The organism is Brooklawnia cerclae (assembly GCF_011758645.1).
GTDB classification, from domain to species: Bacteria; Actinomycetota; Actinomycetes; order Propionibacteriales; family Propionibacteriaceae; genus Brooklawnia; species Brooklawnia cerclae.
The window spans coordinates 401,146-515,308 of the sequence record NZ_JAAMOZ010000001.1 but is presented as its reverse complement, the minus strand read 5'-3'; the positions used below and the strand labels follow the sequence as shown (position 1 = coordinate 515,308).

Annotated in this window: 115 protein-coding genes and 4 tRNA genes (2 of these 119 running past the window's edge); 31 read left to right on the top strand and 88 right to left on the bottom strand. The window is 68.0% G+C overall.

Annotation, left to right across the window (positions count from 1 at the left end):
- Both FB473_RS02520 and FB473_RS02515 read left to right on the top strand, forming a co-directional pair.
- Positions 1-59, top strand: partial view of a YciI family protein gene (locus FB473_RS02520; protein WP_167164535.1) — the final stretch only. Its footprint begins 226 nt before the window's first position; only the last 59 of its 285 coding nucleotides appear in the window; its start codon lies beyond the left edge, outside the window; its stop codon occupies positions 57-59.
- Between the two features lie 37 nt (positions 60-96).
- Positions 97-1,221 carry a GNAT family N-acetyltransferase gene (locus tag FB473_RS02515; RefSeq protein WP_167164533.1) on the top strand — a complete coding sequence of 375 codons (1,125 nt, stop codon included), beginning with the start codon at positions 97-99 and terminating at the stop codon, positions 1,219-1,221.
- 6 nt (positions 1,222-1,227) lie between these two features.
- Here FB473_RS02515 and map read toward each other — a convergent pair whose 3' ends face one another.
- The 40 genes from map to FB473_RS02315 form a co-directional block, all read right to left on the bottom strand.
- The gene (gene map / locus FB473_RS02510; RefSeq protein WP_167164531.1) at positions 1,228-2,067 is read right to left on the bottom strand and encodes a type I methionyl aminopeptidase; all 840 of its coding nucleotides are present in this window, start codon (positions 2,065-2,067) and stop codon (positions 1,228-1,230) included.
- Entirely contained in the window at positions 2,064-2,651 is a 588-nt protein-coding gene (locus tag FB473_RS02505; protein WP_167164529.1) for an adenylate kinase, read from the bottom strand. The genes map and FB473_RS02505 overlap by 4 nt, the downstream gene beginning before the upstream one ends.
- Positions 2,648-3,961, bottom strand: coding sequence for a preprotein translocase subunit SecY (secY, locus tag FB473_RS02500; protein ID WP_167164527.1), 1,314 nt, complete (start codon positions 3,959-3,961; stop codon positions 2,648-2,650). Before secY ends, FB473_RS02505 begins: the two co-directional genes overlap by 4 nt.
- Before the next feature lie 187 nt (positions 3,962-4,148).
- Entirely contained in the window at positions 4,149-4,592 is a 444-nt protein-coding gene (gene rplO / locus FB473_RS02495; RefSeq protein WP_167164525.1) for a 50S ribosomal protein L15, read from the bottom strand.
- Between the two features lie 2 nt (positions 4,593-4,594).
- Positions 4,595-4,777 (bottom strand): 50S ribosomal protein L30, encoded by a 183-nt coding sequence (gene rpmD / locus FB473_RS02490; RefSeq protein WP_167164523.1) that lies wholly within the window; start codon positions 4,775-4,777, stop codon positions 4,595-4,597.
- Positions 4,770-5,387 carry a 30S ribosomal protein S5 gene (rpsE, locus tag FB473_RS02485; protein ID WP_167164521.1) on the bottom strand — a complete coding sequence of 206 codons (618 nt, stop codon included), beginning with the start codon at positions 5,385-5,387 and terminating at the stop codon, positions 4,770-4,772. The genes rpmD and rpsE overlap by 8 nt, the downstream gene beginning before the upstream one ends.
- Before the next feature lie 23 nt (positions 5,388-5,410).
- Positions 5,411-5,794 carry a 50S ribosomal protein L18 gene (gene rplR, locus FB473_RS02480; RefSeq protein WP_167164519.1) on the bottom strand — a complete coding sequence of 128 codons (384 nt, stop codon included), beginning with the start codon at positions 5,792-5,794 and terminating at the stop codon, positions 5,411-5,413.
- A gap of 2 nt (positions 5,795-5,796) precedes the next feature.
- The gene (gene rplF, locus FB473_RS02475; RefSeq protein WP_167164517.1) at positions 5,797-6,339 is read right to left on the bottom strand and encodes a 50S ribosomal protein L6; all 543 of its coding nucleotides are present in this window, start codon (positions 6,337-6,339) and stop codon (positions 5,797-5,799) included.
- Positions 6,340-6,367: 28 nt separating this feature from the next.
- A complete protein-coding gene (gene rpsH, locus FB473_RS02470; RefSeq protein WP_167164515.1) occupies positions 6,368-6,775 on the bottom strand; it encodes a 30S ribosomal protein S8 in 408 nt (135 codons plus the stop codon).
- A 76-nt stretch (positions 6,776-6,851) separates the two neighbouring features.
- The gene (locus FB473_RS02465; RefSeq protein ID WP_167164513.1) at positions 6,852-7,037 is read right to left on the bottom strand and encodes a type Z 30S ribosomal protein S14; all 186 of its coding nucleotides are present in this window, start codon (positions 7,035-7,037) and stop codon (positions 6,852-6,854) included.
- A gap of 7 nt (positions 7,038-7,044) precedes the next feature.
- Positions 7,045-7,731, bottom strand: coding sequence for a 50S ribosomal protein L5 (gene rplE / locus FB473_RS02460; protein ID WP_167164511.1), 687 nt, complete (start codon positions 7,729-7,731; stop codon positions 7,045-7,047).
- Positions 7,731-8,099 (bottom strand): 50S ribosomal protein L24, encoded by a 369-nt coding sequence (rplX, locus tag FB473_RS02455; protein ID WP_167164509.1) that lies wholly within the window; start codon positions 8,097-8,099, stop codon positions 7,731-7,733. Before rplX ends, rplE begins: the two co-directional genes overlap by 1 nt.
- Positions 8,100-8,468, bottom strand: coding sequence for a 50S ribosomal protein L14 (gene rplN / locus FB473_RS02450; RefSeq protein ID WP_167164507.1), 369 nt, complete (start codon positions 8,466-8,468; stop codon positions 8,100-8,102).
- Positions 8,469-8,504: 36 nt separating this feature from the next.
- Complete coding sequence (gene rpsQ, locus FB473_RS02445) at positions 8,505-8,783, bottom strand: 30S ribosomal protein S17 (RefSeq protein WP_167164505.1); 279 nt, start codon at positions 8,781-8,783, stop codon at positions 8,505-8,507.
- The gene (gene rpmC, locus FB473_RS02440) at positions 8,780-9,022 is read right to left on the bottom strand and encodes a 50S ribosomal protein L29 (RefSeq protein ID WP_167164503.1); all 243 of its coding nucleotides are present in this window, start codon (positions 9,020-9,022) and stop codon (positions 8,780-8,782) included. Before rpmC ends, rpsQ begins: the two co-directional genes overlap by 4 nt.
- A gap of 2 nt (positions 9,023-9,024) precedes the next feature.
- On the bottom strand, positions 9,025-9,444 hold the full coding sequence (gene rplP / locus FB473_RS02435) for a 50S ribosomal protein L16 (RefSeq protein WP_167164500.1): 420 nt from the start codon (positions 9,442-9,444) through the stop codon (positions 9,025-9,027).
- 3 nt (positions 9,445-9,447) lie between these two features.
- The gene (gene rpsC / locus FB473_RS02430; protein WP_167164498.1) at positions 9,448-10,275 is read right to left on the bottom strand and encodes a 30S ribosomal protein S3; all 828 of its coding nucleotides are present in this window, start codon (positions 10,273-10,275) and stop codon (positions 9,448-9,450) included.
- 2 nt (positions 10,276-10,277) lie between these two features.
- A complete protein-coding gene (gene rplV, locus FB473_RS02425; protein WP_167164496.1) occupies positions 10,278-10,685 on the bottom strand; it encodes a 50S ribosomal protein L22 in 408 nt (135 codons plus the stop codon).
- 29 nt (positions 10,686-10,714) lie between these two features.
- Entirely contained in the window at positions 10,715-10,996 is a 282-nt protein-coding gene (rpsS, locus tag FB473_RS02420) for a 30S ribosomal protein S19 (protein WP_167164494.1), read from the bottom strand.
- An 18-nt stretch (positions 10,997-11,014) separates the two neighbouring features.
- Positions 11,015-11,851 (bottom strand): 50S ribosomal protein L2, encoded by an 837-nt coding sequence (gene rplB, locus FB473_RS02415; protein WP_167164492.1) that lies wholly within the window; start codon positions 11,849-11,851, stop codon positions 11,015-11,017.
- Positions 11,852-11,875: 24 nt separating this feature from the next.
- Positions 11,876-12,184 (bottom strand): 50S ribosomal protein L23, encoded by a 309-nt coding sequence (rplW, locus tag FB473_RS17810; protein WP_167164490.1) that lies wholly within the window; start codon positions 12,182-12,184, stop codon positions 11,876-11,878.
- Positions 12,181-12,840, bottom strand: coding sequence for a 50S ribosomal protein L4 (gene rplD / locus FB473_RS02405; RefSeq protein ID WP_167164488.1), 660 nt, complete (start codon positions 12,838-12,840; stop codon positions 12,181-12,183). Before rplD ends, rplW begins: the two co-directional genes overlap by 4 nt.
- Positions 12,837-13,496: a 50S ribosomal protein L3 gene (gene rplC, locus FB473_RS02400; RefSeq protein WP_167164486.1), complete on the bottom strand. Its 660-nt coding sequence runs from the start codon at positions 13,494-13,496 to the stop codon at positions 12,837-12,839. The genes rplD and rplC overlap by 4 nt, the downstream gene beginning before the upstream one ends.
- An 11-nt stretch (positions 13,497-13,507) precedes the next feature.
- Positions 13,508-13,819: a 30S ribosomal protein S10 gene (gene rpsJ, locus FB473_RS02395; RefSeq protein ID WP_016668002.1), complete on the bottom strand. Its 312-nt coding sequence runs from the start codon at positions 13,817-13,819 to the stop codon at positions 13,508-13,510.
- 369 nt (positions 13,820-14,188) lie between these two features.
- Positions 14,189-15,658 (bottom strand): glutamate--tRNA ligase, encoded by a 1,470-nt coding sequence (gene gltX, locus FB473_RS02390; RefSeq protein WP_167164484.1) that lies wholly within the window; start codon positions 15,656-15,658, stop codon positions 14,189-14,191.
- Complete coding sequence (locus FB473_RS02385) at positions 15,655-16,140, bottom strand: DUF4112 domain-containing protein (protein WP_208390408.1); 486 nt, start codon at positions 16,138-16,140, stop codon at positions 15,655-15,657. Before FB473_RS02385 ends, gltX begins: the two co-directional genes overlap by 4 nt.
- 102 nt (positions 16,141-16,242) lie before the next feature.
- Complete coding sequence (gene tuf / locus FB473_RS02380; RefSeq protein WP_167164482.1) at positions 16,243-17,433, bottom strand: elongation factor Tu; 1,191 nt, start codon at positions 17,431-17,433, stop codon at positions 16,243-16,245.
- Between the two features lie 165 nt (positions 17,434-17,598).
- Positions 17,599-19,647 carry an elongation factor G gene (gene fusA, locus FB473_RS02375; RefSeq protein WP_208390615.1) on the bottom strand — a complete coding sequence of 683 codons (2,049 nt, stop codon included), beginning with the start codon at positions 19,645-19,647 and terminating at the stop codon, positions 17,599-17,601.
- A gap of 145 nt (positions 19,648-19,792) precedes the next feature.
- Positions 19,793-20,263, bottom strand: coding sequence for a 30S ribosomal protein S7 (gene rpsG, locus FB473_RS02370; protein WP_167164478.1), 471 nt, complete (start codon positions 20,261-20,263; stop codon positions 19,793-19,795).
- A complete protein-coding gene (rpsL, locus tag FB473_RS02365) occupies positions 20,263-20,634 on the bottom strand; it encodes a 30S ribosomal protein S12 (protein ID WP_068749499.1) in 372 nt (123 codons plus the stop codon). The genes rpsG and rpsL overlap by 1 nt, the downstream gene beginning before the upstream one ends.
- Positions 20,635-20,976: 342 nt before the next feature.
- A complete protein-coding gene (locus FB473_RS02360; RefSeq protein WP_167164476.1) occupies positions 20,977-24,867 on the bottom strand; it encodes a DNA-directed RNA polymerase subunit beta' in 3,891 nt (1,296 codons plus the stop codon).
- A 54-nt stretch (positions 24,868-24,921) separates the two neighbouring features.
- Complete coding sequence (gene rpoB / locus FB473_RS02355; RefSeq protein ID WP_167164474.1) at positions 24,922-28,413, bottom strand: DNA-directed RNA polymerase subunit beta; 3,492 nt, start codon at positions 28,411-28,413, stop codon at positions 24,922-24,924.
- A 363-nt stretch (positions 28,414-28,776) separates the two neighbouring features.
- Entirely contained in the window at positions 28,777-30,012 is a 1,236-nt protein-coding gene (locus FB473_RS02350) for a helix-turn-helix domain-containing protein (protein WP_167164472.1), read from the bottom strand.
- Between the two features lie 462 nt (positions 30,013-30,474).
- On the bottom strand, positions 30,475-30,861 hold the full coding sequence (gene rplL, locus FB473_RS02345; RefSeq protein WP_167164470.1) for a 50S ribosomal protein L7/L12: 387 nt from the start codon (positions 30,859-30,861) through the stop codon (positions 30,475-30,477).
- 13 nt (positions 30,862-30,874) lie between these two features.
- Positions 30,875-31,519 carry a 50S ribosomal protein L10 gene (gene rplJ, locus FB473_RS02340; protein WP_167168899.1) on the bottom strand — a complete coding sequence of 215 codons (645 nt, stop codon included), beginning with the start codon at positions 31,517-31,519 and terminating at the stop codon, positions 30,875-30,877.
- 260 nt (positions 31,520-31,779) lie between these two features.
- Entirely contained in the window at positions 31,780-32,487 is a 708-nt protein-coding gene (gene rplA / locus FB473_RS02335) for a 50S ribosomal protein L1 (protein ID WP_167164468.1), read from the bottom strand.
- A gap of 108 nt (positions 32,488-32,595) precedes the next feature.
- Positions 32,596-33,024, bottom strand: coding sequence for a 50S ribosomal protein L11 (gene rplK, locus FB473_RS02330; protein ID WP_167164466.1), 429 nt, complete (start codon positions 33,022-33,024; stop codon positions 32,596-32,598).
- 62 nt (positions 33,025-33,086) lie between these two features.
- A complete protein-coding gene (gene nusG, locus FB473_RS02325; protein ID WP_167164464.1) occupies positions 33,087-33,923 on the bottom strand; it encodes a transcription termination/antitermination protein NusG in 837 nt (278 codons plus the stop codon).
- A gap of 18 nt (positions 33,924-33,941) precedes the next feature.
- The gene (gene secE, locus FB473_RS02320) at positions 33,942-34,493 is read right to left on the bottom strand and encodes a preprotein translocase subunit SecE (protein WP_376837265.1); all 552 of its coding nucleotides are present in this window, start codon (positions 34,491-34,493) and stop codon (positions 33,942-33,944) included.
- A 100-nt stretch (positions 34,494-34,593) separates the two neighbouring features.
- A tRNA-Trp gene (locus FB473_RS02315) sits at positions 34,594-34,666 on the bottom strand.
- A gap of 169 nt (positions 34,667-34,835) precedes the next feature.
- Here FB473_RS02315 and FB473_RS02310 point away from each other — a divergent pair.
- Positions 34,836-36,032: an amino acid aminotransferase gene (locus tag FB473_RS02310; RefSeq protein ID WP_167164462.1), complete on the top strand. Its 1,197-nt coding sequence runs from the start codon at positions 34,836-34,838 to the stop codon at positions 36,030-36,032.
- 6 nt (positions 36,033-36,038) lie between these two features.
- Here FB473_RS02310 and FB473_RS02305 read toward each other — a convergent pair whose 3' ends face one another.
- The 6 genes from FB473_RS02305 to FB473_RS02280 form a co-directional block, all read right to left on the bottom strand.
- Positions 36,039-37,118, bottom strand: a complete 1,080-nt coding sequence (locus FB473_RS02305; RefSeq protein ID WP_341770129.1) for a UDP-N-acetylmuramate dehydrogenase — start codon at positions 37,116-37,118, stop codon at positions 36,039-36,041.
- Positions 37,119-37,144: 26 nt separating this feature from the next.
- Complete coding sequence (locus FB473_RS02300) at positions 37,145-37,558, bottom strand: MaoC/PaaZ C-terminal domain-containing protein (protein ID WP_167164458.1); 414 nt, start codon at positions 37,556-37,558, stop codon at positions 37,145-37,147.
- Positions 37,555-37,986: an FAS1-like dehydratase domain-containing protein gene (locus tag FB473_RS02295; RefSeq protein WP_167164456.1), complete on the bottom strand. Its 432-nt coding sequence runs from the start codon at positions 37,984-37,986 to the stop codon at positions 37,555-37,557. Before FB473_RS02295 ends, FB473_RS02300 begins: the two co-directional genes overlap by 4 nt.
- A gap of 43 nt (positions 37,987-38,029) precedes the next feature.
- Positions 38,030-38,200 (bottom strand): 50S ribosomal protein L33, encoded by a 171-nt coding sequence (gene rpmG, locus FB473_RS02290; protein WP_167164455.1) that lies wholly within the window; start codon positions 38,198-38,200, stop codon positions 38,030-38,032.
- A gap of 88 nt (positions 38,201-38,288) precedes the next feature.
- Positions 38,289-38,361: transfer RNA gene (locus FB473_RS02285), tRNA-Met, on the bottom strand.
- A gap of 32 nt (positions 38,362-38,393) precedes the next feature.
- A tRNA-Thr gene (locus FB473_RS02280) sits at positions 38,394-38,466 on the bottom strand.
- A 133-nt stretch (positions 38,467-38,599) separates the two neighbouring features.
- On the opposite strand from FB473_RS02280, the gene FB473_RS02275 reads away from it, so the two are divergent.
- A complete protein-coding gene (locus FB473_RS02275) occupies positions 38,600-39,520 on the top strand; it encodes a pseudouridine-5'-phosphate glycosidase (RefSeq protein ID WP_167164453.1) in 921 nt (306 codons plus the stop codon).
- A 14-nt stretch (positions 39,521-39,534) separates the two neighbouring features.
- On the top strand, positions 39,535-40,017 hold the full coding sequence (locus tag FB473_RS02270) for a hypothetical protein (RefSeq protein ID WP_167164451.1): 483 nt from the start codon (positions 39,535-39,537) through the stop codon (positions 40,015-40,017).
- A 12-nt stretch (positions 40,018-40,029) separates the two neighbouring features.
- Here FB473_RS02270 and FB473_RS02265 read toward each other — a convergent pair.
- Positions 40,030-40,111 (bottom strand) — tRNA-Tyr (locus tag FB473_RS02265).
- Positions 40,112-40,184: 73 nt separating this feature from the next.
- On the opposite strand from FB473_RS02265, the gene FB473_RS02260 reads away from it, so the two are divergent.
- Complete coding sequence (locus FB473_RS02260; RefSeq protein ID WP_167164449.1) at positions 40,185-40,676, top strand: YajQ family cyclic di-GMP-binding protein; 492 nt, start codon at positions 40,185-40,187, stop codon at positions 40,674-40,676.
- A 110-nt stretch (positions 40,677-40,786) separates the two neighbouring features.
- On the opposite strand, the gene FB473_RS02255 is transcribed toward FB473_RS02260, so the two are convergent.
- Both FB473_RS02255 and FB473_RS02250 read right to left on the bottom strand, forming a co-directional pair.
- On the bottom strand, positions 40,787-42,760 hold the full coding sequence (locus FB473_RS02255) for an AarF/UbiB family protein (protein WP_167164447.1): 1,974 nt from the start codon (positions 42,758-42,760) through the stop codon (positions 40,787-40,789).
- Between the two features lies 1 nt (position 42,761).
- On the bottom strand, positions 42,762-42,983 hold the full coding sequence (locus FB473_RS02250; RefSeq protein WP_167164446.1) for an RNA-binding S4 domain-containing protein: 222 nt from the start codon (positions 42,981-42,983) through the stop codon (positions 42,762-42,764).
- A gap of 61 nt (positions 42,984-43,044) precedes the next feature.
- On the opposite strand from FB473_RS02250, the gene FB473_RS02245 reads away from it, so the two are divergent.
- Positions 43,045-43,722, top strand: coding sequence for a helix-turn-helix domain-containing protein (locus FB473_RS02245; protein ID WP_167164444.1), 678 nt, complete (start codon positions 43,045-43,047; stop codon positions 43,720-43,722).
- On the opposite strand, the gene FB473_RS02240 is transcribed toward FB473_RS02245, so the two are convergent.
- Entirely contained in the window at positions 43,719-44,195 is a 477-nt protein-coding gene (locus FB473_RS02240; protein WP_167164442.1) for a hypothetical protein, read from the bottom strand. The two genes, FB473_RS02245 and FB473_RS02240, sit on opposite strands and share 4 nt — an antisense overlap.
- 18 nt (positions 44,196-44,213) lie before the next feature.
- Between FB473_RS02240 and FB473_RS02235 the strand changes: the two genes are divergently transcribed.
- Both FB473_RS02235 and FB473_RS02230 read left to right on the top strand, forming a co-directional pair.
- Entirely contained in the window at positions 44,214-45,077 is an 864-nt protein-coding gene (locus FB473_RS02235) for an exodeoxyribonuclease III (protein WP_167164440.1), read from the top strand.
- Between the two features lie 159 nt (positions 45,078-45,236).
- On the top strand, positions 45,237-46,169 hold the full coding sequence (locus FB473_RS02230) for a hypothetical protein (protein ID WP_167164438.1): 933 nt from the start codon (positions 45,237-45,239) through the stop codon (positions 46,167-46,169).
- Between the two features lie 90 nt (positions 46,170-46,259).
- Here the strand turns inward: FB473_RS02230 and FB473_RS02225 are convergent, their stop codons facing one another.
- Positions 46,260-47,204: an enoyl-CoA hydratase/isomerase family protein gene (locus tag FB473_RS02225; RefSeq protein ID WP_167164436.1), complete on the bottom strand. Its 945-nt coding sequence runs from the start codon at positions 47,202-47,204 to the stop codon at positions 46,260-46,262.
- Complete coding sequence (gene mptB / locus FB473_RS02220; protein WP_167164434.1) at positions 47,201-48,799, bottom strand: polyprenol phosphomannose-dependent alpha 1,6 mannosyltransferase MptB; 1,599 nt, start codon at positions 48,797-48,799, stop codon at positions 47,201-47,203. Before mptB ends, FB473_RS02225 begins: the two co-directional genes overlap by 4 nt.
- Positions 48,800-48,939: 140 nt before the next feature.
- Here mptB and FB473_RS02215 point away from each other — a divergent pair, with 140 nt between their 5' ends.
- The 5 genes from FB473_RS02215 to FB473_RS02195 all read left to right on the top strand — a co-directional run bounded on the left by FB473_RS02215 (position 48,940) and on the right by FB473_RS02195 (position 55,601).
- Complete coding sequence (locus FB473_RS02215) at positions 48,940-50,784, top strand: 2-oxoacid:acceptor oxidoreductase subunit alpha (protein WP_167164432.1); 1,845 nt, start codon at positions 48,940-48,942, stop codon at positions 50,782-50,784.
- Complete coding sequence (locus FB473_RS02210) at positions 50,777-51,868, top strand: 2-oxoacid:ferredoxin oxidoreductase subunit beta (RefSeq protein WP_341770005.1); 1,092 nt, start codon at positions 50,777-50,779, stop codon at positions 51,866-51,868. Before FB473_RS02215 ends, FB473_RS02210 begins: the two co-directional genes overlap by 8 nt.
- A gap of 22 nt (positions 51,869-51,890) precedes the next feature.
- Complete coding sequence (locus tag FB473_RS02205) at positions 51,891-53,129, top strand: hypothetical protein (RefSeq protein ID WP_167164430.1); 1,239 nt, start codon at positions 51,891-51,893, stop codon at positions 53,127-53,129.
- Between the two features lie 38 nt (positions 53,130-53,167).
- Positions 53,168-55,120, top strand: coding sequence for a M13-type metalloendopeptidase (locus tag FB473_RS02200; protein WP_167164428.1), 1,953 nt, complete (start codon positions 53,168-53,170; stop codon positions 55,118-55,120).
- Between the two features lie 70 nt (positions 55,121-55,190).
- Positions 55,191-55,601, top strand: a complete 411-nt coding sequence (locus FB473_RS02195) for a DUF805 domain-containing protein (RefSeq protein WP_167164426.1) — start codon at positions 55,191-55,193, stop codon at positions 55,599-55,601.
- Between the two features lie 70 nt (positions 55,602-55,671).
- Here the strand turns inward: FB473_RS02195 and FB473_RS02190 are convergent, their stop codons facing one another.
- The 26 genes from FB473_RS02190 to pstC form a co-directional block, all read right to left on the bottom strand.
- Positions 55,672-56,646 carry a polyprenyl synthetase family protein gene (locus tag FB473_RS02190; protein ID WP_376837261.1) on the bottom strand — a complete coding sequence of 325 codons (975 nt, stop codon included), beginning with the start codon at positions 56,644-56,646 and terminating at the stop codon, positions 55,672-55,674.
- Between the two features lie 88 nt (positions 56,647-56,734).
- Positions 56,735-58,285, bottom strand: a complete 1,551-nt coding sequence (nuoN, locus tag FB473_RS02185) for an NADH-quinone oxidoreductase subunit NuoN (protein WP_167164424.1) — start codon at positions 58,283-58,285, stop codon at positions 56,735-56,737.
- Positions 58,285-59,814: an NADH-quinone oxidoreductase subunit M gene (locus tag FB473_RS02180; RefSeq protein ID WP_167164422.1), complete on the bottom strand. Its 1,530-nt coding sequence runs from the start codon at positions 59,812-59,814 to the stop codon at positions 58,285-58,287. Before FB473_RS02180 ends, nuoN begins: the two co-directional genes overlap by 1 nt.
- Positions 59,815-59,828: 14 nt before the next feature.
- Entirely contained in the window at positions 59,829-61,715 is a 1,887-nt protein-coding gene (gene nuoL / locus FB473_RS02175; protein WP_167168885.1) for an NADH-quinone oxidoreductase subunit L, read from the bottom strand.
- Positions 61,716-61,746: 31 nt separating this feature from the next.
- Complete coding sequence (gene nuoK, locus FB473_RS02170) at positions 61,747-62,046, bottom strand: NADH-quinone oxidoreductase subunit NuoK (protein WP_167164420.1); 300 nt, start codon at positions 62,044-62,046, stop codon at positions 61,747-61,749.
- Entirely contained in the window at positions 62,043-62,942 is a 900-nt protein-coding gene (locus FB473_RS02165; protein ID WP_167164418.1) for an NADH-quinone oxidoreductase subunit J, read from the bottom strand. The genes nuoK and FB473_RS02165 overlap by 4 nt, the downstream gene beginning before the upstream one ends.
- On the bottom strand, positions 62,939-63,490 hold the full coding sequence (gene nuoI, locus FB473_RS02160) for an NADH-quinone oxidoreductase subunit NuoI (protein ID WP_167164416.1): 552 nt from the start codon (positions 63,488-63,490) through the stop codon (positions 62,939-62,941). The genes FB473_RS02165 and nuoI overlap by 4 nt, the downstream gene beginning before the upstream one ends.
- A complete protein-coding gene (nuoH, locus tag FB473_RS02155; RefSeq protein ID WP_167164414.1) occupies positions 63,490-64,806 on the bottom strand; it encodes an NADH-quinone oxidoreductase subunit NuoH in 1,317 nt (438 codons plus the stop codon). The genes nuoI and nuoH overlap by 1 nt, the downstream gene beginning before the upstream one ends.
- Positions 64,803-67,229, bottom strand: coding sequence for an NADH-quinone oxidoreductase subunit G (locus FB473_RS02150; RefSeq protein ID WP_167164412.1), 2,427 nt, complete (start codon positions 67,227-67,229; stop codon positions 64,803-64,805). The genes nuoH and FB473_RS02150 overlap by 4 nt, the downstream gene beginning before the upstream one ends.
- Positions 67,226-68,563 carry an NADH-quinone oxidoreductase subunit NuoF gene (nuoF, locus tag FB473_RS02145; RefSeq protein ID WP_167164410.1) on the bottom strand — a complete coding sequence of 446 codons (1,338 nt, stop codon included), beginning with the start codon at positions 68,561-68,563 and terminating at the stop codon, positions 67,226-67,228. Before nuoF ends, FB473_RS02150 begins: the two co-directional genes overlap by 4 nt.
- Positions 68,560-69,312 (bottom strand): NADH-quinone oxidoreductase subunit NuoE, encoded by a 753-nt coding sequence (nuoE, locus tag FB473_RS02140; RefSeq protein ID WP_167164408.1) that lies wholly within the window; start codon positions 69,310-69,312, stop codon positions 68,560-68,562. Before nuoE ends, nuoF begins: the two co-directional genes overlap by 4 nt.
- 31 nt (positions 69,313-69,343) lie before the next feature.
- On the bottom strand, positions 69,344-70,714 hold the full coding sequence (locus FB473_RS02135) for an NADH-quinone oxidoreductase subunit D (protein WP_167164406.1): 1,371 nt from the start codon (positions 70,712-70,714) through the stop codon (positions 69,344-69,346).
- Positions 70,711-71,394 (bottom strand): NADH-quinone oxidoreductase subunit C, encoded by a 684-nt coding sequence (locus tag FB473_RS02130; protein ID WP_376837298.1) that lies wholly within the window; start codon positions 71,392-71,394, stop codon positions 70,711-70,713. Before FB473_RS02130 ends, FB473_RS02135 begins: the two co-directional genes overlap by 4 nt.
- 56 nt (positions 71,395-71,450) lie before the next feature.
- Positions 71,451-72,008 carry a NuoB/complex I 20 kDa subunit family protein gene (locus FB473_RS02125; RefSeq protein ID WP_167164402.1) on the bottom strand — a complete coding sequence of 186 codons (558 nt, stop codon included), beginning with the start codon at positions 72,006-72,008 and terminating at the stop codon, positions 71,451-71,453.
- Positions 72,009-72,026: 18 nt separating this feature from the next.
- Positions 72,027-72,386: an NADH-quinone oxidoreductase subunit A gene (locus FB473_RS02120; RefSeq protein WP_167164399.1), complete on the bottom strand. Its 360-nt coding sequence runs from the start codon at positions 72,384-72,386 to the stop codon at positions 72,027-72,029.
- A 130-nt stretch (positions 72,387-72,516) separates the two neighbouring features.
- The gene (locus FB473_RS02115) at positions 72,517-73,782 is read right to left on the bottom strand and encodes a geranylgeranyl reductase family protein (protein ID WP_167168882.1); all 1,266 of its coding nucleotides are present in this window, start codon (positions 73,780-73,782) and stop codon (positions 72,517-72,519) included.
- 149 nt (positions 73,783-73,931) lie between these two features.
- Complete coding sequence (locus FB473_RS02110) at positions 73,932-74,861, bottom strand: phosphate ABC transporter ATP-binding protein (RefSeq protein ID WP_243863449.1); 930 nt, start codon at positions 74,859-74,861, stop codon at positions 73,932-73,934.
- 23 nt (positions 74,862-74,884) lie between these two features.
- Positions 74,885-75,733, bottom strand: coding sequence for a sortase (locus FB473_RS02105; protein WP_167164395.1), 849 nt, complete (start codon positions 75,731-75,733; stop codon positions 74,885-74,887).
- A gap of 158 nt (positions 75,734-75,891) precedes the next feature.
- Positions 75,892-76,665, bottom strand: coding sequence for a hypothetical protein (locus FB473_RS02100; protein ID WP_167164393.1), 774 nt, complete (start codon positions 76,663-76,665; stop codon positions 75,892-75,894).
- Positions 76,662-77,771 carry a WxL protein peptidoglycan domain-containing protein gene (locus FB473_RS02095; protein ID WP_167164391.1) on the bottom strand — a complete coding sequence of 370 codons (1,110 nt, stop codon included), beginning with the start codon at positions 77,769-77,771 and terminating at the stop codon, positions 76,662-76,664. Before FB473_RS02095 ends, FB473_RS02100 begins: the two co-directional genes overlap by 4 nt.
- Positions 77,772-77,894: 123 nt before the next feature.
- Positions 77,895-79,520 carry a hypothetical protein gene (locus FB473_RS02090; protein ID WP_167164389.1) on the bottom strand — a complete coding sequence of 542 codons (1,626 nt, stop codon included), beginning with the start codon at positions 79,518-79,520 and terminating at the stop codon, positions 77,895-77,897.
- Positions 79,521-79,542: 22 nt separating this feature from the next.
- Entirely contained in the window at positions 79,543-80,655 is a 1,113-nt protein-coding gene (locus tag FB473_RS02085) for a hypothetical protein (protein ID WP_167164387.1), read from the bottom strand.
- 147 nt (positions 80,656-80,802) lie between these two features.
- Complete coding sequence (locus FB473_RS02080) at positions 80,803-83,379, bottom strand: hypothetical protein (protein ID WP_167164385.1); 2,577 nt, start codon at positions 83,377-83,379, stop codon at positions 80,803-80,805.
- Positions 83,360-85,051, bottom strand: coding sequence for a phosphate ABC transporter substrate-binding protein PstS (pstS, locus tag FB473_RS02075; RefSeq protein ID WP_167164383.1), 1,692 nt, complete (start codon positions 85,049-85,051; stop codon positions 83,360-83,362). The genes FB473_RS02080 and pstS overlap by 20 nt, the downstream gene beginning before the upstream one ends.
- Positions 85,048-86,271 carry a phosphate ABC transporter permease PstA gene (pstA, locus tag FB473_RS02070; protein WP_167164381.1) on the bottom strand — a complete coding sequence of 408 codons (1,224 nt, stop codon included), beginning with the start codon at positions 86,269-86,271 and terminating at the stop codon, positions 85,048-85,050. The genes pstS and pstA overlap by 4 nt, the downstream gene beginning before the upstream one ends.
- Positions 86,264-87,265, bottom strand: coding sequence for a phosphate ABC transporter permease subunit PstC (pstC, locus tag FB473_RS02065; RefSeq protein WP_167164379.1), 1,002 nt, complete (start codon positions 87,263-87,265; stop codon positions 86,264-86,266). The genes pstA and pstC overlap by 8 nt, the downstream gene beginning before the upstream one ends.
- Before the next feature lie 308 nt (positions 87,266-87,573).
- Here pstC and FB473_RS02060 point away from each other — a divergent pair, with 308 nt between their 5' ends.
- A complete protein-coding gene (locus FB473_RS02060) occupies positions 87,574-88,821 on the top strand; it encodes a chorismate-binding protein (protein WP_167164376.1) in 1,248 nt (415 codons plus the stop codon).
- Here FB473_RS02060 and FB473_RS02055 read toward each other — a convergent pair.
- The gene (locus FB473_RS02055; protein WP_167164374.1) at positions 88,818-90,512 is read right to left on the bottom strand and encodes a DUF6297 family protein; all 1,695 of its coding nucleotides are present in this window, start codon (positions 90,510-90,512) and stop codon (positions 88,818-88,820) included. The two genes, FB473_RS02060 and FB473_RS02055, sit on opposite strands and share 4 nt — an antisense overlap.
- 68 nt (positions 90,513-90,580) lie before the next feature.
- On the bottom strand, positions 90,581-91,270 hold the full coding sequence (locus tag FB473_RS02050) for an ABC transporter ATP-binding protein (RefSeq protein WP_208390405.1): 690 nt from the start codon (positions 91,268-91,270) through the stop codon (positions 90,581-90,583).
- Between the two features lie 556 nt (positions 91,271-91,826).
- On the opposite strand from FB473_RS02050, the gene FB473_RS02045 reads away from it, so the two are divergent.
- The 3 genes from FB473_RS02045 to FB473_RS02035 all read left to right on the top strand — a co-directional run bounded on the left by FB473_RS02045 (position 91,827) and on the right by FB473_RS02035 (position 95,406).
- Entirely contained in the window at positions 91,827-92,519 is a 693-nt protein-coding gene (locus FB473_RS02045) for a demethylmenaquinone methyltransferase (protein WP_167164370.1), read from the top strand.
- Positions 92,516-94,309 carry a TM0106 family RecB-like putative nuclease gene (locus FB473_RS18370; RefSeq protein ID WP_341770004.1) on the top strand — a complete coding sequence of 598 codons (1,794 nt, stop codon included), beginning with the start codon at positions 92,516-92,518 and terminating at the stop codon, positions 94,307-94,309. Before FB473_RS02045 ends, FB473_RS18370 begins: the two co-directional genes overlap by 4 nt.
- Positions 94,310-94,542: 233 nt before the next feature.
- On the top strand, positions 94,543-95,406 hold the full coding sequence (locus FB473_RS02035; RefSeq protein WP_167164366.1) for an endonuclease domain-containing protein: 864 nt from the start codon (positions 94,543-94,545) through the stop codon (positions 95,404-95,406).
- Between the two features lie 139 nt (positions 95,407-95,545).
- Here FB473_RS02035 and menD read toward each other — a convergent pair whose 3' ends face one another.
- The 5 genes from menD to FB473_RS02010 all read right to left on the bottom strand — a co-directional run bounded on the left by menD (position 95,546) and on the right by FB473_RS02010 (position 100,651).
- Positions 95,546-97,105: a 2-succinyl-5-enolpyruvyl-6-hydroxy-3-cyclohexene-1-carboxylic-acid synthase gene (gene menD, locus FB473_RS02030; protein WP_167164364.1), complete on the bottom strand. Its 1,560-nt coding sequence runs from the start codon at positions 97,103-97,105 to the stop codon at positions 95,546-95,548.
- The gene (locus FB473_RS02025) at positions 97,102-98,118 is read right to left on the bottom strand and encodes an o-succinylbenzoate synthase (RefSeq protein WP_167164362.1); all 1,017 of its coding nucleotides are present in this window, start codon (positions 98,116-98,118) and stop codon (positions 97,102-97,104) included. The genes menD and FB473_RS02025 overlap by 4 nt, the downstream gene beginning before the upstream one ends.
- Before the next feature lies 1 nt (position 98,119).
- Complete coding sequence (locus FB473_RS02020; RefSeq protein WP_167164360.1) at positions 98,120-98,998, bottom strand: 1,4-dihydroxy-2-naphthoate polyprenyltransferase; 879 nt, start codon at positions 98,996-98,998, stop codon at positions 98,120-98,122.
- Positions 98,991-100,163: an AMP-binding protein gene (locus FB473_RS02015; protein ID WP_167164358.1), complete on the bottom strand. Its 1,173-nt coding sequence runs from the start codon at positions 100,161-100,163 to the stop codon at positions 98,991-98,993. The genes FB473_RS02020 and FB473_RS02015 overlap by 8 nt, the downstream gene beginning before the upstream one ends.
- A gap of 110 nt (positions 100,164-100,273) precedes the next feature.
- Positions 100,274-100,651 (bottom strand): Fe-only nitrogenase accessory AnfO family protein, encoded by a 378-nt coding sequence (locus FB473_RS02010; RefSeq protein ID WP_167164356.1) that lies wholly within the window; start codon positions 100,649-100,651, stop codon positions 100,274-100,276.
- 247 nt (positions 100,652-100,898) lie between these two features.
- Here FB473_RS02010 and FB473_RS02005 point away from each other — a divergent pair, with 247 nt between their 5' ends.
- The 12 genes from FB473_RS02005 to FB473_RS18555 all read left to right on the top strand — a co-directional run bounded on the left by FB473_RS02005 (position 100,899) and on the right by FB473_RS18555 (position 111,800).
- On the top strand, positions 100,899-101,156 hold the full coding sequence (locus tag FB473_RS02005) for a PLD nuclease N-terminal domain-containing protein (RefSeq protein WP_167164354.1): 258 nt from the start codon (positions 100,899-100,901) through the stop codon (positions 101,154-101,156).
- 65 nt (positions 101,157-101,221) lie between these two features.
- Entirely contained in the window at positions 101,222-102,508 is a 1,287-nt protein-coding gene (locus FB473_RS02000) for an MFS transporter (RefSeq protein WP_167164352.1), read from the top strand.
- Positions 102,509-102,542: 34 nt separating this feature from the next.
- Positions 102,543-103,592: a LacI family DNA-binding transcriptional regulator gene (locus tag FB473_RS01995; protein ID WP_167164350.1), complete on the top strand. Its 1,050-nt coding sequence runs from the start codon at positions 102,543-102,545 to the stop codon at positions 103,590-103,592.
- 74 nt (positions 103,593-103,666) lie between these two features.
- Positions 103,667-104,449, top strand: coding sequence for an enoyl-CoA hydratase/isomerase family protein (locus tag FB473_RS01990; protein ID WP_243863664.1), 783 nt, complete (start codon positions 103,667-103,669; stop codon positions 104,447-104,449).
- Entirely contained in the window at positions 104,446-105,201 is a 756-nt protein-coding gene (locus FB473_RS01985) for an SDR family NAD(P)-dependent oxidoreductase (protein ID WP_167164346.1), read from the top strand. Before FB473_RS01990 ends, FB473_RS01985 begins: the two co-directional genes overlap by 4 nt.
- Positions 105,198-106,805, top strand: coding sequence for an acyl CoA:acetate/3-ketoacid CoA transferase (locus FB473_RS01980; protein ID WP_167164344.1), 1,608 nt, complete (start codon positions 105,198-105,200; stop codon positions 106,803-106,805). Before FB473_RS01985 ends, FB473_RS01980 begins: the two co-directional genes overlap by 4 nt.
- A gap of 39 nt (positions 106,806-106,844) precedes the next feature.
- Positions 106,845-107,870, top strand: a complete 1,026-nt coding sequence (locus FB473_RS01975; protein WP_167164342.1) for a TRAP transporter substrate-binding protein — start codon at positions 106,845-106,847, stop codon at positions 107,868-107,870.
- Positions 107,867-109,018, top strand: coding sequence for a M24 family metallopeptidase (locus FB473_RS01970; protein ID WP_167164340.1), 1,152 nt, complete (start codon positions 107,867-107,869; stop codon positions 109,016-109,018). The genes FB473_RS01975 and FB473_RS01970 overlap by 4 nt, the downstream gene beginning before the upstream one ends.
- Before the next feature lie 40 nt (positions 109,019-109,058).
- On the top strand, positions 109,059-109,829 hold the full coding sequence (locus FB473_RS01965; protein ID WP_167164338.1) for a 5-deoxy-glucuronate isomerase: 771 nt from the start codon (positions 109,059-109,061) through the stop codon (positions 109,827-109,829).
- An 11-nt stretch (positions 109,830-109,840) separates the two neighbouring features.
- On the top strand, positions 109,841-110,560 hold the full coding sequence (locus FB473_RS01960; protein WP_167164336.1) for a ribulose-phosphate 3-epimerase: 720 nt from the start codon (positions 109,841-109,843) through the stop codon (positions 110,558-110,560).
- A 44-nt stretch (positions 110,561-110,604) separates the two neighbouring features.
- Positions 110,605-110,997, top strand: coding sequence for a PRC-barrel domain-containing protein (locus tag FB473_RS01955; RefSeq protein ID WP_167164334.1), 393 nt, complete (start codon positions 110,605-110,607; stop codon positions 110,995-110,997).
- Positions 110,998-111,086: 89 nt separating this feature from the next.
- Entirely contained in the window at positions 111,087-111,800 is a 714-nt protein-coding gene (locus tag FB473_RS18555; protein WP_208390404.1) for a PRC-barrel domain-containing protein, read from the top strand.
- Positions 111,801-111,817: 17 nt separating this feature from the next.
- On the opposite strand, the gene FB473_RS01945 is transcribed toward FB473_RS18555, so the two are convergent.
- The 3 genes from FB473_RS01945 to FB473_RS01935 form a co-directional block, all read right to left on the bottom strand.
- The gene (locus FB473_RS01945) at positions 111,818-112,267 is read right to left on the bottom strand and encodes a deoxycytidylate deaminase (RefSeq protein WP_167164332.1); all 450 of its coding nucleotides are present in this window, start codon (positions 112,265-112,267) and stop codon (positions 111,818-111,820) included.
- A 1-nt stretch (position 112,268) separates the two neighbouring features.
- Positions 112,269-113,198, bottom strand: a complete 930-nt coding sequence (locus FB473_RS01940) for a cation diffusion facilitator family transporter (RefSeq protein ID WP_167164330.1) — start codon at positions 113,196-113,198, stop codon at positions 112,269-112,271.
- Between the two features lie 191 nt (positions 113,199-113,389).
- Positions 113,390-114,052: a LysE/ArgO family amino acid transporter gene (locus FB473_RS01935; protein ID WP_167164328.1), complete on the bottom strand. Its 663-nt coding sequence runs from the start codon at positions 114,050-114,052 to the stop codon at positions 113,390-113,392.
- A 71-nt stretch (positions 114,053-114,123) separates the two neighbouring features.
- On the opposite strand from FB473_RS01935, the gene FB473_RS01930 reads away from it, so the two are divergent.
- Positions 114,124-114,163: the beginning of a LysR family transcriptional regulator ArgP gene (locus FB473_RS01930; protein WP_208390403.1), read on the top strand. Its footprint extends 860 nt past the window's final position; the window shows 40 of its 900 coding nt (coding positions 1-40); the start codon lies at positions 114,124-114,126; its stop codon lies beyond the right edge, outside the window.

Here is a 114,163-nt window from a genome sequence, read left to right as displayed (position 1 = left end):
TTCTCGAATCGGCGACGATCACGCAGTGGAACCCGCTGCTGGGGGTCTTCGCCGAGTGAGGTGCGCGGCGCACCGGCCCTGTGCGACGCTGGGACGGTGCGCAACTACCACATCGTCGAACTCGACCAGCCGCGCGACGACGCTCCCGGTGCGATCCTGACCGCGTTCCAGGGCGTCGAAGCTCTGGAACGCGATTTCGATCTCGCTCGCCACGGTAATGACGATCAGACCGATCCCGCCGCCGCGATGCTGTCGCAGTACCGTCCGAGTAGCGACAGCGAATACGTGTGGCTTCTGGCGATCGCCGGCGACGCCCCGGCCGGTTCCACGACGGGACGCTTCGGACTGCTCGTGTTGCGTCCCGACGACGCCCTCGTCCCCACTGACGTCGTGGGGGCCGTCAACTTCGCTCTCCCGCTACGCGACAACCGCGACGCGGTGCAGGACATCATGATGCACGTGCGCCCCCAGTGGCGCCGCCACGGCATCGGGCACGCCCTCCAGACGGCCGTCGAGCAGGTCGCCGCGCTGCGCGGGCGCACCGTGCTCCAGGGCTACAGCGATGCCCGTGCCTCGCAGGCCGCGGACGCATTGCATCCCGCCCGAGGACCTTTCGCGATCGAGCCGGACGAGGGCACGGCGTTCGCACTGGCGATGGGCTACCAGTTGGCCCAGGCCGAGCGCCACAGCGTGCAGGATCTGACCGCGTACGACTTCGCCGCACCCGTTTCACCGGACGGCTACCGCATCGAGACGTGGACAGGCCGCACTCCCGAGCCTCTCCGCACTCACATGGCCGAGATGCTGCGCGTCATGAGCATGGCTGCCCCCGCCGGTGACTTCCACTTCGAGGAGGAGATCTGGGACGCCGCCCGGGTGAGCGCCATGGACGACGAAGTGCTCGATGCCAGGGAAGCGATCGTCTCCCTGGCCATCCACGAGCGGACGGGGGAAGCCGCCGGGTTGAGCCAGCTCTACCGGACGATCGGCAAGCCAGCCGTCGTCGACCAGTGGAACACCGTCGTGGCCGCCGGGCATCGCGGCCACAGTCTGGGGCTGGTACTCAAGCAGGCCAACCTTGTCCGGCTGGCCGACGTGTGGCCGGAGGCGCGACGGGTTCACACGTGGAACGCGACCGAGAACGACTACATGTGGGCGATCAACGAACGACTCGGCTACCGCACCGAGAACATCGACGCCGGTTGGCAGAAGCGACTGTGAGCCGTCTCAGTCGGCCACGGACGACAACCGCACCCCGAGAGCCGCGAGCTCGGCTCGGCCACCGTCGGGTTCGGTGAGCACCCAGGGCCCGTCGGGGAGAATCGCAACCGTGTTCTCCCAGTGCGCCGCCCGCGAGCTGTCGAGGGTGACCACCGTCCACTCGTCGTCCAGGGTGGCGACGTCGGCTGTTCCCAGCGTGAGGATCGGTTCTATCGCCAGGCACATGCCTGCCACCAGGCGCGCTCCCCTGCGCGCCCTGCCGTAGTTCGGCACATCCGGGGCCTGGTGCATGGCCGTGCCGATGCCGTGACCCGTGTACTCGCGGACGATGCCGAACGACCGCTCGGCTGCCCGGGTGTATTCCTCGATGGCGTGGCTCACGTCACCGACACGGCGTCCGACGCGGGCGGCTGCGATACCGGCCCACATGGCGCGACGCGTCACCTCCACCAGATCTGCCGTGGCCGCGTCCGCATCACCGACGGCGAAGGTGCGAGCCGCATCACCGTGCCAACCCGCCAGGATCGCACCGAAGTCGACGGACACGACATCGCCCGCGGCAAGTTCACGGTCGGAAGGGATACCGTGCACCACCTGCTCGTTGACCGAGATGCACACGGTCGCCGGGTAGGGCGGATACCCCCATTGGGCGCCATAGTTCAGGAAGGAGCTGGTCGCGCCGTGCGAAGCGAGCACCTCACGGGCCGCGACGTCGAGATCACCGGTGGTGACACCGGGACGAACCGCCTCGCCCATCGTCCGCAGCGCCTCGGCGACGACGAGCCCCGCCTGCCGCATGCGAGCTATCTGGGCGGCAGTCTTGACCTCGATCCCGCGTCCGCTCACCGGGAGCCGGCACCACCCATGCGCTCGTCCAGCGCCGCGACCAGGCGCGCGCCGACTTCCTCGATCGTCCCGTCGCCGTCCACCTCGACGAGCAGGCCGCGGTCACCGTAGTTGTCGAGCAGCGGCTTCGTGTCACTCGTGTAGACGTCCATGCGGTGCCGGATCGTCTCCTCGTTGTCGTCCGCACGTCCCTCGATCTCGGCGCGGTGCAGCAAGCGTGCGATCAGGTCCTCGGGATCGACCACGAGCGACAACACGGCATCCAGGGCCTGCCCGTCGGCGGCGAGCGTCTCGTCCAGGGCTGCCAGCTGGTGCAGTGTGCGAGGGAACCCATCGAGCAAGAAGCCGGCGGCCGCGTCGGGCTGCGCCAGCCGATCGGCCACGATCTGCTCGGTCAACTCGTCGGGAACGTAGTCACCGCGGCCGAGGATCGCCTCCACCTGCTGACCCAGCGGGGTCTTGTCGCGCACATTGGCGCGGAAGATGTCGCCGGTCGAGATGGCCGGAATGCCGTAGTGGTCGGCGATGCCACGGGCCTGGGTGCCCTTCCCGGCGCCCGGTGCCCCCATGATGAGCAGTCTCACTTGAGGAACCCTTCGTAATAACGCTGGTGGAGCTGGCTCTCGATCTGCTTGACCGTGTCGAGGCCGACACCCACCATGATGAGCAGACTCGTCCCGCCGAACGGGAAGTTCTGATCCGCGTTGAACAACAGGATCGCCACCGACGGGATGAGGGAGATGACGGCGAGATAGAGCGACCCGGGAGCCGTCAGCCGACTCAACACGTACGCCAGATAGTCCTCGGTCGGTTTGCCCGCCCGGATGCCAGGAATGAAGCCACCGTACTTCTTCATGTTGTCGCTGATCTCGACAGGGTCGAAGGTGATGGCCACGTAGAAGTAAGCGAACGCGATGATGAGGACGAAGAAGATGATGTTGTACCACAGCCCTGTGCCGGTGGCCAGGTTGTTGGCGATCCACTCGGACACCGAGCCGGTCGACTGGAAGACCGTGTAGAGCACGGGCAGGTAGAGGATCGAGCTGGCGAAGATGACGGGGATGACGCCCGACTGGTTCACCTTCAGCGGGATGTAGGTCGAAGTGCCACCCAACAGGCGGTTGCCCACCATGCGCTTGGCGTACTGCACCGGGATGCGCCGCTGCGCCTGCTCGACGAACACGACACCGGCCATCACCAGCAGGCCGACCGCGATGACCAGCAGCATGATCAGCAGGCCCTGGTTCGGGTCGGGCTGGCCGTTGCGAATGTTCCACATGGATGCGGGGAAACGCGCGGCGATCTGGGTGAAGATCAGCACCGACATGCCGTTGCCGACGCCACGGTCGGTGATGAGCTCGCCCAGCCACATGATGATCGACGTGCCGGCGGTCATGGTGAGGATCATGACGATGATCTCGAAGATGCCGGTGGAGTAGACGATGTCCTGCGTGCACCCGACGAAGAGCTGGCCGTTGATGGCCAACATCGTGAACGAGGTCGCCTGCAGGATCGCCAGGATGATCGTCAGCCACCGGGTGTACTGCGTGATCTGCTGCTGACCGGAGCCGCCTTCCTTCTTGAGGCTCTCGAGCCGCGGGATGACCACCGTCAGCAACTGCAGGATGATCGAGCTCGTGATGTAGGGCATGATGCCGAGCGCGAAGATCGACAGGTGCAACAGTGCACCACCCGAGAACATGTTGATCATCGAGTACAGGCCGGCTTGCTCGCCGGTCGTCGCCGAGGCCGCGCATTCCCGGATGGCGGCGGTGTCCACGTTGGGCGTCGGGATCGTCGACCCGAGGCGGAAGACGACCAGGATCCCCAGGGTGAACAGAATCTTCTTGCGAAGGTCCGGCGTCCGGAACGCGTTGAGGAAGGCGGAGACCATCCGGTTCCCTCTTTCATGTCGCTCGATCGGGTGGGACGCCCACCGCGCATGCCAAGGCATGCGCTCCTGGCGCAACCCTCGTAGCCTACCAAGGACGTCCCACATTGCCTACTCGTGCTAGTGAGCGGGACATAGAAAGTGGGCAGCCCCGTACGGGACCGCCCACTTTCGAATCGTGCCGAATGGTTCAGCGTTCGGTGACGCTACCTCCGGCCGCCTCGATCTTCTCCTTGGCGGACGTGGAGAACGCGTCCGCGGTCACGTTGACCTTCACCTGGATGTCACCGCTACCGAGCACCTTCACGGGCCGGTTGGCGCGCACCGCACCCTTGGCGATCAACTCGTCGACGCTCACGTCGCCGCCCTCGGGGAACAGCTCGGCGATACGCGCCACGTTGACGACCTGGAAGCTCACACGGAACGGGTTCTGGAAACCACGCAGCTTGGGCGTCCGCATGTGCAGCGGCATCTGCCCGCCCTCGAAGTTCTCGGGAACGTTGTGGCGTGCGCCAGTACCCTTCGTGCCGCGTCCGGCGGTCTTGCCGCCCTTGCCGCCCTCGCCGCGACCGACGCGCTTGCGGTCGGTGTGGGCACCGGGGGCCGGGCGCAGGTGATGTACCTTGAGCGCCATTGTCACTTCACCTCTTCCACGTCGACCAGGTGCCGCACCGCGCGAACCATCCCGCGAATCTCGGGACGATCGGGGTGGACGACCTGCTCACCGATCCTGTGCAACCCGAGCGCACGCAGCGTCTTGCGCGCAGCAGGCTTCTGGCCGACACCAGACTTGTGCTGGGTGATCTTCAACTCAGCCATGCTGGGCCTCCTTGCGGGCGTTGAGGAGCGCGAGCGGAGCAACGTCCTCCACGGCCTTGCCGCGGCGCCTGGCCACCTGCTCCGGCTCCTCCAGCGACTGCAGGGCCGCAACGGTGGCGTGCACCACGTTGATGGCGTTCGGCGAACCGAGCGACTTGGCCAGCACGTCCTGCACACCGGCGCACTCGAGCACCGCGCGTGCCGACCCGCCGGCGATGACGCCGGTACCGGGCGAAGCCGGACGCAGCATGACCACACCGGCAGCCCGCTCACCCTGCACAGGGTGCGGGATCGTCCGCTGCACCAGCGGCACCCGGAAGAAGTGCTTCTTGGCCTCCTCGACGCCCTTGGCGATCGCCGCGGGCACCTCCTTGGCCTTGCCGTAGCCGACACCCACGGTGCCCTCGCCGTCGCCCACCACGACCAGCGCGGTGAAGCTGAAGCGACGTCCACCCTGGACGACCTTGGCGACGCGGTTGATGGCCACTACCCGCTCGAGGTACTGGTCCTTCTTGTCGCGATCGTTCTGATGATCACGGCCGCCCCGACGATCCTCACGGCCACGACGCTCGCCACCCTGGCCGCCACCGCGGCGCTGGGATTCACTCATCGTCTCTTACCTTTCGTCGTGTCTCAGAGTCCGAGGCCGGCCTTGCGGGCAGCGTCTGCCATGGCTGCGATCCGACCGTGGTACTTGTTGCCGGCACGATCGAAGACGACCTGATCGATGCCCGCGGCCTTGGCACGCTGGGCGATCAACTCGCCCACTTTCTCGGCCTTGGCGGTCTTGTCGCCGGCGGCCGCACGCAGCTCGGGCTCCATCGTCGACGCGGACGCGAGAGTGCGTCCCAGCACGTCGTCGATCACCTGCACGAGCGTGTGACGCGACGTCTTGGTGACGACGAGGCGCGGACGTTCCGGGTAGCCGAAGATCTTCTTGCGGCCGCGGACCTGGCGGCGAACCCGCGCCGCGATCCGCGCAGCCTGGTGCTTGCGCACACCCAGGGAGATAGCCATGATCACTTACCAGCCTTTCCAGCCTTGCGGCGCACGTGCTCACCCTGATAGCGCACGCCCTTGCCCTTGTAGGGCTCCGGCTTGCGGATCTTGCGGATGTTCGCGGCGACCTCACCGACGGTCTGCTTGTCGATGCCGCGCACGGTCATCCGGGTCGCGGTCTCGACCTCGAAGGTGATGCCCTCGGGCGCGTTGACGATGACCGGGTGGCTGAAGCCCAGCGCGAACTCGACCTGGGTCGGGGTCTTCTGGATGACGCGGTAGCCGACGCCGACGATCTCCAAAGTCTTGGAATAGCCGTCGGTCACCCCGACGACCATGTTGCTGACCAGGGTGCGCGTCAGGCCGTGCAGCGCGCGCGAGGTGCGCTCGTCGTCCGGACGCTCGACGACCAGCTGGCCCTCGTCGTTCCTGCTGATGGTGATGGGCGCGGCGATCGTCCGGCTGAGAGTGCCCTTGGGTCCCTTCACCTCGACATCGCGGCCGTCCAGGGTCACCTCGACACCGGACGGGACGGTGATCGGGAGCCTGCCAATTCGTGACATTTCGTTCCTCCTTCTCAGTCCTGCCGGATCACCAGACGTAGGCGAGGACTTCCCCGCCTACCGACTTCTGGTGTGCCTGCTTGTCGGTCATCAGACCCTGGGAGGTCGAGATGATGGCGATCCCCATGCCACCGAGCACCTTGGGCAGGTTGTTCGACTTGGCGTAGACCCGCAGTCCGGGCTTGCTGATGCGACGGATGCCCGCGATCGAGCGCTGACGCTCCTCGCTGTACTTCAGGGTGACGGTCAGGGTCTTGCCCACCTCACCGGCCGAGGGGTCCTTCACCTCGTAGCCCGCGATGTAGCCCTCCTGGCGGAGGATCTCGGCGATGCCCGCCTTGATCTTGGAGTGCGGCATGCTCGTCTGGTCGTGGTACGCCTGGTTGGCGTTACGCAGACGCGTCAGCATGTCCGCGATCGGGTCAGTCATGGTCATGGCTTGTGGAGCCTCTTTCTCGCAACGGTTTCCCCGAGGGGACCTGCCACGGTTTCGTATGGAGCGGTGAGACGACTCACCAGGACGACTTGGTCACGCCCGGCAGATCGCCGGCGTGGGCGAGGGTGCGAAGGCAGATACGGCACAGGCCGAAGGCGCGGTAGACCGACTTGGGCCGACCACAACGCTGGCAACGCGTGTAGGCGCGCACGGCGTACTTGGGCTTGCGGGACTGCTTCACCTTCAAAGCGGTTTTCGCCATCAGTTGCTCAATTCTTCTTCTTGGCGGCAGCCTTGGCCGCCGACTTCGTCTGGTAGGTGACGCGACCGCGCTTGGCAGCCCTGGTGTCGTCCACCGCCTTGAACGGGAAGCCCAGGTGCTTGAGCAACGCCCGGCCCTGCGTGTCGGTGGCGGCCGACGTGACGAACGTGATGTCCATGCCACGAACCCGATCGATCCGGTCCGGATCGATCTCGTGGAACATGACCTGTTCCGACAACCCGAAGGTGTAGTTGCCGTTGCCGTCGAACTGGTTGGAGTTCAGCCCACGGAAGTCGCGGATGCGGGGCAGGGCGAGCGTCAGCAGACGATCGGCGAACTCCCACATGCGGTCGCCACGAAGAGTGACGTGGCAGCCGATGGCCTGGCCCTCGCGCAGCTTGAACTGGGCGATCGACTTGCGCGCCTTGGTCACCTGCGGCTTCTGCCCGGTGATCGCGGCGAGGTCGCGAACCGCACCGTCGAGGATCTTGGAGTCGTGGGCCGCCTCACCGACACCCATGTTGACCACGATCTTGGTCAGCCCGGGGATCTGCATGACGTTGGCGTACGAGAACTCCTCCTGCAGGGCAGGGACGATCTCCTCGCGGTACTTCTGCTTCAGCCTCGGCGTCTCGGACGCCGACGCGAGCGACACCTCGGCCGGCTTGTCGATTGCGGCTGTCTTCCTGGCCATCAGATCTCCTTCCCGGTCTTGCGAGCGATCCGGACCCCGCGGGTGGCGGAGTACTCGGAGCCGTCGGAGCGAGTCTTGGTGATCTCGGCGCGATTGCGGCCGACGCGCGTGAGCACCTCGTTGCCGTCGTCGTCCTTGGTCACCAGCTGCACGTTGGACGCGTTGATCGGCGCCTCGGAGCTGACCACACCACCCTTGGTGGTGCGGCCCGTGCTCGGGTCGGCCGTGTCGCGTACGTGCCGCTTCACGATGTTCACGCCCTGAACCAGCACGCGGTTCGCGTCCGGGTAGACGGCCATGATCTCGCCGACCGCCCCGCGGTCCTTACCTGCGATGACCTTCACGCGGTCACCCTTCTTGAGCCTCATTCAGATCACCTCCGGGGCCAGCGACACGATGCGCATGAACCGCTTGTCGCGCAACTCGCGGGCGACCGGCCCGAAGATGCGCGTGCCACGCGGCTCACCGTCGTTCTTGAGGATGACGGCCGCGTTCTCGTCGAAGCGGATGTACGAGCCGTCGGGACGACGATGCGACTTGACTGTGCGGACGACGACCGCCTTGACGACCTCGCCCTTCTTCACGTTGCCACCGGGGATGGCGTCCTTCACGGTGGCAACGATCGTGTCACCGAGGCCGGCGTAGCGACGCATCGAGCCACCGAGCACGCGGATGCACAAGAGTTCCTTGGCACCCGTGTTGTCGGCGACCTTCAGTCGCGTCTCCTGCTGGATCATTTCTTCTCCTCTGCCCTGGATTTGGCCAGGACGGGTCTAGCGGGCCTTCTCGACGATCTCGAGCAGACGCCAGCGCTTGGTCGCCGACGTCGGACGAGTCTCCATGATCCGGACGCGGTCGCCCACGCCCGCCTGGTTCTGCTCGTCGTGCGCCTTGAGCTTCGTGGTCTTGCTCAGGACCTTGCCGTAGAGACGGTGCTTCACGCGGTCCTCCACGGCGACCACGATGGTCTTGTCCATCTTGTCGGAGATCACCATGCCCTCACGGATCTTGCGTCCGGCACGCTTGGTGATCTCGGCGGTAGTCTCGCTCATTCGTCAGCCTTCTGGTCAGGGTCTTCGATGATGCCGAGGTTGCGCTCCTGCAGCACCGTGTAGATGCGGGCGATGTCCTTGCGAACCTCGCGCAGCCGCGCGGTTGACTGGAGCTGACCGGTGGCGGACTGGAACCGGAGGTTGAACAGCTCCTCCTTCAACGCCAGGACCTGCTCGTTCAATTCCCGGCCAGAGAGCCCCCGCAGTTCGGCTGCGGACAATGCCTTGGTGTCGGCCATGATCAGTTCTCACCTGCTTCGCGCTTGATGAAGCGAGCCTTGAAGGGCAGCTTGTGGATGGCGAGCCGCAGCGCCTCACGGGCCACGTCCTCGCTGACACCGGACAACTCGAACAGAACGCGCCCCGGCTTGACGTTGGCCACCCAGAACTCGGGCGAGCCCTTGCCGGAGCCCATGCGGGACTCAGCGGGGTGCTTGGTCAGCGGCCGGTCGGGGTAGACCGTGATCCACACCTTGCCGCCGCGCTTGATGTGACGGGTCATCGCGATACGCGCTGCCTCGATCTGGCGGTTGGTCAGGTAGGACGATTCCAGCGACTGGATACCGTACTCACCGAACGCGAGTTCGGTGCCGCCCTTGGCCATGCCGTCACGATGCGGACGGTGCTGCTTGCGGTACTTGACGCGACGAGGGATCAGCATGACTCACGCTCCTGCGCTCTGGGTCTCGGGAGCGCTCGCGGCGCTCCGCTCGGCATCGTTGGCGACGGCCTCGGCGCGGGCATCGTCCGAACGACGACGACCGCCGCGCTCCGCCCGATCGCCACGTCCGGGACGCCGGTTCGGCCGGTTGCCACGCGACGGTGCGGTCTGACGGGCCGCCTTCTGGGCCGCGCGCTCGGCGCGGCTGCCGGAGACGTCACCCTTGTAGATCCACACCTTGACGCCGATGCGACCGAAGGTGGTCCTGGCCTCGTAGAAGCCGTAGTCGATATCCGCCCGCAGGGTGTGCAGCGGCACGCGGCCGTCGCGGTACCCCTCGGAGCGGCTCATCTCGGCACCGCCGAGACGCCCGGAGCACTTCACGCGGATGCCCTTGGCGCCGGCGCGCATGGCCGACTGCTGGGCCTTGCGCATGGCGCGGCGGAAGGCGACGCGGGCGCCGAGCTGCTCGGCGATGCCCTGAGCCACCAGCTGCGCGTCGGTCTCGGGGTTGCGCACCTCGAGGATGTTCAGCTGGATCTGCTTGCCGGTGAGCTTCTCGAGCTCGGAACGAACACGCTCCGCCTCGGCGCCGTTACGGCCGATGACGATGCCCGGACGCGCGGCGTGCAGGAAGATCGTGACGCGCTCGCTGCGACGCTCGATCTCGATCGAGCTGATTCCCGCGCGCTCCAGCGTCTTGCGCAGGAAGCTGCGGATCTTGTCGTCCTCACCCACGAACTCGGCGTACTGCTTGTCGGCGTACCAGCGCGACTTGTGGTCGGCGGTGATGCCGAGGCGGAAGCCGATCGGGTTGATCTTCTGTCCCATGCTCAGGCCTCCTTCTCGTTCGTGGGCTTGGGTTCGACCACCACGGTGATGTGGCTGGCTCGCTTGAGGATGCGGCTGGCCGAGCCCTTCGCACGCGGACGGATGCGGCGCATGGTCGCGCCCTCGTCCACGAACGCCTGCGAGATGAACAGGTCGTTCGCCCGCAGCGACTCGGTGTTCTCGGCGTTGGCCACCGCGGAGGCGACCACCTTGTAGACGGGCTCGCTCGCGGCCTGGGGCGCGAAGCGTAGCGTCGTCAGGGCATCGGTGACGTCCATGCCACGCACCAGGTCGATTACGCGGCGCACCTTGGTCGGGCTCATCCGCACGTGGCGCGCGATCGCGTACGAGCCAGGCCGATCCCCGAGCAGGGCAAGGCGACGGCTGGGTCGCTCGTTGTTGTTGCTCATTGTCGAATCAGTTCCTTGTCTGTCGCGGCTCAGCGCCGGCGGGCCTTCTTGTCGTCCTTCACATGGCCCTTGAACGTCCGCGTGGGCGCGAACTCCCCGAGCTTGTGACCGATCATGGCCTCGGTGACGAACACCGGGACGTGCTTGCGCCCGTCGTGCACGGCGATGGTGTGCCCGAGCATGTCGGGGGTGATCATCGAGCGGCGCGACCACGTCTTGATCACGTTGTGCGTGCCCGAATCGTTCTGCGCATCGACCTTCTTGGCCAGGTGCTCGTCGACGAATGGGCCCTTCTTCAGGCTGCGTGGCATGTGTACTCAGACTCCCAATCAGCGCTTCTTGCCGGACTTGCGGCGGCGGACGATCAACTTGCTGCTGGCCTTGTTCTTGTCGCGGGTGCGGCCCTCGGGCTTGCCCCACGGAGAGACCGGGTGACGTCCACCGGAGGTGCGGCCCTCGCCACCACCGTGCGGGTGGTCGTGCGGGTTCATGACAACGCCGCGGACGGTCGGGCGAACGCCCTTCCAGCGCATGCGGCCGGCCTTGCCCCAGTTGATGTTGGACTGCTCGGCGTTGCCGACCCCGCCGATCGTGGCGCGGCAGCGGACGTCGACCATGCGCATCTCGCCGGAAGGCATGCGCAACGTGGCCATCTTGCCCTCGCGAGCCACCAGCTGGATGGACGCACCGGCCGAGCGGGCGAGCTTGGCGCCGCCGCCGGGACGCAACTCCACCGCGTGCACCGTGGTGCCGACGGGGATGTTGCGCAGCGGCAGGTTGTTGCCGGGCTTGATGTCCGCCTCGGGACCCGAGACGACCTGGGCACCCTGGACCAGACCCGCGGGAGCGATGATGTAGCGCTTCTCACCATCGGCGTAGTGCAGCAACGCGATGCGCGCCGTGCGGTTGGGGTCGTACTCGATGTGCGCGACCTTCGCCGGGACGCCGTCCTTGTCGTAGCGCCGGAAGTCGACCACGCGGTATGCCTGCTTGTGTCCACCGCCGATGTGCCGGGTGGTGATACGGCCCTGGTTGTTGCGGCCACCGGTCTTGGACTTGGGCGCGAGCAACGACTTCTCCGGGGTCGAACGGGTGACCTCGGCGAAGTCGGAGACGCTCGCACCGCGGCGACCGGGAGTCGTCGGCTTGTACTTGCGGATTGCCATGAGTCTGGATCCTTGCCTAGCTCGTCAGGCCGTCGGGCCCTGGAAGATGTCGATACGATCGCCGGCGGCCACCTGGACGATGGCGCGCTTGGTGTCGGCACGCTTGCCGATCCCGAAGCGGGTGCGACGCTTCTTGCCCTGCCGGTTGATGGTGTTCACCCCGAGCACCTTCACGCCGAAGACCTGCTCGACGGCGATCTTGATCTCGGTCTTGTTGGCCCGGGGATCGACGATGAACGTGTACTTGTTCTCGTCCAGCAGCCCGTAGCTCTTCTCGGACACGACCGGCGCGATCAGGATGTCGCGGGGATCGCGGATCTTGACGTCGCTCACTTCTCCTCCTCCGACTTGCCGCGGACGGGACCGGCGACGAACGCGTCCAGGGCCGCCTTCGTGAAGACGACGACGTCGGACACGATCACGTCGTAGGTGTTGAGCTGGTCGGCCGCGATGATGTGGGCGCTCGGCAGGTTCCGCAGCGACAGCCAGGCCGCCGTGTCGTCCCTGTCGAGGACGACCAGGTAGCGCGTGTAGTCGCCGACAGTGGCCAGCGTGGCCGCGGCCTGCTTGGTGGACGGTGCGTCCCCCTCGACGAACTGATCGAGGACGACGACGAGTCCCTCACGGGCCCGGTCGCTCAGAGCGCCGCGCAGGGCGGCCTGGACCATCTTCTTGGGGGTGCGCTGCGCGTAGCCGTGGGGCTGCGGGCCGTGCGAGACCGCGCCACCGGTGAACTGCGGGCCCACGAGCGAGCCCTGACGGGCGCGGCCGGTACCCTTCTGGCGGTACGGCTTGCGACCGGTGCCCGACACGGTGGAACGGGTCTTGGTGGCGTGGGTGCCCTGACGGGCCGCGGCCTGCTGGGCCACGACGACCTGATGGATCAGGGGAATGTTGGTGGGGGCGTCGAACAGGTCGGCGGGCAGCTCTGCGGTGCCCGACTTCTTGCCGTTCGCGCCCAGCACGTCGACGGTCAGTGTCTGGCTCACTTGGCATCACCCTTCTTGGCAGCCGTGCGGACGACGACCAGGGAGCCCTTGGAGCCCGGGACGGCGCCCTTGACCAGCAGCAGGCCGTTGGCGGCGTCCACCGCATGCACGGTCAGGTTCTGGATGGTCTTGTTGCCGGCGCCCATGCGACCGGCCATGCGCATGCCCTTGAAGACCTTGCCGGGGGTCGAGCATCCGCCGATGGAGCCCGGCGAGCGGTGCTTGCGGTGCACACCGTGGGTGGCGCGCAGGCCCTTGAAGCCGTGGCGCTTCACGACGCCCGCGGTGCCCTTGCCCTTGGTGACGCCGCTGACGTCGACCACGTCACCGCCGGCGAACACGTCGGCGGTCACCTCCTGGCCGATGGCGTACTCGGAGGCGGCGGACGTGCGCACCTCGACGAGATGCTTGCGGGGAGTGACGCCGGCCTTCTCGAAGTGGCCGGCCTCGGGCTTGGTCACCGACTTGGGTCGCACGGCGCCGTACCCGAACTGGACGGCCGAGTAGCCGTCGGCCTCGGGGGTACGCACCTGGGTGACCACACACGGACCAGCCTGGATCACGGTGACGGGGACGACGCGGTTGTTCTCGTCCCACACCTGGGTCATGCCGAGCTTGGTGCCCAGCAGGCCCTTCACGTTGCGTTCGTTGCTCATGTCAGCAGGCCTCACGGAAGCTTGATCTCGATGTCGACACCGGCCGGCAGGTCGAGGCGCATGAGCGAGTCAACCGTCTTGGGCGTGGGGTCGAGGATGTCGATGAGCCGCTTGTGGGTACGCATCTCGAAGTGCTCGCGGCTGTCCTTGTACTTGTGGGGCGAACGGATGACGCACCACACGTTCTTCTCGGTCGGCAGCGGCACTGGGCCGGCGACCTTGGCACCTGTCCGGGTGACAGTGTCGACGATCTTGCGCGCCGACGAGTCGATGACCTCGTGGTCATAGGCCCGAAGCCTGATGCGGATCTTTTGTCCCGCCACGGTTGTTCCTTCTACTCGTCCTGCTACGTCCAGGTGACCGGTTCGTTAGCCGATGACCAACTCGGCCATTATGCGAGGCGTTCGACCTGGTCATTGCCGTGTTGCTCGACCCACGCGGTCGGGTGTGTCGCACACGGTTTCCCCGCACAATCCAGACTCTCTGTTCAGATGCCTGCCAGCCCGCGGCGCCTGGCCCCTGGCCAGTCACCAGCGCAGTGGGCCCTGCCCACGTCCAGCTGGGTGCGGCTACCGCGCGGGACCAACCGTTCCGCAAGGAGCCAGTGCCCCCGAAACCTCCACCACCCGAGCGGGCGCGCAGTGATCCCAGAGGAGCAACCTGTCAATGATTGCATGTTTGTGCGGTCTGGATCAAATCGTCGCCCGAAATCGCCTCAGACGCGCAAGGCTCGCGTCGCGGCCCAGGACCTCCAGCGATTCGAACAGCGGCGGCGAGACGAGCGCCCCGGTCACGCCGACGCGCACCGGGCCGAACGCGAACTTGGGCTTGAGACCCAGGCCGTCGACGAGCGCCTCGCGCAGGCATGCCTCGATCGCGGGCTGCGTCCACTCCCCCAGACCCGACAGCGCCTCGACCGCCACATCCACGACCCGGGGCGCCTGCTCCGGCAGCTTCGCGATCGCCGCGGGGTCGTAGACGACCTCGTCGTCGGCCGTGAAGAGGAAGTCCATCTTGGGCAGGGCATCGGACAGCGTCACCAGTCGCTCGGCGACCAGCGGGGTCGCGGCGCGGACGAGGGCCACCCGCTCGGGGGTCGCCTCCTGCCACCGCCCCGAGTACAGCGCGTGCTCGACGATGCGATCGGCCAGCTCGTCGTCCGACAGCGACCGGATGTAGTGCCCGTTCAGCCAGTCGAGCTTCTTCGTGTCGAAGATCGGGCCGACGGTACTCACCTTCGCCCAGTCGAAGTCGGCCACGAACTCGTCGAAGGACGCGACCTCCTGGTCGTCGGAGGCCGGCGGGTAGGCGAGCAGCTGCAGGAAGTTGCGCAGCGCCTCGGGCAGATAGCCCTGTTCACGGAACCACAGCAACCGAGCCGCCGGGTTCTTGCGCTTGCTGATCTTGGACTTGTCGGTGTTGCGCAGCAACGGCATATGCGCGTAGGCGGGTTCGTCCCAGCCGAGCCAGCGGTAGAGCAACCGGTGCTTGGGCGTGGAACTGATCCACTCCTCGCCGCGCACGACCGTGGTGATCCCCATGAGATGGTCGTCGACGACCACGGCCAGGTGATAGGTCGGGAACCCGTCCGCCTTGAGGATCACCTGATCGTCGGGACGAGGAGCGTGGACCTCGCCACGGATGAGATCGGTGAAGGTCAGCTCGACGTCGTCGGGGACGAGCATGCGCACGACAGGGGTCTCGGTGAACCCTGGAAGCTTCGCCCGCTCGTCACGGGTCAGTCCCAGGCAGCAACGGTCGTAGCCGGTGTTGGCCTGCTTGCTGGCCTGCTGCTCGGCGCGCATCTGCGCGAGCCGTTCCGGGCTGCACCAGCAGTGGTAGGCGTGACCGGCCTCGATGAGCCGGTCGACGAAGGGACGATAGACCTCGAGCCGCTCCGACTGCTTGTAGGGACCGAAGTCGCCACCGGTCTCGGGGCTCTCGTCCGCTTCGAGACCCAGCCAGCGCAACGAGTCGTAGATCTGTTGCTCGGATCCGGCCACCAGACGGTTGCGGTCGGTGTCCTCGATCCGCAGGACGAACGCTCCCCCGGTCTTACGTGCCCACGCCTTGTCGAACAGTGCCATGTAGGCCGTCCCCACGTGGGGATCGCCGGTCGGGGACGGGGCCACTCGGGTGCGCTCGGGAGTTGTCACGGTCATCCAGAGTAGCCGAGCAGGCGCAACAGCACCCACAGGCCGAGGACCAGCCCCGCGATGAGCACGGCGAGCGTCCCCGCGACGATGCCCGCGGCGACCACGAGATAGACCACGGAGCCTTGACGCGTCTCCTCCCGATCGGCGAGCACACGCTCCAGCAGCCGCAGGTTTCGCCGGTTGGCCCTGTGGGCGATGTCGGCGAGGTCCCCGACGCCGGGGACCAGGCCCAGCAACGTGTCGAGGCCGAGGTTCATACCCATCCGCACGAGCACGGGCAACGGGACGCGGTTGCGCACGGCGTCCACGAGGATCACCCCGGCCACGGCGGTGGTGCCGGCGTCCCCGATTCCCGGGATGAGGCCGACGACCGCGTCGAGGCCGATGCCTATGTCTGTCCCCGGGACGCGTACCAGGTCGTCCAGAAGCAACGCCAGGCTCCGGCTGGCCCTGGACGGTGTGCGCACGTCGGGACGGGCGATGGTCACATCTCCAACGCTACCGGTAGGGAGAAACGAGATCGCCCGCCCTCCCCGAAGGGGAGAACGGGCGATCCCTGACCGACTGTTCAGGCCGAACAGTTCAGTTCGTCACTTGATGATCTCGGTGACACGACCTGCGCCGACGGTGTGACCGCCCTCGCGGATCGCGAACTTCAGACCGGCCTCCATGGCGATCGGCTTCTGCAGCACGACGTTCATGTCGGTGTTGTCGCCGGGCATGACCATCTCGGTGCCCTCGGGCAGCGAGACGGTGCCGGTGACATCGGTGGTGCGGAAGTAGAACTGCGGGCTGTAGTTCGAGAAGAACGGCTTGTGACGGCCACCCTCCTCCTTCGTCAGCACGTAGACGTTGCCGCTGAACTCGGTGTGGGGAGTGGTGCTGCCCGGCTTGGTCACGACCATGCCGCGCTCCACGTCCTCCTTCTTGGTGCCACGCAGCAGCAGGCCGACGTTGTCGCCCGCCTCGCCCTCGTCGAGGATCTTGCGGAACATCTCGACACCGGTGACGGTGGTCGTCTGGGTCGGGGCGAGGCCCACGATCTCGACGGACTCGCCGACCTTGATGTGACCGCGCTCGATACGACCGGTCACGACGGTGCCGCGGCCGGTGATCGTGAAGACGTCCTCGACGGGCATCAGGAAGGGCTTGTCGATCTCGCGCTTGGGCTGCGGGATGTACTCGTCCACCGCGTCCATGAGATCGAGGATCGACTGCGTCCACTGCGGGTCGCCGTTCAGGGCCGGGAAAGCGGCCACACGGACGACCGGACAGTTGTCGCCGTCGAACTCCTGCTCGGACAGGGCCTCGCGGACCTCCATCTCGACGAGCTCGATGAGCTCCTCGTCGTCCACCATGTCGCACTTGTTGAGGGCGACGACGATGGCGGGGACGCCCACCTGGCGAGCCAGAAGGATGTGCTCACGGGTCTGAGCCATGGGACCGTCGGTGGCGGCGACGACCAGGATCGCACCGTCCATCTGAGCAGCGCCGGTGATCATGTTCTTCACGTAGTCGGCGTGCCCGGGGCAGTCGACGTGCGCGTAGTGGCGCTTCTCCGTCTGGTACTCGACGTGAGCGATCGAGATCGTGATGCCACGCTGACGCTCTTCAGGTGCCTTGTCGATCTGGTCGAAGGCCGACACCTCGTTGAGTTCCGGATACTTGTCGTGCAGCACCTTGGTGATCGCCGCGGTCAACGTGGTCTTGCCGTGGTCGACGTGGCCGATGGTGCCGATGTTGCAGTGCGGCTTGGTCCGCTCGAACTTGGCCTTTGCCACTTGGGCTCCTTCTGGTTTGTCGCCACGCTGGTTGCGTGGCACACGGGTCCTGCTGTGGGTTTTCCCGCAGCGGTTTGTCCTGTCCTTCAATTGTGGAAGGTACCGCGGGGGAAAACCCGCGAACCTTACCAATTTTCACCATGTCTGCGCCGGTAGTCAAACCGGTCACTGACCTCCGCGGGCCTTCGCGATGATCTCGTCGGCGATGGCCCTGGGCACCTCACCGTAGGAGTGGAACTCCATGGTGTAGGTGGCCTGACCCGAGGTCTTCGACCGCAGGTCGCCCACGTACCCGAACATCTCCGACAGCGGGACCAGCGCCCGGACGACACGGTTGCCGTGTTCCTCGTCCATCGACTGGATGTGTCCGCGACGAGCGTTCAAGTCACCGATCACGGTGCCGAGGTAGTCCTCGGGGGTCGTGACCTCCACCGACATCAGCGGCTCGAGCAGCGCCGGATCGGCCCGGCGAGCAGCCTCCTTGAAGGCCATCGAACCGGCGATCTTGAACGCGAGCTCCGAGGAGTCGACGTCGTGGTAGGCGCCGTCGTTCAGGGTCACCTTGACGTCGTCCATCGGGTAACCGGCGAGGACGCCGAACTGCATGGCCTCCTGGATGCCTGCGTCCACCGCGGGGATGAACTCCCGGGGGATGCGGCCACCGGTGACGGCGTTGACGAACTCGTAGCCCTTGCCCGCTTCCTGCGGCTCCAGGCTGATGACGACCTTGCCGTACTGGCCCGAGCCACCCGACTGCTTCTTGTGGGTGTACTCGACGTTCGCCACGGGGCGGCGCAGCGTCTCACGGTAGGCCACCTGCGGCTTGCCGATGTTGGCCTCGACGTGGAACTCACGCTTCATCCGGTCGATCAGCACCTCCAGGTGCAGCTCGCCCATGCCGGCGATGATCGTCTGGCCGGTGTCCTCGTCCGTGTGGACGCGGAACGTCGGGTCCTCCTCGGCCAACCGCTGGATGGCGTTGGACAGCTTCTCCTGATCGGCCTTCGACTTGGGCTCGATCGCCTGCTCGATGACCGGGTTCGGGAACTCCATCGACTCCAGGGCGACCGGGTTCGCCGGGTCGCACAGGGTGTCGCCGGTGCCGGTGGCCTTGAGGCCCATCACCGCGCAGATGTTGCCCGCGGGCATGAAGCTGATCTCCTGCCGCTTGTTGGCGTGCATCTGGTAGATCTTGCCGATGCGCTCCTTCTTGCCCGTGGTCGCGTTGAGCACCTGGGCGCCCGTCTCGAGCTCCCCGGAGTAGACGCGGACGAAGGTCAGACGCCCCAGATGGGGATCGGCGGCGATCTTGAAGGCCAGCGCCGCCAGCGGTTCGGTCTTGCTGGGATGACGGTCGATCTCCACCGACTCGTCGCCGGGCTTGAAGCCGACGATCGCCGGGATGTCGACCGGAGCCGGGAGGTAGTCGATCACCGCGTCCAGCAACGGCTGGACACCCTTGTTCTTGAACGACGTCCCACACACCACCGCGGTGAACGCGCTGGCGAGCACACCCCGGCGGATGCCGGCCTTGAGCTGCTCCGTCGTGGGCTCGACACCCTCCAGATAGAGCTCCATCAGCTCGTCGTCGTGCTCGGCGACGGTCTCGATCATCTGGGTACGAGCGGCCTGGGCGGCATCCGCCAGATCCGCCGGGATCTCCTCGATCGAGTAGTCCTCGCCCATCTTGGTCTCACCGCGCCACGTGAGCGCGCGCATCTCCACCAGGTCGACGACGCCCACGAAGTTGGACTCGGAGCCGATCGGCAACTGCAGCACCACGGGATCGGCGCTGAGGCGTTCCCGGATGGTCTTCACCACGTAGTCGAACGAGGCACCCGTGCGGTCGAGCTTGTTGACGTAGCAGATGCGCGGCACGTTGTACCGCGACGCCTGACGCCACACCGTCATCGACTGCGGCTCGACACCGGCCACCCCGTCGAACACCGCGACCGCGCCGTCGAGGACGCGCAGCGAGCGCTCCACCTCGACAGTGAAGTCGACGTGCCCGGGGGTGTCGATGATGTTGATCTGGTATCCCTTCCAGAAGCAGGTGGTGGCGGCAGACGTGATGGTGATGCCGCGCTCCTGCTCCTGCTCCATCCAGTCCATGGTGGCCGCACCGTCGTGCACCTCACCGATCTTGTGGTTGATACCGGTGTAGAACAGGATGCGCTCGGTCGTGGTGGTCTTCCCGGCATCGATGTGCGCCATGATGCCGATGTTGCGCACCTTCGTGAGGTCGGTTTGAAGGTCGATGGCCACGAGATCCCCTAATTCTTGGTGGGTGTGAGTTTCGTTCGATTGAGTGCGGGCATGCGAAGGGTCGCCCTCAGCGAGGGCGACCCCCCAAGACGTGTCACCAGCGGTAATGGGCGAACGCGCGGTTGGCTTCGGCCATCTTGTGGGTGTCCTCGCGCTTCTTGACCGATGCTCCCAGGCCGTTGGACGCGTCCAGGATCTCGTTCATCAAACGCTCGGACATGGTCTTCTCGCGGCGGTCGCGGGCGAAGCCCACGAGCCAGCGCATCGCCAGGGTCGTCGACCGAGCGGGCTTCACCTCGACCGGCACCTGGTAGGTGGCACCGCCCACGCGGCGGCTGCGCACCTCGACGGCGGGGCGCACGTTGTCGAGTGCCTTCTTCAGCGTCTGGACAGGATCGACACCAGTCTTCTCGCGAGCGCCTTCGAGCGCGGTGTAGACGATGTTCTGCGCGACGGTCTTCTTGCCGTCGAGCAGGATCTTGCTGACCAGCTGCGAGACCAGCGGGGAACCGTAGACCGGATCGATGATCACGGGGCGCTTGGGCGCCGGACCCTTGCGAGGCATTACTTCTCCTTCTTCGCGCCGTAGCGGCTGCGGGCCTGCTTGCGGTTCTTGACACCCTGGGTGTCGAGCGCGCCGCGGATGATCTTGTAGCGCACGCCCGGCAGGTCCTTCACACGACCGCCGCGGACGAGCACCATCGAGTGCTCCTGCAGGTTGTGGCCGACACCGGGGATGTAGGCGGTCACCTCGATCCCCGAGCTCAGGCGGACGCGGGCCACCTTGCGCAAGGCGGAGTTCGGCTTCTTGGGGGTCGTGGTGTACACGCGCGTGCACACGCCACGGCGCTGCGGTGAACCCTTGAGCGCGGGCGTCTTGTTCTTGCTGACCTTGTCAGTGCGGCCCTTGCGGACCAACTGCTGGATTGTAGGCACCTGCTGGTATCTCTTTCCGTGTTGTTTCGACCACACCGGTTCCCCGGCGTCGGCCGTCGTTGTTCCACTTCCCTGGCTGCGACCGCTTCCCAACCGCCGAACCACCGTTATCCGGCGAATGGTGTGGGCCGCCGTGCGAACTCCGCACTTGTCCCAGGCTCCTCGCAACGTTTAGGTGCCCAGCTCAACCGCCAGGGTGCGCACAATATTCCGGACATACCGGATACGGCAGCCGAGTCTACCCTGCGCCCCATGCCTGGTCAAAACGTCATATGTGCCCGGGGCGACAGCACGCCGACGGTCGGCGTGCTGTCGCTGCCCCGGGCAGATGACATCGACGGCTCAGTGCAGGTCGCGGTAGTCCATGTCGTCCAACGGCACCGCCGCACCGGTACCTGCGCCGAAGTCGTAGTCGAACGCGTCGTAACTCATCGTGTACGCGTTCGCACGGGCATCGGCGGTCGGCTCGACCCGGATGTTGCGGTAGCGGTCCAGGCCCGTGCCGGCCGGGATCAGCTTGCCGAGGATGACGTTCTCCTTGAGGCCGAGCAGGTGATCGGACTTGCCGTGGATCGCGGCGTCGGTGAGCACCTTGGTGGTCTCCTGGAAGGACGCCGCCGACAGCCACGAATCCGTCGCCAGCGATGCCTTCGTGATACCCATGAGCACCGGGCGTCCCTCGGCAGGACGACCGCCCTCGGTGATCGCCTGGCGGTTGGCCTGCTCGTAGGTCTGACGATCCACGAGCTCACCGGGCATCATGTCGGTGTCGCCGGAGTCGATGACCGTGACCCTGCGCAGCATCTGCCGGACGATGATCTCGATGTGCTTGTCGTGGATCGGGGCGCCCTGGGTCGCGTAGACCTTCTGGACCTCTCCCACGAGGTGCTCCTGCACCTTGCGCACACCCTGGACGCGAAGCACGTCCTGCGGATCGATCGTCCCGGCGGTGAGCTGATCGCCCACGCTGACGCGGTCGCCGTCCTTGACCGAGTGACGCACCCGGTTCGAGTCCTCGAACTCGAGCCGTGCACGCTTCGGAATCGCGTACTCGACGTCGGGCTGCCCGTCGTCGCGCACGATGACGAGCTTGCGTCCGCGATCGGTCTCCTCGAGCTTGATGCGCCCGTCGGCCTCGGCGATCGGCGCCTTGCCCTTCGGGGTACGGGCCTCGAAGAGCTCGACGACGCGCGGCAGACCGAGGGTGATGTCGTCCCCGGCCACACCACCGGTGTGGAAGGTACGCATCGTCAGCTGGGTGCCGGGCTCGCCGATGGACTGCGCGGCCTGGATACCCACGGCCTCGCCGACGTCGACGAGCTTGCCACCGGCCAGCGAACGGCCGTAGCACATCGCGCAGGCACCGGTGGACGCCTCACAGGTGAGCACCGAGCGAACCTTGACCGACGTGACGCCGGCCGCGATGAGCGCCAGGATGTGATCCTCGCCCATGTCCGTGCCCGCCGGGACGACGACCTCGCCCGAGTCGGTCGTGGCGTCCACCGCGAGGTTTCGCGCCAGCACACTCGTGTCGAGCGCGGCGACCTGACGCAGCGCTCCGGTCTCGTCGGGCCTGGCGATGATCTTCGTCAGGCCACGCGTGGTGCCGCAGTCGTTCTCGCGGATGATGACGTCCTGGCTGACGTCCACGAGACGACGGGTCAGGTAGCCGGAGTCCGCGGTGCGCAGAGCCGTGTCGGCCTGGCCCTTGCGGCCACCGTGCGTCGAGATGAAGTACTCCGACACCGTCAGGCCCTCGCGGAAGTTCGACTTGATCGGACGCGCGATGATCTCGCCCTTCGGGTTGGCCACCAGGCCTCGCATGGCCGCGATCTGACGCATCTGCGTCATGTTGCCGCGGGCACCCGAGTTCACCATCATGTAGATCGGGTTCGTCTTGGAGAAGTTCTTCTCCATCGCGTCCGTCAACTCGCTGGTGGCGTCCGTCCAGATCTGGATGAGCTCCTGACGACGCTCGTCCTCGGTCACCGCACCACGTTCGTACAGCTTGTCGATCTTGGCGGCCTTGCGCTCGTAGTTCTCCATGAGCTCGGGCTTGTTCGGAGGCGTCTGCACGTCACCGATCGACACCGTGACCCCCGAGCGGGTGCCCCACTTGAAGCCCATGTCCTTGAGGTCGTCCAGCACATTGGTCACGGTCGTCTTCGGGTACTGCTCGGCGAGCTGGTTCACGATCGCGCCCAGCTGCTTCTTGCCGACCAGGTAGTCGACGAACGGGTAGTCGTCGGGCAGTGCCTGGTTGAACACGATCTTGCCCAGCGTCGTGTCGAGCAGGATGGTGCCGTCGGCATGCAACTTGTCGGCCTGGGCCGCCGGCGGGACGATACCCGACAGCCGCACCTTGATCCGGCTGCGCATGTCGATCTCGTGCAGGTCGTGGGCCATGATCGCCTCGGCCGGCGAGCTGAACGCGCGGCCCTCACCGGGGAGCCCCTCGAGGTCCATGGTGAGGTAGTACATGCCGATGATCATCTCGTGGCTCGGCAGGGCGACCGGGCGGCCGTCCGACGGCTTGAGGATGTTGCTCGTCGACAGCATCAGGATCCGTGCCTCGGCCTGGGCCTCGGCGGACAATGGCAGGTGGACGGCCATCTGGTCGCCGTCGAAGTCCGCGTTGAACGCGGCGCACACGAGCGGGTGCAACTGGATCGCCTTGCCCTCGATCAGCTGCGGCTCGAACGCCTGGATGCCCAACCGGTGCAGCGTGGGTGCGCGGTTGAGCAGCACCGGATGCTCCCTGATGACCTCCTCGAGCACGTCCCAGACCTGCGGGCGCTGGCGCTCGACCATGCGCTTGGCGCTCTTGATGTTCTGCGCGTAGTTCTGCTCGGCCAGCCGCTTCATGACGAACGGCTTGAACAACTCGAGGGCCATCTGCTTGGGCAGGCCGCACTGGTGCAGCTTCAACTGCGGGCCGACGACGATGACCGAACGGCCCGAGTAGTCGACGCGCTTGCCCAGCAGGTTCTGGCGGAAGCGGCCCTGCTTGCCCTTCAGCATGTCGCTGATGGACTTCAGCGGCCGGTTGCCCGGGCCTGTCACCGGACGACCGCGACGGCCGTTGTCGAACAGCGAGTCGACGGCCTCCTGGAGCATCCGCTTCTCGTTGTTCACGATGATCTCGGGGGCACCGAGGTCGAGCAGGCGCTTCAGGCGGTTGTTCCGGTTGATCACACGGCGGTAGAGGTCGTTGAGATCGGAGGTCGCGAAGCGTCCGCCGTCGAGCTGCACCATCGGGCGCAGGTCGGGGGGGATGACCGGGACGCAGTCGAGCACCATGCCGAGCGGCGAGTTGCCGGTGTCGAGGAACGCCCGCACGACCTTCAGGCGCTTGAGCGCCCGCGTCTTGCGCTGTCCCTTGCCGGACCTGATCGTCTCGCGCAGCGAGTCGGCCTCGGCCTGCAGGTCGAACGACTCGAGGCGCTTCTTGACCGCCTCAGCGCCCATGTAACCCTCGAAGTACTTGCCGAAGCGGTTCTTCATCTCGCGGTAGAGCACCTCGTCGCCCTCGAGGTCTTGCACCTTGAGGGTCTTGAAGCGGGTCCACACCGCGTCCAGCCGGTCGAGCTCGCGCTGCGCCCGGTCGCGGATGTGCTTCATCTCGCGCTCCGCACCGTCACGCACCTTCTTGCGCGTGTCCCGCTCCGCACCCTCGCTCTCCAGCGCGGCGAGGTCCTCCTCCAGTTTGACGTTGCGGGCCTCGATGTCGGCGTCCCGGTGCTTCTCGAGCTGGGTGCGCTCCACCCCGACCTTGGCCTCCAGGCTCGACAGGTCGCGATGACGGGCCTCGTCGTTCACCGCCGTGATCATGTAGGCGGCGAAGTAGATGACCTTCTCCAGGTCCTTCGGGGCGATGTCGAGCAGGTAGCCGAGACGGCTCGGCACGCCCTTGAAGTACCAGATGTGGGTCACGGGCGCGGCGAGCTCGATGTGGCCCATGCGCTCACGGCGAACGTTGCTGCGGGTCACCTCGACGCCGCAGCGCTCGCACACGATGCCCTTGAACCGGACGCGCTTGTACTTGCCGCAGTAGCATTCCCAGTCCCTGGTGGGACCGAAGATCTTCTCGCAGAACAGCCCGTCGCGCTCCGGCTTGAGCGTGCGGTAGTTGATGGTCTCCGGCTTCTTCACCTCACCGAAGCTCCACTCGCGGATCTGGTCCGCGGTGGCGAGGCCGATGCGAAGCTGGTCGTAGGTGTTGACGTCCAACACTGAAGTCTCTCTCCCGTTTATTGGGTCGATGTGTGGATGGAGTCGGACCGGAGGTCAGACTTCGTCGACGATCGCGAACGAATCGGCGCCGGGACGACGGGACAGGTCGATGCCCAGGTCCTCGCTCGTCCGGTAGTCGTCCTCGCTGTCACGCAGCTCGACGACCGCACCGTCGGTGCTCAGCACCTCGACGTTCAGGCACAGGGACTTCATCTCCTTCACCAGCACCTTGAACGACTCGGGGATGCCGGGCTCGGGGATGTTCTCGCCCTTCACGATGGCCTCGTACACCTTGACACGGCCGGGGACGTCGTCCGACTTGATCGTCAGCATCTCCTGCAGGGCCCAGGCGGAGCCGTAGGCCTCCAGCGCCCACACCTCCATCTCGCCGAAACGCTGGCCGCCGAACTGTGCCTTGCCGCCCAGAGGCTGCTGGGTGATCATCGAGTACGGACCGGTCGAACGGGCGTGGATCTTGTCGTCCACCAAGTGGTGCAGCTTCAGCATGTACATGTAGCCGACGCCCACTCGCTCGGGGAACGGCTCGCCGGAGCGTCCGTCGAAGAGCAGTGCCTTGCCGTCGGAGTCGACCACACGATCGCCGTCGCGGTTGGGCAGCCCGTTGGCCAGCAGGCCACCGATCTCGTCCTCGTTCGCGCCGTCGAACACCGGCGTGGCCAGGCGGGACTGACCGGGGACGGTGCCCAGGCCGACCTCGCGCAGGCGCTCGGCCCAGGGTTCGTCCACACCCTCGATGTTCCAGCCGGAGTGTGCGATCCAACCCAGGTGGGTCTCGAGCACCTGACCGACGTTCATACGGGACGGGACGCCCAGCGGGTTCAGGATGATGTCGGCCGGGGTGCCGTCCTCGAGGAACGGCATGTCCTCTGCGGGCAGGATCTTCGAGATGACGCCCTTGTTGCCGTGACGGCCCGCGAGCTTGTCGCCCTCCTGCACCTTGCGCTTCTGCGCAACGTACACGCGAACCATCTGGTTCACACCCGGGGGCAGCTCGTCGCCGGACTCCTCGCGATCGAACACGCGCACACCGATGACGGTGCCGGCCTCACCGTGGGGCACCTTCATCGACGTGTCGCGCACCTCGCGCGCCTTCTCACCGAAGATGGCCCGCAGCAGGCGCTCCTCCGGCGTGAGCTCGGTCTCGCCCTTCGGGGTGACCTTGCCCACGAGGATGTCGCCCGTGCCGACCTCGGCGCCGATGCGGATGATGCCGCGCTCGTCGAGGTTGGCCAGCATGTCGTCCGACACGTTCGGGATGTCGCGGGTGATCTCCTCGGGCCCGAGCTTGGTGTCGCGGGCGTCGACCTCGTGCTCCTCGATGTGGATCGAGGTGAGGAGGTCCTCGCTCACGACGCGCTGGTTGAGGATGATCGCGTCCTCGTAGTTGAGGCCCTCCCACGGCATGAACGCCACGAGCAGGTTGCGGCCCAGGGCCAGCTCGGCCTGGTCGGTGCACGGTCCGTCGGCCAGTGGGGTGCCCGGCTCGACGCGATCGCCGGGGGCGATCATGGGACGCTGGTTGACGCAGGTGCCCGCGTTCGAGCGGCGGAACTTCTCCAGCCGGAAGGTCTGGTAGGTACCGTCGTCGGCCGCGACCTCGATCAGATCGGCCGAGACGCTCGTGACGACACCAGGCTTGGTGGCCAGCGTGACGTCACCGACATCCACTGCGGCGCGGTACTCCATACCGGTGCCGACGTAGGGGGCCTCGCTGCGCAGCAACGGGACGGCCTGGCGCTGCATGTTCGCGCCCATCAACGCGCGGGACGCGTCGTCATGCTCCAGGAACGGGATCAGCGCGGTCGCGACCGACACCATCTGGCGCGGCGAGACGTCCATGTAGCCGACCTCGGAGGCGGGCACCGCGTCCACGTCGCCGTGACGCACGCGGACGATGACCCGGTCGTCGGCGAAATGCGCGTCCTCGGTGAGCGCAGCGTTGGCCTGCGCGATGTTGTACCGGTCCTCCTCGTTGGCCGTGAGGTAGTCGATCTGGTCGGTGACCTGGCCGTCGACGACCTTGCGGTACGGCGTCTCGATGAATCCGAAGGCGTTCACACGCGCGAACGACGCGAGCGAGCCGATGAGCCCGATGTTCGGGCCTTCAGGCGTCTCGATCGGGCACATGCGGCCGTAGTGCGACGGGTGGACGTCGCGGACCTCCATGCCGGCGCGGTCACGGGACAGACCGCCGGGGCCCAGCGCCGACAGGCGACGCTTGTGCGTGAGCTCGGCCAGCGGGTTGTTCTGGTCCATGAACTGGCTGAGCTGCGAGGTTCCGAAGAACTCCTTCAGCGCAGCGGTCACCGGACGGATGTTGATCAGCGTCTGCGGCGTGATCGCCTCGATGTCCTGGGTGGTCATGCGGTCGCGGACGACGCGCTCCATGCGTCCCAGACCGGTGCGGAGCTGGTTCTGGATCAGCTCGCCGACCGTGCGCAGGCGCCGGTTGCCGAAGTGGTCGATGTCGTCCGGCTCCACGATGACCGCCGGGCCGTCGGGACGCGGCAGCTCGGTCTTGCCCTCGTGCAACGCACACACGTACTCGATCGCCGCGACGATGTCGTCGATGGTCAGCACCTGCTGGTCGAACGGGAGGTTGAGACCGAGCTTCTGGTTGATCTTGTACCTGCCGACCTTGGCCAGGTCGTAGCGCTTCGGGCTGAAGTAGTAGTTGTTCAGCAACTGCTCGGCAGCCTCGCGCGCCGGCGGCTCGCCGGGACGCAGCTTGCGGTAGATGTCGATCAGCGCCTCGTCCTGGGTCGTGACGTGGTCGCGCTCCAGAGTCATACGCATCGACTCGTACTCGCCGAACTGCTCGAGGATGCGGTCCTCGGTCCAGCCGAGGGCCTTCAGCAGCACGGTGGCGTTCTGCTTGCGCTTACGGTCGAGCCGCACGCCCACCTGGTCGCGCTTGTCGATCTCGAACTCGAGCCAGGCGCCACGGGACGGGATCACCTTGCATGTGAAGATGTCCTTGTCGGACGTCTTGTCGGGAGTCTGCTCGAAGTAGACGCCCGGCGAACGGACGAGCTGGCTCACCACGACACGCTCGGTGCCGCTGATGACGAAGGTGCCCTTGTCGGTCATCAGGGGGAAGTCCCCGATGAAGACCGTCTGGCTCTTGATCTCACCGGTCTCGTTGTTCATGAACTCGGCGGTGACGAACAACGGCGCCGCGTAGGTGACGTCCCGGTCCTTGCACTCGTCGATGGAATGCTTGGGCTCCTCGAACCGGTGGTCGCGGAAACTCAGGGACATCGTCTGATTGAAGTCCTCGATGGGGCTTATCTCCTCGAAGATCTCTTCGAGGCCCGACTTCGTGTTGACGTCGGTTCGGCCCTGCTCAAGGGCGAGCTCGGTTTTCTGCTTCCACGCGTCGCTCCCGATAAGCCAGTTGAACGAATCGATCTGGAGGTCCAAGAGGTTCGGTACCTCCAGCGGTTCGGCGATCTTCGCGAAGGAGATGCGGCCGCTGTTCGAGATGACATTCGTGTTCTTCGACGCAGTGCGCGAGGTGGCCAAGATGTGGTCCTTCCAGAACTCGCAGAGGTTCTATGCACGCTGAACGGCCCATGTCAAACATGGGCCGACAGACGTTATGGGGCAAGAGCCCACTATAGGGCAAGCTCCGCCCCTACGCAACCCCTGAGGATCATCTTCGATCCTGCTGCTTCGGTCACCGAACAACCCGGCAGCAGCACATTGCACCAAAACCCGGCGCCTCGTCAAGAATGACATACCTCGGACAGATGCGGCCGGGCACCCCCGGTGGGGCATCATGACGTCCCACCCCAGGGCCAACCCGACGACGAGCGGGAAGCCTCGGGGGATAGCTTCCCGGCCCGTCGTCGAGATCTCAATGCCAACAGAGATTGACCCGATCTGTCAATTCCGCTGACAACAGTTTCCGGGAGACTCCAACTCTGCGTACCGGTGCCACAGCCGAAGGGCCCGTACCGGCGCCTGCGCCGCCTCGAACGCGCCGGCGGCCTCCCGCAACGCCGCCCTCGCCTCGTCCACGCGGCCGAGCACCGCCCGCGCCTCCGCCAGCGATTCGAGCACCTCGCCGCGGAGCCGTTCGTCGTCCAGCGTCGCTGTCTCGCCCAGGAGATGGTCCAACAGTCGCTCCGCGGCCTCCGGATCGTCGCCTCGCAGATCGAGGCGCGCCTGCACCAGGCGCATGTCGACCCGGTCACCCGGGCTTCCGAGCAGTGTCACCAGCGGCCGCGAATCCTCGAACAAGCGCCGTGCCAGTGACAGGTCGCCGCCCGACTGCACGAGGAAGTAGGCCGTCGCCTGGAGGATCCGCGCCCAGGTCTGTGGCTCGGCCCGCGGGTCGCACAGCTCCCCCGCCCTGCGATGCCAGACGATCCCGGCCTCGGTGTCACCGCGGCCGAACGCCAGGTTTCCCAGTGCCCAGGCGGCCTGCGAGGCGTCCGACGGGTCGAGGATGTCCACGAGACCCTCCAGCCGGGTCTCCAGTTCGGAGGTGTCGGACGGCGAATCGGCCATTTCCAGGGCGGCCAGCAGCGCGACGATCGCGGACGACAGCAGTCCGGGATCGATCTGATCAGCCTCGGCCAACGCCGCCCTCGCCTCCGAGGCCGCGTCCGCCAGGCGTCCGGACGCGCGATGGGCGCGCGAGGCGAGGATATGGGCCTCGACCCTCAGATCAGCCACTCCCACCACCGAGGAACGCCTTGCCAAACCAGCAGCGAGCTCCGCGGCTTCGTCGTACCGGCCACCCGACATGAGGGCCTGGGCGACCAGATGGTCGGCCTCCCAACGGCGCATCTCGCGGCCTGCACCGGCCGCGATCACCGACGCCCTGGTCGCCATGCGCGCCGCTTCGTCCCACTGCCGGGTTCGCACGAGGCGCCGAGCGCTCGCCAGGAGCGCGACCATGTCGGCGTCGGCCGCCTCCTGACTGTCAGGGTCGAGTTCCCAGGCGTCCAACCCCAGGCGTTCCGCGAGGAAGTCGAGCACCTCGGTATTCGGACGCCTGCGCCCCGTCTCGATGTGACAGATGTAGCTGCCCGAATATCGCCCGCTTCCCAACTCGGCCTGCGAGAGCCCGCGGGCAATTCGCAGCTCCCGGATGCGTTCACCTACCGCAGGCATGACGGTCGCTCCCTTCGCCGAGACCCTTGTCAACTATCGGCCCCATCATCGTTTGACCGATCTCCAAGAACTTGTCGCGATCATATTGACACACTAGTCAAATTGTGTCTACTGTCTAGTCAGTACGACAGATATCGCCTACCAGTCAATGAGGAGCACCGATGCAAAAGCCCAGGATCGCCCGGGTCGTTGCGGCAGCAGCCCTTGTAGGTGTGACGATGTTGCCTATCGCGCAGGCGACGGCCGCACCCGACGAGACCAAGGCAGCGTCCGCTGCCTCTTCCAGCCAGATCAGCGATTTTCCCATCAGGATCGGACCCCTGTCCCTCGGCCCTTGGCCGTGATCCGAACCTGAGGGCTACCGGACCGCGGTAGCCTCTGCCCACCCCCACTACGGCAATGGGTGGGACCTTCACCCAGGTCCCACCCATTGCCGTAGTTCTTTTGCCGGAGCGGCTCGCGTCACTTGAGGGTGACAGTCGCGCCTTCCGCCTCGAGGGCCGCCTTCGCCTTCTCGGCGTCCTCCTTCTTGGCCTTCTCGACGACCGCCTTCGGAGCGGACTCGACGAGATCCTTGGCGTCCTTCAGGCCGAGGCTCGTGAGCGCACGAACGGCCTTGATGACACCGATCTTCTTGTCGCCCGCGGACTCGAGGATGACGTCGAACTCGGTCTGCTCCTCGACCTCCTCGGCGGCGGCAGCCGCAGCCGGGGCCGCAGCGGCGACAGCGACCGGAGCCGCAGCCTTGACGTCGAAGGCGTCCTCGAATGCCTTCACGAACTCGGACAACTCGATGAGGGTCATCTCCTTGAAGGTGTCAAGGAGCTCCTCGGTGCTCAGCTTCGCCATGTCGGCGTCCTTCCTACTCGTTCGATGCAGCGTCGGGCGCCGCGTCAGTGGTTTCAGCGGTTTCGATGACGGCGCCCTCGGCGTCGTCAGGCTCCTGGTTGGGCTCGGCGGTCGCCTGGCCGGCGCCACCGATGACCGACGGATCGGCCTCGGCCTTGGTCTCCAGAGCGCCCAGAAGCCGGGCGGCCTGGCTGAGCGGTGCCGCGAACGTGGCAACCGCAGTACTGAGCGAAGCCTTCATGGCACCAGCCAGCTTCGCGAGCAGCACCTCGCGCGACTCGAGGTCGGCGAGCGTCTTGACCTGATCGGCGTTGAGGACCTTGCCCTCGAGAACGCCACCCTTGATGACCAGAAGCGGATTGGCCTTTGCGAAGTCACGCAGCCCCTTGGCAACCTGTGCGACGTCGCCCTTGATGAAGGCGATAGCCGTCGGACCGTGCAGCACGTCATCGAGTCCATCGATGCCGGCCTGCCTGGCCGCGATCAGGGTCAGGGTGTTCTTCGCAACGGCGTAGCTGGCGTCCGAACCGAGGGACCGGCGAAGGTCCTTGAGGTTCGCGACGGTGAGTCCGCGGTACTCGGTCAGCACAGCCGCATTGGACGACGTGAACTCGTCTGTCAGCTGCTCGACCGCGGCCGCCTTGTCAGGCCTCGCCATTGGGTCTCCTTCCCACTTCCATTCCGAGCCGACGACCACATGGGAGCTACCCGGGCAATGAAAAAGCCCCGGGACGCAGGTCTCCGGGGCACCGAGCACCATGAGTCACTCCCCATGACGCCCAACGGGCTTTGGTTACCTGCGCGGGCGTCCTCACGGACTTTGAAGCTCGGCTACCAGCGGTCTACGGCTCTAGCCACAATACGCGCTCGCCCCGCCCCCGGCAAAATCGGGGACGGGGCGAGCACCGTCTGCCTTGCTCAGGCGATCTGTTCGGCCGGCTTGGACGCGACGGGGTCGACCGGAATGCCGGGGCCCATCGTCGTGGACAGCGTGATCTTGCGCACGTAGCGGCCCTTGGCGGTATTGGGCTTCAACCGGGCCACCTCCTCCATGGCGGCCTGATAGTTGGCCAGCAGCGCCTCGGGCGAGAAGCTGGCCTTGCCCACCATGAACTGCAGGTTCGAGTGCCGGTCGACCCGGAACTCGATCTTGCCGCCCTTGATATCGCTGACGGCCTTAGTGACGTCCATGGTGACAGTGCCGGTCTTGGGGTTCGGCATCAGGCCGCGAGGGCCGAGCACGCGGCCCAACCGGCCGACCTTGCCCATCAGGTCGGGAGTGGCGACGACGGCGTCGAAGTCGAGGTAGCCGCCGGCCACCTTCTCGATCAACTCGTCGGAGCCAACCTCGTCGGCTCCCGCCTCGGTGGCCTCCGCAGCCTTGGCGCCCTGGGCGAAGACGAGGACCCGTGCCGTCTTGCCAGTGCCGTGGGGAAGGTTCACCGTGCCGCGGACCAGCTGGTCCGCCTTACGGGGGTCGACGCCGAGCCGCATGGACACCTCGACGGACTCGTCGAAGCCCCCCGCGGGGAACTTCTTGAGGACGGAGATGGCTTCCTCGGGAGTGTAGAGCTGGGTGAGATCCACCAACTCCTCCGAGGCGCGATAGCGCTTGCTGTGCTTCATGTCTGGTTCCTTTCCGTCAGCCTCGCGGGCTGATCCACCAGGTCCTGGTCCGGATCGCACGGTCCTGCCAGGGAATCGGAGCGGACACGGCGGTGCCCGCGGGGAGCGTCACTCGACGGTGATGCCCATGGAACGGGCGGAGCCCTCGATGACCTTCATGGCGGCCTCGACGTCGTTCGCGTTGAGGTCGGGCATCTTGGCCTCGGCGATCTCGCGAACCTGGTCGCGAGTGAGCTTGCCGACCTTCTCCTTGTTCGGCTTGCCCGAGCCCTTCGGCACACCGGCTGCCTTCTTGATCAGCTCGGCCGCGGGCGGGGTCTTCGTGATGAACGTGAACGTCCGGTCCTCGAAGATCGTGATCTCCGCCGGGACGATGGTGCCACGCTGGGCTTCCGTCTGGGCGTTGTACGCCTTGACGAACTCCATGATGTTGACACCATGCGGACCGAGAGCGGTACCGACCGGCGGGGCCGGGGTCGCCTGGCCCGCGGGAATGGCGATCTTGACGATCGCCGCCACCTTCTTCTTGGGAGGCATGTTTGGGTCCTTTTTCCAATCTGTGTATGTCGCGTACCCCAGGGGCACGCCGCCCAGAGGGGTCAGACGACCTTCTGGACCTGGGCGAAGGTCAAGTCTACCGGGGTCTCCCGACCCAGGATCTCGACCATGGCCTTCACGCGCTGGTTGTGCGGGTTGATCTCGGTGATCGTCGCATGCACCCCTGCGAAGGGGCCGTCGACGACCGTGACCGAATCGCCCACCTGGTAGTCGACGACCTCGACCTTCTTGCGGCGCTTGGTCGGCGTCTGCCCCGCGGCAGCCACCTTGGCCTGCACGGACGGGGTGAGCATGCGCTCCACCTCGTCCATGTCGAGCGGCACGGGCTGGTTCGCGTGCCCGACGAAACCGGTGACCGAGGCGGTATGACGCACAGCGGCCCACGACTCGTCCGTCAGTTCCATCCGGACGAGCACGTATCCCGGCATGAACGTGCGGGTGACGGTCTTCTTCTGCCCGTTGCGGATCTCGACGGCCTCCTCGGTGGGCACGAGGGTCTCGTAGATGTAGTCCTCCATGTTCAGGGTGACCACACGGGCGTCGATGTTCTGCTTGACCCTGTTCTCCATGCCGGAGTAGGTGTGCACGACATACCAGTCACCGGGCTTGGTGCGAAGCTCGGCGCGCAACTCCTCGAGAGCCTTCTCCAGGGCCTCGTCGGTCTCGTCCGCATCGGCGTCCTGGTCGTCCTGCGCGGCCTCGTCCTCGCCGAGATCGAGGTTCAGCTCGACGCCGTCGTCCTCGTTCGTGGAACTGAAGTCGTCGAAATCGAGGTTGATGGCGACCTCGTCAGAGGCGGCCGGCTCATCATCCTCGAAACCGGAGTCGAGGTCGATCTCGACCTCTTCGTGAAGCTCGTCAACGGGATCGGTGTCCATGTGTCTCCTCCTTCGTGATCAGCCGAGAGCCTTGAGCAGCAGCCAGCCGAACAGTGCGTCCAGACCGGCCACGATTCCCATGATGAACAACACGAACACCAGAACGACCAGGAAATACTGTCGAACAGTGCTCGCGGAGGGCCACACGACCTTCTTCAACTCGCCTACCGACTGCTTCGTGAACGCGACCGGGGTCGTCCGCTTCCGCTTCGCGGGGGCGTCGTCACGCTTCGGCGTCGGCTTCGTCTTCCGCACAGGCGCGACGGTCTGGTTGCGCCTCACCGGTTTCGGGACGCTCGAGGCAGCCTCACGGGCCTCCTCGGTGGCGTCGTCCAACTGCTCCTCGTCGGCGGTCTCGTCGTCATCGCCGGTCTCGGTCAGTTCCTCCGCGGTCTGATCGTCGACCTGGTCCACGACATCGACCGGGGGATCGGCGAGGTCGCCGCGGGCGAGCGCTTCACCGTCCGGGGTCAACGACTCGGTCGCCTCGGAATCCGAGACGCCGTCGCGCCGATCCTCGCCGCCCCGGGAACCGCTGTGCCGTCCCGGGCGCCTGCTGCTCTGAGCCACAAATCGTCCTTCGCCGATGCCTTGTGCCGTGAACCATATGCCGTACTGTCTGCAACCGGCCCGGCTCGCGATCTGTGCCGCAGCAGCCGCAGCCGCTTCGCAGGGCAAGAGGGACTCGAACCCCCAACCTGCGGTTTTGGAGACCGCTGCTCTGCCAATTGAGCTATTGCCCTACAGGCCCCACCCCGCCTTCGGGCCCTGCCTGCGGGCGCAGTCTGACGGTGGTGCGAGCCACCAGGACTTGAAGCATACCCGGTCGCCAGCGACAACGCGAACCGAAACCGGTCGCGACAACCGGCCGCCGAACCGCTGTACCCTTGTCCGCGTCGAAAGGTGCGCCCGATGTCCATGTTCTCCACCGTTCAGCCGGCCCCGAGCGACCCCATCCTGGGGCTCACCGAGCGATTCATCGCTGATCCCAGGCCCGACAAGGTCAATCTGGGCGTCGGCGTCTACCAGGACGAGAACGGATCGCTGCCCCTCCTGCGGTGCGTCGACGCCGCCGAGCAGACCCTGGCGGGTCAGCACCGGCCGAAGGGCTACCTGCCCATCGACGGGCTGCCCGACTACACCCGCGAGGTCAAGGAGCTGGTCTTCGGGCCGGGCTCCCCCGCCGTCATGGACGACCGGGTCGTCACCGCCCAGGCGCTGGGCGGCACGGGAGCGCTACGGATCGGCGCGGACTTCCTCCACCAGCTCAGCCCCGAGGCGACCGTCCTGGTCAGCACCCCCTCGTGGGAGAACCACCGGGCGCTGTTCACCCGCGCGGGCTTCACCGTGCGCGGCTACCGCTACTACGACCCCGAGGCACACGGCATCGACGTCGACGGCATGCTGGCCGACCTGGCCGCGGCGCCGGCCGGCACGATCGTCGTCCTGCATGCCTGTTGCCACAACCCCACCGGCTACGACCTCACTGCCGACCAGTGGGACCGCGTCATCGACGTGGTCGTCGCGGGCGGTCTGGTGCCGTTCATCGACATGGCCTACCAGGGCTTCAGCCAGGGGCTCGAGGAGGACGCGGCGGTCATCCGGGCTTTCGCCGCCCGGACGGACTCCTTCCTGTGCTCGAGTTCCTTCAGCAAGAGCTTCGGGCTCTACGGCGAGCGCGTCGGAGCGCTGTCGATCGTCTGCGCGGACGCCGACGAGGCGGCACGGGTGCGTTCGCAGGTCAAGGTCGTCATCCGGACGAACTACAGCAGCCCGTCGACCCACGGGGCCCTGCTGGTGTCGACCGTGCTCGGCGACCCGCAACTGCGTCTGGCATGGACGCAGGAACTGGCCGGCATGCGCGACCGCATCAAGCAGATGCGCGGGGCGCTGGTGCAGGGCCTGGCCGGCGCGGGCGTGCCGGACGACATGTCCTTCATCACCGATCAGGTGGGGATGTTCAGCTACTCAGGGCTGGACGCACGGCAGATGGCGCGGCTGCGCGAGGAGTTCGGCGTCTACGGCACCGACGCGGGACGCATCTGCGTCGCCGCACTCAACCCCTCCAACGTGGACCGCGTCGCGCGCTCGATCGCCGCTGTCGTCTAAGCGCGGTCAGCCCGCGACGCCGACGAACACCGGTTCGGGCTCCAGGGCGATCCCGTAGCGCGCCTGTACACCCTCCCGCACCTCTCGCGCCAGCGCGAGGACGTCCGCGGTCCTGGCCCCACCCTGATTGGTCAGGGCCAGCACGTGGCGGCTCGACAGCCGGGCGGGTCCGTGACCGGGGTAGCCCCTGCCGAACCCCGCATGCTCGATGAGCCACGCCGCCGACGACTTGAACCGGCCGTCGGGCTGCGGGAACCGCGGGGCGTCGGCCGGCAGGGCCGCGGCCTGGTCCGCCGACAGGATCGGGTTGGTGAAGAAGCTGCCGGCCGACCAGGTGTCGTGGTCGTCCGGATCGACGACCATCCCCTTGCTGCCACGCAGGGTGAGGACGGCCTCGCGCACCCGCCGGGAATCCACCCGCGTGCCCGGTTCCACACGAAGGACGCGAGCGAGTTGCTCGTACCCGACGGGCTCGGACAGGCTTGCCAGCCGGAACTGGAACGTGACCTCGACGATCACGTATCGTCCCGTCGCCTGATCGGGGCGCCGGGATCTCTTGAACACGGACTCCCGATACCCGAAACCGCACTGGTCGGCGACGAACGTGCGGTACTCGCCGGCCTGGCGGTCCCACGTGCGCACGCGGGCCACGGTCTGCGAGACCTCCTGCCCGTAGGCTCCCACGTTCTGGATGGGCGTCGCCCCGACGAGGCCGGGAATCCCGCTGAGCGCCTCGATGCCGGCCCACTCCTGATCGACGGTGAACGCGACGACGTCGTCCCACGTCTCGCCCGCCGCGACGCGCACGAGCGCACCCCCGCAGCCGGAGACCTCGGCGTCCAGGCCATGGGTGTCCACGAGCACCACCGTGCCGTCGAACCCCTCGTCGCCCACGAGCACGTTCGATCCGCCCGACAGGACGAGCAGCGACTCGCCCGCCTCGTCGACGGCACGAACGGCATCGACCAGTTCGGCCTCGGTCGTGGCACGGACCAGGTGCCGCGCGGGCCCGCCCACATGGAACGTGGTGTGCTCCGCGAGGGACGACGAGGGCGCGTGCTCGCGTCCGGGCAGGCCGGCCGACACGCGTTCGAGACTGCAGGAATCCTCGCTCACGGCAACCGCACCTCCGCCCGGGCGGCGCCGAGCACCTTGTGCCCGTCGTGGTCGGCCTCGAGGGCAATCGTGGCCACGCCGTCCGAGACGGCCACGACCCGCGCCCTCACCTGGACGGTCGTCCCGGTGTCGTCGTCGGGCACCGCCACCGGTGCGGTGAATCGCGCGAAATAGCTCGTGACCAGCGCGGGATCACCGACCCAGTCGGTGACGATGCGCAGGGCCGCCCCCATCGTCCACATGCCGTGCACGACGACGCCAGGCAGGCCGAGCGCGCGAGCCATGCGGTCGCTGTGGTGAATGGGATTGAAATCGGTGGACGCACCGGCATAGCGGACGACGTCCGACCTGGTCAGATGCAGGTCGAGGGGCGGCAACTCGATGCCTACGGAGATGTCGGAGGGCTTCATCGCTCCTCCTGCGGGCGGGTGTGGATGAGTTGACTCGTCGCGGTGCCGAGTTCCTCACCTTCCGCCGTGGACAACGCCACGGCGATGGTCACCATGTCGGTGTTGCCCCGGTTACGAACTTTCTCGATGGTGAGCCTGGCGACCACGTCGTCCCCCTCGCGAAGCGGGCGGACGATGTCGAACCTCTGATCGGCATGGATCGTGCGGTGGAGGGCCAGGCCCAACTCGGGGTCTTCGAACACCGCGCCCCATGCTTGCGCGGCTATCACCGCGGCGAAAGTTGGTGGAGCGATGGGTGAGGTCTCGTCGAAATACGCCGGGTTGGGGTCCCCGAGCGCTGTGGCGAATTCGGCGATCTTGGCGCGGCTCACACGATAGGCCGGGGTGGCCGGGTAGCTGCGTCCCACGTGGTCTGAGGTGATGGGCACTCCCCCACGCTAGCCCACAGCCGCGACCCGCCGGGATCGTGCCTCAGCGGGTTTCGCGATGCAGGGTGTGACGACCCTCGCGCGGGCAGAACTTCTTCAACTCAAGACGATCGGGCGTGTTGCGCCGATTCTTCTTGGTGATGTAGTTGCGCTCCTTGCACTCCGTGCAGGCGAGGGTGATCTTCGGGCGGACGTCCTGCGCCTTCTTGGCCATGATGATCCTCTTCGGGTTCCGGTGCCAATGGGCACGTCGAACAATGATAGCGCCAGGGTTCGGCGATCACCGAACCCTGGCGGGATTGTAGCGGGAGCGGGACTCGAACCCGCGACACAGCGATTATGAGCCGCTTGCTCTACCGCCTGAGCTATCCCGCCGGACGTTGGGGTCAACCACACACCCACAACAGAGCCCCGACGCAGAGTCGAACTGCGGACCTCATCCTTACCAAGGATGCGCTCTACCTACTGAGCTATCGGGGCCAGCCGACGAACCAATGTATCGGACCATGGCCTGTGGACTCAAATCGAACCCGTGGACCGCGATCACTGCCCCCACGCCCCAGGGTGCGCAAGAATCGATGCAGTTCACCGCCGCTCGATTCTGGAGGAATACGTGACCATCCGCTTCAGCCCGCTGGTACGCGACGCCCTCGACAACGGCTACCCCGTCGTCGCACTCGAGACGAGTCTCGTCACCCACGCACTCCCCCACTCCCGCAACCTCGAGGCGACCCTCGCCGCCCAGGAGCAGTTGCTCGCCGGTGGCGTCATCCCCGCCACGATGGGTGTGGTAGGCGGGGACGCGGTCGTAGGGCTGAGCGACGACGAACTGGCACAGTTGGCGGACGACCGCTCGGCCCGGCGCGTCTCGATCCGTGACCTGCCGATCGTCGAGACCAAGGGCCTCAACGGAGGGGCCTCGCTGGCCGCGACGATGCACCTGGCCCACCGCGCCGGCATTCAGGTCTGTGCCACCACGGGGCTCGGCGGCGTGCACCGCGCCAGCGCCTGGACGAACCCGCTCCAGGAATCCAGCGACCTCACGGCGCTGTCGGGACATCCCGTGGTACTGGTCGCCTCCGGCGTCCGCCCGATGCTCGACCTCCCGGCCACCCTCGAACGACTGGAGACGCTGAGCGTCCCCGTCCTCGGCTACCGCACGAACGGCTTCCCCGGGTTCTACGTGGCCGACTCGGGCTACCCCGTGGACTATCGCGTCGAGACCCCCGGGGAGATCGCCGACATCGCCCGCGCCCGCGACGAGCTCGGCCTTCAGCAGGCGCTCCTGGTCGCCAACCCCATCAGCTCCGAGCTGGAGGTGCGCGACTACGAGGAACGCCTCGGTGAGGCGGCGGAGATCGCGGCCAGGTACGCGGCCGGAGGCGAGGACGACACCCAGGTGCTGCTCGTCAGCCTGGAAGAGGCCACCGGCGGGGAGATCTGGCAGGCGAACACCGAGATCTACCGGCGCAACGTCTCGCTGGCGGCGCAGGTCGCCAAAGCGCTGGCGACCACGCCCCGGTACACCGACTGAGGCGCAGGCCGTCCATGGTGGGGTGGGGTGTGGTCGTCGCCGGGATCGCGATCGTGGCCGTCGTCCTGGCGATCACACTGACCTGCCTCGCCGTCGCCCGCTCGCGACGTGCCGTGCGGCCGGGCACGATGCGCCTGGACCCGCTCGACGACGCGGCGCTGGCCGCGGCCTTCGCACGGATCGAGCAGGAGGACCTACCCCAACGTGTGACGGCCATGGCGGCCCACCTCACGACGATGGTGGCGCGGAAGGTACCGCTACGCTACGTACGCCCGTCGGCGCGCTCGGGAATAGCGCGGCTGGGGTTCGCGGACGGCACCGTGGTGCTCGCGCAGAGTCTTGAGCCCGCGAGCCTCGGCGTGCTCGCGCGACAGTGCTGGTCGGGCACCGTCCAGGCCGAGGCAGCCGAGACGCGCGACGAATCCGTCTATCTCGACCTCGGATGGCCGAGCGGCCGGATCACCGTCCGCGTACTGGGACGTGACCAGGCCGATTGACCCGAATGAGGGTGGCAGGTGATGGATTCGAACCATCGTAGGCTGAGCCGACGGTTTTACAGACCGCTCCCTTTGGCCGCTCGGGCAACCTGCCATGCTGGCTGGGCCAGCGACGAGCAACACTAGCAAACCTCCCTCTCTTCGGGAAATCGGGCAGGATGGGTTTCATGGCATCCGTCAGCACCTTCGACATCGTCAGCAAGGTCGACCGTCAGGAGGTCGACAACGCGCTCAATCAGGCCGCCCGTGAGGTCGGCCAGCGGTTCGACTTCAAGGGGACCGGGGCGTCCATCGCGTGGTCCGGGGACGAGATCGCGATGGAGGCGAACGGCGAGGAACGCGTGAAGGCGATCTGGGACGTCTTCCAGTCGAAGCTCGTCAAACGCGGGGTCGACCTGAAGTCGGTGCAGGCGTCAGAGCCCCGGCTGTCGGGCAAGACCTGGCACATGACCGCGAGCATGCGCAACGGAATCGGCCCAGACGACGCCAAGAAGGTCTCGAAGCTGATCCGCGACGAGGGCCCCAAGGGCGTCAAGGCGCAGATCCAGGGAGACGAGTTGCGCGTCAGCTCGAAGTCGCGGGACGACCTGCAGGCCGTGCAGCGCCTCCTCAAGGAGGCCGACTTCGATTTCGCGGTGCAGTTCGTCAACTACCGCTGAGCCGCACCCGAGGCGGCCAGGCGCAGGACGTCCCGGGTGATCTCGGCGTGCCCGAGATGCTGGCACAGCAGCACGACTTCGTCGTAGTCCATGGGACGACGATCGCAGGTTCAGCCGCGACGGCCGAAGACCATGGCGACCGCCCGTAGCGACAGGATGAAACCTGCGAAACCCAGCAGGTAACCCAGGAGGTCGAACACCCGGGCGCCGAAGAGGGTGGGACCGCCGCTGGACGTCGCGAGCATGATCCCCGCGATCACCGCGAAACCGGCCAGCAGCGCGACGACCACCTGCTGCACCAGGCCGGTGAGGAACGCCCGGTCGTCCGGATGCGACACGACACGCATGTGGACGGTGAGCCGCCCCGTCTCGATGTCCTCGGTGATGCGGTTGAGACGACGGGGAAGGTGCTCGACCAGGGGTACCAGGCGCATGGCCTGATTGGTGATCCGGTGTTTGGCCCCCTCCACCGACATGTCGCCGATCACGTCCTGCGACATCTGCATCGCGCTCTCGATGAGATCGACGGGCGGATAGAGCAGCTTCAGCGTGCCTTCCAGCGAGCCCAGGGATCGCAACGCCGTGGCGATGTTCGTCGGGACGCTCATCCCCTGCTTCATCACCAGCGCCATCAGCTGCTGGAAGAAGGCGAGGCTCCCTCCGGTCGTGGACGACCGGACCCGGGTGATGAGCAGACCCATCCCGCGCTGGAGCGCCCGCTCGTCCACCTGGCCGTCGTGGTCGAGCACCTCCAGCACCGCGTCGGTGGCCAATGCGGGATCGTCGGCGTTGACCGCCCACAGCAACAGCCCGAGATAGTGGCGCGAGGACGCGTCCAACCGCCCGACCGAGCCGAAGTCGAGGAGCCCGACAGCGCCGTCCGGCCACACCAGGACGTTCCCGGAGTGCAGGTCGGCGTGGAAGACCCCCTGCTCCAGGATCTGTCCCACCACGGCCGAGAGCAGCACGTCGGCCGAACGACGCCGGACGTCGGCCGGCAGGGTGGCGATGAGCTCGTCGCCCTCGGCGACCGGAGTGCCGTAGAACCGCTCCATCACGATCACCTGATCGGTGCACAGCGCGTCGTACACCTGGGGGATGCGCACTCCGCTGGTGCCCAGAGAGGCACGCAGGGCGCCCATGTTCTCGACCTCGACGCAGTAGTCGAGTTCCTCCCGCAGGGAATCGGCGAAACCCCGGACGAGCTCGACCACGCCGAGGTTGCGCGCCCACTCGGCGTTGGCCGCCAAGGTGCGGGCGAGCCGCTCGAGGATCTGGAGATCGATGGTCACCTGTTCGGCGGCACCGTCGCGCCGGACCTTCACGACGACGTCGTCGGTGCCGTCGAGCACCGCGGCATGCACCTGGGCCACCGATGCGGACGCCAACGGCGCGGGATCGACGTCGAGGCGGTCGAGGCGGTCGCCGAGCTCGCGGCGGAGCACGGATTCGATGGCCCGGTACTCGGTCGGACCCACCTGGGTGGTCAGCTTGGACAGCTCCTTGATGAACGGGGCCGGCAGCAGGTCGGAACGGGTCGACAGCATCTGGCCGAGCTTGATGAACGTGACCCCGGCGTCCTCCATCGCCCGGCGTATCGACTCCGCCGTGACCTGGGCGCGCTCGGGACGACCCACACCGCGCAACGGGGCGGTGAGGCCGTACCGCGCCAGGATCAACATGATCCGCAGATACCGGCGGAGGCGGTGGAACCGCCTGCGCCAGCCCGTGAACCACGTGCGCAACGGTGGCATCGAGCCGCTCGGGAGGACGATCTCGAGCACCATGAGCCCCAGGACGCCGAGGGCGAACGTGCCGAGCACCATGTACAGCACGGAGAGGCAGAAGGCGACGACGGTCGACAGGCTCGAACCCGGCCCGATGTCCGGCGGCCCGACCACGACGGCGATCACCGCCATGACCGCCACCATGACCACGAAGGTCACCAGCAGCGCCCGCACCCACGCCACGCGGATGCCCAGGACACGGCGGCTCGTCTGCGCCACGAACACGGTGACGATCCCCAGGATGCCCAGGGTGTACAACCACCCCAGGCCCTCGCCGACCAGGTTCCAGAAGTCCACGTCAACCCACCCGGACCGTCCGCACCGCCCGGCCATCGGCGAGCGTCACGACCTCGCCACCGTGCAGCTGGCGCCCGCGACGGGTCTCCACGCGTCCGTCGACCTGCACGTCACCCTCGGCGATCAGCTCGTGCGCGTGCGCACCCGAATCGGCCAACCCGGCGAACTTGAGGAACTGGCCGAGGCGAATCGTGCCCCCGACCTCGACGGTCTCGATATCCATGAGCCGATCCTGACACAGCGTGCTCCCTGCCGAGCGGGCCGCCCGGGACTAGCATGAACTTGTGATCAGGTCGGCGGCAGGGGGGCCGCAGGATACCGGTCTCACTTCGGTGGGCATCACCGCAGCGCGGGCAAGGGTGCTGGCGCGGCTGCGGAGCCGACGTGAGCCGTGGACCGTGCAGGAACTCGGGGATGCCCTGGGCCTGCACCGCAACACGATCCGCGAGCATCTGGCCGCATTGACCGCCCAGGGGCTCGCCGACATGTGCGAGACGCGAGCGGACGGTCCCGGCCGTCCGGCGCAGTACTACCGGGCCACGCCGCTGGGCTGCGGCGTCGACTACGTGGAGACGCTCGGGGCGCTCCTCGACGCCCTCGACGTGCTGCCCGACCGCGACGCGTTCATCCGTGAGGTGGGCGAACGGTGGGGCAACCGCCTGGCGGCGCAACTGGCCGATACGCATGGCGAGATCCGGCTCGTCGCCGCGCTCAACGAACTCGGTTTCGGGCCGGCGCAGGTCGCCAACGGCAACCTGGTGCTGCGCAACTGCCCGGTGCTGGCCGCAGCCAATCGCAACCCCGAGGCCGTCTGCGGCATTCACAAGGGGTTGATGCGGGTACTGGCCCGCGCGAGCGACGACGTCCCACAAGCCGAGGTCGAACTCATCCCGAACGGCGCACCGGGCGGCTGCCTGCTGGTCGTCACGCAGCGTGCCCGTGCTGTCGCGAGCGACGCCTAGCCCGTGCCCAGGTGCTCCGGCGGGACGATGAGCAGCGTCCCCGTGATCAGGAGCAGCCCGGAGAACAACAGCCACAGGGCGGCGAGCGGATCGTTCGAGCGCTCGACCGTGGACGAAACGGCGAACAGGGCCGTGGCGACGCCCAACACGGGCAGGACGAGCAGGCACAGGGCACCGATGCGGATGCGTCCCCGGTCACGCACCACCGATCCGATGCTGGACGCCCAGCCGATCACGGAGGCGAGCGCGGCGAGGCCGATCAACCACGTGCCCACCATGGCGGGTGTGCTGGCGTCGTCCGACGACATCGCCCGATCGAGGAGAGCCCACGCCGCGACGGCGAACGCGGCGGCGAACCACCACGCGATCACGGCGATCAGGGCGACGCGTATCCGGTGTCGTCCTGTCGCGGTCCGCCGTTCGGCGACTCGTCCGTGGTGGCCCATGACGACCAGACTAACCGGGGGCCCCATGGCGGTAGTTTTGCCGTCATGCGCATAGCCACCTTCAACGTCAACGGCATCCGGGCGAGCGTGCGGCGGGGGTTCGGTGAATGGCTGGGCGGCAGGGGCTGCGACGTGATCGCGCTGCAAGAAGTGCGCTGCCCCACCCCCCAGTTGCCGCCGGGCGCCTTCGGCGACTATCACCTCGCCTACGACGAGGGCGATCGTGCCGGACGGAACGGGGTTGCCCTGCTCACCCGCGAGCCCGCGGCCGCCGTGCGCACGTGGCGCGACTGGAGCGAGTCGGGTGGCGTCCTGCCACGAGGGCTGCGCGCTTTCGCGAGCGCGGGACGCTACGTCGAGGTCGATCTCGCGGACGCACCCCTGTGCGTCGCGAGCGTCTATGTGCCCAAGGGCGACACCCCCGAGGGCGACGGTCGCAGCGACGACCCCGAGGGGGCCAAGCGGCGCTACGACGACAAGATGGCCTTCCTCGCCGGCTTCGAACAGTTCCTCGTCCGCGCCCGGCGCGCCGCCGCGGCCCGGGGACGTCACTATCTCGTGCTCGGTGACTTCAACATCGCGCACACCCCGCTCGATCTGCGCAACTGGCGCAGCAACACCAGGTCCGCGGGTTTCCTGCCCGAGGAACGGGCATGGTTGGACGCCCAGCTGTCACCGAGGACCATGGTCGACGTCGTGCGCACATTGCATCCCGGCCTGGCGGGCCCCTATTCGTGGTGGAGCTGGCGTGGGGCGGCTTTCGCCAACGACGTGGGGTGGCGGATCGACTACCACATGGCGACCCCCGGCCTGGCACGTCTGGCCACCTCGGGCGGCACCGACCGCGATCCGAGCCGGGACGAGAGGCTGAGCGACCACGCCCCCGTGGTCGTCGACTACGCGGTGTGAGGCCCGCTCGCGGCGACGGCTCCCGGACCCGCGCGCGAAATCGTCTCCCGCGATCGAAATCTCGCGCGCGGGAGACCATTTGGCGCGCGGGAACGCCCCGACGTCGGGCGGGGCTGTGGATCGTGACCACCTGCTGCCGAATCCGCCCATGATCCGGGCATGGACACGCTCAGATACACAGAATTGATGGACGCAGGGCTGTCGCCCGCCGACGTGCGCTCGATGGTGCGGGACGGGGCCTTGAGCCACCCCCGCCACGGTGGCTATCTGCGTGGCGCGCTTCCCGACGATCCGGACGCCCGGCACCTGGTCCTCGTCCGTACCACGCTGCCGGCGCTCGGCCCGGGGGCCGTGCTCAGTCATGCGTCCGCGGCGGTCATGTGGGGGCTGCCGGTGCCGAGAAGGCTCCTGGGACGCGTCCACGTGACGCGGGACCGGGCTTCTGGCGGACGGGCGACGAAAACGCTGTGGACGCACGCGCGGCCTCTGCGAGACGACGACGTGGTGGAACTGCAGGGCATGAGGGTCACCTCGCTGGCGCGCACGGTCATCGACCTGGCCGGCCTCTGTGAACCCGACGAAGCCCTCTGGGTGGTCGACGCCGGGTGGCGGCTGCTGACCTCGTCCGAGCCTTTACGAGACGAGGCCGCGCTCGGTCGCCGCCGCGGGTCGAGGACGATCGCCTGGGCGCTCGACCATGCCGATCCCCTCGCGGAGTCACCCGGCGAATCGGAGAGCCGCTACTGGATGATCACGTGCGGCGTTCCGCGACCGCTCCTGCAGCACGAGATACGCGACGACGCGGGCCGGCTGCTGGCGCGGGCCGACTTCGCCTGGCCCGACCTGGGCGTCCTCGGGGAGTTCGACGGCCTCGTCAAGTACGGCCGCCTCGTTCCCCCGGGCCGAACCGCTCGCGACGTCATCGCGCAGGAGAAGCGGCGCGAGAACAGGCTTCTGCGTCAGGAATGGTGGATACACCGCTGGATGTGGGACGACCTGAGGGACGGTCCGGGATTCGCCCGCGACCTGTGCGATCTGCTGGAACGACGCGCATGGGCGGTCGGAGGCCGTCCCTCCTTCCCGCGCGCATGATCGTCTCCCGCGATCGAAATCTCGCGCGCGGGAGGCCATTTGGCGCGCGGGAGCAAGCAGACGCGGCCGGACGACACCGCCAGCGGCGGCTCAGGCGCCGAATCGCGCCTCGACCTCGGTGGGGGTGACGTCCTCCAGGCGGGCGTGGCGCCAGCGGGGAGCACCGTCCCGATCGACCATCTTCGCGCGCACGCCCTCGACGAAGTCGTCCGGATCGGCCATGGTCGTCCGCGCGAGGGCACGATCCTGGTCGAGCACGGCGTCGACGTCGGGCAGCTGAGCGGCCCGGCGTACGGCCCCCAGTGCCACGGCCACCGACAAGGGGCTGCGCGATCGGATGGTCCGGGCCGCTTCCTGGGCCGCCGGATCGGCGTGCTGGGCCAGCCTGCCCACGATCTCCACCGGATCGTCCGAGGCGTAGCACTCGTCGATCCACACCGCCGCACGAGCCAGGGACGACGACGATGCCTCGGCGCCGGGGCACTCGTCCAGCAGCCCCGCCCACAGGGCGGAGGCACCGTCGATGCTGTCACCGGTCATCGCCAGGTGCGCACCCACCTGCCCGGGCGTCCGCGACAGCTCGAAGCACATGCCGACGTCGGGCCACAGCCCGATCGCGACCTCCGGCATCGCCCATCGTGTGGCCGGCACGCCCACCCGATACGTCCGGTGAGCACCGAGGCCGAGCCCCCCGCCCATGGAGATGCCCACGAGGTGCGCGGTCACCGGCTTGGGGAAGGACGCCACCAGTGCGTCCAACCGGTACTCGGCGAGCAGGAAGCCGAGGGCGGCCGCCTGGTCGTCCAGCACGGCGTCACGCAGCCACCGCACGTCGGCCCCCGCGCTGAAGCCCCGCTCCCCGGCCCCGCGCAACACGACCCGGCTCACCGAGGCGTCGTCGGCCCAGGAGGTGAGTCGGCCGGTCAGTTCCTCGATCATGCCGAGGGACAGCGCGTTGATCCGCCTCGGGCGGTTGAGGGTGATGGTGCCGACACCATCGGCCTTGTCGATCAGCAGTTCGGGATCGTCGCTCATCTCTTCTCCAGTTCGATGTGTGCCGCGGTGGCGGGAATCCGATGGCGGCGATCACCCGCACCCTCCGATGCCGCCTGATGGGTGCGTGCGAGCCACCAGATGCCGGCTGCCGCGGCGAAGCCCAGCGCCAACGCGTCGTTACGCCATGCCATGTTGATACCGTCGTAACAGAGCAGGACGACCGTCGTCCAAATGGCGATGCTGGTGGTACGGCCGCGTGGCTTGCTGAGCGGGAGAAGCAGTCCTCCCCACAGGATGTACCAGCTGCGGACGGCGGGCAGCGCCAGTGCCGCCGTCAGATACCCCAGCGCGAGGAACTGCAGCGGACGACGCCGGGCGATCGTCAGGGCCATCGCCCCGATCGCGGTGCCGGCCAGGACGACGCCCACGGTCCTGGTCGCACGGACGCCGGCCCACCCCGTGGGATCGAGCCGGAAGAAGTCGAGGACGAGCTGCACGCCCTGGCCGAGCACGGTGAACGGCGCGATCGTGATCACCATGCCGGGCACGTTGACCGCGTTGATCCAGCCGAATCCCAGCCCGGTCATCACGCTGACCAGGCTGAACGTGCCGATCGCGATGGCGGCGCTGAGCAGCACCCGCCCGACCGTGATGGCCACGTCGCGCGAGCGCCAACTGAGCCACGGTCTGGCCATCAGCGGTAACGCGTACGCCGTCATGATCGCGGGCTGCTTGATCGCGGCCCCCAGACCGACCAGCACCGCACCGACCAGCCACCACAGGTTCCCCAGCCGATCAGTCGCGATCGTGCGCCCCAGCACACGGAACCGCCACCGGGGCATGGGCAGGCCGGTCACCCACAAGGCGGCCACGACCAGGCCCATCATCAGGCTGTCGTTGTGCGCTCCGCCGACGAAGTCGATCACCAGCACGGGATTGAGCGTCGCGAACCACGCTGAGAAAGCGGGGTCGGCCCCCCGCTGGCGCGCGATGCGCGGGATGAGGAGCCCGATCAGGCCGACCCCGATGAGGGCGGGCACCCGCATGGCCACGGCCGCGGTGTAGGGGTGGAAGCGGCAGATGTCCACGACGAGATGCTGCAGTTGCAGGCTCAGCGGGCCGTAGGGTGCCGGCGTGTCGCGCCACACCCACGACACCTGGTCGGCGAAAGCGCCCGGGAGGACGGCGGGGCCCGCGTCGTACGCGTTGATGCCGTTGTGAATCAGCCAGCCCTGGGCGGCGTAGCTGTAGGCGTCGTGGCTGAAGATCGGCGGGGCGAACAGGAAGGGAGCACCCCAGATGGCCAGGATCGCCCAGTGCCGCAGATGCCGGGCCGCGTATCGGTCGCCGATGCTCGAACCGTGGCCGGACGACGACCGGGGACGCAGCCGGAACCACGCGTCCAACAGCAGGAACAGACCGGCCATGGTGATCGTCGTCCCGAACAGCCGCACCGGGGTACCCGTGGCGTCCCAGTCGGTGAACAGCTGCCACCACGGCGAGTTCCGCGGCAGATAGGCGGGCGACAGCGACCCGATCGCGATCAGTCCCGTGCCGAGGACCCCGCGCCGGACCACCCTGACCCGCCAGGCCTCGACGATGTCACCCCAACAGGCCGCCAGCCAATCGCTCACAGCTCGCGGACCCCGGGAGCGGGAGGAATGCCGGACATGCCGATCAGCCTACTGCCCGAACCTGTGCCCGATTGGGGACGCTGGCTAGTCTGGGAAGGGTGCCCTGAGTCACAGGGGCACCACGAGACCAGGGGGTATTGGTGCCACAGCAGGTGAGCCGGGTTGTGGTGCGGTTCGCCGGGGACTCCGGCGACGGCATGCAACTCACCGGCAACCGTCTAGGGGCGGACTCGGCACGGCAGGGCAACGACATCGTCACACTTCCGGACTTCCCCGCGGAGATCCGGGCGCCGCAGGGCAGCCTGGGCGGGGTGAGCAGCTTCCAGGTGCACTTCGCCGACAGGGACATCGTCACCCCGGGCGAGGACCTCGACGTCCTGGTAGCGATGAACCCGGCCGCTCTCAAGGTGCACCTGAGTGCCCTGCGCCGCGGCGGAGTCGTGGTCACCGACACGGCGGAGTACACCCGGCGCAACCTCGCGCACGCGGGCTACGAGCACAATCCCCTGGAAGACGGGTCGCTGGACGCCTGGCAGGTCGTCGCGCTCGATCTGACCGCCATCACGACCACGGCCGTCAAGGAGTTCGGGCTCGGACGTAAGGCGACCGCCCGCACCCGCAACATGCTGGCGCTCGGGCTGATCAGCTGGCTCTACAGCCGCGACCTGTCGCCGACCCTCGCCTGGCTGCGCGACAAGTTCGCCGGCAATCCGGCGGTGCGGGACGCCAACATCGCGGCCCTCAACGCGGGCTGGAACTACGGAGAGAACACCGAGACGTTCTCGGTGCGCTACGAGGTGGCCCCCGCGACGCTCCCCACGGGCCGGTACCGCCAGATCTCGGGCAACCAGGCCATGGCCCTGGGCCTGATGACCGCGGCCCGTCTCGCCGGCCTGCAGCTGTACCTCGGCGCCTACCCGATCACGCCCGCCTCCGATCTGCTGCACGAACTGTCCCGCCGCAAGTCGTTCGGGGTGCTCACCTTCCAGGCCGAGGACGAGATCGCCGCCGTCGGCGCCGCGCTGGGCGCGTCCTTCGGCGGGTCGCTCGGAGTGTGCACGACGTCGGGGCCCGGCTTCACGCTCAAGCAGGAGATGATCAACCTCGCGGTCATGACGGAACTTCCCCTGGTGGTCGTCGACGTGCAACGTGCGGGTCCCTCGACCGGCATGCCCACCAAGACCGAGCAGTCCGATCTGCTGCAGGCCCTGTGGGGACGCAACGGCGAGTCGCCGGTGCCCGTCATCGCGGCCAGCTCGCCGTCCGACTGCTTCGCCGCGGCCGTGGACGCGTGCCGCATCGCGCTGGAACACCGCACCCCGGTCGTCGTCCTCAGCGACGCCTACCTGGCCAACGGGTCCGAGCCCTGGCTGGTGCCCGACCTCGCGTCCATGAGGCCCATCGACCCGAAGTTCGCCACCGCGCCCAACAGCGAGGACGGTACGTTCCTGCCCTACGAGCGCGACCCGATCACCCTCGACCGGCCGTGGGCGATCCCTGGGACCCCCGGCCTCGAACACCGTCTCGGCGGGCTGGAGAAGCTGGACGGAAAGGGCGACATCTCGTACGCCCCCGACAACCACGACCGCATGACGCGGCTCCGGGCCGACCGCATTGCACGCATCCCGGTTCCCGACGCCCGGCTAGACGATCCCAGCGGCGCCGCCCGGGTCGCCGTCGTCGGCTGGGGCTCGACCTGGGGGTCGATCACCGCGGCCGTGCAGCGCGTCCGCGAACTGGGGCGTCCGATCGCCCAGATCCACCTCCGGCACCTCAACCCGCTGCCCGCGAACCTCGGCGACCTGCTCCACCGCTACGAGCGGGTGATCGTGCCGGAGATCAACCTGGGGCAGCTCGCCACCGTGCTTCGGGCGCGATACCTGGTGGACGCACAGCCGTGGAACCGGCTGCGCGGCCTGCCGCTGTCGGTCTCCGAACTCACCGAACATCTGATCGCCACCCTGGAGGAGGCCGATCGTGACTGATCCGCATGCCCTGGTCGGCGGGCTCGCCGGCGTTCCGCTTGCGCTCGAGCCCCTCACCCGGAAGTCGTTCACCTCCGATCAGGAGGTGCGCTGGTGCCCCGGCTGCGGCGACTACGCCGTGCTCAACGCCGTGCAGGCACTCCTGCCGGAGTTGGGTATCGCCCGCGAGAACACGGTCGTGATCTCCGGCATCGGCTGCTCGTCCCGTTTCCCCTACTACGTCAACAGCTACGGCCTGCACTCGATCCACGGCCGCGCCCTGACCATCGCCACCGGGCTGGCGATGACCCGGCCCGACCTGGCCATCATGGTCGCCACCGGCGACGGGGATGCCCTGTCGATCGGCGGCAACCACCTGGTGCACGCGCTGCGCCGCAACATCAACCTCACCGTCGTGCTGTTCAACAACCGCATCTACGGGCTCACCAAGGGACAGTTCTCCCCCACCAGCGAACTGGGCAAGGTCACCAAGTCGAGCCCGATGGGCAGCGTGGACGTGCCGCTCAACGCGGTCTCGCTCGCGCTCGGGTCGGAGGCCACCTTCGTGGCCCGCAGCATCGACTCCGACCGGGCACATCTCACCTCGGTGCTCCGGGCGGCGTTCGAGCATCGCGGCTCGTCGCTGGTCGAGGTGTACCAGAACTGCCCGATCTTCAACGACGGGGCCTGGGACGACCTCACGAACCCCGGCGGGGACGGCCTGATCAAGCTGGAGCACGGCGAGCCCATCGTCACCGCGAGCGGCGCGACGGGAGTCGTCCGCGACCCCGCGACCGGCGAGCTGACGCTCGCACCCGTGGCCGAGGTCGGGTTGGACGCCGTGCTGCGTCACGACGCGCACCGGACCGATCCGACCTTCGCGTTCGCCCTGTCACGGCTGACCGACTCCGGCCGGATGCGGCAGAGCCCCGTCGGCATCTTCCGCGACGTCGACCGTCCGGCCTTCGACGACCTCGCCCGGCAGCAGATTGCCACCGAGATCGGCCACAATGGTCCCGTCAGCCCTGACGATGATGCGGAAGCGGCTACCGACGAGGCTCTCCAGGCCCTGCTGACGGGCGACGACACCTGGGTGCTCGACTGAACCGGTAGCGGGAGGGAGCCTGGTGGTCGACCAGCACGCCGACGACGGATTCGAGCGTCCGGTCTCACCACGGCCGGTCTTCCAGGCCGATCCGGTCTCACAGGCCACTCCCGTACGCGGCGACACGACGATCCGTCGTCCCGCCTGGTCGGGGCCGCCCGGGGCCCGCACCGCGAGCCGATTCGACCGGCCGGCCGACAGATACGAGATCCCGGCACCGGAGCCCGAGGCCCGCGTGTTCCGCTTTCCCTGGAAACGCATGATCGCCTGGACGATCGCCCTGGTCATCGTGGGGGTGGGCGCCGGATGGGCCTACGTGCGCTTCTGGTACGACCCGTTGCCCGACCAGGACACGATCGTCGAGCCGTCCCAGACGCAGGGGCCGAGGTTCGCCCGGGCCGACGAGGTCGTCCGCCAGTACCTGGAGGCCCTCGCCGCGGGCGACACCGCGACCGCGATGTCGATGGGCCCTCTCGGCGCCGGCAGCACCGCCGCCATCAGGCCGGACGCGTACGCACGGTCGCTGGCGAGCTTCCCGATCTCCGACATCCGAGTTCCGCAGGTGGACAGCGCGACCACCGAGGTGGCCGCGAGCTATCGCATCGGGGGCCAGGATGTGCAGACCCGGTTCCGGGTCACCCGCGACGACACCGGCTCGTGGCAGCTCGCCGCGTCCACGGTGCAGGTCGAGTTCCGCAACCCCAACGCCCAGGAGCTGCCGATCCTGCTCAACGACACGGCCGTGCCCGGTGGAGGCCTGGCCGAGTTGTTGCCGGGACGCTACCAGGTCGGCACCGGGCTACCGCTGATCACCTATCCGGCCAACAACGAGCTCACCATCACCAACCTCGAGTACCAGGGCCAGGTACAGCGCGTCCTCACCCCGGAACTGACCGACCAGGGCAAACAGGCGCTGCTCGACGCCGGGCGCGAGACCCTCCAGGCGTGTATGAACGCCGGCACCCTGCAACCCGAGGGCTGCCCGAACAGCATCGTCCCCTCCTACCCGTACGATCCGGCCAGCGTGCGGTGGGAACTCGTCAACTCCCCGTTCGCCGACGCCGTCCCCGCGCTCGACCCCGCGGATCAGACGGTGGGCCAGCTCTCCGTGGTGCTGCAGTTCGCCGTCAGCTTCACCTACACCGACGGCAGCACGAACGGACGGCAGCTGCTCGCCCCGGTCTCGGCCGGCCTGTCCGGCTCCCTGCTGGTCGACGACGCGGACGACTTCGAGGTCGCCTGGACGACGGCGGGCGCCTGACGACCGGACCGATTCCGGTGCGAGGCTAGGCTGTCCAGGTGACCACCGATGCCTTGAACCTCGCGTACTTCGACCAGTCCACCCGCTCGCAGGACGACCTCTTCGGCCACGTGAACGGCGCGTGGGCACGCCAGGCGACCATCCCGGACGACAAGAGCAGCTGGGGGGCGTTCCACGAGTTGCGGGAGAAGTCGGAGCAGGCCGTCCGGGAGATCGTCGACGAGCTGACGCCCGGCACCGGCGACGGCGACGAGGCGCGGATCGCGAACCTCTACGCGTCCTTCATGGACACCGACCGGGTCGAGTCCCTCGGCGCGGATCCCCTGCGTCCGCTGCTCGACCGGGTGGACGCGATCGGCAGCACCACCGACCTGGCAAGGTTCTGGGGTTGGTCGGTGCGTCACGGCATCACCGCCCTGCTCGACCTCGACAACGACGCCGATCCCGGCAACCCGGGCCGGTACCTGGTCTTCGTGGGCCAGTCGGGCATCGGCCTGCCCGACGAGGAGTACTACCGACTGGACGAGCACGCCGAGATCCGGGAGGCCTACGTCGCGCACATCGCCAAGGCACTGGCCGCGGCGGGGGTGGCGGACGCCGACGACCAGGCACGGCGCGCCTTCGATCTCGAGACCCGCATCGCCGCCCACCACTGGGACAAGGTGCGCACCCGCGACATGGTCGAGATGTACTTCCCGCAGACCTGGGAGGAATTCGCGGCGAGTTCGCCGTCGCTCGACTGGGACGCGTTCCTCGCCGGGGCCGAACTGCCCGCATCCGCGGTCGCGGAGGTCGTCAACTGCCAGCGCACGTTCCTCGGGGACGCGCAGGCTCTGGTGACCGCATCGAACCTGGACGACTGGAAGGCGTGGGCACGCTGGCAGGTCGTCGACGCGCTGGCGCCCTACTTGTCGTCCGACATCGTGGAGGAGAACTTCGACTTCTACGGGCGCACCCTGCAGGGCATCCCGGTGCTGCGCGAGCGCTGGAAGCGCGGCGTGAGCCTGGTGGAGGGGGTGCTCGGCGAGGCCGTCGGCCGCGTGTACGTGGAGCGGCACTTCCCCGAGCCCACGAAAGCCCGCGCCGACGAGTTGGTCACCAACCTGCTGGAGGCCTACCGGCGGTCGATCAGCGAGCTGGACTGGATGACCGACGAGACCCGTGCCGAGGCGCTGCTGAAGCTGTCGAAGCTGCGCCCCAAGATCGGCTATCCGGCCAAGTGGCGCGACTACAGCAGGCTCCAGCTCGTCCCCGACGACCTGGTGGGCAACGTGCTGCGCGCCGACAGCTTCGCGTTCGACTACATGATCGAGCAGCTGGCGGGCCCGATCGATCCCGACGAATGGCTGATGTATCCGCAGACGGTCAACGCCTACTACCACCCGCTGCGCAACGAGATCGTCTTCCCGGCCGCGATCCTGCAGCCGCCGTTCTTCGACGCCGAGGCCGACGACGCGGTCAACTACGGGGGCATCGGCGCCGTGATCGGCCACGAGATCGGGCACGCGTTCGACGACCAGGGATCGACCTGCGACGGTGACGGCCGCCTGCGCAACTGGTGGACCGACGCCGACCGGAAGGCGTTCGAGGAGCGCACAGCGTCGCTGGTCGCCCAGTACAACCAGCTGGCACCCAGCGTGACCCCCGAGGTCCACGTCAACGGCGAGCTCACACTCGGCGAGAACATCGGCGACCTCGGCGGGCTCGCGATCGCCTACCAGGCGTGGCGGATCGCCACTCACGACGCCGACCCCCAGCCCGTCGATGGCATGGCGCCCGCCCAGAGGCTGTTCTACGGCTGGGCCCAGACCTGGCGGACGATCACGCGTCCCCAAGCCATGAAGGAGCGCCTGGCGACCGATCCGCACTCACCCGACGAGATCCGCTGCAACCAGGTGGCACGGAACATCCCGGAGTTCCACGAGGCGTTCGGGACGGCACCGACCGACGCGATGTGGCTCGAACCGGCAGAACGTGTTCGCATCTGGTGAATCTTCGCATGTTGTGACCCCGGATTTGCTTACCCTTGTTGGGCCAATCCACAACAGGAGGAACCCAACCATGAGCTACACGGATTCCATCAAGTTCACGCTTTCGAACTACGCAAAGTTCACCGGTCGCGCCTCTCGGCAGGAGTGGGTCTACTGGTTCCTGACCGTCCTGGCCATCAACATCGTCCTCAGCATCATCAACGGCGCCACCGCCAACGACGCCGGCTCGTCCCCGTTCTCGTGGGTGCAGACCCTCTTCTCGCTCGCTGTGCTCGTCCCCACATGGTCAGTCGGATTCCGTCGGTTCCATGACCAGGGCAAGAGCGGGTGGTGGATTCTGCTCAACATCTTCTTGGTCATCGGCACGATCATCTACATCATCATGGCCGTTCGGCCCGGGGAGCCCGGCCCCAACGCCCACGGCCCCAACCCGGAAAGCCCCGAGACCGGCTACGCCCCGCAGGCCCCCTACCAGGGCTGATATCCGGGCGGAAATCCGCGCGAAACCGAAGGGCCCTGGGAAAGCGTTTCCCGGGGCCCTTCCCCATGGGTCAGGAAAGGCGCGTGACGACGTCGTCGCAACGGCGCTGCAACGCCCGTTTGGCTGGACCGTCGGGCAATGCGTCCAGGTAGGCGCGCGCCGTGTCGGCGCGGCCGACGATCGTCTCGCGCACCTGCCCGATGACGGCGCTGGCCCGCAGACCCGACAGGACGATCGCCAGGTCCTCGTCGCGGTCGAGGCCACCGTCGATGAGTTCGACGAGCCGACGATCCTCAGGATCGCCGGATGCGCGCAGCAACAAGGTGGGGAGCGTGGGTATGCCCTCACGCAGATCGGTTCCCGGGGTCTTGCCCGTGTCGTCCGAGATGACGTCGATGAGATCGTCGGACAGTTGGAACGCCATGCCGATCTCGAAGCCGAAACTCGCCAGCGCTTCCAGCACCTCCGGCGGCGCACCACCGACCATGCCACCGAAGACCGCCGAGGTGCGGATGAGCGAGGCCGTCTTGCCCGCCACGACGCCCAGGTAGTGCTCGACCGGGTCGTCGTCGGGGCCGGCGCCGATCGTCTCGGCGATCTGCCCCTGGACGAGTTCGGCGAACGTCTGGGCCTGCAGCCGCACATAGTCGACGCCCAGGAGCGCGACCTCGCTCGACGCGCGGGCGAACAGGTAGTCGCCGACGAGGATCGCCACCGAGTTGCCGTAGGCGGCATTGGCACTCGACACACCACGCCGCATGTCGGCCTCGTCCATGACGTCGTCGTGATAGAGGCTCGCGACGTGGGTCAGTTCGACGACCAGAGCGGCACGAACCAGTTGTTCCGCATCCACCCGGTCACCGCAGTACGCGGCGGCCACCACCAGCGCGGGACGAAACCGCTTGCCCCCGGCGGCCACGACGTGGGTGGCCGCCTGCGTCACGAAAGGGTTCTCGGCGACAGCGGCGGTGTACAGCCGCTCCTCGATCGTCTCCAGATGCCCCGCGACAATGGCGGCAAACTCGTCGTCCACAACCATCGCCACCTACACCTCCGGCAAGAAAGCCCCCGACACCGAACCAGACATCTCGGCCCACCCTACCGGAAACCCGATGTCATCGCCGCGGAGCACGTCAGCGCAGGAATCCTGCGGCATCGATGGCGGCGTCCATCAGCGGCCCGGGCAGGACGCCGAGCAGGATGGTACCGAAGACACCGACCCAGATGACGACCTGCGTGCCCGCGCCCGGGGTGACGACCGCGGTCTCGGCGCTCGGCTCGCGACCGAACATCACCCAGATCACCCTGAAGTAGAAGGCGGCGGTGACAAGGCTGAACACCACGGCGATGAGCACGAGCCAGGAATAGCCGCCGGTCCACGCCGAGACGAAGACCAGCACCTTGCCGATGAAGCCGCCTGTGAGCGGGATACCGGCCATGCTCAGCAGGAAGACGGTCATCAGCACGCCCAGCAGCGGGCTACGCCGGCCGAGACCCGCCCAGGCATCGAAGCTGGTCGCCTCGCTGCCCGAACGACGCACCAGCGTGACGATCGCGAACGCACCGAGCGTCGCGAAACCGTAGGCGGCCAGGTAGAACAACACGGACGACACCGAGCCGACACGGCCCGAGTCGAGACCGTCGGCCACGGCCGTGGCTCCGACGACGCCCACCAGGATGAACCCGGCATGCGCGATGGACGAGTAGGCGAGCAACCGCTTGACGTCGGTCTGCACGAGCCCGATCACCGCACCGACCGCCATGGTGAGCACCGCGACCGCCGCGATGGCCACCTGCCAGTCCCAGCGAAGCGCTCCGAGCGCCGAGTAGAGCAGACGGAGCAGGCCGAGCGCGGCCGCGATCTTCGTGCACACCGCCATGAAGCCGGTCACCGGCGTCGGCGAGCCCGTGTAGACATCGGGCACCCAGCTGTGGAACGGCACGGCACCCAGCTTGAACAACACGCCCACCGTGACCAGGCCGAGGCCGGCCAGAAGCAGCCAGGGCGACTGAAGGTTCTGCTGAATCGCGAGGTCGACGCTGCGGAAGTTGAACGAACCCGCATAGCCGTACAGGAGCGCCACGCCGTAGAGGAACACCGCCGAACTCAGGGCACCCAGCAGGAAGTACTTCAGCGACGCCTCCTGGCTGAGCAGCCGACGGCGCCGGGCGAGGCCCGCGAGGATGTACAGCGGGAAGGAGAACACCTCCAGGGCCACGAACATCGTCAGCAGATCGTTCGCCGCGACGAAGACCATCATGCCCGCGAGCGAGAACAGGAGCAGCGGGAACACTTCGGAGTGTTCCTGACGGGCCGCGATCGCGACCCGCTCGGCCTGCGATCCCGGCACGGCCGAGGCGCTCGGGGCGAACGGCGAGTCGCCACCGCCGACCCGGCGCTCGGCGAACAGCAGGCTGGCCAGCCCACCGAAGACCAGCAGCAGCGACCAGGCGGCCCAGGCGGGGCCGTCAGCCGCGAGCGCGCTGCTCGCAGCGAGGCTCCCCTCGCCCGCTGCCCATTCGATCACCGTCCAGCCGAGGGCCACGAGCAGGACGATCACCGTCCATGCGGCCTGCACCGTGCCACGGGTCAGACGCGGGACGGCCACTTCCAGCAGGACGCTCACCACGCCCCCCAAGAGCACCAGGATCACCGGCGCGGCGGGGAGAAAATCTGCGAACATCACTTGCCTCCCATCGACCCGGGCTCCGGATCGGTCAGTCCGACTTGCGTCATGGTGGCCTGGGCGGTCGGCGCGACCACATCGATGATCGGCTGCGGGAAGAAGCCGAAGACCAGCAGCAGCGCGATCAGGGGTGCGACGACGGTCCGCTCGCGCAGGTCGAGATCGCGCGTGACATGCTCGGCGGCCTCGGGGTTCACCGGGCCGGCGAAGACGCGCTGGTAGGCCCACAGCACGTAGACCGCGGCCAGCACAGTACCGGCGACCGCGAAGATGACCGCGACCATCTGCCGTGGCCAGGATCCTGTCATGATCGAGAACTCACCGACGAAGTTCGCCGTGCCCGGCAGGCCCAGCGTGGCCAGGCCGGACACCAGGAACACCCCGGCGAGCAGCGGGACGAGCTTCTGTATGCCGCCGAAGGCCGAGATCTCGACGGTCCCGCGCCTGCGCAGCAGGAAGCCCACCACCAAGAACAGCGCCGCGGAGCTGAAGCCGTGCGCCAGCATGTAGAAGATCGAGCCGCTCACCGATGCCGTGGTGAAGGCGAAGATGCCCAGCACCATGTAGCCGAAGTGGCTGACCGACGTGTAGGCGACCAGGCGCAGCAGGTTGGTGCTGCTGATGGCCATGATCGCGCCGTACACGATCGAGATCACCGCCAGGACGACGACCAGCGGGGTCGCCCACTGGCTCGCCTCGGGGAACAAGCCGAGACACAGCCGGATCATGCCGAAGGTGCCGATCTTGTCGAGGATGCCCACGAGCAGGGTCGAGGATCCCGGCGTCGCCTGCTCGGCGGTGTCGGGCAGCCAAGTGTGCACCGGCACCATGGGGGCCTTGACGGCGAAGGCGACGAAGAACCCGACGAACAAGAGCCTGCCCGTCGTCCCGCCGATGCCGAGGGCCGCCACGTCCGACACGAGGAAGCTCGGTTGCCCGGCGTCCGCCGTGACCGCGTAGACGCCGACGACGGCGAAGAGCATGATCAACCCACCGGCCAGGCTGTACAGCAGGAACTTCATCGCTGCCCGGCCGCGACGCTCCCCGCCCCAACCCTGGATGAGGAAGAACATCGGGACGAGGGTGGCCTCGAAGAAGATGTAGAAGAGCAGGACGTCGGCCGACATGAACACGAACAGGGCGAAGCCCTCCAGCATGAGGGCGAACGCCGCGAAGACGTTGCCCTGCCAGCGGGGAGCGGCCTGCGCCGGGGTCTCGTCCTCGTCGATCCGCCACTCGGCCAGCAGGACGATGGGCACGAGGATCACGGTGAGCAGCACCATCACCCGTCCCATGCCGTCGAGCGACAACGCGTACCAGGCGCCGATGGGCGAGATCCAGGAGACTGTCTCCGACAGGTCGGTGGTGCCCGCAATGAAGAAGACCACCACGCCGAACACGAGGGTCGCCAACGCGAACACCATGGCGAGTTGTTTGCCGGCACGGCCGCGCACCACGAAGCCGAGCAGCGAGCCGACGAGCGGCAGCACGCCCAGGATGGTGAGCAGGGGGGTCGCGGTTTCCATCTGTGCTCCTCCCCTCAGGCCAACCGGCCGAGGATCAACACCGCGCTGACCAGGACGGTCCCGAGGACCATCAACAGGCCGTAACTGCGCGAGTAGCCGTTCTGCAGTCTGGCGAATGCCCCGCCCGTCGCGGTGGCCAGCGCGGACGCACTCCGCACGCCTCCGTCGACCAGGCCGTCGTCCACGGCGCTGACGCCCTTGACGAGCTGCCCACCACCACGCACGAACACCACGTCGTTGAACTTGTCGGCGAGCAGGTCGTTGCGGCCGATGTAGACGATCGGGTTCTTCGTGCGGGGCTGTTCGAAGCTCACCCCGCTGCGATAGGTCACCCAGCCGACCCAGGCACCGACCAGCACCAGCACCAGCGTGACCCACCCCTGCCAGGGAACCTCCCAGAGGCTCGCCTCATGTGGATGGAAGCCGGTGGGTGGGGCCAGCCAGGTCTGGATCGCCGAGTTCAGGATCACGCCGAGGACGATGGAGCCGAGGGCCAGGAGGACCAAGGGCACCACCATGAGGCGCGGCGATTCGTGCGGGTGGACGCCGTCGGCCCAGCGCTTCTCGCCGAAGAAGGTCATCACCATGAGCCTGGTCATGTAGAACGCGGTGATCAGTGCACCGATCATGGCCAGCACTCCGAAGTACCATCCCTTGTCCCAGGCGGCGACGATGATGTGGTCCTTGGAGTAGAAGCCCGACAGCGGCGGTATGCCGATGATCGCGAGGTAGCCCATGCCGAAGGTCAGGAAGGTCCACGGCATCGCCTTGCGCAGCGCTCCGAAGTGCCGCATGTCGGTGTCGTCGTCCATGGCATGCATGATCGAGCCGGCACCGAGGAACATGTTGGCCTTGAAGAACCCGTGGGTGAACAGGTGGAAGATCGCGAAGGCGCCGCCCGCCGGGCCGATGCCGGCGGCGAGCATCATGTACCCGATCTGGCTCATGGTGGAGCCGGCGAGCACCTTCTTGATGTCGTCCTTGGTCGAGCCGATCCAGGCACCGGCGAGCAGTGTGACGACGCCGACGATGCACACGGCGAGCGAGGCGGCAGCCGTCAGCTCGTAGATCGTGTGACTGCGGACGACCAGGTAGACGCCCGCGGTCACCATCGTCGCCGCGTGGATCAGCGCGGAGACCGGGGTCGGGCCCTCCATCGCGTCCAGCAGCCAGGACTGCAGGGGCACCTGGGCCGACTTGCCACAGGCCGCCAGCAGCAGGAAGAAGCCGATGGCGGTCGCCCAGGCGGGGCTCAGGTTCTGTGCGTTCTCGTTGACCTCGGCGAAGTTCACGCTGCCGAACTGCGCCACCATCGTGAACAGTGCCGCGAGGAGCCCGAGGTCACCGATGCGGTTGACGACGAACGCCTTCTTGGCGGCCAGGGCGGCGCTGCGCCGCTCCTGCCAGAAGCCGATCAGCAGGTAGGACGCCAGACCGACGCCCTCCCAGCCGACGAACAGCAGCGCGTAGTTGTCGGCCAGCACCAGCGTCAGCATCGCTGCGATGAAGATGTTGAGGAAGGCGAAGAACCGGCGGCGGTTGGGATCATGGGCCATGTAGCCGAGCGAGTAGACGAAGATCAGCGACCCGACGCCCGTCACCAGCAGTGCGAACAGGATCGACAACTGATCGACCAGCAGGTCGGCTCTCAGATCGAGCGTGCCCACCCGGATCCAGTCGAACATCTCGACGTGCACAGCGCGTTGCGCCGTCTGGGCCCCGAGCATCGTGATCCACAGCACCAGAGCCACGACGAAGGAACCCACCGCGCCTGCGACACCGAGGTAGTGGCCCCACGAGTTGGTCGCCTTGCCGCCGAGGAGAAGAATCGCCGCCACCACCAGCGGAATGGCGATCATCAGCCAGGCCACCGTGTACGGGCCGGTCGCCTCGACCGGGATGACGATTTCCAAAGGATTCACCGATGCCCCCTCAGTGCTTCAGCTGGTTCTGGTCGTCGACCGAGGCCGAGCGTCGGGTTCGGAAGATCAACATGATGATGGCCAGGCCGATCACCACTTCGGCCGCCGCCACGACCATCACGAAGAAGGCGGCCACCTGGCCGTCCAGGTTCCCGTTCGCGTTGCTGAACGCGACCAGCGCGAGGTTGGCCGAGTTGAGCATGAGCTCCACCGACATGAACGCGATGATCGCGTTGCGCCGGACGAGAAAGCCCAGGACGCCGATCGAGAAGAGGAGGGCCGACAGGACCAGATAGGCGTTCGGGCTCATCGGGACTGCTCCTCGGTCTCGTCGTGCTCGGCAGCACCGGTGGTCAGCTCCGGAGTCTGCCCGTCGTCGAGCGCCTGCGCGACCTCACCTGCGAGATCGGTGCCCTCGGCCTCGTCCTGCACCTCCACGAACTTGGTGATCGCGGCCAGGTGCGCAGCCCGCAGACCATCGTTCTCGACGATCGCGACGCCCCGCACCGCTAACGTCGGCGACACGCTCGTGTCCGCCACGGATCCGTCGGGCAGCAACGCCGGATAGTCGATCGAGTTGTGCCGCGCGTACACGCCGGGCGAGGGCAGCGGCCCCGGATCGGCGCCGCCGTCCATGAAGTCGCGGACGCGGCGGGACACCCGTTCCTTCTGGGTCTCGGGCTTCTTGAGCCGCTCGCCGTGAGCGAGGACGATCGCGGCCAGCGCCGCGGTGATGAGAAGAGCGGAGGTCGCCTCGAAGGCGAAGGCGTAGGAGCCGAAGACGATCTCGGCGACGCCCTGGACGTTGCCGCCGGCATTGGCGGAGTCCAGCCCGACCGGATCGGAGACGATGCCGTGACCGACAGCGACGATGAGAAGGGCGCCGAGAGCGAAGACCAGCACCGCCGCGGCCACCCGCTGCCCACGCAGCGTCTCGACCAGCGAATCGACGCTGTCGATGCCGACGATCATCATCGTGAACAGGAACAACATCATGACGGCACCGGTGTAGACGATGATCTGCGCCACGAACAGGAACGGCGCGTCGAGCGACGCGTACAGGCAACCCAGCGCGATCATCATGCCGGCCAGGCTCAGGGCCGAGTGCACCGGCTTGCGGGACACGACCATGCCCAGAGCGCCCGCGACCGCGAGCGGGGCGAAGACCCAGAAGGCGACCGCCTGGGCCGTGACGAGCGGGATCACTTCTCCGCCTCCTTGACGACGGTTTTCGCCGAGCGGGTGTCGAGCTGGCCGGTGGGCGGCAGGCCGAGGAAGTAGTCCTTCTCATCGTCCCCGAGCCGACGCGGATGCGGCGGAGCCTCCATGCCCGGCAGCAGCGGGGCGAGCAGCTCGTCCTTCTCGTAGATGAGGCTCTCGCGGGTGCGGTTCGCCAGCTTGAAGTCGTTGGTCATCGTCAGCGCCCTGGTCGGGCAGGCCTCGATGCACATGCCGCACAGGATGCAGCGCAGGTAGTTGATCTGGTAGACCCGCCCGTAGCGCTCACCCGGCGAGTAGCGCTCGTCAGCGGTGTTGTCCGCGGCCTCGACGTAGATGGCGTCCGCGGGGCAGGCCCAGGCACACAGCTCGCAGCCGACGCACTTCTCGAGCCCGTCCGGCCACCGGTTGAGCTGATGACGCCCGTGGAACCGCGGTGCGGTGATCTTCTCCTGGCCCTTCTGCGGGTAACCCTGCGTGAAGGACTTCCGGAACATCGTCCGGAAGGTAATGCCGAACCCCGACCAGGCTCCCATCAGGCATCAGCTCCCATCTGTTCGGTGGTCGTCGATGCGACAACCTCTTGCATCCGGGTCTGCCCCGGCATGGGCGGCACCGGGTAGCCGCCGGCGAACGCGTCGAACTCGTCAGGTTCCGCCTCGTCGGCGAGAAACTCCTCCTCGGGTTCCTCGCGTCCGGTGAACCAGACCGCCCCGAGCAGCAGCAACACGACGACCACCATCGTCCCGATGAAGACCGGCGAGCCGAACCACTGGTTGATGGCCGCGCCACGGACCAGGCCGAGGAGCAGGATCCACACCAGGTTCACCGGGATCAGCACCTTCCAGCCGAGGTTCATGAACTGGTCGTAGCGGAAACGCGGGAGCGCGGCGCGCACCCAGCTGAAGAAGAAGATCAGGAGCTGCACCTTCACGAGGAACCACAGCACGCTGATCCAGCCGCTGTTCAGCACCTCGATGTTGTTGAGCGGCCACGGAGCATCGTAGCCGCCGAGGAACAGCGTCGTGGCCACGGCCGAGACCGTGGCCATGTTGATGTACTCCGCGAGGAAGTACATGGCGTAGCGGAAGCCCGAGTAGTCGGTGATGTGACCGGAGACGAGCTCCGACTCGCACTCGGCGAGGTCGAACGGCAGCCGGTTAGTCTCGCCGAACATCGAGATCACGTAGATGACGAAGCTGGGTGCCAGCAGGACGAAGTACCAGCCCTGGAAGGGCAGCTGCCAGCCGAACAGCTGCATGGGCAGGCGCTGGGCCGCGACGATCTCGCTGGTGGACATCGAGCCCGCGTACATGAACACGGCGACCAGCGACAGCCCCATGGCTATCTCGTAGCTGATCACCTGCGCGGTCGCGCGCATGGAGCCGAGCAAGGAGTACGTGCCGTTGGACGCCCATCCCGCCAGGACGATCCCGTAGAAGCCCACACCCGCGATGGCGAGGATCAGCAGCGTCGCGATCGGCAGGTCGGAGATCTGCAGCCGGGTCTCGACGCCGAACATGCGCACCGTGCCACCGAACGGGATCACCGCCCAGGAACTGAACGCCGCCACAGCGGTGAGGACCGGCGCCAGGTTGTACACGAGCGCGTCGGTACGGGCCGGCCGGAAGTCCTCCTTGAAGAGGAGCTTCACGCCGTCGCCCATCGCCTGACCAAGACCGAACGGGCCGTTCATGATCGGGCCCTTGCGGTTCTGCATCTTGCCGAGGACGCGCCGCTCGAACCAGACGTTGAAGATCGTCCAGAGAAGCAGGAGGACGAAGACGAGCACCACCTTGATGACGACGATCCACCAGGGATCGGTGCCGAAGCCGGCTTCCAACGGGGTCATGCCACACCTCCAGCGGTGTTGTCGACTGCCACGGCCACCCGGTCACCGGGACGGGTGCCCAGCGCCTCCAGCAGGTGGACGCCCGAGTTCTGCGGCGCCCAGATCACGCCGTCAACCATGCCCGGGGTCACGTCGGCGAGAAGGGCGATGCGTCCTGCGCCCTCCCCCATCCAGACCTTCTCACCCGAGGAGAGACCGAGCGAGACGGCCGTGGCCGGCGAGATCCGCGCCACAGCCCCGGGCGCGGTCGCCCTCAGGGCATCCGCACCGTCGAGGGCACGGGAGTCGTCGAGGGCGAGACGCCAGGTGGCCAGCACCAACCCATCCCCCTTCGGGGCCTCAGGAGTCGGCTGCTGGTCGGTCGCGAAGCCGACCCGCTCACCCTCCCAATCCGCGATCTCGTCGAACGCGGCCCGCGCCTGGGCCGGTGTGCGGAACCCGAGATCGGTACCCAGCGCGTCGGCCAGGGCGGCCAGCACCCGGACGTCGGTCATCGCGCTGGTCGCGTGGGTGTTCACCGCCCGCACCGGCCGCTGACGGTGCTCCCAGTTGATGAAGGTGCCGAGCTGCTCCTCGAGCAGTGCCACGGGGAAGACCACGTCGGCGAACTCGGTCACGCCGCTCTCGCGCTGCTCCAGGCTGACGACGAACGTCTCGCCGCCCAGCGCCTCACGCGCCGCGACGGGATCGGCCAGGTCGTCCAAGTCGACCCCGGCCACCACGAGGGCGCCGAGCTCACCGGCGGAGGCTGCCTGCAAGAGACCCGCGGCGTCGAGCCCCTCGTCATCGGGCAGGTGATCGACTCCCCATGCCGCCTGCAGGTCGACGCGTGCGGACGCATCGGCGACCGGACGCGCCCCCGGCAGCAGGTCGGGCAGGCATCCGGCCTCCAGCGCCGCAAGCTCACCCGCGCGCCGGGGAATCCATGCCCATCGATAGCCCTTCTCCGCGGCCCCACCGACCACAGCGGCCAGCGCGCCAGGCACGAGGCCGGCCCGCTCGCCGATCAGGACGATCGTGTCCGCGTCCAACTCGTCGCCCAGCCCGGCCAGCGCGACCGGTTCGGCACCGGGCTCGCACGGCACGAGGGTGGCGCCCATCTTGACCGAACCGTTGGTGAGGTACGGCGCCACCGCGAGCACGCGGGTCTTCTTCTTGCGCCAGGCCTTGCGCAGCCGCAGGAACACGATCGGGGACTCGTCCTCGGGCTCGAAACCCACGAGCACGACCTTCTTCGCCTTCTCGAGGTCGGCGTAGGTGACGGCCTCACCGAGCGTCCGCCCGGCGACCTCGGCCGCCAGGAAGGCAGCCTCTTCGGGGCCGTAGGGACGCGAACGGAAGTCGATGTTGTTGGTGCCCAGTACCGCGCGGGCGAAGCGGCTGTAGGCGAAAGCGTTCTCCAGCGTCAGCCGGCCACCGGTGAGCACACCGGCCGACGAACCCGCAGCCTTCAGGCCGGCGATCGCCGCGTCGATGGCCTCGGGCCAGCTCGCCGCCACCAACTGGCCGTCGCGACGGACGAGCGGGTGGGTCAGCCGGTCGTCACCGCGCGCGTACCGGAAACCGAAGCGTCCCTTGTCACAGTTCCACTGCTCGTTGACCTCCGGATCGTTGCCGGCGAGGCGGCGCTTGACCTGGAAGTGCCGGTGATCGGTGCGCAGCTCGCAACCGGCTGCGCAGTTCTCGCAGGTCGTCGTCGTGCTCACGAGATCGAACGGACGCGACTGGAAGCGGTAGTCGGAGCTGGTGAGGGCACCCACCGGGCAGATCTGGACGATGTTGCCCGAGAAGTAGCTCTCGTAGGGCCGCGCCGCGTAGATCGCGATCTGGCTCAGCGCGCCGCGCTCGGCCAGCGAGATGAAGTCGTCGCCGCTGATCTGGGTTCCGAACCGGGTGCAGCGCTGGCACAGGACGCACCGCTCGCGGTCGATGAGGATCTGCTTGCTGATGTTCACCGGCTTCGGGTACGTGCGCTTGACGCCCTCGTAGCGGGACTCACCGCGTCCGTGACTCATCGCCTGGTTCTGCAGGGGGCACTCGCCGCCCTTGTCGCAGATCGGGCAGTCGAGGGGGTGGTTGATGAGCAGCAGTTCCAGGAGACCCGCCTGGTGCTTGGCGACCTTGTCGTTGCTGTTGGCGGTCTGCACGATCATGTTCGGCATGACGGTGAGCGCGCACGCGGGCTGCGGCTTCATCGGACGGCCGTTGCCGGCGTCCGGGACCTCGACGATGCACTGACGACAGGCCGCGACCGGGTCGAGCAGTTCGTGGTCGCAGAAACGCGGGATGTCGATGCCGAGGGTCTCGGCGGCTCGGATCACCAAGGTCCCCTTCGGGACGCTGACCTGGATGCCGTCGATGGTCGCGGTGACCAGGTCGGGGTTGGCGACCCCTGCCTCGTCCTTCTTGACGTCGGTGCTCACTGACCCGCTCCCTCGCTCACCGTGATGCGCTCCCTGCCCGGGAAGTAGACGCTCTTCTCATAGGGGAACAGCTCCCAGGCCGGGGTGTGGTAGCCCGCCTCGAACTCGTCCCGGAAGAACTTGACCGAGCTGGTCACGTTGGCGACGAAGCCGTCGGCCAGCGTGCAGAAGCTCTTCATCGACACGTTGTCGCAGACGTCGAGCAGCTTGTCGACGTCGCCCTCGTGGCCCTTGCCGGCCTCCAGGTTGCGCAGGGTCTGGACGAGCCACCAGCTGCCCTCACGGCAGGGTGTGCACTTGCCACAGGACTCGTGCTTGTAGAACTCGACCCAGCGCAGCGTCGCCCGCACCACCGACACGGTCTCGTCGAAGATCTGCAGGGCCTTGGTGCCGAGGATCGACCCGGCGGCCGACACCCCCTCGTAGTCGAGTGCGGTGTCGAGCTGGGCAGGCGTGAAGATCGGGGTGGAGGACCCTCCGGGGGTGAAGAACTTCAGCTGGTGCCCGTCGCGTACGCCGCCCGCGAGGTCGAGCAGCGTGCGGAACGTCGTGCCGAGCGGGGCCTCGTACTGTCCCGGGCGCTTCACGTGGCCCGACAGCGAGTAGATGGTCGCCCCCGCGGAACGCTCGGTGCCCATCGACTTGTACCAATCGGCCCCGTTGCGGACGATGGCCGGCACCGAGGCGATCGACTCCGCGTTGTTGACGACGGTCGGGGACGCGTACAGACCGGCGACGGCCGGGAAGGGTGGGCGCAGGCGGGGCTGGCCACGGCGACCCTCCAGCGAGTCGAGCAGTGCCGTCTCCTCGCCGCAGATGTAGGCGCCCGCGCCGGCGTGCACCACGATGTCGAGGTCGTAGTCGGTGCCGAACACGCCCTTGCCGAGGTAGCCGGCCGCGTACGCGTCCGCCACGGCCTTCTGGAGGCGGCGGATCACGTGCAGCACCTCACCGCGCACGTAGATGAACGCGTGGTGGGCGTTGACCGCGTAGCTGGCGATGATCGCACCCTCGACCAACGTGTGCGGGGTCGCCATGAGCATCGGCATGTCCTTGCACGTGCCGGGCTCCGACTCGTCGCAGTTGATGACGAGGTACTTGGGATTCGGGTTGTCCTGCGGGATGAAGCTCCACTTCACACCGGTCGGGAAGCCCGCGCCGCCACGGCCGCGCAGCCCGGAGTCCTTGACCAGTGTGATCAGGTCTGCCTGCGTCATCCCGAGCGCCTTGCGGGCCGCCTGATAGCCGCCCTGGGCCTCGTAGGTGGCGATCTTCCACGCCTCGGGGACGTCCCAGTTGTCGGTGAGGATCGGGGTCAGGGTGTCGACGCTCACTTCGCTTCCCCCTCCTGGGTGACGGCCGGACGTCCCGTGTCCGCCGGGTCGGGTGCGGTCCAGCCCCTCTCACGGGCGATCTTGAGGCCCCGGATCGAGGCCTCACCGGCCGTCGGGCCCTCGTCCGCGCGGCCGTCGGGGAAGCCCGCGAGCACCCGCTCGGACTGTTTCCAACTCGTGATCGTCGCGCCGCGGGTCGAGCGGACGTCCTTGCCGGCCCGCAGGTCCTCGATCAACTGATCGGCCTTCTCGGGGGTCATGGAGTCCATGAACTCCCAGTTGACCATCATGACCGGCGCGAAATCGCAGGCCGCGTTGCACTCGATGCGCTCCAGGCTGAACATGCCGTCGGGGGTCGTCTGGCCCTCGTGGATGCCGAGCTTCTCCGACACCTGCTCGAGCAGCACATCGCCGCCCATCACCGCGCACAACGTCGTGGTGCAGACCCCGATGTGGTGGGTTCCGGCCGGCTGGCGGTGGTACATCGTGTAGAAGGTGGCCACGCCGTTCACCTGGGCCGTCGAGATACCGAGCAGATCGGCGCAGATCTTGACACCCGCGTCGGTCAGATGCCCGTCCACGCTCTGCACGAGGTGGAGCATCGGCAGCAACGCCGAGCGCGGCTCGGGGTAGCGGGCCATGATCTGCCGCATCTCCTCGATCGTCTCGTCGGTGATGGCGGTGGTCTGATCGGAAACGTCGATGCCCACCGCGTCGTCGAACGCGAAGACGAAGTCGTGGCCACTCATCGGATCGTGCTCCTTGTCAGCTTCATGAAGGTCATCGGTCGACTCCGCCCATGACCGGGTCGATGGAGGCGACCGCCATGACCAGGTCGGACAGCATCGCACCCTCGGACATCAGGGGCAGGGACTGGACGTGAGTGAACCCTGGATCGCGCAGGTGCGCGCGGTAGGGGCGCGTGCCGCCGTCGGACACCACGTGGCAGCCGAGTTCGCCGCCGGGGCCCTCGATCGCCGCGTAGACCTCACCGGCAGGCACCTTGAACCCCTGGGTCACCTTCTTGAAGTGATGGATCAACGCCTCCATGGACTCACCCATGATGTGCTTGATGTGCTCGTTCGAGTTGCCCTGGCCGTCCGGCCCGACCGTCAGGTCGCTGGGCCATTCGAGATCCGGGTCCTGGACGCGGTAGGGCTCACCGGTGCTCTTCGCCAGGGAGTCGCGCACCTGTTCGAGGACGCGCACCGACTGCTCCATCTCGTTCAGCCGGATGCGGAAGCGCCCGTAGGCGTCGCACGTCGTCTCGACCGGGACGTCGAAGTCGTACTGGTCGTAGGTGAGGTACGGCTGGGTCTTGCGGAGATCCCACGGGTAGCCGGTCGCACGCAGCACCGGGCCGGTGGCGCCCATCATCATGCAGGCCGCGAGGTCCATGTGGGCCACGCCCTGGAGGCGTCCCTTGAAGATCGGATTCGTCAGCGTGAACTGGCCGAGTTCGGGGAGGTTGATCTTGAGCTGCTTGATGAACTCGTCGAGCAGGTCGATGCCGTCGTCCGGGAGGTCGTTCTCGACCCCGCCGGGGCGGATGTAGGCGTTGTTCATGCGCAGGCCCGTGACCGCCTCGGTGAACTCCAGCACGCGTTCGCGTTCCCGGAGCCCGACCTCCTGCACCGACGTCGCGCCGAGTTCCAGCCCGCAGGCCCCAACGGCGGTCAGGTGGGAGGCGAGCCGGTTGACCTCGAGCATGAGGACGCGCAGGTCCTGGCCGCGGCGGGGGATGTCGTCGGTGATGCCGAGCAGCTTGTCGACGGCCATCGAGTACGCGGCCTCGTTGTGGATGCCGGCGACATAGTTGCAGCGGGTGAAGAACGTGGAGCCCTGCGTCCACGTGCGGTACTCCGCGTTCTTCTCGATGCCGGTGTGCAGGAAGCCGATGCCGGGACGACAACTCATCACGGTCTCGCCGTCCATCTCCAGCACCAGGCGCATGACGCCGTGGGTCGAGGGATGCTGCGGCCCCATGTTGACCACGATGATCTCGTCGGCGCGTTCGCGCTGCGATTCGATCACCTGGGCCCAGTCGCTGCCGCTGGCCAGGTACGCCTGGTCGACCGCGGGCTCTCCCGCAACGGCGAAGATGTCCTCGTCACCGGGGACGCCGGCGTTCGGACTCGTGGTCTCGCTCATGCCTGGTAGCTCCTCCGCTGATCCGGGGGCGGGACGACGGCGCCCTTGTATTCCACCGGGATGCCGCCCAGCGGGTAGTCCTTGCGCTGCGGGTGCCCGACCCAGTCGTCGGGCATCAGGATCCGGGTGAGCGCCGGGTGCCCGTCGAAGACGATGCCGAACATGTCCCAGGCCTCGCGCTCGTGGTAGTTCACCATCGGGTAGACCGACACCACGCTGTCGATGTGGGGATCGGCGTCGGGCAGTGCCACCTCGAGACGGATCCGGTGATTGTGGGTGTAGCTGAGCAGGTGGTAGACCACGTGCAGCTCGCCGCCCTCGATGCCCGGGTAGTGGACGCCGGACAGGCTCACGCACGACTCGAAGCGCAACTGCTCGTCGTCCCGGCATGCCTTGACGAGTTCGAGCAGCTTCTCGCGCACCACGAAGAACGTGATCTCGTCACGCCACACGAGCACTCGCGTGCAGAAATTGGGGACGAGTTCGGCCATGCGGTCGGCGACGTCGTCGAACCAGCCGCCGAAGGGCGGAGTGGACGTTCCGTTGAGCTCGACGACCTGCACCAGGCCGGACGCACCGGACACGTCGTCCCACATGCCCTTGCGGACCCCGAGGGTGACGCCTGCGTCGGCCTCGGCGGGGGCGTAGAGCTGGGCCAGATACGGGTGGTGAGCGACCAGATCGCCGCCCGCCTCGCTGTCGGGCTGTGCCTGAGGTTCCGGGGTGCCGGGTTCGGTCATCGCATGAGCCCCTTCCGCTCGATGGTGGCCGGCGCCGCCAGCGCGGCCTCCTCGGCGTCAGCGATCTCGGCGGCCCGGTGGGCGCCCATGCGACCCCACTGGACTTCCTTCTCACGAAGCTTGAAGACCGCGTCGATGAGCATGTCGGGACGCGGCGGACAGCCGGGGATGTACATGTCGACCGGGACGATGTGATCGACGCCCTGCACGATCGCGTAGTTGTTGAACATGCCGCCCGTGCTGGCGCACACGCCCATCGAGATGCACCACTTGGGGTTCGGCATCTGGTCCCACAGCTGGCGCACGACCGGGGCCATCTTCTGGCTGACACGGCCCGAGACGATCATCAGATCGGCCTGGCGGGGCGAGGCCCGGAAGACCTCCTGCCCCCACCGGCCTGCGTCGGCGCGCGGGCCGCCGTAGCTCATCATCTCGATCGCGCAGCAGGCGAGCCCCATGGTCAATGGCCAGAACGATGCCTTACGCGTCCAGCCGGCAACGGCTTCCAGCGTGGTCAGCACCACTCCTGCCGGGACCTTGTCCTCCAGACCCATGCGATTCCCTCCGGTCTCTCAGTCCCAGTCCAGGCCGCCGCGGCGCAGGACGTAGAAGTAGGCGACGAAGACGGTGACGATGAACAGGATCATCTCCACCACAGCGAACGCGCCGAGCACCCCGAAGCTCACCGCCCACGGGTACAGGAACACGATCTCAATGTCGAAGACTATGAACAACATCGCGGTCACGTAGTACTTGACCGAGAAGCGACCCCCGTTGGCCGGTTGCGGTGTGGCCTGCACCCCGCACTCGAACGAGTCGTACTTGCTGCGGTTGTACCGCGCGGGACCGACGACTGTGCTCACAGCGATGGCTGCCACGACGAAGATCGCTGCCAGGGCCACCATCCCGATGATCGGAATATAGGCGTTCATGCCCGCTCCGTCCCTTCCGCTTGTTGCTTGATGGGGGTCCGTCTACCTGTCGCTGCGAGACTGGTGGAACTCGCGGGCGACCCCTCTGCGCGTCCGCCCCTGTCCATTCTGGCCCAGCCCCATCGAAACGTCACATCGAGGGAGCCATTCCGGACAGCGCGTTGATGATGCGATCATCCATGTCCCGCCCCGGTGAATCCGTCAGATTGGCCAATAGCTTGTGCACCAGCCGCATGAGCCGCTTCCGCGGCAAACCATACTTCGTGCAGACCCTCATCACTGTCGGATGCCCGATCAACTCGACGAAAACCGATCCGAGCCGGTAGTAGCCGCCCCAGGCCTGCCGCAGGGACGTCTCGTAGCCGGCCATCGCTAGCTCGGCGCCCCGGCTGCCGAAGCCCCGGCCGTGGGCGTCCGCGATCGCCCGCGCCGCCATCTCGGCCGACTCCATGGCGTAGCTGATCCCCTCGCCGTTGAAGGGACTGATCATGCCCGCCGAGTCGCCGACGAGCACCAGGCCGTCGCGGTAGAACGGTTTGCGGTTGAACGCCATGGGCAGTGCCGCGCCGCGAATGGGCTCGAGCCTGTTGGGCTCCCGGTACCCCCATTCCTCGGGGGTGGCATCGAGCCAACGGCGCATGAGTTCCTTGTAGTCGGTCTTGGCGAAGGCCGCACTCGTGTTGAGCATGCCCAGCCCGACGTTCACGACGCCGTCGCCGACTCCCCACGCCCAGCCGTATCCGGGCAGCAGGTTCGACTCCCCGGGCCGGCCGTCCCACAGCTCCAGGAAGCTGTCCATCCATTCGAGGTTCGCACGGGGGCTGGTGTAGTAGCTCCGGACGGCGACTCCCATGGGACGACTGGGAATGCGGTCGCGGCCCGCCTGAAGCGCCAGACGCGCGGAGTTACCGTCCGCCGCGACCACGATCGGCGCGCGGAACGTGCGTCCCTGGTCGTCGGTCACCCCGACGATCCGGCCGCTGCGCTGATCGACCACCGGTGCCGTGACTTTCACCCCGGTGCTCAGGCGCGCGCCCGCCTCCACGGCGGTGCCGGCCAGCAGATCGTCCAGGACGGCTCTGCGTGCCGCGAGCCCGTAGGAGGGGAAGTCCACGAGTTGCGGCCAGGTGAAGTACAGGGGCTCCGGTCGTCCGCTGTGCACGCACAACCCGCGGTTGTGCAGCCAGCCGGCGTCCTCGCTCGTGTCGATGCCGAGCCTGGTCAGCATGCGCACGGCCCGCGGTGTGAGGCCGTCGCCGCAGACCTTCTCACGCGGGAACTGCGTCTTCTCCAGGACGAGCACGTCGACGCCCTGCCGGGCCAGGAAAGTAGCTGCCGCCGAGCCTCCGGGGCCCGCACCGACGACGATGACGTCGGCCTCGTCGCCGTCGGACACCTTCGTCGGGGGCAGCAGGGATGCGCGAGGGCCACGTGGTCCTTCAGTCGCCGGACCTTCGGACATCCAGCACCTCCTCCCGCCGACCCCGGCAGTCTAGCGATGCGGGATGGCAGCCCCAAAACGAGCGGTCGTGCACCTGTGCGGGTTTATCCGAAGCGGCCGTTGACGTAGTCGAAGGTGCGCTCATCCTGCGGCTCAGAAAACATCGCATCAGTATCCCCATACTCCACGATCTGACCCGGCATCCCCTGCGACGCCAAAAAAAACGCACACCGCTGCGACACCCGAGCAGCCTGCTGCATATTATGCGTCACAATCACAATCGTCACCTCACGACGCAACTGCCCCATCGTCTCCTCAATCACCCGCGTCGACGTCGGATCCAACGCCGAACACGGCTCATCCATCAACAACACCCGCGGCCGCACCGCCAACGCCCGAGCAATACACAACCGCTGCTGCTGACCACCCGACAACCCACCCCCCGGCTGCCGCAAACGATCCCGCACCTCCCCCCACAACCCCGCACTCACCAACGACCGCACCACAATCTCATCCTTCACATCCCGCGACACCCGCCGACCCGTCAACCTCAACCCCGACACCACATTGTCGTAAATAGACATCGCAGGAAACGGATTCGGCTTCTGAAACACCATCCCAATATCCCGACGAACATCCTGCAACCGCCACCCCCGCCCATACACATCCCCACCATCCAACAACACCTCACCAGCCAACGACGCCGACGGCACCAACTCATGCATCCTGTTCAACACCCGCAAAAACGTCGACTTCCCACACCCCGACGGACCAATCAACGCCGTCACCTCACCCGCCCCCATCACCAACGACACCCCCTCCAACACCCGATGCGACCCAAACCACGCCGACACCCCCCGCGCCTCCAACAACGACAAACCACCACCCGACACCACAGGTTGCCGCGGGCCAGGGGTGTCCGGCTCGGGGAGCGGCGCCGCGGTCTCGGGCCCCGGCCCGACAGCGGGCAGCACCCTGGTCGCCATCTCGTCCTCGCTCGCGGCGATCTGGGTCGCCGCATCGTCGGTCGCCATAGTCATCGTCCTCTCGGTTCGACTCACATCAGGTTGGGCAGCATGCGGGTCAGCTGGTCGGCCACGAGCAGGCCGGCGAGCAGGATCACCGGGGCGAACACCAACCAGGTCTTCGCCCGGCCCATCCGGCGCAGCGACCACGCCGCGCCGATCTCGGCCACGATCAGGAACTGAAGCGCGAAGACCAGCGCCCACACGGTGCGGGTGTCGCCGGCCATCTCCTTCTGCTCGGGCGACAGGCTGCGGTACAACGTGTCGCGCTGCCCCGGCGTCTGCACCTCGGAGACCAGGTTGGCGTCCACCCTGACGATGCCGGACGGCACGAACGGCGCCCCGCGCGCGGTCTCGAGGATCAGCCGGCCATGCCCGGCCGTCACCGCCGCGGGGGCGGTGTCCCCCGCGTAACGGACGCCGATCACCTCGTAGATGTGCTCGCCCTGGCCGGTGACGACGCTGATCTGATCACCGGGCTCGAGTTGCTGGAGACGTGCGAACGGCCCTCCATAGGCGGCGGATCGCCCCATGATGACGCTCACACCCGACTGGCCAGGAAGGTTCGTGTCGCGCCTGTGGCCGGGGCCTTTCGTGAGGACGGTCGCCGAGGTGCCCTCGACGACGAGCTCGTCCACCCCGATGGCCGGGATCTCGATCCGCGCCACGGGATCGCCGTCGGTCAGCAGCACGTCCTCGAAGTCGCCCTCGCTCACCGGCGCCGTGCCCTCGGCCAGTTGCTCGGTGAACTGGCTGCGTAGCTCAACCTGTGCGACCGCGTGCTGGATCTGGCTCAGCACCGTCACATTGAGGAACAGGAACAGAGCAAGCAGCGCCAACAAGGTGACGCCGTTGCGGATCACGAGCCTGCGGGCGCTCATCGGGGCCAACTGCCTCGCCGGACGCGGCGGCCGGCGAGGCGGACGCGGGGGCGGCGGACCGGAACCGGCGGTGCCGGGCGAGTGGGGGTCGCGCGCCCGGCGCGGACGCGGTGTGGCAGGCCTTGTCTCGGCCCGGGGACCGGACATCGTCATCTCCATCAACCCGCAACCCCACTACGCCGCCGCAACCTGCGTCCCAGCACCGCAGCACCGACCAGCACGGCCGCGCCCGTCATCACGAACCACGGAACGAAGAACACCCACAACTCGCGGGTCATGGGCTCCATCTCCACCGCGCCGATCCGGTCGGGTGGGGTGAAGGTCATGTGCGCCTTGACCGGCGTCCACTGGCCCACGCCACTGATGGTCACGCGCATCTCGCGGGTCTCGTCCGGGGCGATCCCCGTGACGGGCACCACGACCTCCCCGCCGACACGGCCCCCGAAGACGTTGGTCACCCAGAACCGCACGGACGCGTCCACGGTCTGGGTCGTCACGTTGCGGACGGTGCCCCGCAGGGTCAGGCCCCCGCCGAAGGGATTCGCGGAGTACGAATATCGCGCGATGAGCCCGCTGACGTACAACATCCCGCTGATGCTCTGCTCGTCCGGCCCGGGAGTGGACGAGCCGGACGAGCCCGCTCCCTGCCCTGGTTGCGTGGTGCCCGGGTCGCTCACGACCGGCACCGACCCGACCGTGGTGGTCGGGTTCGTCGTGACCGGGGCGGGCGTGCCACCGGGTTGGGCGGTCGTCTGGCCGGTGCCGGGCGCGGACGACTGGGGCGGCGAGGACTCGGGCTCCGAGGCACCGACCACCTCGACCTGGATGATCGGCCCCCCGGATTCGTCCGCCCGCGCGGTCGTGACCGGCGCGAGCAGGAGGAACCCCAGCACCACGCAGCCCGCGACCCGGGCCCACTGCCGAAACCTCACCGCTCGTCAGCGCCTTCCCCCTGGCCTTCCACGCGCTCGGCGGCCTTTCGCTCGGCCTCCTTCTCGGTGTACGCCACCCATTCCTCGGTCGCCTTCGCGTCGCGACGACGCCGCCACATGCGGTAGCCGAATGCGAGTGCCACGAGGGCGATCACGATGAGCACGGTCCACGGGGGCGCGAAGACGAACGCATTCCTGGTGATCGCGGCGATGGGGATCTGCTTGTCCGTGTCGGGCCCCTCGACGAACGGGTTGAGCCTGATCTGGGCGATCACGTAGCCGACCTGCCCGACACCGGGGATCTCGGTCTCCACCACCCGCGAGGATCCGGGAAGGAGTTCGTCGACCCCGCCCCCGCTCTCGGCACCGATGGGACGCCCGAACCACGTGGTGGCCTCCGTGGAGACGTTCGTGGCCAGCGCGATGTTGCCGGTGTTCTTGACGGTGTACCGCAGGCGCACGGAGCCCGCGAACGGATTCCACCACGGGCCCACGTGGCTCGCCTCGACGCCCGCGATGTTCAGCGCGGGCTGCAGGTCGCCCGAGACCCGCACGTAGACACGGGTGCCGACCCGCCGGTCGAGAGTCACCTGCGAGCCCGGCGTCACCACCGAGCTGAGGAGGCCGCCGGCATGGTCGCCCGGGGTCGCCTGCGCGGGCACGGAGATGGTGAAGGGGACGAGGCGCTGCTCGCCGGGTGCGAGATCGAACTGCTGTTTGCGCGAGCCATCGGCGAACGCCACCCAGGTGCCGAGGTCTGTGGGCTCCTGGTCGGTGTCGAGAAGGGTGAACTCGCCGTTGTCGTCGTTGAAGGCGTCCGTGGCGAAGACGGTGAAAGTCTGCTGTGTCGAGCCGGTATTGCTCACCAGGTAGGCGTCGCTGATCTGCTGGCCCGGGTCTGCGGTGTAGCTGAAGCGAGTGCGGCCGTCCAGGGCGCCGTCAACTCCGGCGGGCTGGCCGGAGATGCCGATCTCGTCCGCATGAGCCGGCGAGGCGCCACCCAGGAGGCCTGCACCCACCAGGCCGCAGGCGAGCAGCGAGGCCACCAGCGCACGCCCGAGACGGGCGCCGTACCGGCGAGCGACTGAAACGAAACTGCTAGTCATGAAAGAGACCATCCCGTTCTCGTTGGTCTTGTGGGTTCACTGCTGTCACGCGCCGCCGTGCGGAAGGGCTGCAGTGCGCCCTCCCGCACGGCGGTCTTGCGGAGACTCAGCTCACTCGAAGGGTCACTTCGAGACGAGGCTGAGGGTCAGGGTCGAGCTGTAGGTGCCAGCCTTCGCCGAAGCCGGAGCCGCGAAGCTCAGGTCGGCATTCAGCTGGGTGCCGGCCTCGAGGGTCGAGGAATCCTCGGCGCCCTGGGCGAACAGCGCGGGGTACTCGCCCGAGCCGGCCGTCTGGGCGGTGCCGAGGCTGACACCGACGGGCAGGTCGCTGACCGCGGCGGGCGCAAGGCCCAGCGCGGACTTGCTGACGACGTCGTTGTCCGCCGAAGCGTTCGTGAAGTCGTCGACGGCGGTGGTCAGGGTCCAGCCGGGCAGCAGGGCCCGGTCGTCGACCACCGTGAAGGCCCCGAGCGCGACCGGCGCGCTCGTCTGACCGCGCTGAACCTGACCGAGGTCGGCCGACGACGCGACACCCTGGAGCTCGAACTTGTTGCTCGTGGTGACGTCGACAGCCAGGTCGGTCTTGGTCGTGGTCAGGGACGCCAGTGTGACGGCGCCCCAGGCCTTGATCGAGAAGTCCGACTCGGCCAGCGCGATCGTGTGCTCGCCCACGCCGAGCGACGAGACGTCGACGGTCGCGTTGCCATCGGCATCGGTCGTGACCTGACCGAGGTTGGTGCGATCAGACCAGGCCCACACCGTGAACGTCTTGTTGGCGTTCGCAGCGCCCGCCGGCACGGTGATGCTCGTGGCACCCTCCGCCGGAGCGGGGATCGTGACCTCGTTCGGATCGCCCGCCTGGGGCTCAACCGGGCCGGTCACGGTCAGGGTCGCGGCATCGGTCGTGACCGAACCGCTCGCGTTGGTGAAGACGGCGTGGTACTGGGTGCCGTTCTGTGCCGCCGTGACGTTCGCCACGGTCAGGGTCGCGCTGGTCGCGCCGTTGACGTCGGCCCAGGTGGTGCCGTCAGAGGACGACTGCCACTTCACTTCTGTCGCATCGGTTGCGGCCGCGGTGAAGGTGGCCGTCGCGCCCAGGTCCACCGACACGTTCGCCGGCTGCTGGGTCACGACCGGGGCCTGCGGGACAGGCACAGTCGGGGTGGCGAACTTGTAGTTGCCAGTGCCCGCGTCGACGCTGATGGTGGTGTAGTAGGCAGCCAACACGGTGTTGCCGGGAACACTACCGAGCCGATCCCGGACAGCGATACCGATGCTGTAGGTGCCACCGGCAGACCTCAGGCCGGCCTGGCCAGGAGTCCCGTACGGGAACTGGATCGGGGTCAGGTTCGGCGCCAGGATACCGGGAGCCGAGATGATGACAGTGTCGGCGTACGCCTGCCAGGCGGACACCGTGCGCTCCTGACCGGGCAGCGAGATGAACGGGGTGTAGGCGTACTCGCCGTCCGAGTGGGGGAAGTACAGGTTGGCGAAGTCCGTGCCCCAGTCCTCCTCGCCGTCGACAAAGACCGGCGAGCCGACCACGCCGATGCCAGAGTCCCATGTGAGTTCTGTTCCCGCGGCAGGAGTGTTGTAGTCACCGTTGCTGAGCAGGTAGAGCGGGCCGCTGGAGGTGTCGTCCCAGACCGGCTCCTCCGCCGCATGGGCGAGAGTCGCCGGCAGCGCCGTGGCCAGCAGGCCTGCGACCAAGCCGACCGCTGCTACGCGCCTAAGTTTGGCAATACGCACGATTCATTCCTTTCAGGAGTTGTCAGTAGACGTTCGGGTAGGCCCGGATCGGGGTGGTGTCAGCGACCGCCAGGAAGCCGAACTTCCGCTTGGCGGCGCCGGTGGTGGAGGGCAGGGAGCCGAAGTTGGTGAGGCTCGTCGTGGCGGAGGGGTCTACCAGCGCGGCGAGCCCGGCGTCGTACTTCGAGTCATTCGGGTTCACCCGCGCGTACTCCACGATCAGGTAGGTATCGCGGCCGTACGAGCTGCTGTAGTAGGCCGAGGCCGGCGCGAGGGTCGTCGTACCGGTGAACGGCGCAACACCGTTCGGGCTGCCCAGCTTGACGTTGCCGGAGGTCGGGATGGTGTTGACCCCGGAAGCGCCGTTGGCCTGAGCGATCCAGCTCGCTGCCGAGAACGGCACGATCTGGCCGGCGGTGGTGAGAACCGAGCCGTCGTTCTCCGGGAGCGTGTTTGCGACACCGTTGTAGGTGCTGCTCACGATGTCACCGAGGTCGGCTGCAGCCACCCCGATCGCGGACAGGAAGAAGTCCCGGGTGCCGGAGCCGCTCTGCGGGATCAGGGGCTTGACCTCGACACCGTTGATGGTGATGGCGGTGTCGCTCTCGTAGATCTGCTTGAGCTGAGCGGTCGTGAGGGAAGCCAGCTCGGTGCCGGTGCCGTAGTACGCGTAGGACACCGCGTCGCGGCCGTAGGGCACGTAGAGCAGATCGCCGTCTTCAGCGACGTTGCTGCCCGGGCCACCCGACGAGCGGGCGATGTCGACCTGGCCGGTGATGGTCTTGCCGTTCCACGCCGCGCCGGTGATCGAGGAGATCAGGGCGTTGCGGCCGTTGCCGGAGCCAGCCGGGCGGACGAAGTACGGTCCGTTCGGCTTGGTCTGGATCAACGACGAGCCGAAAGCGTCGAAGTTGCCAACGGTATTGCCACCGCCGGTGGACCGCACGAACGAGCCACCGAGGTTGGTGCCGTTGGTGATGGCATTGAGGGAGTCCTGCAAAGTGTCGGAGCCGACCAGCACGTAGCTGTTCGACACCGGCTCGGCCGAGGCCGGGGAGACAAACCCGAACACGGCCACCGCGACGCCCACGCCTGCGGCGAGGGCGGTGCGCCGAATGAATCGGATAGGATTCATTGGTCGATACCTCTCTGTGATTGATCCGTTAGTGCCTGTAGGAGGGTTTTCGGTTTTCTCACTGCGGTTGTGTATCGATGTCGATGACTGCGATCGCAGTCATCCCTCAGGCCGGGCGCGTTGCAGCGCGCCCGGCCTGTGGTCTTTTCACGGTGGTCCCGCGCGCGGCGAACGCCGGATACGCGTGACCACGGGTGCCCCGATCGCGGCCGCCATCGCCACGCCACCGACGGCGGGCACGGCTGCGACCAGAGCACCAATGGAGGGGTCGTCAGGGGTGGGCGCACCAGTAACGGCACCGCTGGGGGCGCCGCTCGCGGCCGGGTTGCCGGCACCGCTGCCGGGTTGCGACGCGTCCGACTGAGCGGGAACCGTCACCGGAGCCGTCGCGACCGGGACGGACGAGGAGGATCTCTGGCCCGTCCCCGGGGCGGTCGTGGTCGGCTGGGTCCCGTTGCCGGACGGCGGCGAGACCACCGTGGGCCACCCACCCGAGCGGATCGCCTCGGCCGCGGCCAGCGCCTGTGTGCGCCATTCGTCAGGGATCGGCGCGTAACCAGCCGGAAGCTCACCGTCGTCGGTGCCCTCCTGCTGACCGTCGGTGGCCGCGTAGGTGATGAAGGACGCGTAGTCGGCCCGCGTATTGACATCGGTCATCGCCGGATTGGCCGCCGCATAGATCGGAACGGCCAGCGGATAGGCGCCCTTGGCTGCGGCCGCCGGGGCGGAATCCTGGTCGAAGCCGACCACCTGCTGCTGCTCGGAGTCGGCGGTCATCGCCGCGGCCGCCGCCTGCAGACTCACTGTGGTGGGCGCAACGTACTCTCCGGCGGGATTGAGCAACGAAGCCTGCACCACCTGGTAGCGCTCGGCCGCCGAGGAATCCGTCAGGCCGATCACCTGCTGGTAACCCGGCAGGTCACGATCGGACTTCCCGTACTTCGGCGGAACGGATTGCGGGTCCCACTTACCCAACCCCTGGCCGTCCCCGCGCAGCACCAGATACGCGGCGTTCGTCAGGCTCGACGTGTAGGGACGCCATGTCACCAGATTGACGACGTCGGCGTAGTTGTTGTTGGCATAGCCGGAGAACTCCGTCGGGTCGGCCTTGGGAAAGTCGTCCCGGGGCAGCGTCAGCCCGGTGCCCGTCGGATTGATTTGTGGGTTGGTCGAGTAATAGGGATTGACGATCGTCCCCCAGGGATCGGGAACCCCGTTCAGGAAGTCCACGGCGTCCGGGTTGGACAGGATGTACTCCCACACCACTTGGGCGGAGTCAGAGCGACCGAGCGTCACAAGGATGTCGGAGACTCCGACGCCGTTGAGCGCGAGGTTGGTCCACTCCGGGTTGAGCTCGAGGAACTCAGGATCGTAGACGATGGTGTTCGGGTTGCTGCTCAAATGCGATTTGTCAGAGTTGGAGGGCAACGCGGCGATGTAGGACGCGGTCAGAAGCTTGGCCAGCAATCGAGGGTTCAGCCTCATCGACTCGAGGGCTCTGCCCTCCCTCGCCCGTTGTTCCTCGGAGATCTCGTTGGCCCCGTAGTAGCGGTCGACCGCGAAGGCCACCGAGATCCCGGTGAGCGCTATCGGGGCATAGGCCAGGTTGTCCGTCACGTCGTCGACGGCCAACGCCCGGGTGGTGAGTGCAAGGGGGGCGGGGCTGGTCCCGTTGGCGGCCAGGGCCGCGTCCGACTCGGGGCCGGTGAGCAACGAATAGACGGCGCCGTTCTCACCGCTGCACAGCGTCGGCTGCCACTGCCCGACTGCCTCGCCCAGCAGTTCGCTGCCCGAGATGAGGCGCTCGGAGGCACCGATCACGCAGCTCAGGCCGACCGGCTTGAAGTCGAGTTTGATCGCGACGTGGTGCTGCCAGGTCTCCCAGAACAGCCCGGATCTCCGGTTGGTGAGGTTCGGATCGAGCGGATCGCTCGTCCCGCGTGGAATCACGACCAGCCAGCAGGACGTGCCGCTGACGGTGCCGTCGGCCCCGGTCACCGGTGTGCCGCAGCCGAGACCCGGCGACTGTTCGACGGTCTGCAACTCGAAGCTGACCGACCCCGACCCGTCGGCACCCGAGCCCGCCCAGGGCACCTCGTTGGTGGTGTATTTCGTGTAGAACTCGTTGGTCGACAGGTTGCCGTAACGCTCGTCACCCGACGACAACGGCTTGCCGTCCAGGATGTTGGCGACGGTTTTGTCGGTGGCCGAGCGGAACGGGATCGCGGTTCGCGACGCGTCCGTCCAGGTCTGGCTTCGGTAGGTGTACGCCTCGTCCTGCTCGGGGATGTTCGCGAGTTCCGTCGCCGACCGGATGGTGTTGCGCTGCGCTCCGGTGGAGTTGATCCCGCCGTACACACAGGTGGTGCGGTCGGGCCGGGTGCCGTTGCTCCCCGGCTCGTCGCCCCAGCACTGGACGATCTGCAGGAAGTTCGTCCCACCGTTGGTGTCGCTCGTCTGCCGTGTCGACTTCTCCCCGCCCGTCCAGCTCACGGTGATGCCCTGATCCTGCAGGTCCTCGGTCTGGGAGACGGTCACCTCCAGGTCGGGGAAGGGCGCGTCGACGGCATCCGCATCGTAGTCGGCCGCCTTGACGGTGACCGCCGACGACACCGGGCCGTCCGTCGGCTCCTCTGCCTGAGCGGAGCCGATGCCCTGCGCGCCGATGATCAGGATCCCGATGACCAGCAGCAACGCCCCGGTGCTACCTTGCCGCAGTTGCATGTCCCCGCCCTCCCTGAAGGCGCTGGAACACCAGCGGAGGTACCACGACCGCACCTATGAGCAGCATCGCCGAGGCCACCAGCAACCACTGCCGCATCGTTCCCCCGGTGTCCGGCAACGTGAACGGACTGGAGACCGCAGTCCTGCTCGAGCCACCCGTGGACGAGGAGTCCCCGCCGGCGACCAGGTTCCCGTACTCGTCGTAGACCGGGTCCGACGCCGTGTCGGCAGCGTTGTCCGTCCCGCCGCCCGTGCCTCCACCGGTGCCGCCGGTGCCGCCCGACCCGGAACCACCGTCGCCGCCACCGCTACCACCCGCATTGGCGTCACCGCCGGAACCCGACCCCGTCACGTCAGTGCTGTCGGTGGCCCCGCCGGTGCCCGTGGTGCACTGGTTCGGCCCCTGCTTGTCGCAGTCGGCCGGATACGGCGCGGTCTCGGCAAGCTGGTTCTTGTCGGGCGAATCCCCCGCCGCGAAGGTGGGGTTGTTGCAGCTGTTGAAGTCGATGCCGGTGTCTCCGGCGCCCGGGATCCGTTTGATCTGCTCCGACCCGGCCATCACGAGGTTCATCGGCAGCGGCGAATAGCCCAGGGTGTCCGCGGACTTCTGCCCCTCGCACAACACGTACCGCGTGAATGCACCCAGCGTGTTGCCCTTGGCGGTGTTGAAGATGCTTCCCACGGCCACCTCGGTGGGCACGATCATGTACGAGTAGCTCGACAGCGGGTAGGTGCGCGAGTCGGTGTTGTTGTAGACACCGTCGAGGATCTGTGTCAGGTAGTCCGGCGACGACGGATCCTGATTGATCTGTGCCTTCAGCAGCGCCACGGCCACCGACGAAGCCGTCGGCTCCACGTAGTAGCCCGCGTTGTTCAGCACCTTCACCACCGGGAAACCGGCCTTCTTCGCGTACGAGTACTCGACATAGGTGATCGCGCCTTCGCCGTAGTCCTGCTTGACATAGCCCGAGACGCCGTCGGAGCCCTTCTGCGCCTTGGCGTTGCCGATGAGCGGGAACTGCGAGGTCATTCCGCTCGTCCACAGTTGCGGATACTGCTTCGACATCCACAGCGTGAACTGGGCGCTCGTACCCGAGCCGTCCGAGCGGATCACCGGCACGATCGTCCTGTCCGGCATCGCCAGCCCGGGATTGTCGGCCTGGATCGCCGGATCGTTCCAGTTGGTGATGGCCCCGGCGAAGATCTTCGTGATCGTCTCGCCCGACAGCCGCAGGTTCGTCACCCGCTTGCCGTTGATCTTCAGGTTGTACATGAAACTGGTGCCGCCGGCGACGATCGGCATGTAGGCGTAGCCCGAGCGGGGCACCTCGGGAGCCGAACCGTCCTCGGGCTGGGCCTGGAACGGGATCTCCGAGATCGCGAAGTCGACGGTGCCGTCGATGAAGTCGCGGCGACCCGACGTCGACCCCATACCCGAGTAATTGACCGTCATCGCGTAGTTGTTCGCCACATTGCTGCGCCACTGGTCGAGCGCGTTCTGCGACCAGGTCGACCCCGACCCGGTGATCGGGTCGTACGTCACAGCCGCGGCGGGAATGGTCGTCCAGGTCAGTTCGACCAGTACGAGAACACCGACCACCAGCAGCCGCAGGGGCCTCGGCAGGCGGGTCTTTCGTCCCCACCGGCTCTTCCCCGATCGAGCGATCCTCATCGTTTCTCCTCAGCCCGGACCGGTGGTCTCTCCAATGCCGACATGATGCGCAGCATGTCCATCCGGGACAGCTCGGTCGCGCGGCGCCGCTGCCGGTTCGACATCTCACCTGGCCCTCGCCCGCCGAGGGCGCGAGCCACGACGAACAAGATGAGCACCAGCACCAGCAGCACCGCGGCGGTGCCGAAGCCGCGCGCGATCATGGTGGGTTCCGGGGAGCGGACGAAGTCGAACACCTGCAGCGGAAGCGAGATCATCGGGCCCGAGAACGGATTGGTGTTCATGGTCGCCGTGACCCCCGAGGTCAGCAGCACAGGGGACGTCTCGCCGATGCCGCGCGCCGTGCCCAGGATCACCGCGGTCACCAGGCCCGAGCGTGCCGTGGGCAGCACCACGTGCCACACCGTGCGCCACCGTGGGGCACCCATCGCGTAGGCGGCCTCACGCAGGTTCCCCGGCACCAGGCGCAGCACCACGTCGGCGGAGCGGATGACGATCGGCAGCATCATCACCGTGATCGCCACCGACGCGGCGAACCCCGACCGCTCGTGCGTGACCCCCTGGATCACGGCCGCATAGACGAACAGGCCCGCCACGATCGAGGGCAGCGCCGTCATCGCGTCCGACACCGTGCGGACGAACCGGGCGAACCTGCCGCCGACCTCGTTCAGGTAGACGGCTGTGCCCACCCCCAGCGGGATGGTGATGGCCAGCGCGATCGAGATCTGTATCAGCGTCCCGACGAGGGCGTGGACGACGCCGCCCACCGACAGGGCGTCCAACGGCCCGGCGAACTCCATGGTCTGGACGAAGAAGTTCGGGTGCACGAGGGCCTGGGCGCCGCGGGCCAGCGTGTACACGACGACGAACACGAGTGTGCCGAACACCAGAATCCCGCTGCTGCCGAACAGCACGTTCGTCAACCGGTCGACGACCTCTTCCCGGCCGGCAGCCAGCGAGACGAGCAGCGCGTAGAGCCCCAGGAACAGCAGGAAGGCCACCACCACCCACCCGACCACGCCGGACAGCGGGGCGAACCAGCCGAACAGCAGCGCCGCGAGCGCGGCCGCGGCGACCATCGCGCCGACCAGGTCGAACCGCTGCTCCAGCGGCGCGGCGCGCACCTCGCGCCGGGGGCCGTCCGGCTGATCGGTCGTCACCGGTATCGTCGTGCGCCGGGCCTGCTCGGCGGGTGCCTGGCGCTGCAGAAGGTCAGTCATCGCTCTGCGCCCCCGACCTCGACCGGGCCACGATCGACGAGGCCGTGAAGTTGATCGCCAGGGTCAGCAGGAAGAGCACCAGACCGGCCGCCATGAGCGCCGACAACCCGAACTCGCTGGCCTCGCCGTAGCGCAGCGCGATGAGTGCCGACACCGAGTTGGTGCCGGTCTTCAGCACCTGCCAGTTGATCGTGAAGATGGGCGAGATGATCATGTACACGGCGATGGTCTCGCCGAGGGCTCGTCCCAGCCCGAGCATCGTCCCCCCGATGATGCCGCCGCGTCCGAACGGCAGCACCACGGTGCGGATCATGCCCCACCGGGTCGATCCCAGGGCGTAAGCCCCCTCCCGTTCCCCGGCCGGGGCCCGCGAGAATGCCTCACGCATGATCGAGGTCTGGATCGGGATCACCATGAACCCGACGACCAGGCCGGCGATGAACGCGGACGAGGTGTAGGCGCTCGCGTCGGTGAAGCGCTGACCGCTCGCGTCGGTCACGGCGAAGACGGGGATCCACCCGAACCACGTACTGATCCACTGCGACACCGGGATGATCTGGCTCTGCAGGAAGTACACGCCCCACAGCCCGAAGATGATGCTCGGCACCGCTGCCATCAGGTCGACCAGCGAGACCAGGAACGACCGGTAGCGTTCGTCGATCGACTCGGACAGCAGGAGCGCGGTGCCCAGCGACAGGGGGATGCTCACGCCCATCGCGACCACCGCGATCGACACCGTGCCGAACAGCACCGCGGCCACCCCGAACGTCTGTGTCTCGGGCTGCCAGGCCTGCTCGGTGAGGAAGGAGAAACCTGTCGTCCGCAGGGCAGCGCCTGCGCGCAACGCGAGGAACAGGCCGACGGCCAGCATGATGCCCACCGTGATTCCACCGGCCGCGTACGCCACGCCACGAAAGATGGCGTCGCCCGGCGTGGAACGGGCCGCGAAACGGCGCCCGGCAGTCGCCTCTCCCCTGTCCAGCTTTGTCCGCATCGGTGCTCCTTCGAGCCTCTCGGTGCCAAGTCGGCGTCATCACGCCGTTAACAGAACGTTTGCCGTGCGCACACCTCGCGCACAGGCCGCCCAACCTCCGCCTCTCAACGGACACTCCCCCTGCAACCGCCACAAGGTCTAGCAGACCAACCAGGTACGGCCGGCAGACGAAGATGAAACACTGCGTTAACACAAAAGGACAATCCAGAGACCTCTCTCGCGCGCCGGGAGACGCCAGATCTTCGCCCATCTGGTGGCCCGTCCGGCCGAGTTTCGGCGGGCAAGCACATTTCAGGTAGCCTCGTGGAGTGATCGTCAATCCAGGATCATCCCGACTGCATGCGGCAACCGTCCGCATCGATGATCCCGGCCCACTCACGGACTACATCGGCCCCGGCGACGCGGCGTTCCTCCACGGGAACGAGGGCTTCGTGGCCATCGGTCAGGTGGCCCGCTTCGAGACCGATTCGATGTGTGCCGCCGAGGAATGGTGGGCGGAGTTCTCGGGGACGATCGAGAACGAGTCCGAGATGCCCGGACGGTTCGGCACGGGCCCGCTGGCGATCGGCACGTTCTGTTTCGACCCCGACAACACGCGCTCGACCTCGCTGCTCATCGTCCCGAAGACCGTGATCGGACGCCGGGGCGGGCAGGCATGGCTCACCCAGATCGGTTTCGACCGGGTCAGCCCCGAACCCCCTGATCGCTACGAGCCTCCGGCGGCCCCCGGCAAGCTCCAGTTCCTTCCCGGTTCCTTGTCCGAGCAGGACTGGATGGCCAACCTGCGTCAGGTCACCGACCACATCCGGGCCGGTGAGGCCAGCAAGGTCGTCCTCGCACGCGACGTGGTGGCCCAGGCCGACGGCCCGATCGACCCCCGCTCGACGCTGCGATGGCTCGCGTCCGCCTACGGATCGTGCTGGAACTACCTGGTCGACGGCTTCGTGGGCTCCACCCCCGAGATGCTCGTCCGCCGCGAGGAAGGCCTCACCTGCTCGCGTGTGCTGGCCGGCACGATCCCCCGGGTCGAGGGGGTGGACGACGCCCAGCAGGCCGCGCGGCTCATCTCGTCCACCAAGGACCTCGACGAGCACCGGCTGGCCGTGATGTCCGTCCGCCAGTCCCTCGGCGAATACCTCAGCGGCATGCACGTCCCGGAGTCGCCCTACGTGCTGACCCTGCCCAACGTGCTCCACCTCGCCACCGACATCTGCGGCATCTCACAGCCGTGGCTCAGCACGCTCGCGCTGGCCCAGGCCGCCCACCCGTCGGCGGCCGTGTGCGGGGTGTCGACCGACGTGGCACGACAGCTCATCCGCGACCTGGAGCATCTCGACCGCGGACGCTTCGCCGGGCCGGTCGGCTGGGTCGATGCCCAGGGCGACGGCGAATGGGCCATCGCACTGCGCTGCGGCCAGCTGGACCCCGCCGACCCCACGCGCATGCGCCTGTTCGCGGGCGTCGGCGTCGTCGAGCGCTCCGATCCATGGGCGGAACTGGTCGAGACCGAGGCCAAGATGGTTCCGATGAAAGCCGCTCTTCGCGGCCTCGACTAGGTGGTACGCCGCCGGCTGCGTTCGACGACGATCTTCTCGCGAGGCTTGGCCTGCCCGGAGCGCATGGTGGCCAGTTCTTTCTGGGCCTCCTCGTTGCGCTCCATGAGGTCTTGAGTGTTGATGCCACCCGAACGCAGGACGAAGTAACAGACGGCCGCGATCGCGATCGACACCAGCGGCGACCAGCCGACGATCAACGGCAGGCTGATCAGTGCGATGACGTCGAACCCGCGCACCAGGTTGAACGCCAGCCCGGGCGGCAGGGCACCCATGCCGGTGGCGACCATGGGCGAGGAGTAGTCGGCAGACTTCGCGCTCACCCACCGGATGGCGGCCACATAGCCGGCTGCGGCGGTCACGAAGCTCTGTGCGAGACCGACGCCCAACTGCTCGAGCCCGACGGTTTCCTGCCCGATGACCACGAACGCCGGAGCGGCGGCGAACGCCCAGACGATCGCCAGCGCCGCGGGCACCGTCGTGAGCGCCCCGTTGATCTCCGAGGTCGACAACGGGAACGCGCGGGCGAGCCCCTTGGTCCTGTTGAGGACGCGCAGCGAGTCGAAGAACGGAACCATCACGAACATGAGGACGATCGCCGCGATGGCCGGAGTGAAGTTCCCGAGCCCCAGCGACAGCAGCGCGTAGGGCACCAGCGCACTCACCAGCAGGACGAGCACACTGCGGGGGCTGCGGACCAGGCGCTCGACGTCGCGCCAGATGAGCGTCTGGCGACCGGTGCCGCGCCCCCGCGTGGGGTGGACGAACCCCCGCTCGACCCAGCGTCGTTCGACCAGGATGTCGCGCATCAGCCCGAAGTCGAGCGCGAAGGCAGCGCCCTGCATACCGCTGAGCAGATCGCCTCCACTGACCAGCCGGGCGCGACGGGTCTGGCCGAGCCCCATCCGGGCTGCGGCCACGGCTCCGATCAGCCCGACCAGCGCCACGGCGAGCGCGATGATGCCCAGTTCTTCGGTCACGACCGGATCGACCATCACCTGGAGCCAGCCGTAGGAGACCGCGACCATAGCCATCAGGACGATCGTGCACACTGCCGCGGCGATCCCCTGGGCGATGGCCAGGGGAAGCGTCCGCTCGGCGGACTGTGCCCTGGCCGCGAACGCGGTCGCCGCCGCGGCGGCGAGACCGAAGGCAGCCGTCCACACGAGGACCGCCTCGGTGGCCATGCCGATCAGCGAGACGACGAGCCCACCGGCGAGCACGGCGGCCAGGAAGGCGACGACGAGCACGAGCCACAGCCGCCGGTTCAGCAGCTTCGCACGGCGCACGGGCGCATCCAGCAACCAGAATCCCTCGGCCGCCGACGCGATGACCGGCCCGAAGATGCGCGAGACCGTCAGTGCCACGAGCACCGCCCCCGCGTAGAGCAGCCACGGGACCAGCCCGCGCGCCGTCGTACAGCCTGCGGTGGAGCATCCCGCGGTCGACCGCTGCACCGACATGACGCCGCTGGCGAACATCGCGACGATGACGACCAGCGAGAAGATCGTGACGTAGCTGTCGGTGATCATGTCCCACACGCTGCGGGTGGCGCGTCCCTTGCGCCAGTCCTTCATGAGCAGCCTCAACAGGCGCTCGTCCGCCTCGCCCGCCTCGAACTCCTCCACGTCGGCGAACGGACGCTCCGGTTCCCAGACGACCTCGGGGCGCTCGACCGCGATGACCTCAGCCACAGCCCCCTGCTCGGCCGACGGCTGCGGCCTGGCCGCCGAACGCCTGCGGCGCCGCTTGCTGGAACCGCTCACAGCTGGTACTCCGGCTCGATCTGCGACTCGTTGGCGGCACTCGCCTGGCCGAGCCGGACGATCCGGGCGCCGAGCGCGTTGACCAGGGTGGGCTCGTGGCTTGCCATGATGATGGCCAGCCCCTTGCTCATCTCGTGCTTGAGGCGTGCGCCGAGCCAAGCCACGCCCTCGACGTCGAGGCGCTGCTCGGGCTCGTCCATCACCAGTAGTTTCTTGGGCCGGACGAGTGCCGTGGCCAGGGCGAGGCGACGTCGCTGGCCGCTCGACAGCGTCCCGGGCAACTGCCCGGACTGCGCGACCAGTTGCACCTCCTCGAGCACCTCGTCCACCAGTTCGTCGGGCTCGGCCATGCCGTGAGCCCGCGCGAGCAGATCGAGGTGCTCCACCACCGACAGGTCGGGGAAGAAGTCCAGGTCGTCCACAACGGTCGCGACATCGCGACGGAACTGCGGATCGGTCTCGCTGACCTTCTTGCCGAACACCTCGACGAGGCCCTCGCTCGGCTTGTCCGCTCCGATGATGCAACGGAGCACCGTGGATTTGCCGGAGCCGTTGCGCCCGGTGAGCGCGATCGCCTCCCCCTCACCGACAGTGAGATTGAAGTGGTCGACGATGACGTGGTCACCGTACTTCTTCATGAGGTCGGTCACCTTGAGGATCGTCGCGCGTCTGGCCATGATTCCCATTGTGGCCGGTCGGCCAACAGTCGTCGAACCCGCCTCCCGTCGCCGACGAAAGGTGAAGCGGGGCCCGGACATTTCGCCGAGGGGACGGATCTGGGAGGAGAGCCGCCCGGGCGTGCCGGACCCCGCTTCTTCCCGCTACCGTGGGACGTGACCCTGACCGGATGCACGGGAGCATGGCATCGCTGTTCCGGGTCGAGAGCTCGGGGCGTCCGTGGACGACGTCCCGAGCCCGGTGCGGGAGACCAGGGGGAACACGACCGGCACGCAGTGATTACGGGACGCACACATGGCTTTCCCTTCCGGTCGGTCCAGCCGCGACGCCAGAGCCGGGGATCCCGAACCGGGGTGCCCCACACTCGCTTGTCCGCGGCGAGACGGTGAGTTCCTGCGGCCACGTCTCGGTCCGGCTCCCGGCGACAGGCCGGTCACGGTTGCGGGTCAGCCCGGGATTTGCACCCGGTTCTCCACGCGGTCACCAGCAGGTTAACACGGTCGCCGGGCGTGTGCGATCCAACCACCTGCCTTCATCGTGACAGTCCTGTGGCAAGGTAGGGGGGTGCCAACCCGAGCGGACCTCAACAAGTCGCCCACCGACGTCGCCGCCATGTTCGACGACGTCGCCCGGCGCTACGACCTGATGAACGACCTCATGACGGCCGGTCAGGTGCGTCTGTGGCGGCGTGCGGTGACCCGCGCGATCAATCCCGCCCCCGGCGAGCTCATCTGCGACCTCGCAGCGGGTACGGGCACGTCGTCGCGGCCCCTGGCGGACGCGGGCGCCGTTCCCTTTCCGACAGATCTGTCGCTGGGCATGCTGTCCACCGGACGCGCCCGCTACCCCGATCTGTCGTTCGTGGCGGGTGACGGGCTGGCACTGCCCTACCGGGACGCGAGCTTCGACGCCGTCACCATCAGCTACGGCCTGCGCAATGTGCAGGACACACGGGCGGCGCTCGCGGAACTCCTGCGAGTGACCAGGCCCGGCGGCCGCGTCGTGATCGCCGAGTTCAGCACCCCGGTGTGGGGCCCGTTCCGCAAGACCTACGACTGGTATCTGCAGCACGTGCTCCCGGCGTTCGAGAGCGCGTCCACCAACGCCCCCGCCTACGACTACCTCGTCGAGTCGATCCTCGCCTGGCCCGACCAGCCCACGCTCGCGGGCCTGATGCTGGAGGCCGGCTGGCGCCGCGTCCAGTGGAAGAACCTCACGGGCGGCATCGTGGCGATCCACCGCGGATGGGCGCCGTGAGTTGCGACGATGACATCGTCCTCGATGCTTACGCGGCCATCCGCTGCCCGGTGAAGGTCCAGAACCATCACGACTCCACCGTGCGGCTGCCCGAGGGCGCCTCGGCTGTCGGCATGCGGGGAAGCAGCGACCTGCAGCACGAACTCTTCGGGGGACGCGCCTTCGTCGACCGCGTCCTGGCGATGCTCGCGGCGGTTCCCGGAGCGGTCGATCTGCGCCTGCTCGCGGAGGAGGACTGGACCGTCGCCGAGGCCGAGACCCGCGAGGCCGTCCGGACCGGGGCACCGGTGATCATCGGGCCCCGCCTGCCCGTCGACCGCCAGGGGCATCGGCGTGGAAGCCCCGCCGTGCTCGTCAGGGGCCAGGACCGGGACGACGGCAGCCCCGGTTACGTGCCCGTCCAGGTGCGGGCGCGGCGCATGCTCGAACGGCATCATCGGCCGGGTCTGCTGCGGTGCAGCCCCGTGGGACGACCGGTGCCGGGCTCATCCCTCAACGTGGTGGACGCCCGGCTGCGCACGGGACGCGAGGAGGACCAACTGTACGTCGCCCACTTCTGGCGGCTGCTCGAGGCATGCCAGTGGCAGGCCGGCGGCGAACCCCTGGCAGGGCTCGTCGGCACCGACCTTCTCACCCCGACGACCTCGGACTACGAGGAGAACGTCCTTGCCATGTCCGCTCCGCGAGCCGGCCAGGGCACCCTGGCGATCGCATGGGTGCCCCTCACCCGCAAGCAGATCCGCACCTTCTCGCGTACCGCGCCGGACGGCTGGCGTGCCCGTTCGCCGCTGGAGCGTTACGACCACGAGTTCAGCTTCCGCGTCAAGGTGGCCGAGGTCGCCCGCCGACGCACCGGCGCGTCCGACGACCCCCGCCCGATGGTCGCCCCGATCGTCATCCGTGAGTGCGAGTCGTGCCACTGGTGGTCGGTCTGCCAGCCCGCGCTCGGGGACGACGACCTGTCCCTGCGTATCAACAAGTCGCCGCTCGACGTGCGCGAGATCAGCGTGCTGCGCAGCCTGGGCGTTCGCAGCGTCCACGATCTGGTGGACGCCGACCTCGACGCCCTGTTGCCCCGGTACCTGCCCGAGGTCATGCACCGGCCGGGCGCCGAGGAGCGCCTGAAGCTGGCGGCCCGGCGCGCCCACATGATGGCCCAGGGAGTCGAGCTCGAACGTACGTCGTCCGACCCGCTCAACCTGCCCGACGGTGACTTCGAGATCGACCTCGACATCGAGACCTCGTCGAACGACCGCGTCTATCTGTGGGGTTTCCTCGTCCGCGACCGCTCCAACCCGCTCGACGGGGGAACTTACCGTCCCTTCGTCCGCTTCGAGGATCTGGACGACGAGCGGGAGATCGGTCTTGCCAGGCAGGCCATGGAGTGGCTCACCCAGGTGCTGGCCGATCATCCGGACGCCACCGTGTTCCACTACTCCGACTACGAGATCATCCATCTGGCCAAGCTGGCCGGTGCCGGTCACGACGAGGTGCTGCGGCAGGCGCTGACGGCCACCACGCATCGCCACGTCGACCTGTTCACCGTCGTCAGGGAGAACTTCTTCGGCGCCCACGGGCTGAGCCTCAAGGTGGTCGCCAACAAGGTGGCGGGGTTCAGCTGGCGCGACGACAGCCCCGGCGGGCTCAACTCGCAGCGCTGGTTCGTCGATGCGGTGCACGGCGCGGACGAGCACGCCCGCGAGGAGGCACGCCGGCGCGTCCTCGACTACAACGAGGACGACGTCCGCGCCACCGCCGCCCTGCGGGACTGGCTGCGGGAACAGGACTGAGGTCTTCTGCCCGTCCCGTGCGGCCGAGCCGCAAGGTCACCGCTGCCGCCCGTGACCAGCTTCCTTCAAACACGCCCGGCTGGCCTCCACAAGGGTCATCGGATCACCACGACTACGGGAGATGCTGACGGCAGGCCGACGCTGACATAAATTGAAGGAACTCAGTCACGCGCGCTCATCCACAGGCGGGCCGATTTTGGTGCAAGCGGGCCCGAGACACCCACGATCTGGGCATGTCCATCGAATCGGCACTGGAACAGGGTCGCGGGATCATAGTGACCCGCGAGCATCGGCATCTTCGCAACCAGTTCGCACGCGCCATCGCGGCGGGAGAACTGGTGCGACTCTTCCCGGGGGTGCTTGTCGCCTCGAACCTGTCGGCGGACCCGGGAATCCGCGCCCGCGCAGCGTTGGCCTGGCAGCCCGGACACGTCCTGATGGGCCCGGCTGCGGCACTCGTGACCTTCTGGCGTGACTGCCCTGTGGATGCGATCGATCTCGCCGGGGCCAACACCCGACTGGTTCCCGACGGTGTGCGATTGCACCAGGTGAGCGTGCCGTACGACCTGAGAGTCGCCTGGGAGGCAGGGCAGGCGACCAACCCCGCGCTGACCGTGCTCGACATGGCGGCGATGGGACGCTGGGACGCGCTGTGCCACGGTTTGCGAACCGGATCCGTAAGCCTCGAGTCCTTGTCCTGGGCCGACGCCACCCTGCCCTGGCGCCACGGGGTCTCGTCCCGCGCCGAATGCCTCCTCGCCGCATCGGGCAACCCGTGGTCGGTGCCCGAACTCGACCTGCATCAGCTGTACAGGTCGGCCGGGATCACCGGATGGGTCGGCAATCAACCGATGATCTGCGGCGGCCGGAGGTTCATTCCGGACGTCGCCTTCCGACACGCCCGGGTGATCGTGGAGGTGGATGGTCGGAGCCATCACGACGGCCCGGGCAGTTTCGAGTCGGACCGTGACCGTCACAACTCATTCGTGGCCGATGGGTGGGCGGTGCTCCACGTCACCCCGCGCATGATCTGGAACGAGTCACGGTTGGTGATCGCGCAGACCCGCGCCGTGGTTCCTGGCCGGTGGCGTGACTGAGTTCCTTCAAATTTGCGGGCTCAGGTCGAGGGATTGCGTTCACAAGCACGTTCATCTCGACGCCGGGCTCGGAGACGAAGTTTGGAGGAACTGTGTCACGGCCGGGCGGCGAGCCGAGTCGCCGGGGGCCGCCACCGTCTCAACGGGTGCGATCGATGCCGACGACGAGTACCTCGATCCCGCGCACCGGCTCGGCCAGGCGAGCCCACAGCTCTTCCCGCGACGAGATCCGGTGCGCCGGCCAGCCGAAACCCGCCGCGAGCGCGGCGAGGTCTCGTCCGTGCGGCATGAGGAACACGCGTTCCAGCAGGTCAGGCGCGTCCTCGGCGATCTCCAGTGTGCGGAAGATGCTCCCGCCGTCGTCGTCGGCCACGACGACGCGCAGGTCGGGGACGATGTCGCGGGCGGGCACGTGCAGGCTCCCGAGGTCGTGAAGGAAGCCGAGGTCGCCGAGCAGCACCGTGGTCGGCCGGCCGGTGCCCAGGGCGATGCCCGCGCCGGTCGAGATCACCCCGTCGATGCCGGACAGGCCTCGATTCGCCCAGCAAACAGGGCCGTCGTCCGGACGGACGGGAGCGAGATCGGCGTCGCGGATGGGGTTGGACGAGCCGAACACCAGGTTTCCCTCGGCGGCCGCCACGACGGCCGCGGCGAGTTCGGGCCCGGTGATCGGAGCCTCGCCCGGTCCGGTCGATCGTGCGGCGCCTGAGGCGAGCCACTCCCCCAGCCAGCCCGCGTCCCCACCGGGCTCGGGCAGCACGCCGTCGACGACCAGGTCGGCGGCGAAACCGGGGTCGGGCCACCACGCACGGTCGGCCACGACGACCAACTCCACATCCTCGCGGCCCAGCAGCCGTGTCACCGGCCGCGACAAGGTGGGATGCCCGAACAGGACGACCCGTTCGATCTGTGTCCCGAGCGGCCCGTCGAGCACCTCGCGATACCGCGGCACCGCGCAGGGCCCGCCCCGCGCGTTGCTGGACGGCTCGGCGAGCAACGGCACCCCGGCGGTCTCGGCCGCATCCCGGGCCCGGCGCCCCACCGCGGACGACGCGTCCCCCGCGAGGACGACGGTGCGCGGGCCTGCCGGAAGCACCACCGGATCGGCCGGCCGCGATGCCGCGATGAGCCACGGCGGAATCTCCACGTCCTCCGACGGGCCGTCGTGGACGAAGGGCTCGGTGAATGCCAGGTTGACCTGTACGGGGCCGGGGTTGCGGGTGCGGACGCCCAGCGCGGCGCCGATCGCCCGCCTCATCGCCGCAGACCATGCCTTCGGGGAAGCGTCTGTGCTCGTCAACTGCACGTCAGCCACCACCTGGACACCGAAGATGCCTCGCTGATCGGCGGTCTGGTTCGCTCCGCTGCCCACGAGGGTCGCCGGGCGGTCGGCGGTGAGCACCACCAGCGGCACCCCCGCTGCTCGTGCCTCCATCACAGCGGGCATGAGGTTGCCGACGGCGGTGCCCGAGGTGACGACGACGGCCGCGATGCCCGCCGCGCGCGCCAGGCCGAGGGCGAGGAAGCCACCCGATCGCTCGTCGGTACGCGTGTGGACGCGCAGGCGTCCCGCGGCTTCGGAGCGGGCCAGCGCGACTGCCAACGGTGTGTTTCGCGATCCAGGGCAGACGACGACCTCGCGCACCCCCGCCGCCGCGAGCGCGGCCGCCACCACGGCCCCGAGCCGGGCCGAACTCATCGCGTCCCCCCGCTCGCATCGCGCCTGGGTACGTCCAGGATCCGCAGGCACCGTTCGAGCCGTTCGCGCCACCATCGCTGCCGGTCGGCATCCGCCCGCACCCGAGCGAGTGCGGCCGTGTCGGGGACGGGCCGTTCGCCGACGCTGATCTCCCCGTCCTGGGAGATCAGCGGCTCGGCGATGGCGTCGCCGGTGAACAGCCGAACCGTGTCGAGCCCGCAGGCCGGCACCGATCCGCCCGGGCCGGACGACGACGGGAGTGCCGCCGCGGTCCGCAGCCCCGCCCAGATGCCGAGCGAGGTTTCGAGCGCGGAGCTGATCACGGCGGGTAGGCCGAGTGCGGCGACGAGTTCGAGGCATGCCCGCCAGCCGCCGAGGGGCTGGACCTTCAGCACGACGACGTCGGCGGCGCCGAGTTCGGCGACGCGCATCGGGTCACCGGATCGCCGGATCGACTCGTCGGCCGCCACCGGCACCGCCACGTGCTCGGCGCGCAGCCTTCGCCGCAGTTCGGCCAGTTCCTCCACCGTGCGGCAGGGCTGCTCGGCGTACTGGAGGCCGAACCGTTCCATCGCCCGCAACGCGACGAGTGCCTCGCCCACGCTCCATGCGCCGTTGGCGTCGACCCGGAGCGCGCCATCCGGGCCCAGGGCCCGGCGCACGGCCTCCAGGCGGTGCAGGTCGTCCTCCAGGGACGACCGCGGATCGGCCACCTTCACCTTGGCCGTGCGGCATCGCGAGTCCTCGACGAGCCGGCGAGCCACGTCGGGGGTGACCACGGGCACCGTGACATTGACGGGCACCCGCGTGCGCAGCGGCACGGGATCGTCCTCGGCGAGGCTCGCCCGCAGCCAGGTCGCGGCCTCGGCGTCGTCGTACTCGGTGAAGGGGCTCCACTCGGCCCATTGCTCGCCGCTCCGCAACAGCATGCCTTCACGCACGTCGATACCGCGGAAGCGGGTGCGCAGGCCGATCGAATAGGCGACGGCCTCGTCGAACTCCCGAACGGCCATGTCAGGCCCCGATCAGCATGCCGGCGTAGAGACCGACCGCCGCGGCCAGCTCGGCGAACCCGGTCAGCTTCAGGGTGCGCACCAAGGCCATGCCCGTCCCGCCCGAGAGCACGTGCCGGGCGGCCGGGACCAGGAAGACGAGCCCGCCCAGACCGAGGAGTGCCCACCAGGTGGTGGTCGCAGCGGTCGCCACGACGCATGCCGTCGCGACGACGGCAAGCACCGCATAGAAGGCGCGGCTCCGCCCGTCACCGAGCATCGTCTCGAGGGTTCGTTTGCCCGACTGCCGATCGGTCGGGAGATCGCGCAGGTTGTTGCAGACCAGCACCGCACACGCCAGGGCACCCATGGCGCTCGCCGCGAACCAGGTCGGCCCCGGCACCCCGAGCACTTGGACGATGGTCGTGCCCGCGACCGCGACGAGGCCGAAGAAGACGAAGCAGAACACCTCGCCGAGTCCCCGGTAGCCGTACGGGTTCCGCCCGCCGGTGTAGTACCAGGCGGCGAGGATGCTCGCCACCCCCACGGCGAGCAGCCACCACAGGCCGCTGAGGGCCACCAGGACGAGCCCGGCCACTGCGGCGATCCCGAAACAGATGAAGGCCGCCCGCTTGACGGCGGCCGGCTCCGCGGCCCCGGACCCGACCAGGCGCTGCGGCCCCACGCGCACCTCGTCGGTTCCTCGCACGCCGTCGGAGTAGTCGTTGGCGTAGTTGACGCCCACCTGCAGGGCGAGCGCGACGACGAGCGCCAGCAGCGCACGGACCGGGCTGAACGCGTCCTCGTGCACCGCGATCGCGCTCCCGGCGAACACCGGCGCGATGGCCGCGTTGAGCGTCCTGAGCCGGGCTCCCTCGACCCATTCCGCGAGACTAGCCACCTACGACCTCCTGACCGGACGCCCGCACGGCGCGCCCGCCGCCCCATCTTGCCACCAGGGTTCGCAGGGCGCGGCGATCGAGTTTCCCGGACGCGGTGCGTGGCAGTTCGTCGAAGACGATGACCTGACGGGGCAGCGCCGCGGGCTGCAGGGTCGTGCGCAGGGTCTGCCGCCACCAATCGAGATCCACGGCCGCGTCGGTGGTGGCCAGCACGATCCGGGCGCCCCATTCTGCGTCCTCGGCGTCCACGACCGCCGCGTCCCTCCCGACGGTGTCGACCGCGCGCTGCACCGCCGCCAGGTCGACGTTGACGCCGCCGCTGATCACCACGTCGTCGAACCGCCCCAGCACGGCCAGCCGCCGTGGGCCGTGCCCGTCCTCACGCCATTCGCCCCGGTCGTTGGTCACCACCGAGCCCCCGACAAGCGTGGACGATGTCGTCTCCGGGTCTCCGCGATAGCCGGAGAAGACCATCGGCCCGCCCAGTGCGATGCGTCCGCGCTCGCCGAGCGTCACGTCGACACCGGGCAGCGGGACGCCGTCGAAGACGCAGCCCCCGCAGGTCTCGCTCATGCCGTAGCTCGTCAGTACCACGATGCCCGCGTCCCGGGCGCGATCGAGTACCTCGGGGGACATCGCCGCGCCTCCCACCAGCACCGCGTCGAATCGCGCCAGAGCAGCGGTCAGGGTGGTGTCGGCCAGCGCGCGCACGAGTTGCGTCGGGACGATGGAGATCGCGTTGCGTCCTGATCCGGGCTCGGCGCCGACCTGCTCGAGTCCCGTGAGATGCCGGCCGATCTGGCGGACGCCCTGGCCACCCCATTGCAGATCGAGCAGGCCGCGGGCCACGACCATGACCCCGGCGACATACTGGGCGGGCAACGCCAGCGTCCAGGTGAAGGCCCCATACCGGGTGCGGAACGAGGCGGCCGCCGCGCGGATCGCCGACGCCGACAGGACGACGCCTTTCGGTCGTCCGGTCGACCCGGAGGTGGTGACGATGAGCGCCGCATCGGGCTCTGTCACCGGCTCGTCGGGCCGTACCGCACCCAGCGCCGCGTCGTCGGCGACCGGCGCCAGCACGAACTCCCCGGCCAGGGCCTCGGGCAGCAGGGATGCGACGTCGTCCGGGTGACAGACGCGCACGTGTCGTCGTTCGGCCATCGTCACATCGTAGGACGCCGTGCGGTGGCTCGCACCATGACAGCGTCCAGCCCGCGGCTCCTCAGCAGAGGTGCCACGGGCTGGATGCCGGCGCTGAGTGTCACGAGCGACTAGCTGGTGGCGGCCGCCTGGGCAGCCGCTGCGGCCGCCTGTTCCCTGCGCAGGTAGCAGTCCTCGATCTCGTCCAGGTAGTTGTTGGGTTCACCGTCGACGAGCCAGTAGTCGATGTTCTTCCGGCCGAAGACCAGACGCCCGAAGCCCCGCGGGGCCTGAGCGGCGAGCACGGTACAGCCGCTGTCGCGCAACCAGTCACACATGCCGGTCAGGTACCCGCGCATGGATATGACCGTGACGCGACCAGCGGCCAAGTGCTCTCGGGTGCAGGAGACGACCCAGTCGTTCCCCCGCCGTTCGTAGACGTATAGGGTGCCGTCGGCCTCGGGGTGAGTCGCCCGGCCGGCAGCGTCCAGCAGCATCGCTATCTTCATTGGTAGCTCCTGAGAATCGATCCGATGCATCGCGACACAACCCACGAGCAATCCGGGATTCACCTGCCTCTTCGCGGGTGTCTCGCCCCGGATCCACCCGGTTGACGGGGGATGCGTTAACAAGAATGTTACACACGGAGCGACGGTCGCCAACCGATTTCTGTATTCGGACACGCGGTCGTTCGATCGCACGGGTTCGCCCGCCGGGGCGGGCGTCACCGCCGGGGAACGCGTCTAGAATGGGTGCATGGGGCGGGTGCTTCCGATCATCGTATTGATCGCCTTGACCGTGTACTGCACGGTCGAGGTGGCCCAGGCGCGCACACTGGACGTGCGCTACATGCCCAAGTGGCTCTGGGCGGTCGTGGTCATAGGGATACCTCTGGTCGGGCCTTTGGCATGGCTGCTCTTCGGGCGCCCGCTGTCACGCCCGCAGCATCCGTCAGGAGCGGCTCGCCCGACGGCGCCACCGGACGACGACCCGGATTTCCTGCGCAGGTTGTAGTTTTTGTGCGTTTCCTGTGAGGCGCGGTGCGCCCGGCCACCGCCGCCATGTACCGTGTCCACGGCATGCGTTCAATCTTCAGTTCTCTCGCGATTCCCAACTACCGCATCTACTTCACCGGCGCGATCGTCAGCAACATCGGGTCGTGGATGGGCCGTACCGCAGTGTCGTGGCTCGTCCTGATGGAATTGACCCAGGGCAGTGCATCGGCGCTCGGCCTGGTCACCGCGATCATGTTCGCACCAGGGCTGGTCCTCGCCCCCTTCGCGGGCTCGGTCGCCGACCGTCTGCCCAAGCGCCGGATCCTGCTGGTGACCAACGTCATCACCGCCCTCGACCAGGTGGTCCTCGCGGCCCTCGTCCTGTCCGGGCACGCGCAGCTGTGGATGGTCTATCTGCTGGCGCTCAACGACGGGATCGCCTTCAGTTTCGACAACCCGGCTCGGCAGTCGTTCGTCAGCGAGGTGGTGCCGGCCCGTAGCCTTCCCAACGCGATCGGCCTCAACTCGGCGAGCTTCAACATGGCACGGCTCGTGGGCCCGGGGCTCGGCGGCGTGGTCATAGCGGTCGTGGGCACCGGGTGGGCGATCGTCGTCGAGGCGTTCGCGTGCCTGGCGATGCTCATCGCGCTCGCCGTGATGCGGGCGGACGAGCTGCACCCGGCACCCGTGGCGACCGGCCGGGGACGCACGCGTGAGGGGTTCCGGTACGCGTTGCGGCGTCCCGACCTGCTGGTGATCCTCGCCACGGGCCTGGCGGTGGGCGGCCTCGGCTTCAACTACCAGATCTCCAACGCCGTGATGGCCACGGAGTTCTACGGCCGGGGGCCCGGTGAGTACGGCATCGTCGGGTCGGCGATGGGCGTCGGGGCCCTCGTGGCAGCGCTGTGGGCGGCGGGACGCGCCAAGCCCCGGTTGCGTTACATCCTCGGCGGCATGGCGGGCTACACCGTGTTCAACCTCGCGGCGGCACTCTCGCCGTCGTTCGCCCTCTTCACGGCCTTGCAGATTCCGGTGGGGCTGGCCACCATCACCGTCCTGGTGACGGGAAACACCATGATTCAGTCGCGCACGTCACCCCAGATGCGCGGACGGGTCATGGCGCTGTGGGGGCTGGTCATCATGGGCGTCACGCCGCTGATCGCTCCCCTGGTCGGCTGGCTGGGCGACCACGCAGGCCCGCAGTCGACACTTCTGTTCGGCGTGATCGCCGTCGGGGTCTCGCTGGTCGTCATCACCGCCGTCGTCATGCGCACCGACGACCTCCACCTGCACCTCGACACGGGCGCCCGGGGCTGGGTGCGGCTCGAACGCGGCACGCTGACCGAGGAGGTCGACGACTCGCCCCGTTGACGCACAGGTTCTGGTGGGGCTAGCATCCGTGGCCATGGGAAAGCGGTTTCCTACCGTGGCGGCTCACCAGCGCGTCACCATCGACGATGTGGCCAGGCGCGCCGGCGTCTCGACCGCCACCGTGTCGAAATACCTGGCGAACCGCGACTACTACATCGCCGAGGGGACGCGCCGCCGGATCCGCGAAGCGATCACGGAGCTCGATTACCTGCCGAACGCCGCGGCCAGGGCGCTGGCCAAGCAGCGGAGCCAGATGATCGGGGTCGTGGTGCCGAGCATCGTGAACCCCTACTACCCCGAGGTGATCGCCGGCATCGAGGACGTCACCGAGGCCGCGGGCTACACCCTGAGCCTGGCCACCACGAACGACTCGCCCGAGCGGGAGTCGGCGGTGCTGGCGTCCATGCGGCAGCAACGCGTCGCGGGCATGGTGCTCGGACGAGCCCCGCGGGACGAGGACCTCGCCCGCATCGCGGGTACCGGAATCGACACCGTGCTGGTCAGCCGGGAGTCGGTCGGCACCGACATCGACCGCGTACAGGTCGACAGTGTGGCCGGCGCGACCATGGCCACACAGCACCTGATCGAGCACGGCCATCGCAGGATCGCCCACATCGGGGGCCCTCAGGACGCGTACTCGTTCAAGCAGCGCGCCCAGGCCTATCGCGACACCTGCACCAGGGCGGGGCTCGACTACATCGACCTCGAAGTGCACAATCGCTACCCGACGATGGCCGACGGCGCCGACGCCTGTCGGCGGCTCCTCGAGAAGCACTCCCCCACGGCGGTCTTCGTCGCCAACGACCTCATGGCCATGGGAGTGCTCGACCACTGCAACCGGAACGGGATCCGCGTCCCCGACGACCTCGCCGTGGTCGGGTTCGACAACGTCTGGGTCGCGGGGCTGCCGAACGTCGAGCTGACCACCATCGACGCGTCCGCCCGGTTGATCGGCCAGACCGCGGCGACCATCCTGCTGCGCCGGTTCGAGGCGAACGACAGCGAGGCTCCGGACGCCACGGGCGCCACATCGACCGTGATTCCGCCCAGGCTCGTCACACGACGCACCTGCGGCTGCGACTGACATACCGAAACAGGAACAATGATTGTTCTTTCAAACATAGGAAAGCGCTTAACTACGGAGGGTTGGAAGTGACGATGCACGTCAGCGACATCACAGTTCGATCACGCGGCGACGGGATCATGGACCTCGTCCTCGACAGGCCGGCGAAGAAGAACGCCCTCACCGCGACGATGATCGAGGACCTGGGCTCGCGGCTGGACGAACTCCGGGCGTCGCCGGGCCTGCGCGTGGTCAGGCTCCGGGGCGCGGGCGGCGCATTCTGCGCGGGCGCCGACATCGAGGACTGGACGGACATCCCCGCCGCCCGGGCCGAGCTTCAGTCCCGGCGCGGACGCGAGGTCTTCCGCCGCCTCGCGGAGCTGCCGGTCCCGACGATCGCCGTGCTGGAGGGCCCGGTGCTGGGTGGCGGCCTGGAACTGGCGCTGGCCTGTGACCTCCGGGTGGCCGCCCGCAACGCCCGGCTGGGGATGCCCGAGCCCAGCCTCGGCAACCTGCCCAGCTGGGGAGGCGTCGCACGCCTCGTCGACGTCGCCGGCCTGGGGGTGACGCGCCGCATGCTGCTCACCGCGGAGATCGTCGGCGCCGACCGTGCCGCAGCGCTCGGCATCGTCCACGACGTGGTGGACGACGACCGGCTGGACGCGGCGACCGACGCACTGACCGAGCGGATCGCCGCGAACGACCCCGCGTCCCTCGCGCTCGCGAAGCTCGTCCTGGCCGGCTTCGAGTCGGACGCCCCCACCGAATCGGCGCTCGCGGGCCTCAGCGCCCTGCTGGAGGGTTCGCACGAGCGGAAGACCGCTTTCCTGGCGGCCCGGGCGGCCCGGCACGCCCAGAAGGCGGAGGTGGGGCGATGACCACCGTCAGGTTCGCGGACGAGGTCGTCCTGGTGACCGGCGCCCTCGGCGGCATCGGGGCCGCCATCGTCACGGCATTCGCCGAAGCCGGCACCCGTGTCGCGATCCACCACCTGGGTCAGGCCCATGAGGCACGCGAGCGCGTCGAACAGCTGCGGGCCTCGGGCACGGACGCCGAGGCGTTCGAGGCCGACATCACCGACTGGGCGCAGGCCGAACGTCTCGCGGGCGACGTGTACGAGCGATTCGGTGCGATCGACATCCTGGTCAACAACGCGGGCTACCTGGAAAGCGGCCGGATCACCGACATGGACTTCGACCAGTGGTACCGCACCATCAACGTCGATCTCAACGGACCGTTCATCGTGAGCCGCCACGTCGTCCCGCTCATGCGGCGACAGGGGCACGGCGTGGTGGTCAACATGTCGTCCCAGCTCGCTTTCAAAGGCGCGCACGACTACGCCGCCTACAGCGCGGCGAAGGCGGGCGTCGTCGGACTCACCCGCGCGATGGCCCGCGAGCTCGGCCCGGAGATCCGGGTCAACGCCGTTGCTCCCGGGCCGATCAACACTCCCCTGGTGGCGCCGTACGCCACTCCGGCCTACATCCACGAGCGGACGACCACCCTCGTCGACCAGCGCTTCGGTGACCCGGAGGAGGTGGCGTCCTGCGTGGTGTTCCTCGCCTCTCCCGGGGCCAGCTACCTGCACGGCCAGGTGCTGCATCCCAACGGCGGCGGGGTGATGGCATGACCTCGGCAGCCGCGGACGACGACGACCGGCGTCACAGGGGCGGGCCCGTCCTGATGTCTCCCGAGGACGCCGCCGCGCAGGTGCGTGACGGCGACGTCCTCGCCGTGGGCGGGTCGGGTGGTGGCCTGCTCGAGCCCGGCGCCCTGTTGAAGGCCTTGGGCGAGCGGTTCGTCCGCACCGCCTCTCCCCACGGGCTCACGTTGCTCCACGCCACCGGTATCGGCGACCGGAAGGGCTCGGGGATGGATCATCTCGCGCACCACGGCATGCACGCGCGGGTCGTCGGCGGCAACTGGGGCAACGCCCCCGGCATGTGCGAGCTGGCCGTGGCCGGAGAGTTCGAGGCGTACAACTTCCCGCAGGGCGTGGTGAGCCAGATGTTCCGCGAGGTCGCCGCGGGCAGGCCGGGCGTGATCACCCACGTGGGGCTGGGCACCTTCTGCGACCCCCGCAGGCAGGGTGGCCGCCTCAACGACCGGACGCCCGCCGAACTCGTCGAGCTCGTCAGCCTGGCCGGCCGAGAATGGCTGTTCTACAAGGCGGTTCCCCCGTCGGTCTGTTTCATCCGGGGCACCGCGGCCGACGAGGACGGGAACATCTCGTTCGAACACGAGGGGGCCAGGCTCGAAAACCTCGCCATCGCGCAGGCCACCCGCAACAGCGGGGGCCTGGTGATCGCACAGGTGAAGCGGTACGTCCAGCGCGGGGCCATCGACCCCAAGCTGGTCCTGGTGCCCGGCATCTGCGTCGACATCGTGGTGGTGGTGCCCGAGCAGCGCCAGATGGACTCCGCGGAGTTCAACCCCGCGCTGAGCGGCCAGACGCGGGTCGTGCTGTCGTCCCTCGACCCCCTGCCCTTCGACGAGCGGAAGATCGTCGCCCGGCGAGCCGTCCAGGAGATCCGGGACGCAGACGTGGTCAACCTCGGCGTGGGGATCGCCGACGGTGTGGCGGCCGTGGCCGCCGAGCAGGGCTGGATCGATCGCTTCACCTGCACCATCGAGCAGGGCCTGATCGGTGGTGTTCCCTCCCGGGGCATCGACTTCGGCACGTCGACGAACCCCCAGGCGATGATCGACGCGCCCTCGCAGTTCGACTTCTACGACGGCGGCGGCATCGACATCGCCTTCCTGGGCTTCGCGCAGGTCGACCGGCACGGCAACGTCAACGTGTCGAAGTTCGGCAACAAGCTGATCGGGCTGGGCGGGTTCGCGAACATCTCGCAGAACGCCCGCACCGTGGTGTTCTGCGGCACGTTCACCTCCGGCGGCCTCGACGCCAGGCCGGGAGACGGAGCGCTCGCCATCACGCAGGAGGGACGTCACCGCAAGTTCGTCCCCGAGGTCGAGCAGATCAGCTTCGCCGCGTCCGAATCGCTGAAGCGCGGCCAGCGGGTGCTCTACGTCACCGAGCGGGCCGTCTTCCGCCTCACCTCCGCCGGGCTCACGCTCTGCGAGGTCGCCCCCGGCGTCGACGCCGACGCCGACATCCGGTCACTCATGGCATGGGAGCTGGAGGTCGCCGCGGACCTGCGTCCGATGGACGCCCGCATCCTGCGACCCGACCCCCTGCCGGACGACTGGCGCAGTCTCACAACTCAATAGGAAACCGATCGGGCTCATCCACCAACAAAGGAGTCAGTAATGAGCTTGAAGAAGATATTGGCGGGCGGCGCGATGGCCGCACTGCTGTGTTCGATGGCCGCCTGCGGAGCCGACGGCGGCTCCACAGGGGCGAGTTCCGGCGGCACGTCGGGCAAGGAGCTGAAGCTGTCGATCAACCAGACCGAACAGCACCCGAACTACATAGCCCTCGCCCATCTGGCCGACCGCATGCGTGAGCGCACCGACGGGCGGATCAACATCAAGGTGTATCCGAACGCCGTGCTCGGTGCCCAGACCGAGAGCATGCAGTCGCTCGAACAGGGGGTCATCGACCTGGCCAGCCTGTCGGCGCCACAGCTGGTCAACCTGAACACCGACTTCCAGGTGCTCGACCTGCCCCTGGTGTTCGACAGCGTCGAGCACCAGATGAACTGCCTCAACGATCCCGACCTCGTCGGCGACCTCTACATGTCACTCGCCGACAGCCACAACATGGTCATCACCGGCGCGTACACGCAGGGGGCACGTAGCGTCTACAACAGCAAGCAGCCGATCGTGACGCCCGACGACATGAAGGGCCTGAAGATCCGCGTGCAGGAGACCGACACCCAGGTCAAGATGATCGAGGCGATGGGTGCCACAGCGTCCCCGCTGTCGTTCGGCGAGGTCTACGGCGCCCTGCAGACCGGTGTCATCGACGGCGCCGAGAACAACCAGGTGTCGTACATCACGATGAAACACTACGAGGTGGCCAAGTACTACAGCTACACCAACCACCTCATCGGCGCCGACCTCACGATCGTGAACGCCGACGTCTACAACTCCTGGTCGGACGAGGACAAGGAGGTCTGGCAGGAGGAGTTCGCGGCTTCCGTGGACGAGTTCAACGAGCTGTGGGACGCCACGGTCGCCGATGCCGAGGAACAGACCAAGGCCGCCGGCAGCCAGTACAACGAGGTCGACGCGGACGCGTTCCGCGCCGTGCTCCAACCGGTGACCGAGGCGGCGCTGACCACCGAGACCCAGAAGGCGCTCTACCAGGCCTTCCGGGAACGCGCCGAGTGAACGCCGACAGCCCGGGAGCCCCTGCCGGGGCTTCCCGGGCGACCCCCGGCGCTCCGGGCGACGCGGATCGGGCGCCCCTTCGCCGCCTGGGGGACCTCATGGCGGGAACCGGCGTGGACGGCGTCGTGCTGGGCGATTCCCGGAACCTCGCCTGGCTGCTGGGCGTCCGCACGCACGTCTCGACGACAGCCCCGCCGTGCCTGCTGGCCGTTGTGTCGGGCGAGCCGGCCGATCCGAGCCTCACGGTCTGGACGACGGTCAACGAGGCTGCCCGGCTCGCCGATGTCGAGTTCACCGATCCCGGCTGCCGGGTCACACCGGTGATCAGGACCGTCGGCTGGCAACAGGACCTGTGGGCGGAGATCCCTGCCGGGGCCGGTATGGGCGCCGACCTGCCGCGTCCCGGATTCCGTGACCTCGGCGAACACATCGCACTGCTGCGCCGACGGCTCGACGCCCGCCAGCGTCAGCAGCTCTCCGCGCTGACCGATGCCGTCACGGCCGTGGTCGAGAGCATCGCGCGGGGGCTTCGTCCCGGCGTCAGCGAGAGCCACGTGGCCGGTCTGGTCGCCCGCGAACTCGTGAGCGGTGGGATCGATCCGATCGTGCTGCTCGTGGGGTCGGGTGACGATCTCGTGCGGCACCGGCATCCGCTGCCCCGGCCGGTGCCCGTCCACGGCCGCTGCATGATCTCGGTGGGCGCGCGTCGGCGCGGCCTGTTCACCAGCGTCACGAGGTACGTCACCTTCGACCGACCGGCGCGCACCGGGAACGACTCGTACCGCCGGCTGCTCGACGTGGAGGCGGCCTTCCTCGACGCCTCCCTGCCCGGAGTCTCGCTGTCGCAGGCGCTACGGACCGGAGCGGCCGCATACCGGCGCAACGGGTTCCCCGACGACACCTGGCTGCAGCACCACCAGGGAGGGCTGGGCGGGTTCGCCGCTCGCGAAGTCATCGCCGGACGCGACCCCGACCTCGTCCTGCGACCGGGAATGGTCCTCGCCTGGAACCCGAGCGCCGACGGCTGGAAGATCGAGGACCTTCACCTCGTCGGTGACGACGGCCGCCTCTCGCCGGCGGCCGGGGCGACCGAGTGGCCGACCCTACGGGTGGGCGATCGCCCACGCCCGGGAGTGCTCGCGCTGTGACCACCAGAGACAACGAACAGACGACAAAGGAGACGACCCTATGAACAGTGTGCATCTGCTACCCGACCAGTTACGCGACCGGCTGGAACCCGGCGACCTGGGGCAGGAACTCACCTCCGCCCAGCGGATCGAGCCGGGGGCGGAGGTGACGTCCGTGGCCACCGGCGAGGAGGAGATGGTCGCCATCGTCATCCGGGGCAGCGTCTCGTTCGCCTGCTCCACGACGCGGGGAACGGCCGTGACCCGCGACATGGTGTACGTGCCACGCCGCTCGACGCTCGGCCTGACGAGCACCGACGGCGGTGCGGTCATGTGCTACTGGGTGCCCTGTGATCGCGACACCTCCTTCGCGCACATCGCCTTCGCCGACGTGGACGCCGACCCGGCCCGCCATCATGTCTACGGCGATCAGGCCACCGGCAGCCGCCGCGACGTCTGGGACGCGATCGACGCCGGCTTCGACTCCCAGCGCATGCTCGTCGGGTTGTGCTCCGGACGCCCCGGGGGGTGGACGGCATGGCCGCCGCACGAGCACGCCGAGCAGCGGGAGGAGACCTACGTCTACTTCGGCATGGGGGACGCCTTCGGCGTCCAGTTGGTGTACGACGACGGCCCGGGCATGGACCGCCCGGCGAACGTGGCCCTCGTCCAGGAGGGGCATCTCGTGTCGGTCCCCGGCGGATACCACCCGAGCGTCGGCTGCCCAGCGGGGCCGATCTCCTACGCCTATTTCATGGCTTCGCGCCGCAAGGAGGCTCGCGAGTTCATGGACCTGACCATCCAGCCGCGCTTCGGCACGACATTCGACTAGGGAGGACCCGCATGCTCAACGCACCGTCCATGGCCAATTCCCCGCTTCTCGATCTCGGCGCCAACCTCGCCGAACTCGTGGACGCCGGCATCGAGATCGTCCACATCGACATCATGGACGGCCACTACGTGCCGAACCTGTGTTTTCCCTTGTCTGTGGTGGAAGAGATCAAACACCGGTATCCGGGCCTCGTCGTGGACGCCCATCTGATGGTGGAGGACGTGGCCGGCCACGTCGACCGCCTGGCCGCTCTCGGCTGCGACGCCGTCAGCTTCCCGACCGACGCGACCCGATTCGCACGGCGCATGATCGCCCGGATTCAGGACGCGGGGATGCGCGCGGGGGTCGTCCTCAACCCCTCGCAGCCGATCACGACCCTCGAACCCCTCGTACACCTGGCCGACTACATCGTCCTCATGTCGGTGGAGCCCGGCTTCGCGGGCCAGCGGTTCCTGCCCGGTTCGCTGGAGCGGCTCGCGCGGATCGCGGAGTTGGCACGGGAGGAAGGCGTGAGCCCGCTCATCGAGATCGACGGCGGGATCGACGACGAGCTCGCCGAGGAATGCCTCTCGCTCGGTGCGGAGGTGCTGGTGACGAACGTCTACACCGTCTTCGTCCCCGGCCTCACGCTGTCGCAGGGGGTCGGAAGGTTCACCGCGCGGATGGCCGCGGCGGGGCACGAGCACGACGCGGGGGCACTTGAGCGGCTGCGCCGAGGCAGCAGGCGGTAACCTCACGAGAGGAACAAAACACGCCGACCGGGAAGGGCGCCTCGATGTCCGCAGCGCATGACGACCTGTACTCCAGCACCGTGGTGGACGCCGGGGGCGCCCGCGTCGGCCCCGTCGGGCAGGTCTACCTGGACGACGCCACCGGCCAGCCGGTCTACGTCACCGCACGCATGGGTCTGTTCGGCACCCGCGAGGTCTTCGTCCCGCTGGCCGGAGCCATGCTCGGAGAGGGCCTCGTCCGGGTGCCGTTCCCGGCCGAGATCATCAAGCAGGCCCCGCAGGTGCCGTCGGACCGCCACCTCGATCCGGCCGAGGAGGCCGGTGTCTACCGGCACTACGGCCTCGAGTTCTCGGTGCGCTCGGGTGCCCCGGGGCCCGACCAAGCCGCTCCGTCGCCAGACGGAGTCACGACCGGAGACGATGCACCTCAGGGATGAACCATGGGCAAGTTGCGGCGCTTCTTCCGCGCCCGTGGGCTACGGGCAATAGCGTTGTCCTTGTCACCGCGCCAGAAAGGAACCCCAGCATGGCTGACACGAACTACGAAGAACTGTTCGACTCCGATGTCATCGACGTCGATGGCAACAAGATCGGGAGCATTGGCCAGGTCTATCTCGACGACCAGACCGGACAGCCCAGCTGGGTGACGGTCAAGACCGGCTGGTTCGGTCTCAAGGAGACCTTCGTTCCCCTGGAACGCGCAGTGGTCGGCAACGGCCAGATCAAGGTGCCGTTCACCGAATCGAAGGTGAAGGAAGCGCCGCGGGTCGACCCCGACAAGCACCTGGACGCGGACGAGGAGGCCCAACTCTACGAGTACTACGGGTTCACCACCGTGACCGCGCCGGAGCCGACCTCCGCCGAAGCACCGGTCACCGAGACCCCGGTCGAGGTACCGCCGGCTGCGGAGACGCCGGTCGCCGAGGCCGAGGCGCCTGTGATCCCGCAGGTCGCGCCCGAGATCCCGTCCGAGCCCGTCGTCGCCGAGGCCGAGGACGTGGCTCTCACGCATGCCGTCGAGCAGACCGACGACGACCTGCCCCTGGGTGCACCGGCGGTCGGCAACCCCGAAACCCACTACGGACTCGACGACGAAGCCTGGAAAGCCGAACGAGCCCGCGACGCCGACGGCTTCGTCACCGAGGCCGAGGCCCACATCCCGGGCGCCGCGGCACCCGAGCCCACGACCGTCGCCGAGACGGACGAGCCCGGGCCCGAGGATGGCACCGTCCAGCAGTGAGGTCGTGAGCCGAGCGGTCAGCAGTCCCAGGCGACCAGTTCGCCGGCGGACAGCTGGCCGTCCGGCCACATCACGCGCTCGATCCCGGCTGCGGCGAGGGCTTTCCGGCAGCCCGGGCAAGGCTCGTCGGTGATGTAGGCGATGCCACCGCGTGTGTCGCGAGTGGCGAACAGCAGCGCATTCACCTCGGCGTGGATCGCGATGCAGAAGCCCGGGCTGCCCGGGCGGTCGTAGTCCCCGAGACCGGGGACCTGGTCGTATCCCAGCCTGCCGCGCGGGCATGCGCCCTCAAGGCAGTCGGGGCGCCCCGGTGCCGCCCCGTTGTAGCCGGTGGCGATGATGCGGTGATCGGCATCGACGATCACCGCGCCCACGCATCGCCGGGTGCACTTGGCGCGCACCGAGACCGCGGCGGCGATGCCCAGGAAGTACTCGTCCCAGCCCGGCACCCGCCTGGGAGCGTTCATCTCAGTAATCCTCCTCGTCGGCGTAGGACAACGGATCCTCGATCGGCTCGATGTGGGCCGACACCCGCACCGGGGGAACCTCGGCCACCAGCGCGTCGATGACCTCCTCCGTGAGGTCGTGGGCCTTGCGCACACTCCACCAGCCGGGAACGAGGATGTGGAACTCCATGAACTGGCGGTTGCCCCCCTGGCGCGTTCGCACCGCATGGAACTCGATCGACCCGGGACGACGGTAGGTGTCGAGCACGGCAATGAGCTTGTCGTGCGTGGCCTCCGGCAACGCGATGTCCATCAGCCCGTCGGTCGACGCCCGGATGAGGCCGAAGCCGGTCCACAGGATGTTGACCCCTGCCAGGAGCGCGACGATGGGGTCGAGGATCGGCTGCTGAGTGATCGCCACCAGGCCCACACCGATGAGCACTGCCACCGAGGTGACGACATCGGTCATGAGGTGCTTGCCGTCGGCGATCAGCGTCGCCGAGCCGTAGCGTCTCCCCTGTCGCAGCAGGACGAAGCCCACCGCGCCGTTCACCACCGAGGCGACCACCGAGATCGCCAGGCCGAGGCCGAGTTGCTCCGGCAGCCGCGGGTGGATCATGCGATCGACGGAACTGGCGATGATGACGGCGGCCGCCGCGAAGATCATGATTCCCTCGACCGCGGCCGAGAAGTACTCGGCCTTGCTGTGTCCGAAGGGGTGGTTGTCGTCCGGCGGCTTGATCGAGACCTTGAGGGCGATCAGCGCGACGATCGCCGCGACCAGATTGACCAACGACTCCGCCGCGTCCGAGAACAGGCCGACCGACCCGGTGAGCCAGGCCGCACCGCCTTTCAGGCAGACCGTGACGATCGCCGCGGCGATGGACAGCCAGGCGTATCCGCTGAGGTCAGGCGGGGGCGCATAGCGCAGTGTCGGCTCGGTGGAACTCACCCGACCAGCCTACTCACAGTCGCGGCCGCGGAGAACTTCTCGCGGAGGGGCGTCCGAGCGACTACACGAGGCCGATCCGTTGCCGCAGCCGCGGATACACCTCGCTATAGAGGCGCCGGCGCCGCATTCGCAGCGCCAAAGCGATCCCGAGCACGGCGATCAGATGACCGCCAGGACGACCCACAGCACCGTCACGCCGACGCGGCCAACCTGAGGCCCAACGCGATCATCGAGACGGCGATGCAGGCGTCGAAGACGCGCCAGGCGCGTGGCGAGCGCAACCATCGTCCGGCCAGGCGCGCGCCGAAGGCGAGCGTCAGGAACCAGGTGATGCTCGCGCAGACAGCACCGGTCGCGAACCACCACCGCTGGTCGCCGTGCGTGCTGGCGACGGTTCCGAGCAACAGGACGTCGAGGTACAGGTGCGGATTGAGCCAGGTGAGCGCCAGACACGTGGCGACGACCGATGTCAGGGACCGAGTGCGCACGAGCGTCGCGGTCGGTGCTCCCGATGATGCGGTCGTTGCCATGACTGCGTGGTCCTCCTCCCCGATCGCGAGGGCCTCGCCGGTCGGCTTCCAGGCGCGGCGCACGGCGAGCAGGCCGTAGCCGACGAGGAAGGCGGCACCCACCCATCGCACGGCGACAAGAAGCCACGGCGCGGCGGCGAGTATGGCTCCCGCCCCAGCGACGGCGGTCGTGATGAGCACGACGTCGCTCGCGATGCACACGAGCGCAACCGCACCGACGTGCTCTCGGCGAATGCCCTGGCGCAGGACGAACGCATTCTGCGCGCCGATGGCGACGATGAGCGACAGGCCGAGACCGAGACCGGAGAACAGAGCGGTGAGCATGGGGCGACGCTACGCGTCCGAATATCAACAATCCAGTTCAAGATTCTTCATCTACATTAGCGTTGCTTATCATGAGGATTCCGTTCGAACTCGTGGAGACAGTCGCGGCCG

Excerpts from the sequence above, each read along its gene's own strand:
- secY (WP_167164527.1), bottom strand. The coding sequence starts at position 3,961 with ATGGTCTCCGCCTTCCTCAACGCGTTCCGGACGCCGGACCTTCGCAAG.
- rplO (WP_167164525.1), bottom strand. The coding sequence starts at position 4,592 with ATGGCGCTCAAGGTACATCACCTGCGCCCGGCCCCCGGTGCCCACACC.
- rpmD (WP_167164523.1), bottom strand. The coding sequence starts at position 4,777 with ATGGCTGAGTTGAAGATCACCCAGCACAAGTCTGGTGTCGGCCAGAAG.
- rpsE (WP_167164521.1), bottom strand. The coding sequence starts at position 5,387 with ATGAGTGAATCCCAGCGCCGCGGTGGCGGCCAGGGTGGCGAGCGTCGT.
- rplR (WP_167164519.1), bottom strand. The coding sequence starts at position 5,794 with ATGGCTATCTCCCTGGGTGTGCGCAAGCACCAGGCTGCGCGGATCGCG.
- rplF (WP_167164517.1), bottom strand. The coding sequence starts at position 6,339 with ATGTCACGAATTGGCAGGCTCCCGATCACCGTCCCGTCCGGTGTCGAG.
- rpsH (WP_167164515.1), bottom strand. The coding sequence starts at position 6,775 with ATGACCATGACTGACCCGATCGCGGACATGCTGACGCGTCTGCGTAAC.
- FB473_RS02465 (WP_167164513.1), bottom strand. The coding sequence starts at position 7,037 with ATGGCGAAAACCGCTTTGAAGGTGAAGCAGTCCCGCAAGCCCAAGTAC.
- rplE (WP_167164511.1), bottom strand. The coding sequence starts at position 7,731 with ATGGCCAGGAAGACAGCCGCAATCGACAAGCCGGCCGAGGTGTCGCTC.
- rplX (WP_167164509.1), bottom strand. The coding sequence starts at position 8,099 with ATGAGGCTCAAGAAGGGTGACCGCGTGAAGGTCATCGCAGGTAAGGAC.
- rplN (WP_167164507.1), bottom strand. The coding sequence starts at position 8,468 with ATGATCCAGCAGGAGACGCGACTGAAGGTCGCCGACAACACGGGTGCC.
- rpsQ (WP_167164505.1), bottom strand. The coding sequence starts at position 8,783 with ATGAGCGAGACTACCGCCGAGATCACCAAGCGTGCCGGACGCAAGATC.
- rpmC (WP_167164503.1), bottom strand. The coding sequence starts at position 9,022 with ATGGCCGACACCAAGGCATTGTCCGCAGCCGAACTGCGGGGGCTCTCT.
- rplP (WP_167164500.1), bottom strand. The coding sequence starts at position 9,444 with ATGCTGATCCCTCGTCGCGTCAAGTACCGCAAGCAGCACCGTCCGCAT.
- rpsC (WP_167164498.1), bottom strand. The coding sequence starts at position 10,275 with ATGGGACAGAAGATCAACCCGATCGGCTTCCGCCTCGGCATCACCGCC.
- rplV (WP_167164496.1), bottom strand. The coding sequence starts at position 10,685 with ATGAGCAACAACAACGAGCGACCCAGCCGTCGCCTTGCCCTGCTCGGG.
- rpsS (WP_167164494.1), bottom strand. The coding sequence starts at position 10,996 with ATGCCACGCAGCCTGAAGAAGGGCCCATTCGTCGACGAGCACCTGGCC.
- rplB (WP_167164492.1), bottom strand. The coding sequence starts at position 11,851 with ATGGCAATCCGCAAGTACAAGCCGACGACTCCCGGTCGCCGCGGTGCG.
- rplC (WP_167164486.1), bottom strand. The coding sequence starts at position 13,496 with ATGAGCAACGAACGCAACGTGAAGGGCCTGCTGGGCACCAAGCTCGGC.
- gltX (WP_167164484.1), bottom strand. The coding sequence starts at position 15,658 with ATGACCGTGACAACTCCCGAGCGCACCCGAGTGGCCCCGTCCCCGACC.
- fusA (WP_208390615.1), bottom strand. The coding sequence starts at position 19,647 with ATGGCGCACATCGATGCCGGGAAGACCACCACGACCGAGCGCATCCTG.
- rpsG (WP_167164478.1), bottom strand. The coding sequence starts at position 20,263 with ATGCCTCGCAAGGGTCCGGCGCCCAAGCGCCCCGTGATCATCGATCCG.
- FB473_RS02350 (WP_167164472.1), bottom strand. The coding sequence starts at position 30,012 with ATGCCTGCGGTAGGTGAACGCATCCGGGAGCTGCGAATTGCCCGCGGG.
- rplL (WP_167164470.1), bottom strand. The coding sequence starts at position 30,861 with ATGGCGAAGCTGAGCACCGAGGAGCTCCTTGACACCTTCAAGGAGATG.
- rplJ (WP_167168899.1), bottom strand. The coding sequence starts at position 31,519 with ATGGCGAGGCCTGACAAGGCGGCCGCGGTCGAGCAGCTGACAGACGAG.
- rplA (WP_167164468.1), bottom strand. The coding sequence starts at position 32,487 with ATGAAGCACAGCAAGCGCTATCGCGCCTCGGAGGAGTTGGTGGATCTC.
- rplK (WP_167164466.1), bottom strand. The coding sequence starts at position 33,024 with ATGCCTCCCAAGAAGAAGGTGGCGGCGATCGTCAAGATCGCCATTCCC.
- nusG (WP_167164464.1), bottom strand. The coding sequence starts at position 33,923 with ATGGACACCGATCCCGTTGACGAGCTTCACGAAGAGGTCGAGATCGAC.
- FB473_RS02310 (WP_167164462.1), top strand. The coding sequence starts at position 34,836 with ATGTCCATGTTCTCCACCGTTCAGCCGGCCCCGAGCGACCCCATCCTG.
- FB473_RS02300 (WP_167164458.1), bottom strand. The coding sequence starts at position 37,558 with ATGAAGCCCTCCGACATCTCCGTAGGCATCGAGTTGCCGCCCCTCGAC.
- rpmG (WP_167164455.1), bottom strand. The coding sequence starts at position 38,200 with ATGGCCAAGAAGGCGCAGGACGTCCGCCCGAAGATCACCCTCGCCTGC.
- FB473_RS02270 (WP_167164451.1), top strand. The coding sequence starts at position 39,535 with ATGGTGGGGTGGGGTGTGGTCGTCGCCGGGATCGCGATCGTGGCCGTC.
- FB473_RS02260 (WP_167164449.1), top strand. The coding sequence starts at position 40,185 with ATGGCATCCGTCAGCACCTTCGACATCGTCAGCAAGGTCGACCGTCAG.
- FB473_RS02250 (WP_167164446.1), bottom strand. The coding sequence starts at position 42,983 with ATGGATATCGAGACCGTCGAGGTCGGGGGCACGATTCGCCTCGGCCAG.
- FB473_RS02240 (WP_167164442.1), bottom strand. The coding sequence starts at position 44,195 with ATGGGGCCCCCGGTTAGTCTGGTCGTCATGGGCCACCACGGACGAGTC.
- FB473_RS02235 (WP_167164440.1), top strand. The coding sequence starts at position 44,214 with ATGCGCATAGCCACCTTCAACGTCAACGGCATCCGGGCGAGCGTGCGG.
- FB473_RS02230 (WP_167164438.1), top strand. The coding sequence starts at position 45,237 with ATGGACACGCTCAGATACACAGAATTGATGGACGCAGGGCTGTCGCCC.
- FB473_RS02225 (WP_167164436.1), bottom strand. The coding sequence starts at position 47,204 with ATGAGCGACGATCCCGAACTGCTGATCGACAAGGCCGATGGTGTCGGC.
- FB473_RS02195 (WP_167164426.1), top strand. The coding sequence starts at position 55,191 with ATGAGCTACACGGATTCCATCAAGTTCACGCTTTCGAACTACGCAAAG.
- nuoN (WP_167164424.1), bottom strand. The coding sequence starts at position 58,285 with ATGTTCGCAGATTTTCTCCCCGCCGCGCCGGTGATCCTGGTGCTCTTG.
- FB473_RS02180 (WP_167164422.1), bottom strand. The coding sequence starts at position 59,814 with ATGGAAACCGCGACCCCCCTGCTCACCATCCTGGGCGTGCTGCCGCTC.
- nuoK (WP_167164420.1), bottom strand. The coding sequence starts at position 62,046 with ATGAGCCCGAACGCCTATCTGGTCCTGTCGGCCCTCCTCTTCTCGATC.
- nuoI (WP_167164416.1), bottom strand. The coding sequence starts at position 63,490 with ATGGGAGCCTGGTCGGGGTTCGGCATTACCTTCCGGACGATGTTCCGG.
- nuoH (WP_167164414.1), bottom strand. The coding sequence starts at position 64,806 with ATGACCCCGTTGGAAGCCGGCTTCGGCACCGATCCCTGGTGGATCGTC.
- nuoE (WP_167164408.1), bottom strand. The coding sequence starts at position 69,312 with ATGAGTGGCCACGACTTCGTCTTCGCGTTCGACGACGCGGTGGGCATC.
- FB473_RS02135 (WP_167164406.1), bottom strand. The coding sequence starts at position 70,714 with ATGAGCGAGACCACGAGTCCGAACGCCGGCGTCCCCGGTGACGAGGAC.
- FB473_RS02125 (WP_167164402.1), bottom strand. The coding sequence starts at position 72,008 with ATGGGTCTGGAGGACAAGGTCCCGGCAGGAGTGGTGCTGACCACGCTG.
- FB473_RS02120 (WP_167164399.1), bottom strand. The coding sequence starts at position 72,386 with ATGAACGCCTATATTCCGATCATCGGGATGGTGGCCCTGGCAGCGATC.
- FB473_RS02110 (WP_243863449.1), bottom strand. The coding sequence starts at position 74,861 with ATGGCGACCGACGATGCGGCGACCCAGATCGCCGCGAGCGAGGACGAG.
- FB473_RS02105 (WP_167164395.1), bottom strand. The coding sequence starts at position 75,733 with ATGAGCGCCCGCAGGCTCGTGATCCGCAACGGCGTCACCTTGTTGGCG.
- FB473_RS02095 (WP_167164391.1), bottom strand. The coding sequence starts at position 77,771 with ATGACTAGCAGTTTCGTTTCAGTCGCTCGCCGGTACGGCGCCCGTCTC.
- FB473_RS02085 (WP_167164387.1), bottom strand. The coding sequence starts at position 80,655 with ATGAATCCTATCCGATTCATTCGGCGCACCGCCCTCGCCGCAGGCGTG.
- FB473_RS02080 (WP_167164385.1), bottom strand. The coding sequence starts at position 83,379 with ATGCAACTGCGGCAAGGTAGCACCGGGGCGTTGCTGCTGGTCATCGGG.
- pstS (WP_167164383.1), bottom strand. The coding sequence starts at position 85,051 with ATGAGGATCGCTCGATCGGGGAAGAGCCGGTGGGGACGAAAGACCCGC.
- pstA (WP_167164381.1), bottom strand. The coding sequence starts at position 86,271 with ATGACTGACCTTCTGCAGCGCCAGGCACCCGCCGAGCAGGCCCGGCGC.
- pstC (WP_167164379.1), bottom strand. The coding sequence starts at position 87,265 with ATGCGGACAAAGCTGGACAGGGGAGAGGCGACTGCCGGGCGCCGTTTC.
- FB473_RS02050 (WP_208390405.1), bottom strand. The coding sequence starts at position 91,270 with ATGGGAATCATGGCCAGACGCGCGACGATCCTCAAGGTGACCGACCTC.
- FB473_RS02035 (WP_167164366.1), top strand. The coding sequence starts at position 94,543 with ATGTCCATCGAATCGGCACTGGAACAGGGTCGCGGGATCATAGTGACC.
- menD (WP_167164364.1), bottom strand. The coding sequence starts at position 97,105 with ATGAGTTCGGCCCGGCTCGGGGCCGTGGTGGCGGCCGCGCTCGCGGCG.
- FB473_RS02025 (WP_167164362.1), bottom strand. The coding sequence starts at position 98,118 with ATGGCCGTTCGGGAGTTCGACGAGGCCGTCGCCTATTCGATCGGCCTG.
- FB473_RS02015 (WP_167164358.1), bottom strand. The coding sequence starts at position 100,163 with ATGGCCGAACGACGACACGTGCGCGTCTGTCACCCGGACGACGTCGCA.
- FB473_RS02010 (WP_167164356.1), bottom strand. The coding sequence starts at position 100,651 with ATGAAGATAGCGATGCTGCTGGACGCTGCCGGCCGGGCGACTCACCCC.
- FB473_RS02005 (WP_167164354.1), top strand. The coding sequence starts at position 100,899 with ATGGGGCGGGTGCTTCCGATCATCGTATTGATCGCCTTGACCGTGTAC.
- FB473_RS02000 (WP_167164352.1), top strand. The coding sequence starts at position 101,222 with ATGCGTTCAATCTTCAGTTCTCTCGCGATTCCCAACTACCGCATCTAC.
- FB473_RS01995 (WP_167164350.1), top strand. The coding sequence starts at position 102,543 with ATGGGAAAGCGGTTTCCTACCGTGGCGGCTCACCAGCGCGTCACCATC.
- FB473_RS01990 (WP_243863664.1), top strand. The coding sequence starts at position 103,667 with ATGCACGTCAGCGACATCACAGTTCGATCACGCGGCGACGGGATCATG.
- FB473_RS01985 (WP_167164346.1), top strand. The coding sequence starts at position 104,446 with ATGACCACCGTCAGGTTCGCGGACGAGGTCGTCCTGGTGACCGGCGCC.
- FB473_RS01980 (WP_167164344.1), top strand. The coding sequence starts at position 105,198 with ATGACCTCGGCAGCCGCGGACGACGACGACCGGCGTCACAGGGGCGGG.
- FB473_RS01975 (WP_167164342.1), top strand. The coding sequence starts at position 106,845 with ATGAGCTTGAAGAAGATATTGGCGGGCGGCGCGATGGCCGCACTGCTG.
- FB473_RS01965 (WP_167164338.1), top strand. The coding sequence starts at position 109,059 with ATGAACAGTGTGCATCTGCTACCCGACCAGTTACGCGACCGGCTGGAA.
- FB473_RS01960 (WP_167164336.1), top strand. The coding sequence starts at position 109,841 with ATGCTCAACGCACCGTCCATGGCCAATTCCCCGCTTCTCGATCTCGGC.
- FB473_RS01955 (WP_167164334.1), top strand. The coding sequence starts at position 110,605 with ATGTCCGCAGCGCATGACGACCTGTACTCCAGCACCGTGGTGGACGCC.
- FB473_RS18555 (WP_208390404.1), top strand. The coding sequence starts at position 111,087 with ATGGCTGACACGAACTACGAAGAACTGTTCGACTCCGATGTCATCGAC.
- FB473_RS01945 (WP_167164332.1), bottom strand. The coding sequence starts at position 112,267 with ATGAACGCTCCCAGGCGGGTGCCGGGCTGGGACGAGTACTTCCTGGGC.
- FB473_RS01935 (WP_167164328.1), bottom strand. The coding sequence starts at position 114,052 with ATGCTCACCGCTCTGTTCTCCGGTCTCGGTCTCGGCCTGTCGCTCATC.